The sequence below is a fragment of the Chryseobacterium subflavum genome (assembly GCF_055762745.1).
Genome location: NZ_JBVTMR010000003.1, coordinates 1 through 115,343 on the forward strand (window position 1 = coordinate 1; position 115,343 = coordinate 115,343).

The 115,343-nt window shown below is 36.2% G+C and carries 97 protein-coding genes and 4 pseudogenes; 24 read left to right on the forward strand and 77 right to left on the reverse strand.

The window, feature by feature from the left end; all coding sequences use genetic code 11:
• The 7 genes from AC0INN_RS13535 to AC0INN_RS13565 all read right to left on the reverse strand — a co-directional run.
• On the reverse strand, window positions 1–605 hold a 605-nt coding region (locus tag AC0INN_RS13535; RefSeq protein WP_306613578.1), incomplete at its 3' end, for a restriction endonuclease subunit S.
• Between the two features lie 38 nt (window positions 606–643).
• The gene (locus AC0INN_RS13540) at window positions 644–2,173 is read right to left on the reverse strand and encodes a type I restriction-modification system subunit M (RefSeq protein ID WP_306613580.1); all 1,530 of its coding nucleotides are present in this window, start codon (window positions 2,171–2,173) and stop codon (window positions 644–646) included.
• The gene (locus AC0INN_RS13545) at window positions 2,163–2,759 is read right to left on the reverse strand and encodes a restriction endonuclease subunit S (protein WP_306613582.1); all 597 of its coding nucleotides are present in this window, start codon (window positions 2,757–2,759) and stop codon (window positions 2,163–2,165) included. Before AC0INN_RS13545 ends, AC0INN_RS13540 begins: the two co-directional genes overlap by 11 nt.
• 61 nt (window positions 2,760–2,820) lie before the next feature.
• Window positions 2,821–3,249 (reverse strand): type II CBASS E2 protein, encoded by a 429-nt coding sequence (locus AC0INN_RS13550; protein WP_306613584.1) that lies wholly within the window; start codon window positions 3,247–3,249, stop codon window positions 2,821–2,823.
• On the reverse strand, window positions 3,230–4,429 hold the full coding sequence (locus tag AC0INN_RS13555; protein ID WP_306613586.1) for a nucleotidyltransferase domain-containing protein: 1,200 nt from the start codon (window positions 4,427–4,429) through the stop codon (window positions 3,230–3,232). Before AC0INN_RS13555 ends, AC0INN_RS13550 begins: the two co-directional genes overlap by 20 nt.
• On the reverse strand, window positions 4,419–5,189 hold the full coding sequence (locus AC0INN_RS13560) for an SMODS-associated NUDIX domain-containing protein (protein ID WP_306613588.1): 771 nt from the start codon (window positions 5,187–5,189) through the stop codon (window positions 4,419–4,421). The genes AC0INN_RS13555 and AC0INN_RS13560 overlap by 11 nt, the downstream gene beginning before the upstream one ends.
• A gap of 808 nt (window positions 5,190–5,997) precedes the next feature.
• Entirely contained in the window at window positions 5,998–8,196 is a 2,199-nt protein-coding gene (locus AC0INN_RS13565; protein WP_306613590.1) for a CHAT domain-containing protein, read from the reverse strand.
• Between the two features lie 850 nt (window positions 8,197–9,046).
• Here AC0INN_RS13565 and AC0INN_RS13570 point away from each other — a divergent pair.
• The 4 genes from AC0INN_RS13570 to AC0INN_RS13585 are packed head-to-tail and all read left to right on the forward strand — an operon-like array spanning window position 9,047 to window position 11,482.
• Entirely contained in the window at window positions 9,047–9,469 is a 423-nt protein-coding gene (locus tag AC0INN_RS13570; RefSeq protein WP_306613592.1) for a single-stranded DNA-binding protein, read from the forward strand.
• A 48-nt stretch (window positions 9,470–9,517) separates the two neighbouring features.
• Window positions 9,518–10,591 (forward strand): DUF932 domain-containing protein, encoded by a 1,074-nt coding sequence (locus AC0INN_RS13575; protein WP_306613593.1) that lies wholly within the window; start codon window positions 9,518–9,520, stop codon window positions 10,589–10,591.
• 59 nt (window positions 10,592–10,650) lie between these two features.
• Window positions 10,651–11,073, forward strand: a complete 423-nt coding sequence (locus tag AC0INN_RS13580) for a hypothetical protein (protein WP_306613595.1) — start codon at window positions 10,651–10,653, stop codon at window positions 11,071–11,073.
• Between the two features lie 4 nt (window positions 11,074–11,077).
• Window positions 11,078–11,482: a hypothetical protein gene (locus AC0INN_RS13585; RefSeq protein WP_306613597.1), complete on the forward strand. Its 405-nt coding sequence runs from the start codon at window positions 11,078–11,080 to the stop codon at window positions 11,480–11,482.
• A gap of 670 nt (window positions 11,483–12,152) precedes the next feature.
• Here AC0INN_RS13585 and AC0INN_RS13590 read toward each other — a convergent pair.
• The 3 genes from AC0INN_RS13590 to AC0INN_RS13600 all read right to left on the reverse strand — a co-directional run bounded on the left by AC0INN_RS13590 (window position 12,153) and on the right by AC0INN_RS13600 (window position 16,591).
• Window positions 12,153–14,471, reverse strand: coding sequence for a hypothetical protein (locus AC0INN_RS13590; protein ID WP_306613599.1), 2,319 nt, complete (start codon window positions 14,469–14,471; stop codon window positions 12,153–12,155).
• A 220-nt stretch (window positions 14,472–14,691) separates the two neighbouring features.
• Window positions 14,692–14,838 (reverse strand): hypothetical protein, encoded by a 147-nt coding sequence (locus AC0INN_RS13595; RefSeq protein ID WP_306613601.1) that lies wholly within the window; start codon window positions 14,836–14,838, stop codon window positions 14,692–14,694.
• A 67-nt stretch (window positions 14,839–14,905) separates the two neighbouring features.
• Complete coding sequence (locus AC0INN_RS13600) at window positions 14,906–16,591, reverse strand: helix-turn-helix domain-containing protein (protein WP_306613603.1); 1,686 nt, start codon at window positions 16,589–16,591, stop codon at window positions 14,906–14,908.
• 427 nt (window positions 16,592–17,018) lie between these two features.
• On the opposite strand from AC0INN_RS13600, the gene AC0INN_RS13605 reads away from it, so the two are divergent.
• The 3 genes from AC0INN_RS13605 (at window position 17,019) to AC0INN_RS13615 (ending at window position 18,251) form a co-directional block, all read left to right on the forward strand.
• Window positions 17,019–17,267, forward strand: coding sequence for a hypothetical protein (locus tag AC0INN_RS13605; RefSeq protein WP_306613605.1), 249 nt, complete (start codon window positions 17,019–17,021; stop codon window positions 17,265–17,267).
• 176 nt (window positions 17,268–17,443) lie between these two features.
• Window positions 17,444–17,893, forward strand: coding sequence for a MauE/DoxX family redox-associated membrane protein (locus AC0INN_RS13610; RefSeq protein WP_306613606.1), 450 nt, complete (start codon window positions 17,444–17,446; stop codon window positions 17,891–17,893).
• A gap of 88 nt (window positions 17,894–17,981) precedes the next feature.
• Window positions 17,982–18,251, forward strand: a complete 270-nt coding sequence (locus AC0INN_RS13615) for a hypothetical protein (RefSeq protein WP_306613608.1) — start codon at window positions 17,982–17,984, stop codon at window positions 18,249–18,251.
• Between the two features lie 46 nt (window positions 18,252–18,297).
• On the opposite strand, the gene AC0INN_RS13620 is transcribed toward AC0INN_RS13615, so the two are convergent.
• The 5 genes from AC0INN_RS13620 to AC0INN_RS13640 form a co-directional block, all read right to left on the reverse strand.
• Window positions 18,298–19,740 carry a redoxin family protein gene (locus AC0INN_RS13620; protein WP_306613610.1) on the reverse strand — a complete coding sequence of 481 codons (1,443 nt, stop codon included), beginning with the start codon at window positions 19,738–19,740 and terminating at the stop codon, window positions 18,298–18,300.
• A 4-nt stretch (window positions 19,741–19,744) separates the two neighbouring features.
• Window positions 19,745–21,097, reverse strand: a complete 1,353-nt coding sequence (locus AC0INN_RS13625) for a RagB/SusD family nutrient uptake outer membrane protein (RefSeq protein ID WP_306613612.1) — start codon at window positions 21,095–21,097, stop codon at window positions 19,745–19,747.
• Between the two features lie 11 nt (window positions 21,098–21,108).
• Window positions 21,109–24,669 carry a SusC/RagA family TonB-linked outer membrane protein gene (locus AC0INN_RS13630; RefSeq protein ID WP_306613614.1) on the reverse strand — a complete coding sequence of 1,187 codons (3,561 nt, stop codon included), beginning with the start codon at window positions 24,667–24,669 and terminating at the stop codon, window positions 21,109–21,111.
• Between the two features lie 125 nt (window positions 24,670–24,794).
• The gene (locus AC0INN_RS13635; protein WP_306613616.1) at window positions 24,795–25,721 is read right to left on the reverse strand and encodes a FecR family protein; all 927 of its coding nucleotides are present in this window, start codon (window positions 25,719–25,721) and stop codon (window positions 24,795–24,797) included.
• A 300-nt stretch (window positions 25,722–26,021) separates the two neighbouring features.
• Complete coding sequence (locus AC0INN_RS13640) at window positions 26,022–26,603, reverse strand: RNA polymerase sigma factor (protein ID WP_306613617.1); 582 nt, start codon at window positions 26,601–26,603, stop codon at window positions 26,022–26,024.
• Between the two features lie 134 nt (window positions 26,604–26,737).
• On the opposite strand from AC0INN_RS13640, the gene AC0INN_RS13645 reads away from it, so the two are divergent.
• The gene (locus AC0INN_RS13645) at window positions 26,738–26,887 is read left to right on the forward strand and encodes a hypothetical protein (protein ID WP_306613618.1); all 150 of its coding nucleotides are present in this window, start codon (window positions 26,738–26,740) and stop codon (window positions 26,885–26,887) included.
• Window positions 26,888–27,001: 114 nt separating this feature from the next.
• Here the strand turns inward: AC0INN_RS13645 and AC0INN_RS13650 are convergent, their stop codons facing one another.
• The 9 genes and pseudogenes from AC0INN_RS13650 to AC0INN_RS13690 form a co-directional block, all read right to left on the reverse strand.
• Window positions 27,002–27,508, reverse strand: coding sequence for a hypothetical protein (locus AC0INN_RS13650; RefSeq protein ID WP_306613620.1), 507 nt, complete (start codon window positions 27,506–27,508; stop codon window positions 27,002–27,004).
• A 530-nt stretch (window positions 27,509–28,038) separates the two neighbouring features.
• Window positions 28,039–29,211 (reverse strand): glutamate racemase, encoded by a 1,173-nt coding sequence (gene murI, locus AC0INN_RS13655; protein ID WP_306613622.1) that lies wholly within the window; start codon window positions 29,209–29,211, stop codon window positions 28,039–28,041.
• The gene (locus AC0INN_RS13660) at window positions 29,208–29,417 is read right to left on the reverse strand and encodes a hypothetical protein (RefSeq protein WP_306613624.1); all 210 of its coding nucleotides are present in this window, start codon (window positions 29,415–29,417) and stop codon (window positions 29,208–29,210) included. Before AC0INN_RS13660 ends, murI begins: the two co-directional genes overlap by 4 nt.
• 123 nt (window positions 29,418–29,540) lie before the next feature.
• On the reverse strand, window positions 29,541–29,666 hold the full coding sequence (locus AC0INN_RS13665; RefSeq protein ID WP_306613626.1) for a hypothetical protein: 126 nt from the start codon (window positions 29,664–29,666) through the stop codon (window positions 29,541–29,543).
• Window positions 29,667–29,838: 172 nt separating this feature from the next.
• A pseudogene (locus tag AC0INN_RS13670) lies at window positions 29,839–29,940 on the reverse strand (DUF6572 domain-containing protein); the annotation flags it as partial.
• 846 nt (window positions 29,941–30,786) lie between these two features.
• Complete coding sequence (locus AC0INN_RS13675) at window positions 30,787–31,230, reverse strand: hypothetical protein (RefSeq protein WP_306613628.1); 444 nt, start codon at window positions 31,228–31,230, stop codon at window positions 30,787–30,789.
• Window positions 31,214–34,834, reverse strand: coding sequence for a DUF6443 domain-containing protein (locus tag AC0INN_RS13680; protein ID WP_306613629.1), 3,621 nt, complete (start codon window positions 34,832–34,834; stop codon window positions 31,214–31,216). Before AC0INN_RS13680 ends, AC0INN_RS13675 begins: the two co-directional genes overlap by 17 nt.
• 5 nt (window positions 34,835–34,839) lie before the next feature.
• Window positions 34,840–38,127, reverse strand: a complete 3,288-nt coding sequence (locus tag AC0INN_RS13685; RefSeq protein WP_306613631.1) for a hypothetical protein — start codon at window positions 38,125–38,127, stop codon at window positions 34,840–34,842.
• A 3-nt stretch (window positions 38,128–38,130) separates the two neighbouring features.
• Window positions 38,131–39,717 carry a T9SS type A sorting domain-containing protein gene (locus tag AC0INN_RS13690; RefSeq protein WP_306613633.1) on the reverse strand — a complete coding sequence of 529 codons (1,587 nt, stop codon included), beginning with the start codon at window positions 39,715–39,717 and terminating at the stop codon, window positions 38,131–38,133.
• Between the two features lie 774 nt (window positions 39,718–40,491).
• Here AC0INN_RS13690 and AC0INN_RS13695 point away from each other — a divergent pair.
• Window positions 40,492–40,632, forward strand: a pseudogene (locus AC0INN_RS13695) (transposase); the annotation flags it as partial.
• A gap of 92 nt (window positions 40,633–40,724) precedes the next feature.
• Here the strand turns inward: AC0INN_RS13695 and AC0INN_RS13700 are convergent.
• The 37 genes and pseudogenes from AC0INN_RS13700 to AC0INN_RS13880 form a co-directional block, all read right to left on the reverse strand.
• Entirely contained in the window at window positions 40,725–41,372 is a 648-nt protein-coding gene (locus AC0INN_RS13700; protein ID WP_306613635.1) for a hypothetical protein, read from the reverse strand.
• 234 nt (window positions 41,373–41,606) lie between these two features.
• Window positions 41,607–42,488: a helix-turn-helix domain-containing protein gene (locus AC0INN_RS13705; protein WP_306613636.1), complete on the reverse strand. Its 882-nt coding sequence runs from the start codon at window positions 42,486–42,488 to the stop codon at window positions 41,607–41,609.
• Between the two features lie 93 nt (window positions 42,489–42,581).
• Complete coding sequence (locus AC0INN_RS13710) at window positions 42,582–44,834, reverse strand: TonB-dependent receptor (RefSeq protein WP_306613638.1); 2,253 nt, start codon at window positions 44,832–44,834, stop codon at window positions 42,582–42,584.
• Window positions 44,835–44,901: 67 nt separating this feature from the next.
• A complete protein-coding gene (locus AC0INN_RS13715) occupies window positions 44,902–45,786 on the reverse strand; it encodes an urea transporter (RefSeq protein ID WP_306613640.1) in 885 nt (294 codons plus the stop codon).
• A gap of 110 nt (window positions 45,787–45,896) precedes the next feature.
• The gene (locus AC0INN_RS13720) at window positions 45,897–46,598 is read right to left on the reverse strand and encodes a hypothetical protein (protein ID WP_306613642.1); all 702 of its coding nucleotides are present in this window, start codon (window positions 46,596–46,598) and stop codon (window positions 45,897–45,899) included.
• A 1-nt stretch (window position 46,599) separates the two neighbouring features.
• Window positions 46,600–47,397 (reverse strand): urease accessory protein UreD, encoded by a 798-nt coding sequence (locus AC0INN_RS13725; protein ID WP_306613644.1) that lies wholly within the window; start codon window positions 47,395–47,397, stop codon window positions 46,600–46,602.
• Window positions 47,398–48,036: an urease accessory protein UreG gene (gene ureG, locus AC0INN_RS13730; protein ID WP_306613646.1), complete on the reverse strand. Its 639-nt coding sequence runs from the start codon at window positions 48,034–48,036 to the stop codon at window positions 47,398–47,400.
• A gap of 160 nt (window positions 48,037–48,196) precedes the next feature.
• A complete protein-coding gene (locus tag AC0INN_RS13735) occupies window positions 48,197–48,895 on the reverse strand; it encodes an urease accessory protein UreF (RefSeq protein ID WP_373428019.1) in 699 nt (232 codons plus the stop codon).
• On the reverse strand, window positions 48,888–49,397 hold the full coding sequence (ureE, locus tag AC0INN_RS13740) for an urease accessory protein UreE (protein ID WP_306613648.1): 510 nt from the start codon (window positions 49,395–49,397) through the stop codon (window positions 48,888–48,890). Before ureE ends, AC0INN_RS13735 begins: the two co-directional genes overlap by 8 nt.
• A complete protein-coding gene (locus tag AC0INN_RS13745) occupies window positions 49,394–50,026 on the reverse strand; it encodes a hypothetical protein (protein WP_306613651.1) in 633 nt (210 codons plus the stop codon). Before AC0INN_RS13745 ends, ureE begins: the two co-directional genes overlap by 4 nt.
• Window positions 50,027–50,254: 228 nt before the next feature.
• Window positions 50,255–51,976, reverse strand: coding sequence for an urease subunit alpha (gene ureC, locus AC0INN_RS13750; RefSeq protein ID WP_306613653.1), 1,722 nt, complete (start codon window positions 51,974–51,976; stop codon window positions 50,255–50,257).
• Window position 51,977: 1 nt separating this feature from the next.
• Entirely contained in the window at window positions 51,978–52,346 is a 369-nt protein-coding gene (gene ureB, locus AC0INN_RS13755) for an urease subunit beta (protein ID WP_306613655.1), read from the reverse strand.
• Between the two features lie 11 nt (window positions 52,347–52,357).
• On the reverse strand, window positions 52,358–52,660 hold the full coding sequence (gene ureA / locus AC0INN_RS13760) for an urease subunit gamma (RefSeq protein ID WP_225689203.1): 303 nt from the start codon (window positions 52,658–52,660) through the stop codon (window positions 52,358–52,360).
• 151 nt (window positions 52,661–52,811) lie between these two features.
• Complete coding sequence (locus AC0INN_RS13765; RefSeq protein WP_306613658.1) at window positions 52,812–53,174, reverse strand: hypothetical protein; 363 nt, start codon at window positions 53,172–53,174, stop codon at window positions 52,812–52,814.
• Window positions 53,175–53,400: 226 nt separating this feature from the next.
• Complete coding sequence (locus AC0INN_RS13770; protein ID WP_373428026.1) at window positions 53,401–53,517, reverse strand: integrase core domain-containing protein; 117 nt, start codon at window positions 53,515–53,517, stop codon at window positions 53,401–53,403.
• Between the two features lie 1,001 nt (window positions 53,518–54,518).
• On the reverse strand, window positions 54,519–54,707 hold the full coding sequence (locus AC0INN_RS13775; protein ID WP_306613660.1) for a hypothetical protein: 189 nt from the start codon (window positions 54,705–54,707) through the stop codon (window positions 54,519–54,521).
• 429 nt (window positions 54,708–55,136) lie between these two features.
• A complete protein-coding gene (locus tag AC0INN_RS13780) occupies window positions 55,137–61,874 on the reverse strand; it encodes an RHS repeat-associated core domain-containing protein (RefSeq protein ID WP_306613662.1) in 6,738 nt (2,245 codons plus the stop codon).
• A gap of 99 nt (window positions 61,875–61,973) precedes the next feature.
• Window positions 61,974–62,186, reverse strand: a complete 213-nt coding sequence (locus tag AC0INN_RS13785) for a hypothetical protein (protein WP_306613664.1) — start codon at window positions 62,184–62,186, stop codon at window positions 61,974–61,976.
• Between the two features lie 10 nt (window positions 62,187–62,196).
• On the reverse strand, window positions 62,197–62,655 hold the full coding sequence (locus tag AC0INN_RS13790; RefSeq protein WP_306613666.1) for a PEGA domain-containing protein: 459 nt from the start codon (window positions 62,653–62,655) through the stop codon (window positions 62,197–62,199).
• A gap of 823 nt (window positions 62,656–63,478) precedes the next feature.
• Window positions 63,479–63,724: a hypothetical protein gene (locus tag AC0INN_RS13795; RefSeq protein WP_306613668.1), complete on the reverse strand. Its 246-nt coding sequence runs from the start codon at window positions 63,722–63,724 to the stop codon at window positions 63,479–63,481.
• Window positions 63,725–64,344: 620 nt separating this feature from the next.
• Window positions 64,345–64,824, reverse strand: a complete 480-nt coding sequence (locus AC0INN_RS13800; RefSeq protein ID WP_306613670.1) for a DUF3872 domain-containing protein — start codon at window positions 64,822–64,824, stop codon at window positions 64,345–64,347.
• A gap of 15 nt (window positions 64,825–64,839) precedes the next feature.
• Window positions 64,840–65,397, reverse strand: a complete 558-nt coding sequence (locus AC0INN_RS13805; protein WP_306613672.1) for a conjugal transfer protein TraO — start codon at window positions 65,395–65,397, stop codon at window positions 64,840–64,842.
• A gap of 11 nt (window positions 65,398–65,408) precedes the next feature.
• Window positions 65,409–66,293: a conjugative transposon protein TraN gene (traN, locus tag AC0INN_RS13810; protein ID WP_306613674.1), complete on the reverse strand. Its 885-nt coding sequence runs from the start codon at window positions 66,291–66,293 to the stop codon at window positions 65,409–65,411.
• A gap of 24 nt (window positions 66,294–66,317) precedes the next feature.
• Window positions 66,318–67,652 (reverse strand): conjugative transposon protein TraM, encoded by a 1,335-nt coding sequence (gene traM, locus AC0INN_RS13815; RefSeq protein WP_306613676.1) that lies wholly within the window; start codon window positions 67,650–67,652, stop codon window positions 66,318–66,320.
• Window positions 67,633–67,914, reverse strand: a complete 282-nt coding sequence (locus AC0INN_RS13820; protein WP_153848440.1) for a nitrogen regulatory IIA protein — start codon at window positions 67,912–67,914, stop codon at window positions 67,633–67,635. The genes traM and AC0INN_RS13820 overlap by 20 nt, the downstream gene beginning before the upstream one ends.
• A gap of 55 nt (window positions 67,915–67,969) precedes the next feature.
• Window positions 67,970–68,593 carry a conjugative transposon protein TraK gene (gene traK / locus AC0INN_RS13825; protein ID WP_306613679.1) on the reverse strand — a complete coding sequence of 208 codons (624 nt, stop codon included), beginning with the start codon at window positions 68,591–68,593 and terminating at the stop codon, window positions 67,970–67,972.
• Window positions 68,594–68,595: 2 nt separating this feature from the next.
• Window positions 68,596–69,621 carry a conjugative transposon protein TraJ gene (traJ, locus tag AC0INN_RS13830; RefSeq protein ID WP_306613681.1) on the reverse strand — a complete coding sequence of 342 codons (1,026 nt, stop codon included), beginning with the start codon at window positions 69,619–69,621 and terminating at the stop codon, window positions 68,596–68,598.
• 15 nt (window positions 69,622–69,636) lie between these two features.
• Complete coding sequence (locus tag AC0INN_RS13835; protein WP_373428020.1) at window positions 69,637–70,269, reverse strand: DUF4141 domain-containing protein; 633 nt, start codon at window positions 70,267–70,269, stop codon at window positions 69,637–69,639.
• Window positions 70,270–70,293: 24 nt separating this feature from the next.
• Window positions 70,294–72,857, reverse strand: a pseudogene (locus AC0INN_RS13840) (TraG family conjugative transposon ATPase).
• A gap of 8 nt (window positions 72,858–72,865) precedes the next feature.
• Window positions 72,866–73,222 carry a DUF4133 domain-containing protein gene (locus AC0INN_RS13845; RefSeq protein ID WP_306613683.1) on the reverse strand — a complete coding sequence of 119 codons (357 nt, stop codon included), beginning with the start codon at window positions 73,220–73,222 and terminating at the stop codon, window positions 72,866–72,868.
• A gap of 11 nt (window positions 73,223–73,233) precedes the next feature.
• Entirely contained in the window at window positions 73,234–73,542 is a 309-nt protein-coding gene (locus AC0INN_RS13850) for a DUF4134 domain-containing protein (RefSeq protein ID WP_306613685.1), read from the reverse strand.
• Between the two features lie 191 nt (window positions 73,543–73,733).
• Complete coding sequence (locus AC0INN_RS13855; RefSeq protein WP_306613687.1) at window positions 73,734–74,531, reverse strand: hypothetical protein; 798 nt, start codon at window positions 74,529–74,531, stop codon at window positions 73,734–73,736.
• A gap of 127 nt (window positions 74,532–74,658) precedes the next feature.
• A complete protein-coding gene (locus AC0INN_RS13860; RefSeq protein ID WP_306613688.1) occupies window positions 74,659–75,060 on the reverse strand; it encodes a hypothetical protein in 402 nt (133 codons plus the stop codon).
• A gap of 46 nt (window positions 75,061–75,106) precedes the next feature.
• Window positions 75,107–75,721 (reverse strand): hypothetical protein, encoded by a 615-nt coding sequence (locus AC0INN_RS13865; RefSeq protein WP_306613690.1) that lies wholly within the window; start codon window positions 75,719–75,721, stop codon window positions 75,107–75,109.
• Between the two features lie 3 nt (window positions 75,722–75,724).
• Complete coding sequence (locus AC0INN_RS13870) at window positions 75,725–76,021, reverse strand: DUF3408 domain-containing protein (protein WP_306613692.1); 297 nt, start codon at window positions 76,019–76,021, stop codon at window positions 75,725–75,727.
• A gap of 1 nt (window position 76,022) precedes the next feature.
• Window positions 76,023–76,430 (reverse strand): DUF3408 domain-containing protein, encoded by a 408-nt coding sequence (locus tag AC0INN_RS13875; RefSeq protein WP_306613694.1) that lies wholly within the window; start codon window positions 76,428–76,430, stop codon window positions 76,023–76,025.
• Between the two features lies 1 nt (window position 76,431).
• Complete coding sequence (locus AC0INN_RS13880) at window positions 76,432–77,199, reverse strand: ParA family protein (protein ID WP_306613697.1); 768 nt, start codon at window positions 77,197–77,199, stop codon at window positions 76,432–76,434.
• A 678-nt stretch (window positions 77,200–77,877) separates the two neighbouring features.
• Between AC0INN_RS13880 and mobA the strand changes: the two genes are divergently transcribed.
• Both mobA and mobB read left to right on the forward strand, forming a co-directional pair.
• A complete protein-coding gene (mobA, locus tag AC0INN_RS13885) occupies window positions 77,878–78,306 on the forward strand; it encodes a conjugal transfer protein MobA (protein ID WP_306613699.1) in 429 nt (142 codons plus the stop codon).
• A complete protein-coding gene (gene mobB, locus AC0INN_RS13890) occupies window positions 78,303–79,577 on the forward strand; it encodes a conjugal transfer protein MobB (protein WP_306613701.1) in 1,275 nt (424 codons plus the stop codon). Before mobA ends, mobB begins: the two co-directional genes overlap by 4 nt.
• Window positions 79,578–79,926: 349 nt before the next feature.
• Here the strand turns inward: mobB and AC0INN_RS13895 are convergent, their stop codons facing one another.
• The gene (locus AC0INN_RS13895; protein WP_306613703.1) at window positions 79,927–80,232 is read right to left on the reverse strand and encodes a winged helix-turn-helix transcriptional regulator; all 306 of its coding nucleotides are present in this window, start codon (window positions 80,230–80,232) and stop codon (window positions 79,927–79,929) included.
• A gap of 112 nt (window positions 80,233–80,344) precedes the next feature.
• On the opposite strand from AC0INN_RS13895, the gene AC0INN_RS13900 reads away from it, so the two are divergent.
• Window positions 80,345–81,307 carry an NADP-dependent oxidoreductase gene (locus tag AC0INN_RS13900; protein WP_306613704.1) on the forward strand — a complete coding sequence of 321 codons (963 nt, stop codon included), beginning with the start codon at window positions 80,345–80,347 and terminating at the stop codon, window positions 81,305–81,307.
• A gap of 829 nt (window positions 81,308–82,136) precedes the next feature.
• On the opposite strand, the gene AC0INN_RS13905 is transcribed toward AC0INN_RS13900, so the two are convergent.
• Complete coding sequence (locus AC0INN_RS13905) at window positions 82,137–82,391, reverse strand: hypothetical protein (RefSeq protein ID WP_306613705.1); 255 nt, start codon at window positions 82,389–82,391, stop codon at window positions 82,137–82,139.
• A gap of 231 nt (window positions 82,392–82,622) precedes the next feature.
• On the opposite strand from AC0INN_RS13905, the gene mobC reads away from it, so the two are divergent.
• On the forward strand, window positions 82,623–84,614 hold the full coding sequence (gene mobC, locus AC0INN_RS13910) for a conjugal transfer protein MobC (RefSeq protein WP_306613707.1): 1,992 nt from the start codon (window positions 82,623–82,625) through the stop codon (window positions 84,612–84,614).
• Window positions 84,615–84,663: 49 nt separating this feature from the next.
• Here the strand turns inward: mobC and AC0INN_RS13915 are convergent, their stop codons facing one another.
• The 8 genes from AC0INN_RS13915 to AC0INN_RS13950 all read right to left on the reverse strand — a co-directional run bounded on the left by AC0INN_RS13915 (window position 84,664) and on the right by AC0INN_RS13950 (window position 92,787).
• The gene (locus AC0INN_RS13915) at window positions 84,664–85,032 is read right to left on the reverse strand and encodes a DoxX family protein (RefSeq protein WP_306613709.1); all 369 of its coding nucleotides are present in this window, start codon (window positions 85,030–85,032) and stop codon (window positions 84,664–84,666) included.
• A gap of 293 nt (window positions 85,033–85,325) precedes the next feature.
• Window positions 85,326–85,625, reverse strand: a complete 300-nt coding sequence (locus tag AC0INN_RS13920) for a hypothetical protein (protein ID WP_306614241.1) — start codon at window positions 85,623–85,625, stop codon at window positions 85,326–85,328.
• A complete protein-coding gene (locus tag AC0INN_RS13925) occupies window positions 85,612–86,049 on the reverse strand; it encodes a DUF1896 family protein (RefSeq protein WP_306613711.1) in 438 nt (145 codons plus the stop codon). The genes AC0INN_RS13920 and AC0INN_RS13925 overlap by 14 nt, the downstream gene beginning before the upstream one ends.
• A 167-nt stretch (window positions 86,050–86,216) precedes the next feature.
• Window positions 86,217–88,301: a type IA DNA topoisomerase gene (locus AC0INN_RS13930; protein ID WP_306613713.1), complete on the reverse strand. Its 2,085-nt coding sequence runs from the start codon at window positions 88,299–88,301 to the stop codon at window positions 86,217–86,219.
• Window positions 88,302–88,312: 11 nt separating this feature from the next.
• A complete protein-coding gene (locus tag AC0INN_RS13935) occupies window positions 88,313–89,689 on the reverse strand; it encodes a DUF3945 domain-containing protein (RefSeq protein ID WP_306613715.1) in 1,377 nt (458 codons plus the stop codon).
• 58 nt (window positions 89,690–89,747) lie between these two features.
• Window positions 89,748–90,062, reverse strand: a complete 315-nt coding sequence (locus tag AC0INN_RS13940) for a helix-turn-helix domain-containing protein (protein ID WP_306613717.1) — start codon at window positions 90,060–90,062, stop codon at window positions 89,748–89,750.
• A 227-nt stretch (window positions 90,063–90,289) separates the two neighbouring features.
• On the reverse strand, window positions 90,290–91,132 hold the full coding sequence (locus AC0INN_RS13945; protein WP_306613718.1) for an RteC domain-containing protein: 843 nt from the start codon (window positions 91,130–91,132) through the stop codon (window positions 90,290–90,292).
• A 1,370-nt stretch (window positions 91,133–92,502) separates the two neighbouring features.
• Window positions 92,503–92,787 (reverse strand): alpha/beta hydrolase fold domain-containing protein, encoded by a 285-nt coding sequence (locus tag AC0INN_RS13950; RefSeq protein ID WP_473046838.1) that lies wholly within the window; start codon window positions 92,785–92,787, stop codon window positions 92,503–92,505.
• Between the two features lie 815 nt (window positions 92,788–93,602).
• Here AC0INN_RS13950 and AC0INN_RS13955 point away from each other — a divergent pair.
• On the forward strand, window positions 93,603–93,866 hold the full coding sequence (locus tag AC0INN_RS13955; protein ID WP_306613722.1) for a helix-turn-helix domain-containing protein: 264 nt from the start codon (window positions 93,603–93,605) through the stop codon (window positions 93,864–93,866).
• 808 nt (window positions 93,867–94,674) lie between these two features.
• Window positions 94,675–94,815, forward strand: a complete 141-nt coding sequence (locus AC0INN_RS13960) for a bacteriocin-like protein (protein ID WP_306613724.1) — start codon at window positions 94,675–94,677, stop codon at window positions 94,813–94,815.
• A 1,080-nt stretch (window positions 94,816–95,895) separates the two neighbouring features.
• Here AC0INN_RS13960 and obgE read toward each other — a convergent pair.
• Together obgE and AC0INN_RS13970 are read right to left on the reverse strand one after the other, a co-directional pair.
• Window positions 95,896–96,888: a GTPase ObgE gene (gene obgE, locus AC0INN_RS13965; RefSeq protein WP_306613726.1), complete on the reverse strand. Its 993-nt coding sequence runs from the start codon at window positions 96,886–96,888 to the stop codon at window positions 95,896–95,898.
• A 575-nt stretch (window positions 96,889–97,463) separates the two neighbouring features.
• Window positions 97,464–97,895 (reverse strand): transposase, encoded by a 432-nt coding sequence (locus tag AC0INN_RS13970; RefSeq protein WP_306613728.1) that lies wholly within the window; start codon window positions 97,893–97,895, stop codon window positions 97,464–97,466.
• A gap of 686 nt (window positions 97,896–98,581) precedes the next feature.
• On the opposite strand from AC0INN_RS13970, the gene AC0INN_RS13975 reads away from it, so the two are divergent.
• A complete protein-coding gene (locus AC0INN_RS13975) occupies window positions 98,582–99,394 on the forward strand; it encodes a hypothetical protein (protein ID WP_306613729.1) in 813 nt (270 codons plus the stop codon).
• A gap of 697 nt (window positions 99,395–100,091) precedes the next feature.
• On the opposite strand, the gene AC0INN_RS13980 is transcribed toward AC0INN_RS13975, so the two are convergent.
• Entirely contained in the window at window positions 100,092–100,922 is an 831-nt protein-coding gene (locus AC0INN_RS13980; RefSeq protein WP_306613731.1) for an AraC family transcriptional regulator, read from the reverse strand.
• Between the two features lie 968 nt (window positions 100,923–101,890).
• Between AC0INN_RS13980 and AC0INN_RS13985 the strand changes: the two genes are divergently transcribed.
• Entirely contained in the window at window positions 101,891–103,372 is a 1,482-nt protein-coding gene (locus AC0INN_RS13985; RefSeq protein ID WP_306613732.1) for a DUF11 domain-containing protein, read from the forward strand.
• 216 nt (window positions 103,373–103,588) lie between these two features.
• Window positions 103,589–104,095: pseudogene (locus tag AC0INN_RS13990) on the forward strand (transposase).
• Window positions 104,096–104,869: 774 nt separating this feature from the next.
• On the opposite strand, the gene AC0INN_RS13995 reads toward AC0INN_RS13990, so the two are convergent.
• The 3 genes from AC0INN_RS13995 to AC0INN_RS14005 form a co-directional block, all read right to left on the reverse strand.
• Window positions 104,870–105,706 carry a hypothetical protein gene (locus AC0INN_RS13995; protein WP_306613734.1) on the reverse strand — a complete coding sequence of 279 codons (837 nt, stop codon included), beginning with the start codon at window positions 105,704–105,706 and terminating at the stop codon, window positions 104,870–104,872.
• 779 nt (window positions 105,707–106,485) lie between these two features.
• Window positions 106,486–106,776, reverse strand: coding sequence for a hypothetical protein (locus AC0INN_RS14000; RefSeq protein WP_306613736.1), 291 nt, complete (start codon window positions 106,774–106,776; stop codon window positions 106,486–106,488).
• A gap of 530 nt (window positions 106,777–107,306) precedes the next feature.
• Entirely contained in the window at window positions 107,307–108,167 is an 861-nt protein-coding gene (locus AC0INN_RS14005; protein ID WP_306613738.1) for a helix-turn-helix domain-containing protein, read from the reverse strand.
• 385 nt (window positions 108,168–108,552) lie between these two features.
• On the opposite strand from AC0INN_RS14005, the gene AC0INN_RS14010 reads away from it, so the two are divergent.
• From AC0INN_RS14010 to AC0INN_RS14035, 6 genes are all read left to right on the forward strand, one after another.
• Window positions 108,553–109,476 (forward strand): Dyp-type peroxidase, encoded by a 924-nt coding sequence (locus tag AC0INN_RS14010; RefSeq protein ID WP_306614234.1) that lies wholly within the window; start codon window positions 108,553–108,555, stop codon window positions 109,474–109,476.
• Between the two features lie 57 nt (window positions 109,477–109,533).
• Window positions 109,534–110,001 (forward strand): VOC family protein, encoded by a 468-nt coding sequence (locus AC0INN_RS14015; protein ID WP_306613740.1) that lies wholly within the window; start codon window positions 109,534–109,536, stop codon window positions 109,999–110,001.
• Window positions 110,002–110,762: 761 nt separating this feature from the next.
• A complete protein-coding gene (locus AC0INN_RS14020) occupies window positions 110,763–111,524 on the forward strand; it encodes an AraC family transcriptional regulator (RefSeq protein WP_306613741.1) in 762 nt (253 codons plus the stop codon).
• Window positions 111,525–111,803: 279 nt separating this feature from the next.
• Entirely contained in the window at window positions 111,804–112,685 is an 882-nt protein-coding gene (locus tag AC0INN_RS14025; RefSeq protein WP_306613743.1) for a helix-turn-helix domain-containing protein, read from the forward strand.
• Window positions 112,686–113,213: 528 nt separating this feature from the next.
• Window positions 113,214–114,689 carry a DUF11 domain-containing protein gene (locus AC0INN_RS14030; RefSeq protein WP_306613745.1) on the forward strand — a complete coding sequence of 492 codons (1,476 nt, stop codon included), beginning with the start codon at window positions 113,214–113,216 and terminating at the stop codon, window positions 114,687–114,689.
• Window positions 114,690–114,718: 29 nt separating this feature from the next.
• The gene (locus tag AC0INN_RS14035; RefSeq protein ID WP_306613747.1) at window positions 114,719–115,258 is read left to right on the forward strand and encodes a hypothetical protein; all 540 of its coding nucleotides are present in this window, start codon (window positions 114,719–114,721) and stop codon (window positions 115,256–115,258) included.
• Window positions 115,259–115,343: the final 85 nt, after the last annotated feature.

The window sequence follows — 115,343 nt, forward strand, 5'->3', positions numbered from 1 at the left end:
TCAATTATTTTGTTTTGGGTTTGTACTCGTTGATTCAATAGTACCAATAAATCGGCAATTTTATTTTGTTCAGGAATTTGTGGAAAAAATAGTTCTACCGAATTCAACGTTTCCTGCCCAACATTATATCTTGTACTACCACCTGACTTAGAGGTTATACTATTTCTGGACGAGTTGGTTTTTAACAGGTTATTAAAAAAAATAGGATTATAATCACCGATCTTTTTTCCTCTAATTACAAATCCCCCAAATGTCGCTGTTTTATCAATATCTAAATATACATTTGCTGTCCCAACTTCTTCTCTAGTTTCCGAACTTCTTTGAAAGAGGATATCTCCATACTCCACTAGGTACTTCTCATGCGTTGTATTGTCAATATCAACTGACCCCATAATATTATCGTATGTAAGAAACTCATTATTAAGTATATCAGAAACATTAACAAATTTCACACCCTTGCCATATTTTTCCTTTGAAGCATTTATTCCGTTTTTAAATTGTAAAATATCGCCCAACTTCTTAGTTTCCCACTCCCCTTCAAATCCTGGAAATCTCAAATTTGGAACATTTCCTATCTTTAATTTCTTTTCTTCGGTCTTTATCATTTAATTGTCTTTATTATAAACATTAAGGATTGTAAAAATTAAAGAGTAAGTCCCAATTCCTGTAAATATCCCTCGATTTCTTTATCCAACTCTGCACGTTGTGCTTCCAAAGACTTTATTTCCTGCATTACAGATTTTATATCGATTTCTTCTTCTTCCTCAAAAGTATCTACATAACGTGGAATGTTCAGGTTAAAATCATTCTCTTTGATCTCATCTAAATTCGCCACATATGCAAATTTGTCTTCCACTACTCCAGTTAGAGCCAATTCATCATGGAATCTCGTAAACACATCAGAAATATGGGCAATATGATCGGAACCAAGAACATTCTGATTTTTACCTGGCACAAATGCCTTACTTGCGTCAATGAACAGCACTTTTTCCCTATTCAACTTCTGTTTATTGAAAATAATGATTGCAGCAGGGATACTGGTACCAAAAAATAAATTGGATGGTAAACCGATAACCGCCTCAATCAAATCTTCCTCCAAGATCTTAGTTCTGATCTTTCCTTCCGCTGCTCCTCTGAAAAGAACACCATGCGGAACCACTACGCCAGCTTTTCCTGAGATGTTTAATGACTCTAGCATATGCGAAATGAATGCCCAGTCCCCTTTCGACTTAGGCGGTAAACCTCTCCAAAAACGGTTATATACATCAGTCGACAGTTCCTCTGCTCCCCACTTGTCCAAAGAAAAGGGAGGATTGGCAACAACGGTATCAAAAAGCATTAAGTTATCGCCTTCTTTGTGTTTTGGATTTCTCAATGTATCGCCCCAACGGATAATCGCACTGTCATAACCATGGAGATACATATTCATTACAGCAAGCGCCCAGGTACTACCGTTTGCTTCCTGGCCATACAGGGAAAAATTGTTGTCACCTACTTCGCGTCCCGCCTTGATCAGAAGAGAACCAGAACCACAGGTAGGGTCATAAATACGTGAACCAGGCTTGGATTTGGTCAATTTTGCCAATAAAGTCGATACTTCAGAAGGCGTAAAGAATTCTCCGGCCTTCTTTCCTGAATCTGAGGCAAAATTTGCAATAAGAAACTCATAAGCACCGCCTATCACATCACTGTTTTCCAAATTTGATGAAGAAAGATTAAGCTTATAAAAATCATTTAATAAAGTACGCAGTCTTGTAACCTTGCCTCTTTCGTCCCCGAGATTGGAACTGTTAAAGTCAATACTCCTAAAAATATTCGAACCATCATTACCTCCAAGCTTTTCTCTGTTTGCATCTTCCAATTCTGCCAATGCATGATTTATCATTTCCCCGATTTTTGGGTTGTTCCTATTATCATATAAAAAATAGAAGCTCGATTCATCAGGTACGATAAAGCGTTCTCGCTGGAGCGCTCTCTTTATACGCTCTTCATTGCCCTCATATTTTTTTGCGTACTCTTCCTTTTTCTCATTGTAGACATCAGTTACATATTTTAAAAATAAAATTGTAAGAATATAGTCCTTGTATTGGGACGGATCAATTGTGCCACGAAAAGTATCACAGGCATTCCATACGGTATTATTGATATCTCTTTGACTTACTTTAGAACTCATTTTTTAATTTTTTATAGGTTACTTTATTGATAAAATCCTCCTTAAGAACAATCAGCTCTTTCTGAATGGCGATTTGCTGTTTTTTCAAGGAGTCTAGTGATATGATTTGATTTTGGGTATGCAAATTAGGTATAATAACTTCCAGTTCACCTAATTCCTGTTTTGTTATAGAAGGCATGGTCTGCGTGACCATCTTTGAATCGAAGACTTTCAGGGTTTCGGGATGACTCAGGTACCAGACCAAAAATTCCGGCAGAACATCATCACGCTGTAAAGTCAATACCAAAAAAGAGGCGCTGGCTATCGTATGAGAATACTCATTGTCAAATAGCGCAGCAAAAAAGCGTCTGCCTTTCGAATTAAACAAGATCTCGTCCTTCACAAGGAAATTTTTTTCTATCGAAGGTTTGAACAGTACGTTCGGCTCAAGGTTTGGTCTTAAAACTCCCTGATCATTATAATCCGAAGTACCGATCATCCTAACAAAAGCATCGGTTAATTTCTCTTCATCATTATTCACAGTTTTTGGAACTACCATTCCAGACCTGATGCTAACAATTTCTGACAATTTAAATTTATTGTTCATTTTATATTTTTTTTAACAGGTTCTCCATCCCGAAAGGATAGAGAACCTGAAAATTTTATTATCAAATATTATGGGGATATTCAGGACCCAACCAGGTCTTATACACCACATATTTTTCGTAGTAATAAACCCACTCGGATATCCAAGGTATCACCTCGACCAAATCAAGATAAGCTCGACCTTTTAAATCCATTATAGGATGATAAAGACATAACGAACCGTCACCATTAAAATGTGTGTCGGCACACTTTCTTAATTTTTTGGTCTCAACCCTCACGCGTTCAAACCTACCAGGGAAAAACGGAGAATACAATATAGTAAAATGATATGTTTTACCATTTTCTTCCAAAGTACCCCTTCCTTCCAGTACCCTACCCTTCAGCTCAAAAGTGAGCCAGTCAAAAGCTGCTTCACAAGCTAGTTTGGTTTTGAACAGAAAGCCAACCCAGTATTTCCGGGCTTTTTCACTATCACTCAGCATAAAATCCATGACTCCCATTTTTAACACCTGATGACACATTGATTTTACCCGAAGAGTTCGTATATGCAGTTCCCGACAATAACGCCGCTAATCTTGAATTTCCAGCAACACGTTCTTCAAGCTGAACAATAGTCTGTATATTCTCCTTATAAAAACCGGCCCCAAATAAGTCGGTATAATTACTCTCAGTTGTAGAGTAATTGATGAACGCATTCAACTTTTTCTCAAAACTCTCCACAAAATTAACAAAACTGCTGTAATGTCTATCCTTCCATGAGTCAGTAAAATTTTCTCTCTTACTTTTGTCCTCATGATTGTCAACCGGATTGTATACTGTAAATTCTATCCCATGGTATTTATAGTCATCAGCCAGCTTTTTCATCTGAACCATTGCATTTCTCAGCGAATCCTGTATGGAAAGATTACCTTGGTGACATTGAGCCAAAAGTGTTGTCAATACTATACTTGAGATAGCTGGACTGGTATATTTATCTTTATTAAGATAAAACAAATCTCTATATCTTTTGACAATCTGTACAGTACGCTGTAAAGGAGTCTTAAAATAAAGATGGGTAGGCAAATCCTCCGTTTCGATTTTAGCCTCCAAAAGGAGGCCATATCTTTCCTGGAGTAAAAAACTCCCGTTATTTCTTTCAGAGATTTCCTTAAACCACTCAGCATAACCCTTTGGGTCTGTTCTTGACCAAAATTTTCTATATTCATTTTCCGCAATCATCAACCGGGTATTATTGCTGGCTATTATGCATCCCGGCAGAACATCCATATGAAAGTCACTGTTATAGTTTATCCTTACACAACGGTTTTTTTTCTGTAAAAGTGCACGATAGGTTCCATGATTACTCAATACACGATAAAGCTCATCGTAAATTTCCGAAGGACTGTGATTATGGTAAGAATCCTCGATATGAAGGACAATATCCAAATCAAACTCCTTTCCAGAAAGAGGTTTTATCGTTGTGCCTATCAGTAATGAACCTTGAGCATATACACTGATTGTATAGCCCTTAAAAAAATTCTCGTCTCTAGAGAGAACGTCATTAACAGCCTTATACGCAGATTCCATCTGATTTTTGCGTGTTTCATCCAGCTCCAGGTTTGAAGCAATAATTGCTAGAAGTTCATCCTTTTTGAACTCCTGCTCTGTATATTTATGTAAGTTATTTTTCATTGATTAAGTATTTTGTATGTTCTCCAATTCTAGCAATCTGCTCTTCATTTTCCATCACTAGTAATCTTTCGATTTCAGTGACATCAACCAGCATGTACTCGTCGCCCTCATTTCTAGCTCTGTCTAGAAGCTGCTTCAGCGCCTGCTCCTGCTCTGCTGTTGGATGAAATTCCACGATGTCATAGATTAGCACCTCGTAGCATTGATGAAATGTACTGTAGTTAAAGACTTTCATGACCTTAGAAACCTTTTCAAGGGTTTTCTTACGAAAGATTTCAGCATCCAGAATACCTGTCTCAATAAGTTCCTCCTCAAACTCCCGCTCAAAAGTGTATTCTCTGCCTACAGCATATTCAAACCATTTGATAACATTCAACGTATATTTTCCCTGTACGCGGAATCTCAGGTCATTCAGACTGACATCGTCAGTTTTTATTCCTCTATTGGAGGAATCTTCCTTATAGCCCCACTCTCTAAATTCAGAGAAACCGTTTACTTTTTTGTACACCCCACCGACGGGCTGTAACTGGTTCTTAATCCTATGACCACGAACCAGAAGAAATTTTGAAGTTCCAGGAATTTTAATTCTGATTAGATAACTGATTGAAAAACGGACATCCTGATTTCTGATTTTGCTAAAATTGGATATTACATAGGTATATAATTGGTTTAGGTTATCAAGCAACGATTCTGTTGCTTTTTTAACAATAACCTTTCCCGCAGCCATACCTAAAGCTGCCAAAACTGTTTTTACTGCCATTAGCTTATGTTTTAATATTAAAAAAAATGCTTAATGGAGTGCCATAATCAACAAAAACTTGCATATCAACAAAAATATACATAGCTTTGCAATGGAATTAATGACTACTTTACTCCAAATCATACTGAGGTGACCAACCTCGTGTTTGTATTGTAAGCTCAATACGGGATTTGTAAGTCAATATTAAAAATTTATAAAAACCATCTCTACGCCAGTAGATTTGGTTTTTCTATTTTATAATCACATTACAAAGATATAAATTTATTATTTAAAAACAAATAAAAACACCAGTACACGGATTACTAAAAATACAACAATCTGATTTACAGATCACTGTATTGAAAAATAATTTTATAATTTTTGTTTTGGAATTCCACAACTATCAATCAGTAGCTTCTCCCATGGTACTTAGCATTCTAAACGCCTGACCAAGTGCCGATTGATGTAATTGTCATCCAGATTGAGTATTGGAATAATCTTGTAAAATAAATTTTTATCAGCACCTGCTCTTTTGTTATTTAATTTACTAAGCACAAATCTTTCTATCCATGTCCTCAGTAATACTACAGTTACAATACTGGCGATTTCAAACACAATTTTATAAAAAATAATAGAAGATTTCTGTACGGGTGCTAACGATGGCGACAGTGAAGTTACATATTACAGCGATAGCGGTCAATTGATTTCCATTGACGGTACTAGATTGGACTGAAGCACATTAATACTAATATTGTAAAATACTGTCATGATATTAATTTTATCATAATTTATTTCTTTTTATAAAACTTAGTATACGGAATTATTACTGCTAAACAGCTTCGTTAATCTGTACATGCTTATTAAGCCAAAGCTCAAATTTAATGAGATCTGCACGGCCTAGGGTTGTATATGATAACCATTCATGATTTAAATTTTCGAAAGCTACATCAGCTTCAGGAATAATTTCCTGCAAATATTCACTCAGTTCATCCAGCGCAGATTCGCGCGTATCAAAAACCATCAGCATCAAAAGGATGTCAGCAACTTTATCATCAGCTATTTCCTTATCAAGATTATATTTTGACCTGGTTTTCCTCACTGTTTCAAAAATAAGTGTACTTCTCAAAGTATGTGATATAAAAGCCAGCCAATTTGAAAAAATCACCTTATTTTCCTGTTGTTTGAGGTTACTTAAAATTCGTAAAATAAGTACAGCAGCGTCATGCATCATAATTGGCATAAAGGTAGCTGTAACAGCAAATGCGCCAGCCTGCATAAAAGCATCTGATAAGAATTTCACGTAACCATAATTTGGCATTGTACTGCAGGCAGAAATAAATACCAAAGGAGCGCTAATACCCCGCGCGATAATCTCTTCTCCGGTTAACCTTACGTTGTTTTTGTTATCAATTACAAGGAAGCTTGACAGATCTTTATCGTCAAAATCACCGTGGCAATCAAATATTAAAAAATGAGGTTTTAAGGTCTTTACTGCATCCTCGATGTCATCAACGGTTTTGCAGAAAATACTTTTAAACCCTAACTCCTTTTGCATAGCTGCAATTCCGCCAAAATAGTGGTGCATATCCTGATCCTCTTCACTTGCGCAGTGAATAATTAATGTATGTTCTAAAATATCTGATCCTACCGCAAATGTCAATCGCTGATTGTGTACATAGTTATTGACAAGGCTACTAAAATTAAATTCAGGTATCCGGCAAATATCGTGGGTCAGGCAAATGGGATATCTATCTAAACGCAACCACTCCATTGGCAGATCGGATATAAAAACAATTTGTCCATTTCTTTGCTCCAAATACTCTTTTAATTGTGGGACAACCATCTTTTTCCGCATCAATTCGCCTATTGTTTCAATTTTTTTTATAGCATGTTTTCTGGTTGTAAAAGCATTTTCAAAATGTGACAGGTCCATATTTAGAGATTTACCCACGATAGGCATCCTGAAAATCGGCGAATACGTTAACTGCCCGTGAAGGTAACCTGCGTAATCGAGCATATTCAATCTATTTGTCAGAAAACTGAACGCCTGCCCGATCAGCTCATGTCCCAAGATCTTTTGAGTGTCTTCTTCAATTTCAAATGTATAATCAAGATTCTGTTCGGTCTGTGAAACCTTGAATAACGCCTTTTGCCTCCTGGTTTCAAATGGTTTTGCCCTTAGCCTTCTAAAGCGTGGAAAATGAAAAGGTGCAATAATAATCATTGGCGGATATGTGGGTTCTATCAGTGCAGCAGGTTCACCTATGCGCACAACTTGAGACAATCCATCAATTACCGTAGCCTGCCCCAACTGAATGGTCGCCCTCTTTTTATTGAACATTGGCATGTCTTCCTGTTTAGGCCACTGATGTTTCTTTGCCCAATCGTTAGCTAATATCTGGTTTAACAGAAAATAATTGGAATGGCTGTACATTGTTGGATGAAATGGGTTTAACTCGTCGGCATTTGGGTTGGTCTGAAAATTAAAACTGTCGATTTGAAAACCATAATCTTCCTGCAGTACGATGTTAATCTGTGCTAAGTCCCTTTTGATAAGTTTTATTAGACCATGCACATCCGCAAAGAAATTATTTTCATCATAAAAGGCAGCATTTTCTTCTCCAGGATCATTGATCATCATATAATAACCAAAGGTCATATCACTAACCAGCTGCGCAATCTCCTTATGGTTGGAGATATTGCTATCGATTAAAAATACCTTCACCAAGTCTCTATTAAAAAATCCTGAGTATTCCTTGAAGAAAGCACTGTTCAATATCATTTCAGCATTAAACAGTTCTGCGTGCAGTAGGTATAAATTTAGGCCCTGATTACTCCCCGACCGGTAACACCAGTGATAAAATCCGGCAGGGTCCGCCAATTGCATAAGATCTTTGGGAAACTCCCTCAATATATTTAAAACAACCCTGTGGAAGTCACTGTACTCATTTGGATTTCCGCCACTGAAAACGGTATACTGTATCTGAGTGGGGGAAACAATTGACTTTGCTAAATTAAAATGCATCATAAATTAAGTTTGGCCGCGTCAATATATAAAATATTATGACAGGTAAAAAATCAGGAGTCTGAAGATTTCACCCTTTCCGGGAGCATAGGACACTGATTCCTAAAAGTTAACCGATCACCATCATTTGACTTTATTGTCACTTCATTGTACAAATATGCAATTTCATTTGCAAGAAAGAGGAGCGCGCATTCCGTTTTTCTTTTCTCCGCTCAAAAGCATTGTTAAGAGACAGGTATTCTAAACACCCTTATCCACAGGACGAGCCCAGTCTGCACGGCACTGCTAATGGCCCGTGCGTTCAGCCCGGTCATGCTGTCCGCTATATCTTTTTTCAGAAAAAGGATGCCGCTTCCATCACTCTCGCAAAATCATTTTTTTAAAATTCCTATTTCCAGATAAGCTATAACATCTTTCCCAAGCTTGGCAAAGCACATTTCCTCCACTGCAAAACCTTTGCAGAAAAGAGCTTTTATGCCTTCCCAAACATAGCAAATAGGAAGCTTTCCGCCTCATTTCAGCAGCATTCACCTTCCTATTCCCTATGAAATAACACTGCTTTTTAGGTTTATTTTTTTTTTTATTGAAAATAAAATTGGGGAATCACTTTTTATCAAAAAAAAAGTCGAAAAAGACATTCAAAAGTACATAGGGCAGCCAACCCTCAGCCCGCAAAAGACTACGGCATAAACACATGCCGTCGCACTCACCCATCCTTTATTCCGTTTCCTTTTGCCTTACCTCAATTCCCCTATGTACGGATTGACTTTCTTTTTTTTCCTGTTTTTTCTTTTGAAAAAAATGATCTGGGCCGAGGCTCTGCAGGACTGAAAGGAAAGCAAACGTAACAGGATTGTATAACAACTTAAAAACAAAACTTATGAACATTTCAGGAAGGCTGGCACAAGATGCAACGGTCAGCAAAACAACATCAGGTAAGGAAGTGGTAAACTTCAGTGTAGCGGTAAATGACGGCTACAAAAACAAACAGGGGGAATGGGTGGACAACACCGCATTTATTGAATGTGCCTACTGGAGAAGCGTAAAGCCAGTCTCATGGCTAAAACAGGGGCTATATGTCGAACTGACGGGACAGATCAGCACAATGGCGTGGACTGGAAAAGACGGCAACCCAAAAGCAGGGCTGAACTTCACAACCTCCAATATCAAACCCGCTTGGGGAACAGCATCGGAAAAAGATTCCGTACAGGCTAGTAAAAAACAGGAACCTGTTAACACTGCAAAAGAGGACGAAAAAGACGACCTCCCATTCTAGGCAGGACAGTACAAAATCCAAAACATTTAACCCTTTAAAATAGAAATCATGGGACACAATCTAAATTTCAACAATAGAACAGGTAGATATTCATTTTTCAGCGTAAAAGAAAAGGCTTGGCACGGACTGGGACAGATCGTTCAGGAATACCCAACAAGTGCCGAAGCAATCAGACACGCAGGATTGGACTACGAAGTAGAAAAAAGTCCTTTGTTCACCAAAGGATCAGGAATCGTGCAAATTTCGGACGGTATTGTCATTCAGGACACTGAAATCGAAGTACCTAACTATTTTGCCAATATCCGCACAGATAACAATACCGTACTTGGTGTAGTTGGCAGGGACTACCACATCGTGCAGAATAAAGATGCCTTTACATTTTTTGATTCTATTGTAGGCGGTGGCAGTGGTATTCTGTACGAGACTGCAGGGGCACTCGGTCAGGGCGAACGCATATTTATCACAGCCAAACTTCCAAATTATATCCGTATAGGCAATTCGGATGATGTGATTGAAAAATACATCTTCCTGACCACAAGCCATGACGGAAGCGGAAGCATTACAGCTGCCTTCACCCCTATCCGAATCGTATGTCAAAACACCCTGAACGCATCCCTGCGAAATATGAGCAACGTTATACGCATCAAACATACCGCAGGAGCAAAACAACGCCTTAACGATGCCCATAAAGTGATGGAACTGGCAAATACCATGACTATGCAAATGGACGGGATTTTCAATCGCTGGGCTACCTTAAAGATTAAGGACAACGAAGTCAAAAAGCTGATACAGCTTGCCTTATGCCCAAATAAGGAATCGTATAACCTCCTTAAAAAAGGTGCGGACGATGAACTGTCAACGATGTTCAAAAATACCGTGAACGATGCCTTTGCTTATGCGATGATGAACGACACACAGCAACTGGAAACGACCAAAGGAACACTATTCGGGGCTTACAATGCCGTTACTGGCTACTTTCAGAATGTTCGCAATTACAAGGATGGCGAAGCGAAGTTACAGAGCATTGTACTCGGTGGTACTGCACAACTCAAATCACAGAAGGCGTTTGACCTATGTACATCTTTCGAGAAAATCGGAACAGACATTTTCCAACTGAATTAAGCACAGCCCAAAAGGTGGCAGGACTGTAAAAACTGCCACTTTTTAAAAATCAAAAGATCATGAAATCATTACAAGAAATGAACAATACCGAAAGGGCATTTGCCGTTGCCAGGCTCTTTCCTGATCAGCTCGGAACGTTGACTGACTTTATAAAAACCGAAATAGTACACTTACGTGAGAAAGAGCAGGATATTAGAAAAACATGGCCACCAAACTGCATTGTAACAGCCGATTATTGGTATAGGCTTGTACAAAATGCCGAGGATACACTTGAAAAATTCGGTGTTCTACTGTATCGCAATCCGAGAATTTTTGCAGATCAGTTTTTCTATCAGGACAACAGTGTTTTCGGTATTCACTGCCTGATAAGATTGGCAGGTTCAGAAGCCATTCCCGCCATGTTGAGACTGGCAATTGAACTCTATTTCGGGGACGATAAGGTCGTCACCATTGATTTTAAGAAAAACAACCCAAAAATTTAAAAAGATGAAAACCTTAGATCACATGAACAACCTTGACAGAGCCTATCTGCTCGCAAGACTGTTTCCCGAAGAACTCAAAGCACTGACCGAATTCATAAAAAAAGAAGCCGAATTATGGGTAAAACATAGATTGGAAATCGAAAAAAAGTGGACGAAAAAATATATAGATGTAAATATATGGTTTGACTACATAGCCAACTTTGAGCGCAGATACCTCAAAAACGGTACAAGGTTGTACAGAAATAAAAAGACCTTCAGAGATCAGTTGTTTGACGGTTACGATGCCCTTTTCTCCATGCATGCAACGATACATTATGCCGAGCAAAAAGAATGTAGCCGAGAATTGAAATACGCCATTTATATGCTGTTCGGTAATAGAAAAATTGTAGACATAAACTTAAATCCTTAGTCATGAAAAAATCAGATAAAATAACTGATATCATCCTAATCAAGACATTTAGCGAAGTAGGTCGCAACAACTATGAAGTAGCCATTATCCCCCTTTTGGGGGGATTGGCTAAAAAAGTCCCTCGAAACAACCGATCTGCTCGAAATTATAAATGTAGAATCCTTTTTGGGTTATATAGCACGAAAAGAACACGGTATTTCCTTCCCGCTGTGCAGGACAGCAAAAGACCCATTCTACGAACAGTGGCTCGGTGAAAAAGAACTGGCTTTTTTAGATGCCAAAGCTGAGGAAATCGAGCAATTATCCAGGCACTTTGACTGCATAAAAAGCGATTCCTGATAGTTCATCCCTCTGGAATGGCAAATTACAAAGCTTTTGAGGATGTCAAATTCAGAACTGTTGATTTTGACCTCACATTGATACAGGAAATTTTAACCTCTAAAAATTAAAAAAATGACACGATCAAACTTATATATCACCTTATCAAGCGGACAGCATACCGGCGGTAGTTGAAAAAACTGTCGCCGGCCAAAAACCTACTGCTTTTGGCGCGAAAATCGGCTGCAACGGCCGTCAGCTTCTACTCTATCCCCGCTTCGACAGCCGTTGCTGGTTATTTCTGGGATACGCAGTATCCCAGTTAGCTTCACAGCTATGTTTTTTAATAATATTAATCTTGAGACTCGCCTGAATCGTTATTGTCCCCTCGGTTTTCCAGTGGTGTAACATCGTTTAAAATGTTAGGAATTCCCTGTTCCTTGTATTCGGAGTAGACACTCATCTGAATAACTTCTCTTGAATCTTTCCAAAGTATCACACTTAAAAAAGCTAACGCCATCTGAACTTTAAGGTCTTGATCGCCTGCTTCATTATCTACACTCCACCGTTCTTTAGTGGAACGGTTTTCCTCTTTGTTGATATCAATGACCGAAGCATAAATTTTTAAATTTTCATTAATTGGCACAAGCTGTAATTCATCAATTTCATTCTGCTGCAATACCCTATGTTCTATAGCGGGTAAATCTTCTTTTCGGATAATAAAAAACAGATCTTGGGCATCAAACTCTGTTGCTGGGATAGGTATGACCAGATTTTTAAATGCACTACCATCAATAATCTGCTGAATCTGGTATTGTAGGTTAACCCCAACAATTACCACCCCAGACTGTTCATTTATTAATTTTGTTAATCCTGCAATCAGATCTTCTGGTTTAAGCAAATACCTTTTGGTTCTTGCAATTGCAAAAGAGTTCGGTATATACTTTCTTATACTTTCTCTTACTAAGGCTGAGGCTAAAATTGTATCGGAGTTCATATGAGGAATATCGCCTTGGGTAAATGCAGATTTGGAAATCAACATCGTACTGCCGGAAACCGTTAGTTTTATTTTCGCTTTTTTGTGCTCTTCATCTTCAGAAATAAAGATTGGATTATACTCGTCAAAAGCCTTTTGCAGAATAGCACTGGAGCGTTCATAAAAAAGTTGGATCATCTCCGGCGAAAGCTCTGCCTGAAGTTTCTGCTGGCCAATTTTCTCCTTTATATCTTGTCTCAACTTTGCTAGAAATTGCCGCAATTCTTTGTCTTTTGCCTCGTCTAACTCATAATTCAAAGTTCTAAGAAGCTGAAAATTCTGCAAAACGTCATTTAAGCATTTCTCAAAGAAAGTCAACCGATCGAGCCAGTTACCTAGCTCAATTATTTCATCGGGAAGGTTGGGGGCTACTATAGACTCCCGATAACGCTGAGATTGACCTAAGAAAAATTGCCTGATGAATAAGATTGTGATATAACAGCATATCCAATAACTCACCTGTCTTCTATTACCGAGATTGTCGAGCTCGGGGTAGTAATATTTAAAGTCAATAGGTGCACCTATATTTTTGAATTCATTCCCAAAATATTCAAACCACTGAAATATATCAGTCATTGTTCTTGGTAATAAAACATATCTCGGTGGTTGTGCTTGCGTGTATTCTAAAAAATACTTCAACACTTCATATTTGCTGCGATAAAACATAAGCCCCCCTAGCGCATAATGAAATTCAAGAAACCGCTTGCGTTCCAGATCTCTTCGGTTAATTTCGTCCGAATTGCTGATCACTCCACCAGACTCAAAGTTTGCGATTACTAATCTTAATCGGTGATCATAATACTGATGTGAATGAGCCCAGAACATTTTGACCAACCGTGGAAAATCACATATCGTATAAATATTCCACCAAAGTGTTCTATACGTTTCATCGGATATGATGATCTCTTCAAAATCTTCTCCCAGCAACCAAACACCGCTGACAGCTCTATGTTCAATGCCCCGGAGTTTTCTATTTTGAACTACCGTCGCTTCTTCATTAATCTTGTTGACCATAAAATACAGATCAACCGGATATATTAAAGCTTCATTTTTCGGATGGTTCCTTCTGATATTTGCAAATGTTTTGTAATAAAACTGGAGCAGCGTTTCCTGCAAGTGCTCGTCCTGCTTTTCTACGGCATAATAAGTGAGTTCGTTGATGGCTTTTAGATAATATTGTCGCTTTTCATCATTTTCAGGAAGCTGATCATTTTTTCTGATAATGTGACTTAATAGCGATGTTGATTTTCCATTAAAAAGGCTGACTTTTTCTAACCATTTAAAGAACTTGACAGTTAACACTATGGTAAATGCAAATACAACAAAATTTGCTGAATTATTAATAATCAAGTTATCCCAGCCGAAAAGCGGTTCTACTTTAAAAATTATAAACAAAAATGAAAAAAGAGTTGAAAACAAAATCAGTTTAAAGGTCGAAATTTTGTATACCTTATTTCCAATAGTAACATTAAAAGGCTTTTGAGGATCTTCATAGTTGAATAAAGTTAAAAGATACTCGGATTGATATTTGTCGCCGATGTTTGATGTCTTATCAACAATTATGGGGTATGCAATACCCAGGATTGCAATATCTATTGCTACGCATATTTCTACAATATTATCAATAGTTATCATAATTTACTTAGTTTAATTCAGAAGTTTTTTTGGTTAATATATGAAGGTGTTACAGCAATACTTTAAAGTTAACGATATTACGACAATTTAGGCGTAGTAGCTTCTTCAAGATCAGAAATTATCCCAGAATTTACAATTAATCAAAATCAATACTTAAAAGGATTACCAATGATTTTAAACGTGATCATTTCTGTTTGAGCTCTGTAAACTATGAGCGTTTTCACCAACCTTTTTCTATCCTGTAAACATAGACTTTTATAGGTTCCCCTTTTTCGTCTGTTCCTACATATTCAAAAAGTTCAAAATGACGGGGCATAGGTTCCTTCACAACGCGCCCAGTCCATGTGATAGTGCATTGATCTTTCATAAGAGGCTAAATATATTATATATAATAAAAAGAAAATTACGGAAATCCGTAAGGTGCTTTGCGAATTTTATTCATTTATAGATATAGAAGCACCACCCATTTCAGATTTGACTTTGTGTAGATATTGTGTGAAATTCATACCATTTATCTGCAGGAATACTTTTGAAAAATTAGTCCTTGATGAAATTCCACACATTTTTGCGAGTGTCTCACTGGTATACTTATGGTATTCCCGATCGGTGTCAAGTTTCTCAGTAATATAGGAAATCCGCAACTCGCAGAGATATAGATGAAAATTTGTTCCCCTGTGTGCCTGAATAATTTCGGATAGATAATTGTGGTTTACGCCAAAACTTTTGGCCATTGATTTAAGCTTAATATGCTCATTAAGATATTCATGATTTGCTTCAAATTCACTCAGTTTCTTAAGAACATCCTCAACAATGCCATTACCTATATCAGTTTTCCTGTATGTTCGTATCCTGAACGCTCCTTCCCCTTCCATATTTAAGGTGCCACCTGCAAGGTTAATCCCTAAAATGCTATTACGACCAGTAACCGTCTTTCTGGATCTCAGCCTTAAAAGCAGATAAAATGCTCCAAAGGAAAAAATAAATAATATGATCATGTAAACAGTTCCTCTAATCCAGGATATCCGCTGCAATTTATCCTTCTCCTGCAAAAGTTTATCAGCATCATATTCCTGATGGATTTTTGAAGACAGGTAAACGAAATCTTCTTCAAGAATTTTATCGACCTTTAGAAGCTGTCTGCTATAGTATAATGATTTTGTATTATCTTTTTTATCTGCATAATAATTTATCAGATCGACATATATATGCCGTACTTCCGGAAGAACAAAATTATGCTTTACGAAAATTGAATCTATCTTTTCAAAATCCCTGATCGCTTCTCCGGTATTTCCCTGCTCCCACTTGGCTCTGCCCAGGTAGGAGTACGATACGGTCAACCACGCGAAGTCATTGACCTGGATCAGCTCTGATAATGAATTGTTCAACATTTTGACCGCACTGCTATAATGCTTGTTGCGGAATTCCCGGATACCCTCTTCTGTCAGGAAATAACTTTGCTCCTGCCTGTAATCCCCATTTTTCGATGATCCGGCGAGACCTACCGCTATCAGCGAATCAGCCCTTTTATAATCATCCAGTTTGCGGTAACAGACGGCCATTTGGTGGATCGTATTCAAGTACCCTCTTTGATTCCCATACATCAAATTTGGGTGCTGATACTTCTTGATCTCACCCTCAAAAAATGCCCTGCCCTCCTCAAAATTATTAAGAGCTTCCCTATAATAACCGATATAGCTTTTAACAACTCCTATGTGATAATTCAGTTTGTTTCTGTAATATGGATCTTTATTGCTTTTATTCTTCTCAAAAGCTTTTAAATATTCATTTAGGGCTAGCTTATATTTTTTGAGATAGAAGTAATAAACCACTCCTTTGCTCATATACGCACTGCTCAGCAAGCTATCGTTCTTAATTGCTTTTGCGACATAAATCGCACTGTCCGCATATTTCAGTTTAACCTGCGGTTCAGCCGAGTAATAGCGGGCATCCTTATAACCAAGAAACAGCTGCTTCTGATTATTTTCAAGTTTTGCCTTGCAGATAAGCTTCCCTACTAGCGGAAGTGCAGCTACATCATTTTCTGGAAGGTTCTCATATTGACGCTGGATGAGATAAAAATCGCTCAGCTTTTGTTGCTGGGCAAACAGCAATTCGCACATAAAAACTAATATGATTGATAAAAAATGAATTTGTAGGCGCTTCATGACTAAGTGTTAATCTAAAATTAAGAAAATTTCTCATACACCACGCAACCTAAATTCTTGGCTAAGTGAAAAAGTATTTTACAAAAAAACACACTGCATATCAGTATATTATAAAACACACCGTTAAAATACAGGGTGTGAATTTGCTTTCTAATACATGTGAATGATTTCTAATACACTTTAAAAATGCTCCCGATTCAACATTTTTTCGCAAAATATTAGGTGACTTTTTCTCAATTATATACATCTGCTGTAGGAGCAATGTATTGGTGTGCATTTGATAACTGAGACCACAAGTTGTTTTAACCTACCCAAAAGACTGATAATTTGGACCACAGAATTCAACCCCGTCTCGGCCGAGATAATCTAACTAAATTTTACAATGAAAAAAACAACTGTTATCTCAATATCGATAATTCTCTTCACCCTTTGCGCACTACAATCTTGCAGACAGGATGAAATGCAAATAGTACCAGAAGGAAACAGGCTGGCTGAAAAAGAAAATCAGCAAAAGCTCTATTTAAAAACAGAGAATGACACTTTGCAAACGACATCAAATTTAAGTTTTGACGTGGACGGAAATGAGATCAAAGATCCACCCCAAAAAGACAAGGATCAATGGAAACATTAACCTGTGAAATTTTTCTAATACAGCGTGCATTTGGATTCTCAGACAACAAGTTCTTGCATTTCAGCCAAAGGGCATTCTAAATTTGATGAAATAGAAATTTTGAAAATAAATTTTTAAATCCTAGAAATGCAAGCTACCAATTAAGACATTTATAACAACCACCAAATAACCATATCATGAGAATCAAGAACATCGTAACTGAATTGACAATATTTATACTACTCCTTATATGGGCATATACTTTCGCAAGCAAAATTTTCGATTTTGAAACTTTTTGCAGACAGATACAAGGTGCTTACCTCCTATCTGCAGGTGGGAAGACCTTGCCATATGTCTTACAAATCGTACATATTGGAATTGTTGTACTACTCATCAATAAGAAATGGAGAGGAATTGGACTGATGACCTCATCAACAGTATTGTTGCTCTATACAGGCTATCTTATTTATATACTGCATTTTGCACCGAGTATTCCGTGCTCTTGTATAGCGATGATAAGAGGTATGAAGTGGCAAGATCAGTTATATTTTAATTTTATTGCACTTGCAATCAACAGTATTGGTCTGTTCACTTTTTTAACGCTAAAGCGTGCCCCACACGACAGTGTTCAGACCAGTTATAACTAACCAAACAGGAGAAGCCGAAAACCTGAACAAAGAGTAGGCAAAAAACTAACTAAAGTTTAGCTTTTTGATTTATAAAAGCACCAACATCATGAAACAGTTACGAATTACATTAGGAATTGCAGCAATTGCAATCGGAAGTTTCGCAGCTTTCTCTTTTGCTCCGGCAAGTAGCAGTGCAAAAGTAGCTTTACAAGAATTTTACGTGAACCCTGATAATTCACGAGGACCACAGGTGACAGGTGAAAATAAATGTCCAGATGATAATCCAAATATTCTGTGTTCACAAGAGTACAATACAACAACTAATTTACCAACTGGAAATGCCAGCAAGATGCATTATGGTGAAATATCAGAATAAAAAAAGGCTGTCCAAAATGGACAGCCTTTTTTTATTCTTAAAAATCTTACAATAGATTATTAATAAATGCTATAAATGCATTCTTTCTTAACCTAGGTTCAGGAGGCACTGCGACTATATTTCCCTCTTTATCTACAACTATCAATCTAGGATATGCATAAATATTTAGATATTTCATCATAGGATGTTCTTTACTTTTGGCATTTGTATATAATTGTAGCGAATTTGAACTTGAATATTTTCCAATTCCTTCTAACCACAACTCTCTATTGTCAATACCTATTGAAATAAATTGAATATTTTGCCCCTTAATTTCATTTTCTATTTGTTCAAGTACAGGAACCATCAATTTGCATCCTCCGCATCCGTTATACCAAAAATCTATTACAAGGACTTTTCCTTTGAACTCAGTTAAATTGTGAAACTTCCCCATTGAATCTGGCAGAGAAAAATTATAAAATGGTTTTCCAACACTAAGTTTTCGTTCCATATCATTATATAATTCAACCACTGTATTATAATTAGGATTATTAAAATCAGACTCATTACAATAGTATCCATAAAGCTTTACAGTCGTCGAATCGAAACCGCTTCTTATAGAAGATATCAAATGTCTCGACAATAAATAATCTCTAATTTCTGGATAGTTTTTTAGTCGCTTCACCAAAATTTCTGCATATTGAATCCTATTCTTTTTCTCAAAATCATCTGCGCCCACTGTGGCGGGGTTTTTAAACTCACTTAAAATCAAATACGAACCGATCGTACCACCATACCGCACTACATCTTTCTTATAAAATACATCCATTCTTTTTTTACGTATAATATATTTATCAAATAAAAATCGAAGTGAATCACTTTCGCTCCTTTTACTCGATCTCATAAGGGCCGTCATTACACTTCCATATATTTGTGCCTTGATTATATTCTTAATATTAATATGAACAGTTTTATCTTCTTTCAGGGTCGAATTTATAACACTTAATTTTTTATCTGTTGATTCATACATATAACTTATGCTCTGTTTTGCATAATCAGGATCTTTGGCATACAACTTAAGACACCTACCCATTGCTTTTTTGTATAAATTTATTTTCTTGCTTCCTTTCCCGCTGATGTTGACTTTCATGATTCCCCATCCAAAAAAGTCAGCTTCTTTTATGGAAGGAATATCAAATGTAATGTTATCATTGGGCTCTATTAAAACATAATAATCACCTGGCATAGTCGCATATTTGTTATTAATTCTAAGACACATGAAGCTCGGGTATTTTATATCAAATGAAAATTGACATTTTCCATTGTTGATAAGAGCAGTATCTGCATAATATTGTAAACCTAAATTTAACATCGGATCCGTTATGCCAATAGTCACCTGGAGTGCTATTGTGTCTATCTGAGGCATATTAACAGATATTCTTGTGTTACCTTTTGCTATGCATGAAAGGCAATATAAAATGGACACAAGGGTTAATAATATATTTTTCATGTAATTAATCATTTTGTGTAATACCATTAAAATTGATAATAAATTGAGGGATTGGTAGGATATACCTCGGATCACCCGCAGGCAAAGAATAAATCTGGTCACCAATTTTCCGAGTTAATGTTTTAGCATATCTGGGATCACGATTTAGTCGTTTTAAATCTTGCCAGCGAAGACATCTGGTTAGTAGCTCTTTTCTTCGTTCGCTTAAAATAATGTCCAATATTTGATCAGCAGTTCCTACATCATATGGTATAAATTTGCCACTCTTAAACCTTTTTATTAATAACGAATTCAATTGCTCAATTGCCCCATTTAAATCACCAAGCCGTACCCTTGATTCTGCACCAATTAATAAAACTTCTGGAGTTGAGGTTCCTGAAAACATCGCTGCTCTGTAATGCCCTTTAAAGCTATATTTCCCGTCCGATTCCTTCTTAAAAAATAGAACTTTGCGCAGGTCGTTTTCCTTATAGCTATCATACAAATCTTGATTTATCCGCCCTACCGTTGCGTAGTTTACAGACATACGAGGACTTAATGGAATATGCATTTCTTTACTTTGAATACTCAAAGGGCGAGATGCTGTGGAGTTTAAGTTATTATAATCTTCAATAAAGTTATGGTATAGATAACTTGAATCAGCAGCATTTTTTGCTCCCTGAAAATTATCCATGTATAACAATGTCCTAGCCAGTAATGCATACGCTCCACCTTTCGCTATATGGGTTTGTGAAATCTTTTCAATGGGTAAAATTGATGCAGCCATTGTCAGATCCTGAACTATTCTTTGATATGTTTCTTCCAAAGTAGATCTATAAATCCGTTCATCCAAATCGTCTGTAAGTTTCAAAGGTATCCCCAGTTCACTATTAGCATTTGCAACTTCATAATATTTGCAAAAGGTCATTGCAAGATTTAAAAATTGTCTTGAACGATGGTAAAGAGCTGTTCCTTTTATGCGATCGTAAAAAAGCTTGTTGTTTTCACTACGCTCTATTTTATTAAGTCCATTCAGTACGACATTACAAACTTGTATTTGACTATACGCGACATTCCATTCATTTTGAATACCCGTCAATTCTTCATATATAGTAACGTTCCAAGTAGCTAAATTACGCTGAAAAGCCAGTGGTAAAGCATTAAATTGATCTACAGTATACTCTGCTTCGTCAGATGACATTTCTGTAGAACCACGTCCATCCTGTTCAAAAGTTGAAACGTTCAATAATAGATCAAGATCGTTGAGCGTAGTAGGAACAATAAGTTTTATATCTTGTTTCTTTTCAAGCCATTCCTTGGAACAGGAACTAAAGAGAATAAAAACCACTCCCAGATAGATAGTGTATATTTTTTTCATAATTACAGTCCTTAAAGTGAACAGTTAAGTCCGAGTGAAAAATTCCTAACGGGTTTAAAATTTGGAAAGTCCGGATCTAAATCAGCCTTTGTTGATTTCCACAAAATCCCCAAGTTGCTTGCTACAGCAAAGACTTTTAAATTCTTAATACCAATGTTTTTTAATCCACGATTTTTAAAATCATATGAAAGAACAACATCATGTAACCTTATATGGTCGCCTTTGTCAATTAAAGTCTCCGAATTTAGATAGTATTGATCGGCAAGATTATTAGCCGGATATAGCATAGCAGGTACATTTGTTAATAATTCGTCCCCTGGCTTTTGCCATCTGCTGTAATAGTCTCCATGACCATAATATCTACTGTAGAGTCCTGAATATGAAATGCTATTCCGTCTAAAATAATAACCGAATCGATAAGTAATATTAAATGACAATTCTAGTCCGGAATAATTGAAAGTATTTCTTAACGCCCCAAAATGGGTAGGCAATGCAGCACCATGATAAACAAGATTATTTTCCGGATCTTCTCCTAAATACTGCGTAATTAGTGAGTACTCTGAAGATGGTTGGTTCTCTAGGTATCCTCTTGCCTGACCGTTCTCAGGATCTAACCCTGCCCAAGGATATGAATAAACCCCGAACAATGATCTACCGACAACTGGGGAATATGATGAGGCATTTCTATAAATACTGTTATCTGTGATGAAGTTATATATCGTAGTTGATTTTTGGTACTTCGTTACTTTATCTTTTGCCAAAGAAAAAAGAGCAACAGTTTTCCATACAAAATTTTTAGATTGTAGATTTATAGAATTAATTTGAATATCAAGACCTCTTCCCTTCATATCTGCAAGATTACCTCTAAAAGAGGTAAACCCCGTTGTAGGATCAATTGGTCCATTCCCGATCAGATCTGTTCCCTTTCGCCCAAAGTATTCGATACTACCTGAAATTCGGTTATCTTTTGCTACAAAATCTACACCTACATTCCACATCGCATTTTTCTCCCATCTCAAATTTTTGTTAGGGGGATTTAGCAAATAGGCCGCTGGCATCTGATTTATACTATTAGTGGTCAGCATAGCTGTTGTATAAGCGGTGATACTACGGTCCAAATTACCACTGTAACCGAAAGTAGACCTCAGACTTAAAGTAGGTAACCAATCCAAATGATAGAATTTCTCTTTACCCATGTTCCATTTTCCACCTAAAGACCAAAGGGGTACTGATTTTTGATTTGTATTTACACCAAAAAGATTAGATTGATCAATACGTGCACTAGCTGAAAAAACGTAGCGCAGATCATAATTGTATGCACCGTTAAAATAATAGGATCGCATCCTGTCTACTGTTTCAGTATAATCATTATTATTTGGAATTGATGCCTGCCCGCCATTTCCATATAAATCAAACTGCGAGAGGTAATCAACATTAATACTTGACCCAACGTTTGGATCGAAACCATATAGTCGGCTTGAATTTCCCTTAACTTTTGCTTCTCTAGCTTCAAATCCGGCAATTGCGTTAAGTTGATGTTTACCCCATTTATGATCAAAATTTAGTTGGAATCTACCATTTAGGGAACTAAGTTCAGTGTGCGTGTTATCCAACATTCCACCTAAAGGAATATTTCTGGATACTGTACCATTATTAACAGAGGTATAGAGGTTGATCAAGTTTCGCATAAAGTAACTTTCCTGATCATAATAATTTCGTACATTACCTATTTGATTTTCATACTGAAACCTTACCTCTGCAGATAAAAATGGAGTGATGATGTATTTAAGGGCTGTATTTATACGAATTTCAGATTGTTTCGTCTTATAGTCCTGATAATTTCGTTCGTTCAATGGTACAAGATCCCAGTTCAATAATCCCTCCGAAAATGCTTTTTGTTTCAGCGCGTTGCTAAAGTCTTTTATAACGGCCGCAGGATTACCATTTTCATCTACAAGCCGTGCATATGGGTACATCAACTGTGACCCCATATTGCTAAGCATAGAGAGAACATTTGATGTAGATTGGTTATTTTGATTGTAGGAAATCCCTGCTGAAATCTCAAGATTTTGAATTGGCCGAAAAAGCTGATTACTATTTAAAGTTATTCTGTTAAATCCACTTCCTTTTTCTGAGTTTTGGTTTTTGTCGAATCCCGCTGAAAAGTAATAAGTATACTTGTTTGTTCCGCCATTAAAGTTTAAAGCGTACTGCTGCTTAACACTGGGCTGATATAAATATTTACTGATATCTCGGCGAAGATTATTACTCCGCAAAGCATCAATCTGTGTATTTGCTTGCTGCTCTGTTAATTTACCGTTTTTCTGGTCGTTGAGGATGTTGACAACAGGTGAATATGGACTATTACCTGCGGTATTGCCTATCACGCCATCGTAAAACCCTTTGTCAAAAAGCATTTTTTCAATATCGATAAAGTCAGTCGGTTTGATCTGAGGAATATAGTTCAGGTCAGGCTTCTGCCCTATCGTAACATTAGAGGTAAATCCAATATTCATCGGCTGGTCAGCTCGTCCTTTTTTAGTTTTTATGACGATCACACCATTACCAGCACGAACTCCCCAGATGGAAGCTGCTGCCGCATCCTTCAAAATATCAATATCCTCAACGTCGTTCGGATTGATATTGTTGATATCACCTTCGTACGGAAAATTGTCAACAACAATCAATGGCTGATCATTCCCAAAGATCGTAGCCTGTCCCCTGATCGTTAATTTTGGAGAACCTGAACGCTCATCAAATAAAATGGAAGGCGCAATACCCTTCAGTCTGCTGATAACATCCGTAGAAACCTGACGGTTAAAAGTAGCATTGTCAACCTTGGAAAATGATCCCGTAGCCCGCTCCTTGGGAATGCTCTGGTAACCACTGGCAACAACGGAAACTTCCTCTATCCTGTTAGGATTTGCATACAGGACAATATTGGAGGCATTCTTTGAGGTTGTCTCAGTCTGTACGTAACCTAAATAGGATATGGTGATGGTGTCGTTCTGATAGTCATCGGGAAGCTCAAAAAAACCATTGCTATCGGAACTTGTGACAAAATTAGTGCCCTTGACCATTATGGTCGCACCCATTAACGGATTACCGTTCTGATCCACAATCCTGCCTTTTAGGGTCTTCCGGTTGGATTCTGTCTTTGGTTCTTTCTTTGTATCCTTTGGGGATGTCCTATTGTTATTTCTTTTTTCTTTTAGAATAATAATGCCGTCAGCAATTTCATAAGAAATAGGCTGGTCGGCAAACATCTTGTTCAATAGCTCACCTATGCTCGCATTTTTAAGGTTCACCGTGATCAGGTTTGCCTTTTGGAGCAGATCCTCATTATAGGCAAAATCAAGTTTTGTCTGTTTTCTGATCTCCGCGATAGCCTTGGGAAGTGTTGCTTTCTGTAAATTCAGGCTAATCTGCTGAGCCTTTGTTGCGGAAAAGCTCAGTGCCAGTAGAAAGAATAAAACACTCTTTTTACTGAATTGCAGGCACTTCCTTTCGTGGAAACATTTAGCCGAGGGTGGCGGAACATATTCCCATTTGGAAACATCATGATAATTCATACATTTGTAGTTAGGGTTAAAAATTTAATTTTCTTTGCTGGAAATCTAAGATGTAGACCCAATGGCCGGAGTGTTCGAGACTCCGGCTTTTCTTATTGAGCCAACATATGAAACAACTTTATATACTATCTGATAATCTGGAGTCTCCTTTCATTTGTAACTTGAAACTGCAAGTCCGTAATCGTCTCTAGCGTGTACAGCACAGAAGAAAGCTTCTTCTGTCTACTTATGGCACCGTTAACCCTGATATTGGGAACATTTTTAAAATCAACATCCACATCATACCAGCGTTCCAGTTGCCGTAGAACCTCCTTCAGAGGAGTTGCGGTAAACCTGAAATCACTTTCGGTCCATGCAGTAAATGATTCAGTATCGACGTCCTCGACGAAGAAGATGGACGACAAAGAATATAATATTCCTTGCTGACCCGGTCTTAATTTTACAGGTGTCTCATTTTGTGTGTTGCTCAGTTCAACACTACCACTGACCAGCGTCGTTTGGATTTTGGGTTCATTGTCATAGGAGTTGATATTGAACTTTGTCCCAAGCACCTTCACCTTTTGCCCTCTGGAAGAAACAATAAAAGGTTTTGACTTATTATGTGCCACCTCAAAATACCCTTCTCCAATTAGCTCAACCTGCCTTTCATTTCCTGTGAACTGTGTAGGGAATTTTAAGGAAGATTCCGCATTCAGCCATACCTTTGTTCCATCTGGAAGTGTTGTCTTATACTGTCCTTTTCTGGGTGTGGAAAGTATGGCCATTTTATTCATATTTTCTGAAATTGCCTTATCTCCCAGATAGAAAGTTCCATCCCTATCCGTTTTTAGTTCCTTTCCATCAAGCGATAGTGTCTTACCATCTGCAAAGCTCAGAGTAGCCTGATCCCTTCCTGGATCAATGTCGGCCGTGGCCACATGAACCGTTTCATCAATGAGATCTCTGGACTGATGATACCTGTAAAGAATTAGAGTAAGCGAGAAGAACAACAATATCGCTGCAGCGGAAGTCCAAATAACAACACGTTTATAATTGGATTGACGTTTCTTCAAGAGGCCATGTAATTTTTGAAGTTCTGAGGAAGTCGTAGCCTCTGCAGCATCCATTTTTAGAAGTTCCCGAGCAACATGCTCCTTGTCTTTTAATTGCTCAAAGAAAGCACGGTTCGCACTGCTCTCGTTGAGCCAGATCTCAATAGTCTTCTCTTCAAGGACAGTCATATCCTCTCCTCTGACAAACTTCGTCAGAAGCGTAACGATCTTTAATTCTTCAAGGATTCTGCGCTCTTCCATTGGTCTCATTTTAAATAGAAACCCGAAATGATATTGCGTTGTCTCAAAAAAATTAAAAAATTATGAATAAATCATTAAAAGTGCGATTCCAGCACCTGATAGGGATTTTTTTAAAAGTGAAAGTGCTCTAGATTTTTGGGTATTGATCGTACTGACAGGAATACCGAGCTCCTCAGATATTTCTTTTGGCGTGTCACCGCTGACGAGCCTGCCCATGATAAGCCGGTATGGTTCAGGCAACAGATCAATCGCTCTGTAAAGCTCTTCATATACTTCGGTCTGAACAATACTGTCCAGTACATTTTCTTCAAACTCATCAAAGTTCTTGGAGTACAGATCAAACCGCTTTTGTTTTACCTTCTTCTTTTCAATAGCTTTGAGACAGCTGTTCCGAACAGATATGTAAAGGAAAGCCTTAATATTTGACAGGGTTTCAAATCCTTCCCTCCTGTCATATAATTTTAGAAATATGTCCAGTACGATATCCTTGGAAATTTCCATTCCGATATTCAGAAGTAACCGATCTGCGAAATATACCAATGAAGAGTGAAACATGGTGAAAATCCGGTCGAAAGCAAGTTTATCACCGCTTTGAAACTGGGAAAGCAGTGCCCTTTCGTCGATCACATTCCGGAATGTCATAATAGGGCAATTGGTAAATGATAAAGTAAAGTTAGAAAATATTTAGATATTTCAGAAATGAATAATACGATGTCAACTTTCGATCTTTGATGTTTTCCATATATTTACAGATCATTTAAAAAGACCAATATTTAATGCTAGATCTATTTGAAAAATTATCCGGCGTAAAACAAGGTAAAAAAAAAGCTATACAGGAACTGGATAGCGATACTAAAGCTCACATTTTTGCAACTATCGATGCTTTTATTAAAGCTGCTAAACTTAAAAATATTGCAGCGCTATAAAACACAAAACACCCACCGCAAAGCGGTGGGTGTTTTATTATCTGCCACACGAAAGAATTCGTGCAATAGCGAGGGTTCTTTTTTTATAAAATACTTATAATATATTGTTCCATTCTAACTAGTTTTTGTTTTTTTCATTACTTCAGATAGGGTATTCAAATAATCTGAAAATACTGTTACAGTAGTAATATCCTCATATTCAACATATGCTTGATCCATTAATTTACATTCAGTATCAAAAAAATCAACATCGATAGAATCTTCATAAACCTCTATAATTTTACCTATATAAACTACATCTTCCTCACTAAGTGATAGCTCGCATAGTATGTCTAAGGATTGTATAATTGTAAATAATTCTTCAAAATTACTAATTTTACTATCCTTAAATGTTTTTTTTGGCAGTTCTTCAAAATAAATTTGAAGCTTTTCCACCATAACCTTGTTCTTAAAGTTATTTGTTTCTACGGTTATATTTTCAATCTTTTCGGTATTGATGAATTTTATTCCGTCTAAGACGTAGTCCACAGGATTAAAAATTATAGCTGTTATATTTTTTCCTTCTTTAAAACTATTACCGATAATATTTTCTTTTCGATTCTTTAAAAAATATTCTTCCATATTATTTATTTATATCGTCTTCTGTTTCTATCTCCCTTTTCTCCCCCCTGATCTCTATTTTTTCTTGCCTGACCATTTTGATGTTTTTGTTTAGTAGAGCCCCTAGCTCCACTTGTGTGTTCTGCAGATTGGTTATAGTCGTTGTCGCCATCATTTCCTTGAGAAGATCCGGAAGAACTATCAGACGGACTCTTCTTACTTCATAATCCCTATATCAGGGGGTGTTCAGACAGTGAGTCAATATCTGTTGTAATTCTTGGTCTTTATTGACATAATAATCGCTTACTTCTAGTACTGCATTTGTGCTTAAATTATAGACACATACAGGAATATAATTTGGTTGAGCAGATGTTTCAAAAGTCTTAAAATAGTCCGCACTTTCCTGGAAAGTTGAAAACTCTTTTGACTCACAATACTGTATCTCGTGATTGTATGCAATGGTTACATAGTTCTTTTTCATTGTACATTCCTTTACCTAGAATAACGAAAGGTAAACGACAAAAGTTTTAAAAATTCGCAGCTTTTAATTTTTAAACACTGATGTGACTAGCATCTACATGTTTTCCGAAGAATATTTTTGCTTTGCTTTCAAAATCCCTAGGATCGTCTGTGGTATAGAAGGCCAACTGGCTGTTTTGTGAACAGCATGTTTCTATTTCAGCATGACGGTGAAGATATTCCTGTAGACTTTTCGCAACGATAGGCCCTTGGGAGATAATATTGACATTTTTTGGGACGTATTTTTCGATTACAGGTAATAATAAGGGGTAATGCGTACATGCCAATACAATGGTATCTATTTGATCGGATTTCTGTAACAGTTCATGGATATCTTTTTGGACAAAATAATGTGCCCCTTCTGTATTGATCTCATTATTTTCAACCAGAGGAACCCAAAAAGGACAGTCATGTTGAAAAACCTCAATTTCCGGATTAAATTTATGTATCTCGATCTTATAGGATTCAGATTTTACCGTTCCTGTCGTTGCGAGGATACCGATCTTGTTTGTTTTTGTATAATTGTGGATGATTTCAGTTGTTGGTCTAATGACCCCAAGTACTTTTTTTCCTGGAGGAAGATCGTTTTGCTGAATCGTTCTCAATGCCTTTGCCGAAGCCGTGTTACAGGCTAATATAACGAGATTGCAGCCTAAATCAAACAATTTAAACACACATTGCTTGGTATAATTATATACGGCCTCAAATGACCGTGTGCCATAAGGAACACGCGCATTATCGCCTAAGTAGATATAATCATATTGAGGAAGGAGCTGCTGAATTTCCTTAAATACAGAAAGGCCGCCATAGCCGGAGTCGAAAATTCCAATAGGACACCCTATGGCGATAATAGCTTTATACCTCAAATCATAACTGTTACTATCCAAATAAGGTATTATACCCTCGATATATTTCTTTGCTCCAGACAGGCCCAACAGATGAATTACATTGGATTTTTTTGTAGAATTGTTTTCACTCGTAAGTTTTCCACTTAAAAATATCAAACCAGCGTCTCCTCTTTTTAAGAAACCTTTTCCCAGAATTCTTTTTAGATATTTATTTTGGCTGTCTTGGAATAACTGATAATGTTTTTCCATTCTTTCATGGGAGGTATCTAACAATAGTTGGTTTAGAAAGTCATTATGTACTTTGAAACTATCGGTTTCATTTGCTTTTTGATAGTTCAAATCTATTTTATCATTCATTTTGTTATGTTAAGAAGTAATAATTCAAGTGCTTCAGAATAATTAGAGTCGATTGCTAAGGCTTTATCACAATATTCCAGCGCTGAATCGTCTGCATTCGCATCAAAATATGCACTTGCTAAAAGCGCCAAATATTTTTTTACATGAGCAAATTCATTATTTAAAAGATGCAGATTTGTGATAGCTTTTTCTACCTTACCAAACATCTTTTGGTGGTTTTACAATTGGTAAATTATATTCTTTAATCGGATAAAAATACTTTCTTAAATCTCCTTTTCCAATTAATTCTAAATGGTTTAAATCTTTTATTTTATACATTACGCCCTTTCCTATGGAAGTTCTGTGAGTATGTGGCCCCAAAGGTAAAGGACTTTACCTACCTTATCCAAAAACTGCCTTTTGATTTCTTCGAGTTCATTAATCCCCATAAAAACCTGCATTGGAACTTCAGCCATCTTGGGGGAGAAGCATTTCCCAATACTCGATGAACTGACGCAAAGTTTCTTAGACATTTTGGATAGTCATTTTATAAAGTATAGTAAGAAAATTTACACAGAAGTGTTTTAAAAATCTCTGATACAGAGGTTAAAAATTTTTCTGCTTCCATATCCAGTTGATATTTAAATGCTACTCGGATTCTTTACCAACAGAGTCAGGATAAAGTTCATAAATACTCTGATTATCCAAAACATCCAAATAGGAATTGAGCTTAGCTTCCAATAGTTCTAAATGGTTTTCAGCATCTCATTCCAAATGGTGTGATATGGTTAATGTGACTACATTATCTTTTGTACTTATAAAATCTATTACACTACTATTTTCTACTGACATAAATATTATTTTGGTTTATCCTCTTTTGGTCTTACGACGTTAATCGTTGTTGGTGGTATAACAGTTCCACAAGGAATCCCAGGCTTTCCTTTTCCAACAACTGTTCCTCCACTATTTTGTATAATTGGGAAGCCTGCCGCCTGCTATTCCTATTTTTTTTATGATGTATTGCAGCTGTGTGGTACATTAATTTCAAAATTATTTACAAACAATTAACCGCTTTTGCTTTTGTTACAGTTATCTCTGAATATCGATGAGTAGGATTCATTGTTTCACTATATTGAATTCAAGACTTACCATTTTGGTAAGTCTTGAAGTTATCCTTGACTAATACAAAGCAAGAACTTTTTTAAGATACTCCTCAACAATACTCTTATTGTCTGCAAATGTATATGGTGTATATGATTTTCTTAACGGATCATAAAGTGTTATTTCAGAAGACTCAACTCTAAATAAGTATAAGTACATCGGCTTTTTAGTAATTAATTTCTGTTTTAGAAATAGAGACATTATTTGCGTGTTCTAATCAATATACAATGAATCTATTTGTATTGGATCTTGTATTTCATAGTTATAGTTGGATCGAATAATGACCTATATGACTAGGATAGTATTTACTTTTCTTTTTCTTGAACCAACGTAAAAATATATTAAGGTCATGCTCTCCACCAGTACTGAGCACCAATATAGGGTGGCTATTCTCAACTATTAAAAAAGGTTTTCATTTTCGTAAATGGATTGTTATTATTCGTTTTCAGGAATATTCCGCTTTTCTATATTTTTAACCTTACCATTTTTAATATATATATTTACATAATAAGGCTCACCAATATTAGGGAAATAGGTTTCGCTTCTGAAGTATTCATGATTATTGTACATTTCTAGTTTTTCATTTTCAAAATACTTGTTGTAAATATTTTTTTCAATTAAAAGAGGTTTATTTCCAACCATTTTTAAATAATATTTATCCTTTTCATACAATGGTAGTCCGTATGCAATCCCAACTAAAGTGTCTTTTTTTACAATTTCAGTATAAAGATATAAAACATTTTTATTTCTGATTCTTGAAGTTTTAACCAACATTTCCTTAGCCTCATTTGTTATGGCTTCACTAATATTACTTTCTTTTTTACAAGAGAAAATCAATAAAAATAAAAGAATAAAAAAACACTTATTTATTAACCTCATATTTTGAAGAATCATAGATTACGGTTTCATTTGAATGTGGTACAACGATTTTAAAGAAATCAGGCGTTCTACTATTATAGAAATCATTTTCAAATAGTATTTTATTCCCCCTATCACCCTCTAAAGGTGATCCATGCCCGTTAAATCCGGATGGCACCAAAGTTCCGCCAGGATGTAAATGAGTATATTCTGTCATTTTCATGTTTTTGTTATTTAATATTGTATATGCTAAATAGCCTCCAACTCCTTCCTGCGCTTTTTTATATTCAGTAGAAAGTGTAAAAATCTCTTTACCTCCCTCTTTAACATTTTTATATCCTGCTAAACTAAATTCATTAATACTATTATCTTTGATAAATTTAAATAATCTTTTCATTGAAGTTTTATCACTAGAAATATAAACCGTTGCATCTGTAATTCTTGAATTGTCGCCTTCTCGAACAGTAGCTTTTCCATCTATTTTATTATCAATAATACCTTTATTAATCGTTATATGCTTTTTCTTATCAACATTACCATTTTTATCAATTGCAAAAATTGTATCGGTACTGTTTTTTTCACTCCCATCATTTTTATCTACTCTTTCCACTCTTCCATTTTGAAGAAGTTTATAATCGGTGAAGGGGGCTCTTCCATCAGGATCAATGAAACGAATAGGATTATTAAAAGCATAGTTATACGGACTATGACGGCGCATTTGCTCGGCTAACGGATCCAGAACACCCCATCTTCCTAAATCAGCCATGTACATCCTGGCTCCATAGTCGTACATACCTGTTTCCTGCAACTCCTTGCCGTTGTACTTGTAATTTTTATAACTGCCCGGTGCGAAGAACGAGTTTCCTGTTTTCAGGTGATTCATCCCAAAGGGATAGTAGTCATTGGCATCAGTAATTTCAAGAGCTCCTGCGCTGTTTTTCCCAAAACTTAGCCGAACATTACCCAAATGATCTTTGTACTGGTAAATATACTGATCTTTTGCATAATCAAAATATCCTTCTGAGGTTGGAAAAAATTGAAGATCCGGATTCTTTTCCCTGGGAAGTTCTGCAGGAGGTAAAAGTCCCTGATCGAAAGAATAAGCCTCTGTTTCAAGTGCCTTCGCCGTTTCTGATGTAGCTGAATAAGATGCTGAGCTTCCGCCTCCTGGAGTTATAAACTCTTTTTTAGTATACTGAAATCCATCCAGATAGTCCGTTGTATATTTTGTAGTGGTTGGCCCAGCTACTCCATCAATCACCGTATTATTAATCTTACGGAGTTTTGTGCCCTCTGCGTCGTATAGGGTATTGATTGTAGCTTTTTCATTGCCCGATGGAATATTGACGGTTACAGCATTTGGAAGTTCCAAGTAATTATACAATATAGTATTAATCCCCTTATCCAAAATATTCTTCATGCTTCCGTTTGCGGTATAGTTTATTGCTTGACCTCCACCTTCATATCCCGAAGGATTCTGAGAGATGTCATCTATCTTGGTTACCTGGTTTCCAGTATATGTATATACCAGGTTGTCAATCAATAAAGGAACGGTCTCTCCGCTTTTTTGTGCCGATGTACGATAAAGGTTGGTAATATTTCCATTGATGTCGTAATCTACGGATTCGGTATGCTCCTTACTGTTCGGATTGTTAGGGTTCTGATAATATCCTGCGATAAGTCTGTTTAATTTATCATATACATATCCATAGCGTTTAGGCGTTAGAGAGGGGAAACTTCCTATCGACTCAACAGTCCTCCAATCTACTTCCGCAATATTCCCGTTATATTTTGCTTCTACATTTTTTCCGGCAAATAAAGTAGTGTCAGGATTGGTTATTCCCTGCTTCTGATTGTACTTGATTTTGTAGGTAAACAGCTTTCCGCCCATATTGGCAACGCTCATCTGATTTTTATTGATATCAGTCATCCACCCACGGATATTATAAGTATAATCCATGCTCTGAATACCGTTACCAACAGTTTTATTGGCTAATTGGGAAAGCTCATTATAAGTGTTTTCTACAAGAAGTTCTTCACTAAGATTGTCCACCTGATGAAAATGCTGCTTTAATCTGTTTTGGCTATCATACACAAAACGTTCTTTCAGCATAACACCAGTTTCTCCAGCAGTTTTCTGATGCAGGGTAATCGATCTTTTTACTACTCCCGAAAAATCAAGTTCAAGCTGTGTATCTGTATACCCTCCAAGATGATTCTGGGTTAATGTCCCAATCTGCCTTGCTTTGGTATCGTAATACGTAAAGTTCTTTGTCCACTTATCATCTTCAATGTTCTTCACAAATGATGCCATATGAAGCCCCTTTGTGGTTCGGACATCAGAAGGGTTATCATATAATACATCTTGAGAGAAGGTATTGGTAAAAGCTGGCATTCCGGCAGGATAAGTATCATAATAATTAATGCTCATTACCTTAATTCCGGTGTTCGGATAACTGGAAGCAGAATTATCATAATAAACCTGCATTCCGCTTACATCTGTAAAACCAACCGCTGATGTTCTCTTTACGCTATTTCTAGCGAGTGCATCTGCACGGTTTTGCTCAATCTCTCTTCCCGCAGGTCCGTTCGCTTGATCGGATGTGTAGATACCCGTATATGCAGGCCTGCCAGAATCATCATACTTAGTGAAAAGCCATTGTTTTGCTGCTCCCATTACAGCGTCCTGGGACATAATCATACGGTCTGCCTTGTCATAGATAAAATACTCCCAGCCCTTATGGGGTACTTTTTTCAGTGCAAGTCTACCTTTTGGATCATAACGATACATGTAGCACATCATGGTAAGTATGTTATTGGGAATAACAGTTCCAGGTGGTAAAGCATTAATGGCATTAACTCCCATCGGAGTAATAACAAATGCCAATTGATCAAAATCATTATAGACATAATAAGTATCGGCATTTTCTGTGGCACTCAGTACTTTTCTCACCAAAAGGACTTGACCCTCTCCATTTTTAAATTCAATGGTCTGATTACCATCCTCATCAATAATAGTATTCTTATATAACTGGTTGGCTGGAAAATCTGCTATTGTTGGATTAATTGCCGAGGAGGTGGTATTATTTGACCATGCAGCTTTGGCAACGAATTTCTTCACTTCGCCTACCGCATTAGTTTCATACTTAAAATTCACAGGTTTATTTGCCCAGTCATTGCCAACCTGGATCTGCTGTTGAAGCCTGTCAAGGGGTGATTTTTCTAAAATCTTTTCCGAATAGATCTTGTCTCCACCATACACCGCATTTGCATTTCCAAGAGGATCCTGAATGATCTTTCCATTCTGGGTATTGGGTTGCGGCACAGGTAAATAATCTTTGACCTGTCTTCCAAAGGCGTCATACTCTATGGATATAGCTACATCACGTTCTAATGGAGATGCCTTGATATTGACCATCTGTTTAGCCCGACCTAAACCGTCAAAATACTGTACACTTTGAAGCTGTTTGGCATTCGCATCACTTTGGGTTTTAGGTTCAAGATACGTTCGGGTATAAATATAGTTTTCATTCGTTACACCTGCAAGCCCCGAAGGGAGCTGTACCTGTGCCTGTAAGGTACCTATTAACAAAAGGGTACCTATTGGAAGTATATTTTTTTTCATCAATATTAATTCTTATAGTTGTATTTCAGCTCCTTTAACAGCTTTCCATTGTCATCAACAACTTTTTCAAGTCTCCCTACAACATCATAGATGTAGTTCTCCCGGATCCCTGAAGGGCCAGTAATGCTTTTAACTCCGATCAATGGATCATAGGTGTAAGTGGTTATTCGGAAATCTTTGAATTCAGGCTTTGCCCTAAAGCTATTGAGTGCTGAAACAAGTACGTTCTCACTGTCATTATCAACGTCCAGATCAGATTTTTTAACAATATCCAATAACAGATAGGCATTATTATCATTGGGGGCCAACCCAAAAGCCTGCATAATCTGGGCGTAGGTAGCCCCTTCAATCATAGCAATAGGCTGTGTCGCTTTATATCCCCAAAGAATTACTTTTGAAATATTATCTTGAGATGTGATCTGGAGCTGATTTCCTTTGGAGTCATATCGATCAATGGTAACATTTTTATAAGAATCATTGGCATTGCTCAATAAATATGTCGATATGGAGGTGGGAAGCAGGTTAGTCGCATCTTCAAACTTTTTTTCTACTTTTTGAATTAGTTTATTGTTTTTGGTTACCCTATGCTCAACAGCTTCACTGATGATATTGGCATTGACCAATTTTTGGATCTGTTTTTCCGAAGGATAAATATGCTTTTCTTCTTTACTGACATTATCTGGATAGACCGTATTTGCTGTACTTAAAAAGCCATCAGGACTGTAATTGAAGCTTTCAGTAGTCGTTATCCCCTGTCCATTAAAATATTCTGTTCTTAATTTATTCTTTAAAAAATAAAACTCATTATAATACTGGTTGATATGGAAGCGAAATGACTGTATCCTTGTATTTTCAACGGTAAAAGCATCCAGAGATGACACACCAATACCGTAAACCGTTTTCATATTAAATCCAGCCGGATTTCTTTCATAGGTATTGATTGTTTCACTAAGGACATTTCCATTTACATCCTTTACTTTTTCACTCAGTAATAATCCTTTGTTAGCACTGTTTGTAAAATTGATGGTAGGATAATTATCATCGACCGAGAAGGATTTTGTATACCAATCAGAACCATTAATATAAGCAGGATCAGGTTTAAAACCTTCTATGGTACTGGCTTCTACCCACTCACGGTTAATCATATCATCATAAACGATATTGGCAGAAGAGGTAAAATTATATTCCACTTCCCCTTTTCCGGGAGTTGTTACCTTAACTTTTGAATAGCGCACGGGATCTTCCCATTTGATATATTTCGGACTGGAATAGATCATATTATATCGGCTTCGCATCCCATTGTCTTCATCGACTTCAATGGTTTGATGATCATATAATTTACCTGCTCCATAACTGTCATTGATATAAGTATTGGAAAGGTGCGGTGGTAGATCACCGCTGGATTCTCCATTATCAAGTTGATAGCTATATGATACTATCTGTGGGTTAGGGTCGTTCTCAGCAACCTTTCTCGTAATGTTTTTAATTCTTAATCCAGCCGTTGGCCTGCGCAGATAAACACCATTGACCGGGATGGTACGAAAATCATTGATTTCATATCCATATTCAATAATTCCTTTGGTAGGATATGTGATTTTGGTTAATATATTCGCTTGTGCCCTAGTTTGGTCTGGGGACCTGTCAGCACCGACATATGCAATGTCCGGGACAGTTGGGATTAAAGAATTTACTGTATTATTGTTATAATATCCCCAAAAGTCCTGAGTGAATGAATTCCTGGGTGGAAGGTTCTGGGTGGTATTATAGTCAAAGCTTGTTTTGATATCGTTACTTCCATCCGCCGAAATCGATTGTTTAACAGCATTCAGTTTTAATCTCTTACAACCATACGTTGTACAAGTACTCTGAAAATAAGATTGATCAAAGGCAAACTTTTCTATCTGCTTGCCGTTATAATCATACTTCTCAATAGCGGATAAACTTTTTCGGTGATTCGAACCATTTTGGGACTGATCGATATCTTCCCTATCCAATCCTTCATATTTAAAGAGGATCCTGTTATTGTCAGAGGTAGTAATTGATGAAATTCGCTTAGGTGACCTGATCCTGTATTTTGGATTTCTGTCCAACTCCCTCTGCTGAAATCCGGGATCCCCCGAACCCACAAAATAGCTCGGCGGAGTTGCAGTATATCCTGCCGCCGGTTGGCCTGGCTTAAAGACCTCTTTGATGGAAGACCTTTCATCATAGATGAGATCAGGGGCACTTGTATACGCATAGGAAATGCTTTCTCCATTAACACCTTCCACTTTGGTCAAATGCCATTTGGATGTATACTCACTGGCATCAATAGCTTCATTGGTATTGGGAGTGTGGCCCATCCAATCATCAAAATAGGGTAAAGTCAAAGCTTCGGTGTACATAACCTCTGTATACTCCGGGGAATTTGAGAAATAATACTTAACTCCTTCGGGGGTAGTAATGATCCATTGATTACCCGGAGTTCCAAATGGAGACTCTATTTTTAGCCCCGGAACATAGGGAATCGTTGTCGGAACCCTGTCTCCATCAAAAACAAACTTTCCAGAATATTTTCCGAATTTGAAATAGAACTCATCAGGCTCTCCATCAACATTCAGTAACTGCCATCCCATTCCCGCTATGGCAGCCAGATCCGCAACTGTACTCCCTGACCCCAAATCACCGTTTCCACCATATACTGATTGGGCCAGAAGGGAACGGAAATTCTTTTTATAATGATCGATTTTAACATCACTGACAAATTCCTGAATGGTGCCACCTAATGATTTAGCCTGATACGGCTGTCCGGGGAAGAGGAATGTACCATTAAATGGTGTATCCATCACTTTTGAGTTCCAATTACCAAAATCTAACCATCCATTGATCGATTTTTGTCCATTAACAAAGTGGGTAGGTGAGTTCGCCCATTGTCCTACCACTGCATCTGTATAAATTTGTGATTCATCAGCAAATCCATTGACTTTTCTTGAAATATATCCACCCGCCTCAAGTTCCCAACCAAGACCAACATCAGAAGAAATATCATTAACTTTTACTCCGGCTCCTTTTGAATAGGTTAAACTGATAGCATCACTTAAAGTCCGGGCTGAAATACTGGTAACAGAAACTTTGGGTGTAATCAGTCCTGTACTCAGATCCACATTATCCCCCGCAACCGTTAAACTGCTTAATTTACTGACTTCAGGCACAGGTATGTTTTTAGTGGCAAAATCTCTCCAATACACCTGACCGTAAGCCAGGTTTGAAACAAGGGTTATAAGGATCGCAACCTTTATTTTTTCTCTCTTCATTATTTATTTCTTGATTAATTTTGCGTTTGCTGTTTTGTTATTGTCAGTTTTTATCGTTACCAAGTAAGCACCCTGTACAAGAGCCTGCGTACTCAACTTGGTAATATTATTCTTTGTCTTTGAACTCTGAACCTGTCTTCCGCTCATATCATACAGTATAATATCAGCTTCTTTAAAATCGAAACCGATTTCTACATAAGCATAGTCAGAAACTGGATTAGGATAAATTTTGATATCCTGTTTTTTGATAAGCTGATTAACCTGTTTGTCACCTAGCTTTATGACCTTCCAGTTCTCTTTGCCTAGTTCATCAGCACTGGTTCCGGCAAGGATGATCGAACCATCCTTGTTCAACGTTAGATCAGAAAGTCTTTCCTCCCGTCTTTTAGATTCACCCTTTATATACTTACGCCACTGCTCATTTCCTGCTTCATCCAGGTATAGCATCCAGAACGTTTCATCATTTTCTTCAATTCTTCCTTCCGCCTGGGTATAACCACCCAATAATATTCCTTTAGAATTTTTGTCATCAGCAGAATGAATAACATTCATTCCCGTTAAAATATCCCTGTTTTTGAAATTATAGGATTTCTGCCATTGTTCATCTCCTCTTTCATTCAATGAAATCAGCCAAAGGTCTGTACCTTCCTGGGTACCTACCGATTTATTTCCAGATATTTCAGATCTGGATTCTCCACCAATGATAAAGCCATTAGAAGTCAAAGCCAGCGTTCTGATCTGATCATCGCCTTTTCCGCCAAAGTTCTTTTCCCATTCTACTTTTCCATTTTTATCCAGTTTTACGATCCAGTAGTCACCTTCGCCAAAATTGTTACTTTGTTTTTGTACAGTTGTCAGTTGTCGGTTGTCAGATGTATTCTGAGGACATTGTGTACCTTGTACAACTGAGCTCCTTGAATAAATTCCCAGTAGCGCTCCGCCGTCTTTCGTGGGTATCATTTTTTCTACTTCATCCAAACCTCTTCCTCCCAGAATAAGCTGAGACAATTCTTTTCCGTCTTTATCGAGTCTGGTGATCCAGACATCTTTTGAACCATAACCTTTGGATGAATTCTGTATATTTCCGGCCACAAAAAATCCTAAGTCTGTGGTTTGAATCACTGCTTTAGCTTCTTCATCTGAGGAAGTTCCCAAAGTTTTTTGCCACAGTTCATCACCAAATTCATTCAGCCTGATCAACCAGATATCTGATCCCCCTTTGGAATCGTCTTTTTTATCCAATCCTTTTCCGGAATATGAAGTACCGGAAACCAGAAATCCGCCATCCTGGGTGGTCACAGTTCCTGATAAATAATCATGATTTTGCCCGGTAAAATACTTCTCCCAGACCTGTTCACCTTGCTGATTGAGCTTAATTAAGTGAAAATCGTAACCGTTATTTTGTTTAACTTCTGTTTTAGATACCTGAATAGCACTTCCTGCAATCAGATATTGCCCCTCAATGGTTGTTGTGATCTGACTGAGAAAATCCTGTGTGGAGGATTTGATGTCTTTCTGCCAAAGGACTTCTTGGGCAGAAAATTTTGTTATGGCACATAAAGTAAAAATGCTGAGTAGATATTTCCTCATAGGTTTGTATTTGAACGCGCAAATTTACTCAGAGGCATTATCAAAGACTTTATACTAATTATTTCATCGGTTACCTATATCATAACTACAATTAAAATAGTATATCGAAGTACTAGTGAAACCCACGGTACTTTTTCCCTGAATTACACTTAGGCAAGCTCATTTTCATATTTGATAAAGAACCTTAAATTCACTTACTACACTATATCACTCGTTATAAAATTATCAAACGATGAAATAAAAAGATTAAGAAAATAGAAGCAAAGGCTTAAAAGAAAATACAGAATATCTAGCACTCTATTAGCAACACATTAGATTTTCTGAATCAAATAAGAAATTTATTAAGTAAATAGACATATTATGAAAAATAATATAGTAAGAAGATATTATAATCCATAATTATATTAATGTGAAAACATGAAGTATATTTGTAATCTCCCCTAAAAATAGCTACGATTATTAATGTAGTTTTATAAATTAGGGACAATGAAAAAAAGCAAATTCAGCTGCATATTTGAGAGACAATCGCGTCAAAATCACCATCATTTAATTCAATTGTCTCTTTATAAAGACACCGTCTCATAAAGTGTTTAAATTATAAAAATGCGGAGTTCGAAAGGACTTCGCATTTTTATAAGAGTATGATTGACAAGGAGTCACTATTAAACGACAAGGAGTTCTTAAAGAGTTTTAAGGACGGGTTAGAGCTGCAATCATTTTTCCGGGAATTACAGGCACGTGCAGTATCGCAGATGCTTGAAGGAGAAATGGACAGCCATAAGATCATGGCGGGAGAACTGGGACGAACTAACCGTCTTTTACGACTTCCCACTTGAGATCCGACGAATTATCTATACGACCAATATCATCGAAAACATGAATGGGAAAATCCGCAAATACACAAAGAATAAACTGTAATCTTGCTTGTTTTCCAGATCTTCCAATTTTACTGGCCGTTTTTACTTCTTCAACAGCATTTAAAGCGGGAGCTTTAGCTCCTTATGCTGTCAATGCCCCCCCTCAGGCCCGCCTAAAGCAGCAAGTACAATTGTGGCCAGATCAAAAGCACCATTGATTGCCTTTTCTTTAAAGCTTTCCTTAGGTACACGAGTAACAGGCGTCAAATAACCACTATCCACTTCAACTTTTGTATTTTTATCATTCCCAATTGCTCCATGCTGAATTTTCATCTTTTTCCATAGTCCCTCCTCAATACCCAACTTCAAAATAGGTTCTAATGAACTATCGATTCCAAGCAACGTTGCTATTGGGATAACTCTTAAATTATCTTTGTCAACATCGTCCACATTTTGAGTAAAGCCTTCCCACTCATTATCTTCCCATCTTGTTATCTCACTTATCTTTTTTAAGAGGTTCATGTTGTTATATTCTGCTGCTGTCATGGAATGAGCCGCATCGGTAATCATCCGCCCATCGTTATCATAGGTAAAAGCACCTCCTCCATTAAGCCCGGAAGGATTAGGAGTGGAATCATTTGCAAATGTCAAAAGATTTCCGTCATAGATATATGCAATATCATCAATTTTAGCTCCCGTGTTGGTATCCAAATCTCCAAAGCGGATCAATTTTGTGATGTTCTCATTAATATCATATTCTGCGCTCTCTCCGGGGAGAAAGGGAGTCCAGTCGAACACCTAATACCGCTTCTAACATTTTTAGAAAACTTTAAAATATAAATGGAATATATTTAAATGTACTTTTAGTAAGAATAAATTACCTATTATCACTTTACGTGATACTAGTAAATTTTTCCTGTAAAATAATTTTGAAATTAGTTGGTACATTTAAGTATATTGTTGTTAGAATTTAATTGATTTAGACAATTTAAAAATATTTTTTAGGAATTTCTGTTTATTATTCACTTATCATCAACCTTTCATTTTTCTAAACTGCAATCGATATTCCTTAGGAGTTATTCCGGCAACTTTTTTGAACAGCTGCGTAAAATGAGACGGTGTATGAAAATTCAGTTCGTAGGCGATCTCTGCAATATCTTTACTGGATTGAAGAAGAGCTTTACTATAATTTACATCAATTTCGTTGATCCATTGTTTTGGAGACTTTTGGGTAACATTTTTCACACATTTATTTAGGTAATTTTCCGTTACAGACAGCTTATTGGAATAGAAGACAACACGTTTTTCACAGACATGGTATTTGAATAATAGATCCCTGAACTGAAGTGATAATTCCATAGGACGAGTCGCAGATTTGTGATGTGAATCTGAATCTGTATTTAACATTTTAACTAAAATCAGATGAAGCATGGTAACCACTACATTATTGACGTTCAGTTTATTCAGCCATAATTCCTGCTCCAATATAGGAAGAAGCTGAGTAATTGTGCCATAAGTCAGGCTATCCAGTTTCAGGAAAGGAGTCATGAAAAAAATACTGGTTTTGTGCTTGGGAAGTTCCTGTTCAGATAAAATATTATTTTCATATGCCAAAAAGTACCCTTCAATATCATCTGAAAGTTCCAGAGTTGCCGTGATTGTTCCCTGTTTAATGAAAATCACCCCTCCTTTTTCGGCATAGTATTCTTCATTTTCCAGATATTGTTTGATATATCCGCTGGTGATGAAAATAATAAAGTTAAAGGTCGTACGATATGGAATCACAGGCATCAGAATTCCTTTAAGATAGTTCTCCAACCGATACAATTGAATATCTGCATTGTTAGCCAATATTTTTTCCGTGATATTGGGAAGGAACAGTTTTTTATACTGAAAATTGGACAATACTTCCATATCAGATCTTATAATTATTAAAGTTAGATAAAAAATAGATTAAATTGATGCATCTTTTGAAATCCTCTGAAGTTTTTACAGTCAATCTATATATTAAAATTTATAATACATTCCTACTCTTATTCCAAACGGAACTCCCGGTGTGTAAGTAAGATCTGTAATAGGTTCTGCCTCACCTTTCAACTGGGTTTCTGTGGCAAATTGTGCTTCGTTCCATTTTACATTAAAAAGATTATTAAGCTGAATATTTGCACCCCACTTCTGACGATTGTAAGACAGTATTACATCATTGACAAAATAGGCTTTGGTTGTAATGCTATCATCCTCAACCGCAGGTCTTTCTCCCAGATAACGATATTGCAAGCCAAGAGAAAAACCATGATAGAAATCCCAGTTTACCGAACCGGTACTCGTCACAATCGGTGCTAACGGAACATAATCCTCTCCTTTTTCTTCTTCGATGAATCTTGCGTGAGAATAATTAACATCCGCATTTAAATAGAAGTTTTCCAACGGCTGGAAACGAATTCCTAAATCTGCTCCGAAACGTCTTGATTTCCCGGAAGGTTCTACCACCGCATCGTCTCCCACATATACGAATTCCTGTTGCAGATACATATACCAAACTGTCGGTGTGATAATCAAAGATTTGAAAGGATGTAATCTCACTCCAACATCCCCTCCTATAGAATATGGAAGCGTATTTTCATTTTTATTGGTGATTGCAACTCTCATATCATTGGAATGAAAGCCCATTCCAGTTTTCAAAAACCACATTACGTTATCATTCTGGGCAAAAGAGAAATTCAGTTTAGGACTGATTCTTGTTGCTTCTTTTAATTGTCCTGAAGGCAGATTATCGGGATTCAGTAAATCGTGCATGTTGAAAATAAATTGATCTACCCTTACTGCCGGATTAATCGTCCATTTTCCTGTTTTCCAAACCAGTCCTGAATATGCATGAAGATTGGTTTCGGTTCCGTTAACATCAGACACTTTATCGAGCAATACATCCCTGTGATAGACATGGTTCAGCTGCAAAGTTCCGATATCATCGTTTCTCAACCCTACTCCTGAAATCCAGTCTAAAGAACCATTTTTCAGGGAAAAATTCTTCGTATATTTTATTTCAGCACCATAGATATTTCGACCGTCCGTTTGCTGAATTTCGTCGCCGTGGTCTTTATCTTTTAAATAAAAAGTAAAATCAGAATACAGGTTGAAGTCATATTTCGAATAAAAAGCCATTGCATCGATCTGTTCGGAAGATGAAATAATATGCTTAAAATTCATCTGAAGATTCGTTCTGGAAGTTTTTCCGCCTTCTGTCGGGTCTATGCTTCCCCAACGGTTGATAATTCCTTCATCTACTGCACGTTCAGGAATTTGTCCTGAGGCATTCCAAGCAGAACTGAAGGTTGAGAACTGAATATTAAAATAGTCGTTGTCCGTAATCCACTGATTGTACTTTCCGAAAATATTAACACGGTTAAAGTTCTGTTTCACATCAAACGGCCCATCCGTATAATTATATTCCGCAGCCAGATATGCATTTTTTCTTCCCGAATTATCATTCAGAATATTGAACATCCCCAATATCCTTTTTGAATTAAAAGAACCTCCTTCCAGCTTTACCATACTGTTATTCAGACGGTCGTAGGTTTTGAAATCCACATAACCTGCCGTATTGAAATCTCCGCGATCCATGTAATAAGCACCTTTTCCAAAATCGATATTATTTACCGTTTCAGGAATCACAAAATGCAAATCGGAATATCCCTGTCCATGAGCATGAGAAACCACATTTACGGGCATTCCGTCAACATTCACACTTACATCCGTTCCGTGGTCTGCATCGAAACCTCTTAACAAAAGCTGCTCGGCTTTTCCTCCTCCAGCATGCTGTGCGATAAACAATCCTGGAACTTTTCTCAATAAATCCTGTGCGGAATTTACCGGAAATTTATTCAAATCAACTTTTGTAATTGCCGTTAAAAATGAATGATGATTAATTGCCACTTCTGCGATCTGCTGCGGTTTATGTTGTAACAGGACAAGATTATTTTTATCTTCTGCGCTGTTTACTATTAATTTTACTTCATCATATCCGTTGTGACTGATGCTTAGAGTATCTGGATAAGCTTTTATTCCTACCACAAAAGAACCGTCTTCCCCGGAATGTGTATGGTCTTCCCCATGATTGTACTTTATCAAAACATCCCGGACAGGATATTTTTCATCTACATCTTTTACAGTCATTTTTTTCTCTGCAACCACTTCCTGCGCCTGTACCAATCCTACGATTGCTAAGGCAAGGAAAGCCTCCATAATCTTCGTTCTCTTCATTATTTTTTTAATTTATGCACTTTTTCTTTTTTCAGTAAAAGTGTATTAATATTTTTAAAATATTATTTTATTTATTTTTAACAAGAAACTTTTTCAAAAGCAATGTTATCCACGTTCCGGCAACGAATGGAAATGTAAATACTCCGCCAACACCACTCAATAAATTATTATCTATTAAAAAATCATCTATTGCAACTGTAAGGAAAACGGCAATCAATACCCACAATCCGTCTGTTTTTTTCGCCCCGGAAAATACAATGGCAGAAAGTACCGCATTAAAACCGAATAATCCCATGTGAACTTCCTGAATCGGTTCTCCGTTCCATTGAGATAAACCTGCCCCTAAAATAGATGCCACAAGCCCGTACAATGCCGCTATCGGCGAACTGATAAATACGGCTAAAAAGAAAATCAATCCGGATAAAACACCTCCTTGGAAAATCACTTCTCCAAACCCTTTAGTACACGTAAGAAAATCATCGTATTGTGTAGAAGTCACTTCGGCACTGATAAGATCTGATGGTAAAATATGGGTAAAATGATGAAGTAAAAACACCAATGCCCAGGTAATAACAATAAAAGGGAAAGTAAATACAGGGATTTTCTTCTGAATGAAGAAATGCTGAATAATACTCGCCAATGCTCCTCCCATGATAATCAACACCCAAATAAGCAATGTCGCCTGAAATATGAACGCTAAGGCAACGCCCACCAAAGCCGCACTGAAACCGTATAATCCCGCATCGATTTCGGATTTGTCATATTTCAGTTTCATTGCAGTAAAAGTTCCTGCCGCTGTTGCCATAATAACGGCTACCCCACACTGCCAACTTCCCATAAAAATCCCGATGATAAATAAAAGTCCCGTCCATCGGTTTTCCTGAAGCATGATTTGCCCGACTCCTTTTAAAATGTTGTCGATAAAAGGTATTTTTTGAAAAAATTTATCCATAGTTTTTTTGTTATATTTAAGTGAGATGTAAAAAGTGAGAAGTGAAATGTATAATGTAACAAAGATGAATCTATTGCAATTGTTAAATTGTTATATTGTTACATTATTAATTACCAGCCAAGGAATACCATCCCGATACCGCAGACAGTAACAACAGCTCCGCTTACCATTCCCATATACCGCTCCAGCTTTTCTGTATTGAATAATGTTGAATATCCGTAGCGTCCCAAAAGCACCATTCCGAGCATGGTTAAAACCGTAGTTACAGTAAATGAAGTCACCAAAACAGCAATTTCTGACATAGAATGCTTTACTCCTGAATAAAACAACAACGGAATCAACGGTTCACTCGGTCCCATTACAAAGATCATGAAGAGTACAAGCGGTGTTACTTTTATTCTTTTTTGAGGCATTACGACTTCACTGTGATTATGTTCATACACGTACACATCATCACCCATCACATCAAAATGTTTATGAGGTTTGTTTCGAACCGCCTGAGTGATTCCGTAAATCAAATAAACACCTCCGAAAATCAACAATGCCCAGCCTGAAAAATTCCCTCTCAAATCCTGAAACCACGAAATTTTATTCAATTGCCAGCCGAGAAAAACTCCAATAAAGCCGAGAATTAAAGAGCTTAATACATGTCCTAATCCGCAAACAATCGTTAAAACCGCCGTTTTCATACCGCTCCATTTTTTTGATTTTGAAATCACAATGAAGGGCAAATAATGATCGGGGCCCGAAGCAGTATGTATAAAGCTTATTGAAACTGCACTCAGTAAAAGCGCCCAAACTGTACTATCCATTCTAATTGTTTTTATCTAAATCCCAAAGGATATCCTGAATATGCAGAAAAAAATTATACATCACTTCGCCTCCGTGTCCTAAAGCACGCACCACAAATCCGTTATTTTCCATTGCTGAAACGCCAATTTCCATTTCTCCTTTGAATCCTTCTGCGGACTCAATGATCGCTTCAATCAAATGGTCTTTATTTACCTCATGTTTGGTACTATAAAAAATCAAGGTTCCCTGATGCGTGTATTGTTCGAGGTTTCCGATACTGTTAATCGGGATTAAATCCGGCTGAATCAATACATTATCTTTGATGATCAATTTATTTTCATGGTAAATTTCCATCAGGTTCTGGAAACGTTTTAATTTAAAAACTTCTCCATAATGCTTTCTCCCACACGTGATAATTTCACTGATAATCAACTGGCTATCTTTCCCTATATTGATTTTCGACTGACTTTTAAAGTTGGAATCTTCATGCGGAACCACAGGATGCGGAACGTATGCAAAGGAGGTATTATCTTCCATTTCCACATTAAGCTCCTGAACGGCTTTGTCTTTCATATTAAAAAGCCTTTGGTACGACTGCGACTGCAACTGTAATGAAGCTCCTTTTTCAAGACTCACATCAAGCTGATAATGGTCTCCGTCCAGGATTCCGGGCGAAGAGCTCATCACCATCTGATACAATTTATTATCGTCTTTACGCTGCCCCACAGAAACTACACGGAACGGAAGCGAAACGTAAAGGTCTTTTACATAAGATTTTCCATCCTTGAATCCTGCAATTATATTTAAACGGCTATTCATTTATCTTACCAAATTCGGTTCTTCAATTTCTTCTAAAAGGGCATATTTTTTAATCCAGCCGATTACTTTATCCAGACCTTCGTCGGTTTTCAGATTGGTAAATACGAAAGGATTTCCGTTCCTCATTCTTCTTGCATCTCTTTCCATCACTTCAAGACTCGCTCCCACGTGTGGTGCAAGGTCAATTTTATTGATGATTAATAAATCGGAACGGGTAATACCAGGACCTCCTTTTCTCGGGATTTTTTCTCCTTCGGCAACGTCAATAATGAAAATCGTAACGTCTGCAAGATCCGGACTGAAAGTCGCCGAAAGGTTGTCGCCTCCACTTTCGATCAGAACCAATTCAATATCAGGAAAACGTGCTGCCAGTTCATCTACTGCTTCAAGATTCATACTCGCGTCTTCACGGATGGCTGTGTGAGGGCATCCTCCTGTTTCCACCCCGATGATTCTGTCGTGAGGAAGAAGGCTGTTTTTTGCCATAAATTCCGCATCTTCCTTGGTATAAATATCATTGGTAATTACTCCCAAATCGTAAATTCCGAATAATTTTCTGCTTAATCTTTCCAATAATGCAGTTTTCCCTGAACCTACCGGTCCTGCTACTCCTACTTTTATGTATTTTCTATTTTCCATTTTGTTTAAATTTTACTTTGTTTGGTTTTGTAAGGAACTGTATGCATTGGTTTTAAAACCACACCGTCAAAAATTCAGAGAACTTTTGTCTCCCTTTCTTTGGAAGGAATTCCTCATGTTGCTTTATTTCTTTTTACTTTTTATTATTTACTGTTCATTTTTAAGACATATACAGCCTCGAGTACAATCTTTCATGCTGCATACATTTGATATCAAATGATGTATTGCATAGTCCCACCATATCTCTATCCAGTTCTATGGTTTCCTGAGCTGTTTTTTCCATGACGGGATACAGTGCGAATAATATATCCTGTCCGTCCAGCTGTCCCAGCGGAACCAGTTTCACCGCGTTGGTAATCATTCCTGCAATTGAAGTATAATAAAATCCTAGCAAGGCTTCGTACATCGGAATATTCATTAAAGCGGCATACATTCCGAAAACAATACAGTAATGCGAATTGGCTTCACGCTGCTGAACTGCTTTTTCATACGTTTCCACCAGAGAAAAGCTTTCTCTTCTTTTGAAAATTTTAATTAATCTTAATCCTAATTTCTGACTTGCCTGTCGGATTTCTTTCGGGCATTTTAGAGAATTGCATTCGTTATCAAGATTTAATAACAATTCTAAGTCTCCACTTTGGGCTGCTTCGTATGCCAGTTTTACAAAAGCTCCGTCGTTGTACTTCAGGTTAAACTGAAGCATATTTTCAACAAATTCCTTTGCAGTCACTCTGTCATGAACGATTCTTTGCTGAACGAATGTTTCCAAACCGCTGGAATGCGTGTAACCGCCAATAGGCAACGTAGGGTCTGAAAGATGCAGCAATCCTGATAAAAAGTTTAAATTCAAATTATTCATCTTTCGGAGCTGCCATTTTTAATATTTTAGTAAAAATTGTAGAGCCTAAACTTCCGTGTCCGTGAGGTTCTACATTGGATTTCAACAGATTCAAAAGCTTTACGGATTGTTTTTCCGGTTTGAAACCACTTGCTTCAAGCCATCTGAACATCGGCATTTCAAACGGAAGCAATACTTTATCTTTCTGAATAAAAAGCGGAATGTGCTTGTTCCCGATTTCATAGCAAACTGTCCCCATTTCCTGCAAAGAAGCCGGTGACATCACGATAGCTTCAGTTTCCAAAACATTGACTGCAATTACCTTTTCTTCATTTTCAAAAAGAATATCGCCTTCACGCAAACGTTGTCCTTCTCTCAGAAATTTGATGGCAATATCCACACCTTGTCTGGTTTTTTTACGCTGAATTCTTTTGGTCGTTTCAAACCATTCCAGATCCAGGTAATCTACCGGTTTTGAGGTAGGGTTTTGGATAAGATTGCCTATTGTTTCGTTAATTATCATTGTTTATCGGATTTTTTTCTAAAATCAAAGTTTTTGGAGATTCCTACCCCGAATGTTGAACCGCTGATTCCGGCTACATAAGTTTTCGTCCAGCCTTCCTGTTTTATTTTGGTCTGCAGCATCGAAAGTTCTGCAAATTTGAATTTCAAAGCCCAACCTCCTCCTAACAAGATCCCAATCAAAGGATAGGCACGAAGGTGGAATCCGTTAAAATTTTCCATAGGTCCGGCTGTCGGCATTTGTTGCTGTCCCCATACATAATGGGCATCTACCTGACCAATCAGGACAAAATATTTTCCGAGCATTACAGACGGGCTATACCATAATCCGGCTTCATTTTGCTTATATATAACATTCTTATCAACAGTATTTTGAGAGTAAGCATAATTTACCCCAATCAGGTCATTGTTATTGATAAAATACCCTACTCCGATCGGCGCACTCGAAACGGAACTGCTGCTGCTCGACGGAGTGGTTACTTTTGAGTAATCCAATGAACCATAAACCATCATTTGCCCTTTTGGCCCATCTTCATCACTTTTAATCCTGTGTCCTCCTAAAAACTGTGCGTTTGCCATAGTTGCTCCCGCGATGGCTAAAGGAAGAATTATTTTATTCAGATATTTCATTTTGAATTTAATTCGCTAATGATTTTAAATTTTTGTTTGGTACATCTTTTCTGCTATTAAATAAATGGCTATTTCAAAAGTCAGATAATAATTAAATTTCGTTTTTCTACGAAAGAGAAATGCCTTAATCAACTATTTGAGATTCTTCACTTTATTTCCGGGTTACGTTCGTAAAATTTCGGTTTATATTCAGAATACCCCCTTTTGAAACAGCCATGAAGATTTATCTTAGAATAGGTAATACAACTGTGTTAATGGCAGTTTTTCCGCCGGTTCACAAGTAACATATTCTCCATCCACAGTTACTTTGTAATTTTCAGGATTTACTTCGATTACAGGTGTTTTATCGTTGTGGATAAGGTCTTTTTTGGAAATATTTCTGCAGTTTTTCACAGGAAGAATCATTTTCTCTAATCCATAAGAGGTGATAGTTCCGTTGTCGATGGAGATTTGAGAAACAAAATTGGCACATGTACCGAATTTAGCTTTTCCGTGAGCGCCGAACATATTTCTGTAGATAATTGGCTGAGGTGTTGGAATTGATGCATTCGGATCACCCATTTTGGCAGCAATCACAAATCCGCCTTTTACAATCATTTCCGGTTTTACCCCGAATAATGCAGGTTTCCAGATTACCAAATCCGCTAATTTTCCTTCTTCGAGAGAACCTACATATTCTGAAATACCATGTGCAATAGCTGGATTAATGGTATATTTTGCTACATATCTTTTAGCACGATAGTTATCGTTTCCACTGTCTTTATCTTCTGCTAAGTCACCTCTTTGCTCCTTCATTTTGCTTGCCGTCTGCCAGGTTCTAGTAATCACTTCTCCCGGTCTGCCCATCGCCTGAGAGTCAGAACTCATGATACTGAAAACGCCCATATCGTGAAGAATATCTTCTGCTGCAATCGTTTCGGGACGAATACGTGAATCTGCAAATGCTACATCTTCAGGTATATTTTTACTCAAATGATGGCAAACCATCAACATATCAAGATGTTCGTCAATTGTATTTACAGTATAAGGACGTGTAGGGTTTGTAGAAGCCGGTAATACGTTTGGATACATGGCTGCTTTAATGATATCCGGCGCGTGACCTCCACCTGCTCCTTCTGTATGGAATGTATGGATTACTCTACCATTGATTGCTCTCATTGTATCTTCTAAGAAACCTCCTTCATTCAAAGTATCAGTATGAATAGCAACCTGAACATCATATTTATCAGCCACTTTTAATGCTGCATCAATGGTTGCAGGTGTTGCTCCCCAGTCTTCATGGATTTTCACTCCCAAAGCTCCTGCTTCAACCTGTTCTTCAATAGGTTCTTCTGCCGAACAGTTTCCTTTTCCGAAGAACCCCAGATTCATAGGATATTCTTCTGCTGCTTCCAGCATTTTCTGCATATTGAATTTTCCCGGAGTTACCGTTGTGGCGTTAGTTCCGTCATTCGGACCTGTACCGCCACCAATCATTGTGGTGATTCCACTGTATAGAGAGGTTTCAATTTGCTGAGGACAGATATAGTGAATATGAGTGTCAATCCCTCCGGCAGTCACGATATATCCTTTTCCGCCATGAACTTCTGTTGAAGCACCGATAATCATGTTTGGAGAAACTCCGTCCATTGTATCAGGATTCCCCGCTTTTCCGATTCCTACGATTTTACCGTCTTTAATCCCAATATCTCCTTTTACGATTCCCCAGTGGTCAATGATTACCGCACCTGTGATGCAAAGGTCAAGAACTCCGTCGTCTCTTTTTGCAGTTACATTCTGTCCCATTCCGTCACGAACAGTCTTTCCTCCTCCGAAAACGGCTTCGTCCCCGTAATGGGTGAAATCTTTTTCGATTTCAATAATAATTTCAGTATCTCCCAAACGGATTTTATCTCCTGCTGTCGGACCTAATATATTGGCGTATTGTTTTCTGTCTACATTTAAGCTCATGTTACTGATTTTTAAAGTTTAATACTATAGCTTTATCAAGGCTTGTTCTTTTTTGCTCTTCTGAGTCCACCTTCCCATCAACAAGATTATTGAAGCCCATTGCTTTTTTATTTCCTCCGATTTCTACCAATTCCACTTCTTTTTCCTCTCCCGGTTCGAAACGCACTGCAGTACTTGCTACAATGTTCAGTCTCTTTCCGAAAGCCTTTTCACGGTCAAAACTCATCGCTTTATTTACTTCAAAAAAATGGAAATGAGAACCTACCTGAATCGGTCTGTCTCCTGTGTTGGTTACTTTTATTTTTACGGTCTCTCTGCCTTCGTTGCAGATGATGGTACCTTCTTTTACAAAAATTTCTCCTGGTTTCATAATAACTTGTATTAACGGATTGGATTGTGTACGGTTACTAGCTTCGTCCCATCTGGAAAGGTGGCTTCTATCTGCACGTCGTGAATCATTTCCGCCACTCCGGGCATTACGTCGTCTACAGTCAGAAGATTTGCGCCTTCCTGCATCAGCTCGGCTACCTTTTTCCCATCTCTTGCTCCTTCCAGTAAAAAGTGGCTGATCAGTGCAATAGATTCTGGATAATTCAACTTAAGGCCTCTAGCCTTTCTTTTTAAGGCAAGCTCGCCTGCCAGGAACAGCATAAGCTTTTCCGTTTCTCTTGGTGTTAAATGCATCGTATTATTTTATTTAAAATTGGACACAGAATATCCTGCCTGCCTTATTGATAAGGCAAATATGAAGTCCGTGTATTGCTGAAAATGATGATGGATAAGACAGATTTATATCTAAATACAAATCAGAAAATCCATAAAATATGAAAAGGAATTAACAACCCGCAATTTGCAGGGAATGATACAGAATGTATCTTGGTTCTGTAATATAAATAAGGTTTTGAACAGCCGCAACTGGTTTGTGAGATAATGATGCAGCAAAGAAATAGCTTAACCATGTTTGTCCAAGAATTGAAAAGTCAAATTTTACTTTTTCAAGATCATTGAAATCTGACAAATCCTGAATTTCCGACACACTATAAATTTCCGTCTGTCCGCTGCTGTCTGATTTCTGTAAAAAATGGCTTTTTAATGTATCATCATGGGAAGATTTACCCTGTCCTTTTTGTACCAAAAATCCGGCACAAAAAGTGACAAAAAATAAAACGAAAGAAAACAATATGAGTTTCTTTTTCATACCCATGATTAATAATGTAAATTTAAGATTAATCTCTTTTTATAAACTATCAAAAAAAATACTCAAAATATTCAAAATCGTGACAGATTACTAAAATAGAGAATTTATTAAAAAATATTAAATGTATTATCATATAAGTTTCTTGTCTATTTTGATAAGAGTTTATGATGTATTAAATAATGAAGACTTACCTTTTTTCAAACAGTTAATAAATATAAAGTCCCTTCTAATTGACTAAAGATTCTTTAGCATATAGCCAAGGACTAAGTCCATTTAAAGATGTGTACGGATGATTACTGTTGTAATCGATTTGCCACTCATAAGCAATTGCATTTACCTCCATTATAGATCCGAATAAATATGCATCCAAAACATCTTCTCTGATCGGTTTAGCCGTAATACCTCACAGGCATATCAGACTATTGATATATTGCGCTCACTGAGATCAGAGCCTCAGGCAATAGAGCAGCCTCTTGACATGTCCATCCCTGAATCTAAAATTATGCTTTCTCTCTTGTATTATACAACAGTTTATGATCTATAGCATATTGTATATGAGATTTCTGGATTTGTAAGTACCCCATTTTTCCAACAGCTGAGATTGGACTTTTCCAATACTTGTTTAATGAATTTCATTGAACTTATCACTTTTTCAATCTTATCGTTAGGAATATCTATTTTTTCAAAAGCCTTGTTGCATGAAAAAATTAAGATTACTATGCAAAACATTGCACTAGTTAATAATGGTTTCATTGTCTTCTTTTTTTAACTATTAAAAGCTATCGGTTTTATTCTACCCAAAATTGAATGAATAAGCCGATAGCTTTACATTTACATTATAACAGAACAACCCCAAAATTAGGGGTTGTTCAATTCTGTACTAGATTATTTAATATGTATATAGTAATATATTTGTATACCTATTAACACTATATTTAGTAATATAATAAAAACTATACTCCATTTTAGTTTGAAGAGATTATATAATACATGTAGCATGAAAATATTACACATGGAATAGATCATGTTAAATCCAAAATAATCAAAATCCGCATTAAGATGGAAAATACTATTAAGCATGTTATTAAAATAATCACTTACTTTATCATCCTTAATCCATAACAATAATTGTAAGATTATAAAGCTAACAAAATATAAAACCCCTTTGGTTTTATTAAAGGCTTCCACCACCCAGGTATTTATTTGTTCTAATATCATAAAAATTAGTAATTGTATAACCTACACCATCATTACAGGGCACATGAACTCGAATTTCGTCAATTCCTTAAAAAATAGTTGTTACCCAACAATATGCACAATTGCCGCACATAATAACTTTGAATTTTATTTGTTATAATACGTTTGTAAAAAAGAATATAGACAGTAGCGACTGATCCAATCATAATAAACAGAGTGACCTTTTCTTGAAAATTTAAACTTTCCTTCAATTTGAAGCTTGGAGGCATCCAATCCTTCTAACTGTGCTTCGTACTTCTCAGAAATTTTAATATCAAAGAATCTTAGAGGTTCCATTTATTAGAGCAGTCGATACTTTACATACTTAAGATCCTTCGATAGCGTCCTAGCTGATTAATAAGAACTTTATCCATCCCGTTATTTGTAGAGTATTTGTATAACAATCCTATTAAGTGCCTGCTGTTTTTCTTTGCTAACAAAATTTTCTGTGCTTTATTCCTGTTCAAAAATAAGGACAAGCTAAAAAGCGAGTCATTCTCAACATAGCCAGTTAAAGCGCTATTGATTTGTTGAAAGAATTTTGCAGGCATCCTATACTGATACTGAAAAAGAGTTTTGCTAGATTCACAATGTCTGCAAAAAATAAGAGTTGTTAAAGGTTTGTCATTTTCTCCTATAAAATTTATTTCGATATAATCAGTAGCTAACCGGTTTTTTGTTTGGCCACTGATATATTTATAGGAGAATAACAAAAGACATAATATACTAATAGTTTTCATACCATTTTCTTTTTTTCAACCATTGATAGGTGTTTTGATAATAAACTGATTCTAAATTATATAGGGCTACATGCCCCGATTTAAATAAATCAAATCCATAATTAAATGTCATTATTTCGTAAGTCGTATTGCCCATCTTTCCTGTCAGGGATAATTCCGCCTTCCAATGAATATCAAATGGTTGGACATTCCGAGCCGGTGCATCATAAAATATAGTCGTATATCCATCCCTTCCATTAATCAACATTCTCTCCTCATCCGTATAATAAAACGGTGAATTATCATCTTTAGCAGTACCGGTTGGATCATTAAATACCCAGTTCCCAAACCCATTGTCAATATGATCATTTGTTCGCACCGTCTGAACCCAGTCATAATTAGTATATTTGTCTGACGCACTCTCAAAGCCAAGTGTTATTCTTAACCCGTGTGAAAGTTTTTCATACTCCAAAACGCTTATTTTACCAATATAGGTCCCATCTCCATCGTAAACTCTAAAAATAGATCTTTGTTGGTGCATTATATGATTTAAACCTGCAACAACACCGCCAATAATAGCTCCATGCCAAAAATTTCCTCTTGTCAGTACTGCTCCAATTCCACCCGAAAGTACACCAAATGACAGAATTCCATAAGTACTCCTTGCAAAGCGCAATAAACCTGTAGCCACCATTGTTTTGCCCCAACCATACGCTCCCAAACTTCCAAGTAAACCAGCAGCTGCAGAACTTAAAAAGTTCTGCCCTTTTACAAGCCCTAAAATACCTTGTGACACACCATGTGCCCCTGCTTGTAATAAAGCATTCCCAAAAGTTTTTGCTGTGGCCTCAAAAATTGATCCAATGCCAGCAGCAGTGGCACCGGATACTGCACCAAAGAATGTTGCTTTGAGTGCTCCTCCAGGATTCCACATTCCAAGATTACCCGTAACGGCCAAACTTACAGTATAAGCAGTTACTCCAACAGCTGCGCCTATAATTGCCCCCGTGGCAACAGTAGCCCACAGGGCACTTAATCCCCAAACTGCCAAAAAACCAAAGAAGAACTCCCCACTTGGATCATTGTACATTAACGGATTGTTCAGTACATAGGCATACCTATTATAATTCTGGCTATTGAAAGTGTCCTGAATGTTATTGTCCGGGTTTAGGAACCTTCGCAAAAGAGGATCATACAGCCGGCCATTCATGTGGATTGTCCCAACCACGGCTAAATGTTCATGCGCAGTATAACCTCTTTCAAGAATGTTGATACTTCCATGAGTCAGATTTCCCCAGGCATCAAAATGGCTTTCTTCAATCAAATCGCCACTTCCGTTGCTTACAGCAAGGATACTTCCAAGATGATCTTTATGCAAGAAGATAAAAGAACTACTATCCTGCGAATAGTCTTTTAAAGATACGATATTACTTTCGTAGGGTGTACCACCGATATAGAGGATATGCTTTTCAAAATCAGTGTTTTTGTTATAAATAACCTCACAACTTGCATCCTCACTGTAGTATTTTGTAAAATCGCCCTCCCACTGTGGGTTTCCGTTTGATTTCCCGCCATAGGTTGCCATTTGCCGCATAGAGTCCAGTCCATATTCAAAACGGACATCACCTTCTTTCCCCTCAATCAGCAGCGGATCATTGTTTTCATTATAGCTGATCTGTTGAATCTGGTCATTTGCATAATTGAGTTTTCCTTGATCATTAAAATTGATTCCGGTTGCCTGATAGATCTTTTCCCCATTATCAAATTTTACGGTTCCCACATTGTCATTACCGACTATCCGGCCTCTGATATCATATAGGTTGGAAGATCTCCCGTTGGTTTTAGGATTAGACCATTCTATCAGTCTATTGTTATTGTCGTAAAGAAAATTTTCATTAATTGAAAAACTTCCTGATCTTGTCTTCTCTGTAAGCTCATTCCTTATTGAATCAAATGTATAGGTTGCATTCAAAGCTGGAACACCGGAAACTTCCTGCTTTGTTTCACTCAGCATTCCCTGCGCATCAAAGGTGTTTCTGATATTGCTGGAGCCTAAATTAGCACGGATGATGTTACCCATTGCATCATTTTCTTTTAATTTCCACAAAGTCGCTCCAGTTCGTACATCTGTAATTTTATATAACATTCCACTCCAGTCATCATATGAATGTGCGACTTCAACACTTGTTTCTTTACCTTTCGATATCAAGCCCTTCTTATAGCTGATGATCCTTGAATTCATATCATACTGGATATCTTTTTTAAAGAAAATTCTTCCGTAGCTATGCTCACTTTGCTCGATAAACCTTCCTTTTGCATCATAAATGATTTCTACAGAGAATGGTTTCCCTATGGAGGTACCGCTTCGACCTTCCAATAATCCTTTATCATTATATGTAAAGTTGATTTCCTTGTCGGTAAGTCCTGGTACATTTGATTTCTCTATCTGCTGGATAAGCTGGCCTTTATCGTTATACCGAAATTCTTTGAATCCCTTCGGGCTTATCTGTTTCACTGGCTGACCAAAACCGTTGTATTCATATTGGTATATCCCGTTTGAAGGATCGTCCAGTAAAGACTTTCGCCCCCAGCTATCGTATCCGGTACGTACGACATGGTCACCATACTGGGTGGAAATTTGCTCCCCGGCAGCATTAAAATTAAAATGGATAATTCCTCCGGCATCTTCGGACTCAACGATATTGCCTAAAGCATCACTGATTTTTTTAAAGGTTCGTCCATATCCATTTACTTCCTGGACTATCGACGTATTACCTTCGACGGAGGTTTTCATCTCCTTACCGGTAAAAGCAGTAGCTGTGACAATTGCAGGAAATACAGTGTCGTCATAACTGATCATATTCCATTTTTTTTCAGCTCCGTCATAAAATGGCTCTGATTCACCAATTTTTCTACCTAATTGGTCATAAATAGTTTCTACAGATATGTGGGTATCCACAGCATCGGGAACCTCATAATCGATATCACCCGAAGATGCTATATAACCTTCATAATTGAAGCCTCTGGTTGTTACTTTGTATTGCTGCCCCAATTTATCCGTATACGTTTCTTTCGGGGTTCCATCTGCACGGATCTCTGTCACCTTAGTTCCCCCGTCATCCAATTTAACGTATTCATAGGTCCTAGTACCTTCTAAATTGGTCGTATAGCTCAGAAGTTTACCCCAGGCATCATAAGAATTCACAATCGTATTGCCAAATGGATCTGTCTGCTGAAGGACTTGTCCCCAACTGTTGTATCCGATCAATGTTTCTAGCCCTAAATTGTCTTTCTTTTTAATCACAAAGCGGCCAAGCGGCTCATAAAAAGCAAAATCTGACTGCACATTCGCATCCGTACTGTTACTGATTGTCTTACCAACAACATTCCCAAAACTATCATGATCATAAAGCTCTCTAATCCAGGCTGAATTGTCCCTGTTAAACTTTTTTAGCGACAGCAGAAGGTTAGAGCTATATTCATATTCTTCACGTACCCGTTTTTCATCGCCATAAGCGACGAGCTTTGCCTCTTTAGAAACAGGGCGCCCTATAAAGTAATTGCTGCCCTGGCCCTCTGGATTGTGGATATATTCGATATCGGTTGTTTGAACTGAAAAATCTCCATTAATCTTCACTAAAGTTTTCACAGGAAGGTAATACTGGTCATACTGAAACGTCGTTTCTTCCAATATACCTTTTAAAAAATCCTTGGATAACACACTTGCGGTAACAATGGCTGTAACTGCCGCAGATGGAATGAGTCGATTATAATTAATTATTTTTAAGGAGAGTAAATCATTATTGTCGGCTGTAAGATCTAAGGGAAAGATAAGACGATCGTCCCCTTGAGTTCGCACTGTCCACTCTTTAATTGGGAGGGCCTCCAGACGTGGATCTATTTCAGAGCCTGCCCAGATCTTCGTATTTTCCATACCATCGGCATACCACGAGGATCTTGCTGTCTTACGGAATCCCAACATGCCTTTGCCATGTACATTTGCGACAAAACCTCTATACCTAAAATCTTGCTTACGATCTTCCTGTATTAATTGGGAAACGATAAATGTTCCCGACAAACGTTCGAGCTCAACATATGGATACTGTTCTTTATTTACAGGAGCATAAAATCCAGGATTTTTGTCAGGATCAAGCTCTTCATACTTCACTTCCGTGATAATAGCACCCTGATGTATTGATGTGATAAGCCCTTCCTCAGCCACACTGTAATGTGAGTATTTCAACAGTGCACCTTCTCGGAATACCAGGATATTCTCGTTGAAATTATTAATTCTAAAATCACCGATGAGCGGAGAGAAGTGAGCTAAGACCGGAGTTTCATCTTTGCTATATTTTACGTAATTTGTAGCCAGTGGCTGGGTTTTGATCCATTTTTCATTATATTCGATAGGATACCAGTCATTTTTATAACTGCTCCTGGCCTCTAATGTGCTTCCATCTATATTTTTTAGTTCAAAGATCACATTCCCATGAACATCCAAACCTTTATTTTCATGATAAAGCATCGCAAATTTAGTTTGCACATCTCTATCAGAATAATCATAAAGAATATGGGAATAGAATGCTATAAAATCAGCTTTTCCGTCTTTATTGAGATCCTGGGCAAAATATTTTCTATCAATGGAACGCAAGTGGGTTTTTCCCTTGAATTCAGGTGTTTCTTTAAGCCATTCAAAGTTTTCCAATACCTGTACGCGGAAACCTGAACCTGTATTGATATAAAGTTTCCATTGCCAGCTGTCCACTGCCTGAGGGATCATAATATCAGTTTTTCCGTCCCCTGTAAAGTCTGCTATAATAGCTTTGTTTAGAAGCCCTTCAAGTGGGTTATCATAATATAATGACCTATCTGCGGAGTAGCTTCCGGAAGAATTTTTTATAAATTTGGTAAGATATACTCTTCCGCCACTGTCAAAATTGATAAAATCCACACAGCCATCACCATCAAAATCACCCTGAAATATGGTCCCAGCAAAAAAATGATCCGGAAAAGAATATAGACCTATGATAGACGATAATTTAGCGGGATCAGACTCACTGGGATGTACTAGTAGATAACGATAGGTTGTCTGTTCTTTCATTTCTGTTGAATCTCTTTCTTGCCATTGAAAGAAATCTTTAAGTACAAAGATCAATTCTGATACACCATCACCATCAATGTCCAGCTCTTTAACTTCTATTATCGTTGTATCCATACTGTACCCATCAATGCCCGGCTGGTCATTATTCCATAATACCGTGCTGTCATAGTCATCTGCCGGAACGGTTCTTATAAACTCCTCTTTTAACCTCTTGGTATTTGCAGTATCTGATTCAAGCGAATATCCCTTGATAACAAGATCTCTCCGCCCTTCTCGCGGACTGCTGGTGGAAGGAACCGTATCATAGATGAAAAAACCTTGTCTGGTCAGAATTTCGCCCTGTTCATTTTTTAGGTTTAGCACCTTGGCACTTTCCAATTGGGTCTTCGTAATAAGCGAACCGACATAGACCTGTTTGGGCTTATTATCATCGAATACGCTACCAAAATGATAGATCCCGGCAGGATAATCTACCGGCTCTGTACAGTAGGATTCCCAGTAACCTGTTTGGGAATCATCCCCGCTAGTGGGATTACCTTCGTGGTAGATTGATTCATAATGATTGCAATCCTGAAAAGCATCGGCATATTTGATGATATCTATCTTTCCATCGCCATCAAAATCTCCATAAAGAAGTTTGGCATTTTTATCATTGGTAATGGACGCTTTTTTCCACTCTCCCTGTTCAGACTTTCTGTAATCAAATATAACAGGATTAGCAGCCTCACCCTCGGAATTAAACTCGGTGATGGATTTAAGGAACTGATAGTAGTTACCATGATCATCCATCTCATATTTCATTCCATAGGTTTTGAAAATATTTCCATTTGCACGAACCTCAATGCTTGAAAGAAGATTATTTTGCACAAAATGTACTCCTTTTAAATAACTTGTCTCTCTTAACTGACGCTGCTCATAATTAAAAATGATTGTATTAAAATGAGCAGTACCAGCGTTAAGATTTCCTCCCCAGTCAATTCTTTCAATGGCAGCAACATTATCCCCTTGTATATAATTATAATCGATATAATTCCCCTGAGCGTCCCACCATCTTACGATGTTGTACTCTATAGCTGTTCGTGCATCAGCGCTACTTCCATATAAAGCCTGCGATCCATCTTCAAAGGTTACTTCAAAATAGGCAGGTCCATTTTGTTGGAGATTTTCTCCAATGGAACGAATCTTTGTATTTGAATATTTCTCTGTCATATATTCAGTTCCATCTTTGCCATATTCTCCTGATTTCAAAATCAGACGCTGCCCCATGAACATATAGTAATCGAAATAGTCTAACTGAATTTTACTGTTTTCTCCATCCTGGTCAATATTCCTTCCCATTCTTGAAATACTGGTAATCCCGCTAATATTCCAACCAAAACCAGCAATTCCGTTGCCTGAACCGCTTGTATACATAAGATTGATTTGTGGAGCAACGCTTTTAATACCCGGAGGCAATGCAATTGGTAATGTAAATTGGAGCTGTCCGTTTCCGCTGACCTCAATGGTTCCCCGTGTGTCATGGAACGAAAGGTTTTCCTGTGTTACAATTTCTTGTTCAAATTCTGAAAATTGCGCTATATTGTGTTGCTGCATGGACATACCTCTAGCTGGTACACCTGATGCAGGCGTATTTAAATCTTTCATTTGAAATTTTTTTTGTTTTTGTTAAAGATTGTTTATAGTCAGTATTATGACCGACAGTGATTTTTTAAAACCCTGCCGGCATAATACTATATGATTGGATCAATTGCTGTTGAGCACTTTTCTACTCACCTGGTTACCAGCCATGTCATAACTGAATACCAGATCGTTATCCGAAGGGTTTGGTTCCTCTCTCTCATAGATGTATGCGTAACTGATCCGCGTCGCATTGATCCGCATTGCACCATCCTCAGCAGGTAGATCTGCGTTAATTACCGGTTGGATGTCATCCAGTCCTTTTTTCTTTGTATTCATACAGATGATTTTAAGGATTAGATGGTTCAGGATCAAGGGTAACATGAATTGTCATATTGTCAGTAACTTTTACACTGCCATTTTTTTCAATATATCCCGGAGCATTAACACGATAATATAGCACTTCACCATCATAGGCGGTCATGGAAGGATTACCTAGACCACCATCAGAGCCATTGTCAATACTTACAGCGGCCCCTTCCGGGGATGTGGTTATTGTTAATTCATACCATTTTTTACCGTTAAGGATAAAATCCAATACCTCGGTTACGGGCATCTCTTTTAATCGGATTCCTACCGGAATACCTCCAACCTGATAAACTGTAGGATTTTCACTTGTATATAACATTGCACCGGGATCAAGCACTTCTTCTTTATGCCAATAATTATCCATCCATGCCCAAAATTGTTCCTGATTTGGAACTTTGCCATTCTCAAAAAAAGCTTTGAGTTCATTCTTTGTATTCATAATAATATTTTTTGTTTGTTACTTCCTTAGGTACAGGAAGCTTTGTTTAACTTTTTGACCATCATTTTTATAATTTATCAGATGGTACTATTTCTTATTTACATAGTAGAGATACCTAGTGTGACGTTATCTTTTCTTAAACGTCTCAGTTTCCCCATTATCTGGACAATTAATTTAAAACTGCCCAGTGTTCTTACTACCGGTCATAACCATTAGTGAGATGCTCTTTTTCCTGATCAGGTATAAGAGGATTGAATCCATTGGACAACCGGCCGGTTTGTCTTTTGAAATTTCTTAACTGACCCTAGCTATGATCAACGATCCTCTCTTTAAGCTGCTACGAAAGTATAGGGGTGACACGTCAAAACTAGTCGCATAAAATACACTATTTCAATTAGTTATAATTAAAACAACTTGTTGAATAATTAGATCAAGTGCAAAAAAGAATTCAGTATTAAATTTGATAAGTATAAAAACTGAGAAGCTTCCACCATAATTTATTGTTAGTGTGTTTAGAGATTTGATGGTAGCTCTCGAGTTTTATTATGGTAACTTGCTTGGTAAGCACAATATGTACAATCAAATATAAGTATTCATTAGGTATGATTATGTCCAATCATTGAATGAGAATACCATGTAGACACGTTTAAATCAAGCTAAATTTTCATATTTTAATTCTCGTAAGTCTAACGGCTGCCATTATCTAATTTTTTTTTCATAGCCATATATCTGGTAGCTGTTACGACTTTTGTAGAAGATAAAATGATGGGTACTACATGTACTCATTCCATCGAAAAATATGTATGTTCACTTTTCTATCCCCTTAGTCGGTAACCCTATTTAAGCTGATCATCTCTGAAAATTCGTTGGTGCAATAGTTGATCTGCTTTTTTAAAAATCCTGCCTCTAAGAAAAATACGAAGAAAATCTCGTGTATCGTCCGAAGATCTCTTTTTACAGTTTCACGTAGATCATAATTAATTGCCGTTTCAATATAGGGTAAAGAAGCCAGCTTTTGCGCCAAATTTTGTAATATAGTTTCAACCAGTGAAAGATGATAAATATTCATTTAAACGAGTGCATAGTTTATAATTGAGAGTCGATGATATAAAAAAATAGACTCAAGCCTAAGTGACTTCCTTGTATCGTAAAATTACATAGATAACCAGTTAATATCAAGACCTCTCACTTGATTAATAGTGAGTTAATCAGTATAAAAGGAACAATACACAGCAATCCGTTAGGCTAATTACACTGCTAAATCGTATATGTGTTTAGTTACACATCAATGTGATAAGAGGGAAAAGGAAATTTTTTAATTTTAACGACATCTTTTATAAATGAAAATGATCAAGCTCTTAGTAACTTTTTCCATTCTTAAAACTATCTATAAATGTTTATAGTTGGTCTAGTATCATTAAAAAATCAAATCAGTTTGCAACACCTTAAACAATGTACAATTACAATATTTTTTTCTGTAGTGTAGTTAAGATCCATTCGTATCTAAATTAAACTTTAAACGACCTGATAGAGAAATGAAATATAAGAAATCGCTGTTCAGCTGCCAAGCTATGATATATGTAACAAAAAAGGACAGCCAAATGGCTGTCTAATCGAGCATGCTCTCACTCTGGTAGTGTAGGGTCTTAACCCTCTTTATACTGTAATACTTTTATAAATATAATAATATTATCTAACCGGACCGATAATGATCGGACCTAATTTTTTATTATTGAACTGAAAAGAAATTTGCTTTTCATTACCAAAACTGTCAACTATCCACACATCAAATTGTTGTGAAACTAAAGATTGTGAGGTATAGTATAGCCGAAATTCTTTCTCGGCCAAGGGATAAAGATCGTTCGGTACATAAGGTTTATAACCTGAATAATTTAAAATGCCCTGTCCATCGTTCTGAAAATAACGTATCCGGTAGGTATTACCTGTATAATTTCCGTTTGAGATTATTGAAAATCTCATCTCGACAGTTTCACCAATCCCGACTTCCTTTGGAACAGGCATAACTTTAACTTCAAAAGGAAATACTTCCTGTACGTCCAAACTCTCTTTATCACATCCCGAAAGAAATATAATTCCTATTATTATAGCAATAAATCCAAAAACAACCGATCCTACTGACATTTTCCAAGTGTTATATATATTTTTCATATTAGTTTCTGATTTTCAAAAGTTAAAACGTAAGCCTATACCCGTTGAAGGTCTAAACCGCTCAAGATCGGTTCCCCATAACACCCTTATACGACCTTGCAGCATAAATACGATTCGGTCTGATAGATAGGTCTCCAGCGACAATCTTCCACCAGTCCCAAAAACAAATCCATTATTGTTTTTTAGTAGTCCCCCATCCGAAAGAAGACTGTCTCCCCTATTGACAGATTCATAACCCACAACTCCAGTTATACCTCCATTCAGCGTAATAAATTTCCTTGAATCCGAGAGAAGCTTAACACTATAACCGACCTCTCCTATGAAGTCTTCTAAAGGGATTTCCCAATTTTTATAGTCTACGGTCTTTCTTTGATATTCCAGTCCCCAGATCCAGTAGTTGCCATGTTTTGCAAAACTGTTTAGCGTCAGGTTTAGATAGAAATTTTTGCCAACCCTCTCTGTATTTAGAAGTCCTGTATTAATTTCCAAAGATTTCTGTTTATACACCATTCTCTGAGCATGCAATTTGATGCTCATAATGGCCAGTACCAAAAAGATGATATATTTTTTCATAATTCGCTGCTTTATTGATTGACTTTAATCTTCATTTCAGATACTGGCTTTGCGGCAACCAGATCCGAATTTTCAATTTCCAGAACCTGGTTCCTTGCGCCGTTCCTTTCAAAAATTTCAATTCTGAGCACCTGTTCATCAGTGATTGTGAATTGATCCAGAAGTATCACGTTGCCAGCGATTGAATTGTCCGAGATTACCTCAAGACCGGGATACTGCCTTATCGGAACCAATTGCTTTTCCTCAGACACCGTTCTTTTCGCAATCTGCTTATCAACGATTTTGTAAGTGCAAAAATCCACTACAAAGGGGACATTCGATTTATTCCTCATTTCAAGATGAAAAAAAAACTTACCATTATGGACATAAATTCCCTTAAGAATTGACTGAATCCCATAAGATCTGGCAGCGATGTGCCGCACATATCTTTTATTTTGTTGATAGATGGTTTTCAGTAAAACTTCTGTTAAAGATGGTGGATTAAAACCAAGCTCCTCAAACTGAACATTTCTTCCTTCCTCCCGCTCAACATCATTTTTCATTTTCTTTAGATCGTAACTTAAAGTAAATGGATCAGCATTATAAATAACATTAAAGCTATAAAATTGCCCATCCTCTGTAATTACACTAAAGTTGGTTTCCTCGGCAAAATCCTTGACTGCGGCCTTTATACGCAGCACATTCTGTGCATCTTCAGCTTTCTCTGCAATCAGATAATTCGACCCCAGGTCTGTGTACCTGATCGCTACGGGAAAAATCAGGTGGCAGGTTTTATTATAGGTAACTTCCAGCCTATAAGGTTCGACCCTACCCGCTTCAAGAGACTGCTGTCCAAAAGTCTTGATAAAAAATCCCACAAAAAGCAGGATCATAAGAATATTTTTAATTGATATCATAATATGATTATTATTGTTATTATATTACTTTTTTGCCAACAGCAGTACCGGATGCCCTGATCTCACTGTCACCTTAACGGCTCTCAGCTTCTTCGAAAAAAAGCCAGAAACTCCCTGTATCAAACCTCTGCTCAGATCACCGACAACCTGCTGACCCGCTGAACGCGACATCGAAATATTCATTGCCGAGCTTTGGCTCATGTTTGCGGCGATTTCTCCCGCAGCATTGATCTCATCTGAGCGTGGTACAAGTAAACCGAGCTGGCCGTCTGTGCCGTAGACAAGGATTTCAACAGGAATTACATTTCCTGATACTTCGACGGCGCTGATCTTTAGCTGTAACCTGTTCCCCTGAAATTTGGTATCGGCAACCAGTTCGGTTCCTTTGGGAACATGATAACCACCAATGGTTGCATTTTCGGATAACCGCAACTTTAGTGACCCGTCGCCTGATAATGTTTTTGTTTCCATCACCATTGCACGTATACTGTTCCTGACAATATCGCTTTGAGCAACTTGTCCTGGCGTGATAAAGCCCAGATTACGGTTATTGGTCTCATTCAAAATCTCCGATGCATCCTCTTCCCGGTACAAGGCTGTTACAATACTCTTTTTAACACCTTTCAAACTTTCGATTTTCCCTTTTTTATCTGGTAAAATACCTGTTTTTATCGATGTTGAATCGATAGGCTGACCAACATTGAGCGCAGGGCTTGCGTGTACTGCATTTGCCGACGGAAGATAGCGCGAAGCCATTTCGTATGATTTTTCCATTAATGCAAGCTGGTCTTTATAGGTGGGTGCCTGCGGAATATCTTTTTCTGAAAGCCTATCTTTGAGTTCATCTACCTGTTTGCGTAACGCCAATTTCTCGCGGTCATCATCCCTGTAAAACGAGCCGAGCGTTTGCTGTGCATTCTGGTAACTGCTCAAAGAACTATTCTGTGCACCGCTCATCCCATATCCCCCAGAGTTGCCTGCAATAACCTTTGAAACTGGAGCTTCACCGTTAACTGATGTGTCTGCTCCACTCCAATAATCTGACAAAGACATTAAGGAATTGCGCTTTGCGGCTTCCCTTTCCTCAATCATCTCTTTTTCGTATGCTTTTCGTTTATCGGCCTGCAGTCCTTTATCCGTTGCCTCGGGCACGGCATTTTTTAAACCTTTGTCTTTAGTTTCCTCACCCTCATTTTTAGGCTTAAATATTAAATAAAGACAGGCGATGAAAACAATTGCCATAAGGCCAAAAATGATGGGCTTTTTAAGCTTGTCATTTTTTGAGGAACTACTTTCCAAATTTTCTGTAGAATCATCATCCACAATTAAACTGACCCTCTTATTCTCTTTCTCTTCCATCGTAAATAGTTTTAGGATTTGCAACCGAATCTTTCACAGAAGATTCATTATGAATTACTGCGGGTACTTCGATATGGCTTATATCGATTTTGTCCCCTTTTCCCAGATCATAGAATACCTTGACCAGCACACCTACCCCCATAAGCAGGTAGAATGCGAATAGATAAAGTACATATCTGATCTGTTTTTTGACGGGTAAATTCCGCCATCTCAGATCGAGCTTCTCAAGCTCATTATCAATTGTTGTTCTAATATTTTTCATTTTCTAAATTTTGAACCATAACGCCTCCCCCTTTTATGGAAAGAACTAATTTTCTCTACCGCTCTATCACTTCCTCATCCTTATTGGAAAGGACTGAAAATTTTAAAATCTGGAAGCCCTGTGGATTGCTGTCTGACCGGACACTATTGAGCAGATTGCATGATGTAACAAGGCTCCTTCGGGTAAGATTACTGGATCGGATGATAAACTGCTTGGCGTAAGTGGTCACAGAATAAGGATAAGTATTAAAATCACACACCACACTGTCCACTTCAACGCGCTGCTGGATGTTACCCGAAATGATTCTATTGTAGTATCCCTTTTCAGAGAGATCACGATAGTAATCAAAAGCACTTTTGTCTGCCAGATCGAAAGCCCGCTTCATATTACTTTCAATCGCAGCTTTATCTGGTGCCAGCGTAAAAAAAAGCTCATGGAACCTCCTGACATGCTCACGTGCCTCAACCGGGCGGTTTATGCTTGCATCCTGTGAGAGTGCCAGCATCAGCGACTTTCCCTGATCCATGACATAAATTTTCTCCCGTTGTACCGATGCAAAGGAATATGATTTCCATACTGTAAAAGCTGCTACCCCGAAACACAGTATTGCAAAGACAATTGCATAGAGCCGGATCTGTTTGAAGCTGTTTTCAATGTTTCTTAACGTTCTGAATTCCATAATCAATTGCCTTTTTGTTCCTGTCCGTTACTCTTATTTGCCAGAAGTTCACCACCGATATTACCAACCGCAGCTCCAGCCGCCGCAGCACCAACGTTTCCTGTACGCATTGTAGCTTGGCTTACATTTCGGGTAAAGTTTCCTGCCCCTCCTGCTTGTATGATCCAGCTTGTCACGGTTGGGATTGTAAAGTATCCTACAATACCGATGATCATAAAAATCAGGTAAACACTATTCTCGGGATCTGGAACAAATGAGGGATCACTTAACAGTTCTATATCCCGCTGTACACTCATGGCGTTTATTTTCGCAAGCATTGCACTGAACAGATCAGCCACAGGCAGCCACAGATATACACTGATGTATCTGCTCAGCCACTGGGTTAGGGTACTCTGAAATCCATCCCAGACGGATATGGCGAAAGCTATTGGCCCCAAAATCGAAAGAACGATTAAAAAAAATGTCCGGATCGTATCCACAACTAGTGCAGCAGCCTGAAAAAGAAGTTCAAGGATTTCCCGCAGTTGTTTCTTAATTTCCTGTTTCAGTTCGTACACAGCCTGATCACGATACATACTGACCATGGTCCCAATATCTTCAAACGACCAACCTAAATCATCGAGCTTTTTGTCAAACTCCTCGTCGGAAACCAAATAAGCAGTGGCTGGATTCCGCAACATGGCTTCTTTTTCAAGAACATCTTTTTGTTGCTGCAGCGTATTTAGATCCAGAACCTGTCCCTCTAGCATGGAGTGCGTCCCCTTAACGATTGGACTCAGCACGCCATTGATGGTTCCCAATACAATCGTGGGAAAAAACATGATACACAGGCCTATTGCAAAGGGTCTTAACAGAGGAAAAACATCTATTGGCTCGGCCCTGCTTAATGCTTGCCAGACTTTCAAGGCGACATAGAATAGCGCTCCTAGTCCGGCAACTCCCTTGGCTACCACCGCCATTGTTTGCGATAGCGGGATCATTTCATCGTAGAGACCTCTTAAGATCTCATGTAGATTATTAAATTCCATAACTTTGAGAATTGGTTACCAATATTTTTGATTAGCAGATCCATATAGGTCCATTACACGCTTGGTGTCATTTTGCTTTTTTGCACGGAGAATGCTGACAGAAATATTTTTATTGGTATAATATCTCACAAGGCTGTGGTATTCTTTTACCTCTTTATACACACGATCAATAATCTCCATGCGTTCCTTGTCATTCAGCGATAAGCTGCTCGAACTAACGATCTGTTTTAATTCTTTGAGCAGTTCCGTACTCTCATTCAGCAGTGAGGAATAACCGTTTCCAATAGCCGCTAGCTCCGCCGCGGAGAAGTTTTTGTCGTTGAGCATTCGGGAGAAATTATTGACGTACATTTTACTGACATCTCCCACCAATAAAACCGTTTGTTGAACCTTTCGCGCATCTTTCACCAGATTATTCACGGCTTTTAATTTGTCGTAATATTCTTTCCCTTGATCATACACCTTTTTCACTTCATTGAAGTTTTTGACCACATTGCTTACCGTGTTTGAAGTCTGTACAATTTCATTGGCACTGTTCAGAACACCTGAGATCAGATTTCCAGGATCAGTTACGACCCATTGAGCTTTTACTTTTTGTGAAAAGGTAATTGCCGTTACCATAAACACAGTCATTAATAAATTTTTCATTTTTTAAAATTTTAGGATTTTTAATTATTCTAAGGGTGATAAACCCTTGATTTTTCTAAGCGAGATTTTCCTGATGGCACCTTCCACATCACCTCCCATTTCATGGGCTAGATCCATGACCTCCATTTTCTCGGATTCTTCGGTCGTGTATGCCAAATACTCCTGTTCGCTCACTTCTGTAGCGTAGACGGCTGAATGTGTTCCGCCCAGACCGATCCATACTTCCTTATATCTACGCTTGGGATCATTATCCTGATTGATCGAAAGGATCTGAGATTTCTCCCGTTCTGTAAGCCCGAGCATATTTTGGATCTCGTCAAATTTGTTGGCATATTTTCGCTGGTCTAGCAGGATCTTACAATCACTATTATTGATGATCGTTTCCTTGACTATTGGAGATTGTATAATATCGTCCACTTCCTGTGTTACCACAATCGCTTCCCCAAAGAATTTTCTGACGGTTTTGAATAGATAGCGGATATATTCAGCCATTCCTTCTTTTGCAATGGCCTTCCATGCCTCTTCGATTAATATCATCTTACGGATACCTTTTAGCCTACGCATCTTATTGATAAAGACCTCCATAATGATGATCGTAACGACAGGGAACAGAATCTTGTGGTCTTTTATCGCATCTATTTCAAAGACAATAAATCGTTTGTTCAATAGATCCAGTTCTTTTTCTGAGTTGAGTAAGTAATCGTACTCTCCGCCGCGATAATAAGGCTCCAACACATTGAGGAAATTTGCCAGGTCAAAATCTTTTTCCCTTACTTCTTTTTCCTGAAGTACCTTTTTATAATCTACTTTAACATATTCATAAAATCCATTGAAGCAAGGTATTTCGTTGCAGTTTTTAATCCTTTCGATATAACCGGAAACTGCATTTGATAAGGCGACTTCCTCACTTCTCCGTGGCGCTTCATCGTCCCGTTTCCATAAGGTCATGATCAAAGTCTTGATACTTTCTCGCTTTTCAATATCAAAGACATTATCTTCGGTAAAGAACGGATTGAATGAGATCGGGTTGTCCTCCGTATAGGTGAAGTAAACACCGTCTTTCCCTTTTGTTTTTCCTTTGATCAGCTCGCAAAGACCCTGATAAGAATTACCTGTATCTACAAGTAGTACATGAGTTCCTTGCTCATAATATTGTCTCACCATATGATTGGTGAAGAATGATTTTCCACTTCCATTTTTTGGGTGGGTTGGCGGGCTACTCAATTAAGAATAGCCCGCCAACCCCCGGAAGGGCCTAGAATGAAACGGTTTCTATTAGTCGTAATCCCTTTTTTCATTGGAAGATCACTGATATCAACATGCACCGGTTTGCCAGTCAGCCTATCAGCGAGCTTGATGCCAAATGGTGACAGCGAATCCTGATAGTTGGTTTCCTGCGTAAAAAAACATAATGCTGGCTCAATGAAAGTGTAAAAGGATTCTTCGGATGGAAAGTCCCCTGAGTTGCCGGGAATTCCCGCCCAGAACAAGGTGGCAGCATCGACCGTATTATGACGGGGCTTACATTCCATTAGTGCTAGCGCGCTTCCGACATCATTTTTTAAATTCCTTAGCTCATCACGATCCTCACTCCATGCAAAGACATTATAATGTGCCCTGATCGAAGGTGAACCGTGCGAATGTGCTTCATTCAAATAACGCTCTATCCATTCCTTATTGATCTGATTTGCCCGGCTATAACGAGCCAGTGAATGCATATTTCTTGCTGACTTCTCAAATTTCTTAAGGTTTTCAGAACTGTTATCGATGAACAGGTACTGGTTGTAGATATGGTCACAGCTTAGCATCAGCCCTACTGGACTGGCAAAGGACAACATACAGTCGCTACGATCTGTTGAAAGCCTGTCGTAACGATTGCAATCAGAAACAGCTCCAGGCAGATCATCTGTACTGGATAAGGTATGAAGCACCATCCTTTTACTACCGATCCTAAGTTCCTCTGTTCCCAGTGCAATATCCTGCAAAACGGGATTTGTATCTAGGGACAGCGTAAAATATTGTTCAAGGATTCCGGTTTTCCCCTCGATCCCCAATATTTCAGCTTCGACAAGCTGATCCATTGTCATATGTCCACTGTCGTTGATAATCCGCTGGAACTGGCTGACAGATTCCAGAAAACGTCGCATTCCTTCTTTGTCCCCTATCTCCTTGGGAACAAGATTACCCTTGCACAAACTGCTAAAATTACTCTGGGATTGCATCCGAGCCTTTGTTGTTTTCGTCAGGAAAACATAACAGTAGTGATTCAGAAACGGTCGCTCATTAAAGTGAAGCTGGAAAGAACGCGACAAAAAACTATGTTCACTTCTTTCAAGATCCGGCTTGTAGTTTTCCTTTATATACCAGTCCTGCTTGTGCAGGATACTATAATCGGGTAAAGTCTTGATTGCTTTACTCCATGAGGAATGAATAGATTCATACACATCCGTGCCTACCGTAAAAATTTCTGGTAGCCTTAAACGGAAACACACCGTAAGGTCACCTTCTTTCGATATGATGCAATCATTCTCAATGGCAAGAAGTGGAAACCTACTTTCTAAAGTTGTTGTTTTAGCGATATTTCTCATGATAGCGTTTAAGATTTGGCGTTAAAATTTTGCATTTTCTCACCTTTCGCAACTGGGTATTTAAGGCAAGATTGGACAGGTTTACGGGTGATGATAAATTGCGGATGCTTTCTTTTCGCACCTAGTTTCATCAGCCCATGTTCACCGTACTTGTTGTTCAGACTGAAAGTTTTCCATACGATCAGCGATGCAGAAATACAGCCGACCGAAAGGCAGATATACATATTTACGTCAGCCATGTACAGAACCATAACCAGGATCATGACCAATAATAACCCTCCGGCAAATCCAAAAAGATACTGGGCTTTCAGTCCCTTAAATTCAACCGTGCTTCCAATGCCCTTATTAATATTATAGTTCTTCATGACCGATGGATTTAAAGGAAGAATGAGCGGAGGATAGTCGCAGCAACAATTAAAAAGATACAGGCACCAAACCAACTTGCCGCAGTTTTACTTGTGTCAGGGTCGCCACTACTGAATTTGTTATACACTTTCACACCCCCTATCAACCCGACCACGGCACCAATGGCATATATAAGCTTTGTTGCCGGATCAAAGTAGCTTGTTACCATCTGAGTAGCCTCCTGGATACCCGCAGCACCATTTCCCTGTGCCAGAAGGACATTGCTAAAGCAGCAGGATTGAACCACACACGCTAGAATTTTAAGTCTTCGATTTTTCATGTTTCCTTACATTTTAAGTTCGTATTACCCGCCTCTACGGGCTTGGAAACAAAGGTGTTGCACATAGCATAGGATTTGTGGGTAGGTGGTATGAGACGTACTAAGTTTGCCGCTGTTGTCCTAATACGAGTTCGGAAAAACCCATAAAAAAACCGCCAGACTTTTAAATCTGGCGGGTGTAATGCTGTGGGCTACATTTTCCGCCCCTTTTTATTTTCTTTCCTTTCATTTTTTTCTTTAACTGCCTCCCTGATCGGCTGTTTAAGTCTATTTTCCGAGATAATTTCATCAATTCCAGATTTATTCCAAGGAACCAACTCGGCCTTAAAGTCAAGTCGGAGGCCCGTTTCTTTTAAACCTTCCATTTCCTCCCATCCATTTCTTCGGTTCCATCCCACTGGGTCAAGAGTTCGTGCAATAGGAATTTCAACAAAAATTAAATCTATGGGGTAGTCCAGTATTTTATCCCATTCTCGATCTCCTATTTCAAAATTTTTGGGATCGTAAGGAAAGGCATAGACATTTTTGTCTTCAACATACCAATCCTCCAGATCGTCAAAACGTATACCCATTGTTGATAGCACATCTTTAGGACGTAAAAGATCGATACGCGCATCTGCATAAAAGATGTGGCCACCAATTTCAACCGTTGGAAGTTCTCCATGTTTAACTCTTCTTGTCAGTGCCTCTTGATCGATCATCAGTTCAAAATCAGTCAGCAAAATAATTTCCTCAACAGCCTTGTTATACTTTTCTGCCATCTGCTTAGGGGCAAGCGTAACAAACTGTGGAGGAATTATAGTTAAATTCTGTCTACTCGTCTTGTCGAAATGATCAAATCGGTATCCTTCTTCTCCCAGATCGATCATATCCTCTAATGTGTAGCAGTTATCTGGGTTTGCCTTTTCTCGAAATTCAAATTTGTCCACATCAACAATAAACTCGATTCCGTATTCTGGATCTGTATAGATCGGTAGTTCTTTTTCCATAACTCAGCTTTTATTAATTTTATTGCTGAACTAAATTCAGAGTGAAATCGCCTACTTTTGAAGACTACAAACAATCGCGACACTATTATTCCGAACATTTCCTATCCAATTTCCGAAATTAAGAGGTTTAAATCCCCCTACCCTTTTTTCGGGATTTAATTAGGGAATTTGCCTCTTTATTTTCCATCCTTTTCAATGCGACCTCAGATAAAATCTGGCCAACAACTTCTTTTATCGGCAGGGGAACAGAAACTGACCTATCTTGCTGTATATCTTTTTTATTGGTCACTTCTGATAGCCAATCAATATAATTTCTGGCATCTTGCATATTAACAGGTTCCATTTTCCTGTAGCCTATACTTTTTGAATCATCAAGTCCGATGTAAAAACCATAATCGGGAAAATCAAGCTTATCATAAACAATGATAATATTGTCCATTGATTTTTGTGAAACATTATTTTTATGACTGGCTATTATCCGGCCTTTGTATTCTTCGATTATATAATCAGGATCATCCTTTGCTATCATAACTTCTTTTTTTATTGTTACTGATTAGTGCATCAAAAATTCTGTATCAGATGAAGTCTCCGATATCGAAATTGTCCAGGGCATTATTCTGGTTCTCTTTCGAAATGCCATTATGTTTTTCCGATAACGACTTATCCAAAAGCCTGGCAATCTTCTGCGAAGCTCCATCGATGGACTGTTGCATTATAGCAAGAAACTCAGTTCCCTCAATTTTTTGGATGATGTCACTTGTTTCTTTTTCTTGGGCTGCATCCAGATTGTCCTGCTGCAACAGGTTTCCAACTTTTGTAAGTTCATTTAAAGAAACTGCCTGTCCAAATCGGTCATCATCCGGTGGAATATTATCGGTATCGTCAGGTTCTTCATTATTAAAATTAGAAGCACTTTCTTTTTCCTCCTCATTTCTGGTTGGATCGTCGTTGCCCTGATCCGCCTTATTTGCTAACATTTGTTCGATTAACTTTTTCCTGTTGGCAAGCCAGATAGGTGCTTTTTCCTTTTCAGGAATTGTGACCTTTCCTATGACATCCGGTTCTGCTTTTTGTGCAACCTTTCGATATATTTTACTTTGGGGTTTTATAAACTTAACCTTGTCAACGAGCAATAGTATAATCACCACGATGAGGCAGATCAGTATTACAATCTGTAGTAAACCGTCCATGACCTAAAAAAGTGGTTTTGATTTGTTATTGAACTCCCTGACGAGCATTTCTTCAAAAAGCGTGAAATGATGCCTTAATATATTATCGAGCAGCGCATATAACGGTATTTTGTCCTCACCGATCACACTGGCTATTCTTGCTAATCGGGTGTGATGCTCTCCGCTGACATAGATGCTCTTATCGCCACGTTTTTCCATCAAAGTATCTGAAAGGAAAAGCGATTCATAACTCACATTCTCATAAGTTACCTGCTGATGAACTTTTACAGTAACTTCAACCTCTCTATTTTGCTTTTTCATCTTATAAAATGGGTTTAAATTTTTTATTGAAATAATCGGTAATCTCATCACCATATTCTCTGAAATGATTTTCTAGTATATTGTCTATATAGGAATACAGAGTTATTTTGTCCTCACGTGTCAACTGAACTATGCGCAAGAGCCGTTCGTGATATTCAGACCGGATATAGACAACCTTTCCACTCCTACCGGTTGGAAAACGATTGACAAGAAACAGGTCTTCGTAATCCATTTTTTTACCGGATCTTGGTCTGGACTTCTCTACTTTAGCCGTGGGCACTAAATCTTTATCGGTATCCTTCTCCGAATCTGTAGAAGGGAGAGGTTCATCACCGCTCATGATGTTCATCAGGTACTGCTCATCTATGATGGGTTTCTCAAATTCTTTACGATCTTTCTTTATTGCCATCTCAGATATGAATTATTTTTAAAAATTCTTTAACAAATTGATCCACACGTGTCGCTTTCAAAATCTGTAAGTCGGCAGGTAGCAGCGTGGACTTGAACACATAACTTCCTGTGTCATCAATTTCTTTCCGGAACCGTTTACTGTCCATGATCCGCGTCTCCATAATACGTAGTGACAGCTCCTCTATTATATCTTGATACACTTCGTAAAGACCTGTCTTTTCCCTGCCGTCAACCTGGTTCCAGAATAGGAATAGCGATTGCTCAAGAGCGTTTTTGTTCTGTGCGGGAAGTTTCAAGAAAACCTCACTAAAGGCCAATGTACTCTCAACAACCAGTCGGTCTGCGGTGATTGGCGAAAAAATGTAGTTCATGCCCTTTAAAGCACCGATAACTCCCTGTGTATTGGCGGTTCCCGGGAGATCGAAAAAAATAATATCCGGCGGAACAGAGCTGTTCTCACAGTAGTCAAATGCCTTTTCAAGTGCATTCTCCGCCTTACACTTTATGATCGGATAAGCTTTCTTATTAATCGTATGGAATTGTTTAACGGCCAGCCTTTTATGAAACTCACTATCCATAATTGTACGCTTATCTCTTTCACGCATACCGAGAAGGCTGTGCTGCGGAAAATCACAATCCAGTACCACGATATTATATCCGAGACGATAATGTAAAACGCTGGCGAGAAATATCGTCATCGTCGATTTACCAACTCCGCCCTTTTGCGCATAAATGCTTACTTTTAAGGTTTCTTTCTTTTTTTCCATATTATATTATTTTATAGCTTCTTAATTTTAAAGATATATCGCAGAGTAGTTTCCTAAGTTTACAGATGCACCGTAAAATATGTGTATAGTCAGATCTTTTTGCTTACAAAAGGCCTTAAATCAAGGCTTATATCTTATTTATAAATCATATGTACTTCTTAAAATTTAGTAGGATGGTAAAAAAACTTTCAATACTTATAACTTCATATTTTACCATTTTTATGCTTTGACGTTTTTATAGTTTTATGCTTTTATAGTTTTAAAACCTAACACTTTTATGCTTTTACAATTAATTGCTTTGTAAGTGGGTAAATTGACCATAGTTCTTACCGACATTTTCTATGCAAAAGAAGGCAACTGTAGGGGCTGTAAAGCATAAGCTTTACTACCTTTCCTCTTTTTACCTACAGTTTCCGAAAACTCTTTATGATCCGAGCTTTATTCTATTCTTTCTCATATCTGTTCCCAAGAACAGAGCAAGTTGTGTTTTGAGTGCCTCAAAACTCGTTTTGTGCCCCAAAACTACTTGCTCTGCCGAGAGCCGGGTAATCCTCCGAAGTCGGATTTACCTTGTATGTTGTCTTAGATATCTTATGTGAATTAGTAGGAAAAACTAGGTTTTTAATGGCTCATGAGCTTGAATGTTCATCGCTTTCCATTAGGTTTTGAAAAAAAGATATGACAGCAAATCGAAAAGGAGGTCGAAAACCCAAAATCAACAAAGCAACCCATCGCTATGTATTTCGCCTTACGGATACAGAAAACGCCAGGTTTTTATCATTATTGGAGCAATCAGGACTTGACAATAAAGCTAAATTTATTGTATCACTACTGTTTGAAAGGAAGATAAATTCGGTAATTATAGATAAAGGGGTTATAGATTACTGTACAAAATTAACGCAGTTTTTCGCTCAGTTCAGGGCAATTGGTGTAAACTATAATCAGATCGTAAAGATCCTTCACACAAATTTTGGTGATAAAAAAACAGTCTTTTATCTAGGAAAACTTGAAGGGCTGACCATAGAACTGGCTAATATCTGTCGGGAGATTTTGATCCTCAGCAAAAAATTTGAAGCGGAAAATCTTGCTAAAAAACAAAATTTATGATAGCCAAAATAGGGCGTGGTTCAAAAATCTATGGTGCACTGCTGTATAATCATAGCAAGGCATTACAGGATAATGGCAAGATTTTGCACATGAACAATATGCTCGAAACGCCTGATGGGAACTATACGACCGGACAATTATTGGCCTCATTCGTCCCATACCTTGCCGCTAATAAGAACACAGAAAAAACTGCAATCCATATTTCGCTCAATCCAGATCCCGATGATATTGTTTCGGATGAAAACTTCATCAAAATTGCCAGTGAATATATGGCCAGAATGGGCTATGGCAATCAACCCTATGTGGTTTTTAAGCACAATGATATCGATAGAACACACATACATATTGTATCAACAACAGTCGATGAAAATGGAATAAAAATATCCGATGTTTTTGAAAAGAAAAGATCGATGGAAATATGCCGCCATATTGAAAAAAAATATCATTTAACTCCCGCAGATCAAAGGATAGGTGCTGATGAGGGTTTTACCTTCACCCCTGTCGATTACAACAAAGGAAATATAAAAAGCCAGATTGCTGCAGTGGTACGATACTTACCTAATTATTATAGCTTTCAGAACCTGGGCAGCTACAATGCGCTCCTTTCACTTTTCAACATTAGTGCTGAGCACATAAAAAAAGATTTTAAAGGTGAGATAAAAGAAGGGCTAGTTTATAGCGCTCTGGATGCTGGCGGTACTAAAATAGGGAATCCTTTTAAAGCATCACTGTTCGGAAAACAGACGGGACTTACTGCACTTCGGTTCAGGTTCGAAAAAAGCAAAGAAGTACCAACTGAAATTAAAGCGAAAACCAGTCAGATTATTTCTGAGACCCTAAAAATAACAGCCAATGAAAAGGATTTTACAGCTTATTTAATAGACCACGGAATAAATACAGTCATCAGAAGAAATGAACAGGGCAGGCTGTATGGAATTACGTTTGTGGATCACAATACCGGACATGTATTCAATGGTTCTCATTTAGGCAAACAATTCTCTGCAAACGTATTTCATAAACTCTTTTCAGGTAAAAACATAAATGAGAATTTGAAAATCGATCTTTTAGCTTCCCAAAAAGCTCCTTTAAGTAATACAAAATCTTTAAAAGAAGATCTACATCCGCTATTCGATTTTATGGTTAATACAGGAAGTATTATTAGTGATTGGGGACTTTTGGATTCACTGCTACTAAACACTATGGCGGAAGATCCCGAGGAGCAGATATTTGAGTTCAATATGAAAAAGAAGAGCAGACGGAACAAGAATTAATTATTCCCTAAAAAGATAGCACCGAATTCTTAATTTAAGGACAAACCGTAATGTTGGGAATCGTAGTATAGCTACCGAAATGAAACGCATATTTTGAATCTTCGATCTTAACTGCAACTGCTCATAAAATTCTAAAAAAAACAGTATTTATACCTTAAGAGAGTTACTACCATAAAAAATAAAATCACTATAACCGACCAATAGCAGGCTATCGTCTACAAATGGATATATTTAAAATAGCTCCGGGTATTTATCAATACACACCCATAAATGAAAACAACATCTGTAAATCTCACATATTAAGAGCGGACAGTTGTTTATAGATCTAATAAATTTTCAAAGTAATATATTATAGATTTTTCAGACCAAAAGCGATAATGTCTTCAATGATGGGTAAAACTTCTCTCCCTTTATTAGTTAAACTATATTCCACATGGGGTGGTATTTGTTTAAAATCTTTTCTAGATATGATCTCATATTCAACCAGTGTTTTTAATTCCTGAATAAGCATTTTTTCACTTATACCTTCCGTTTTTCTTTTGATCTCACCATAGCGCAAGTTGTCTTTACTCAAAGCCTCAATTATCTTCATTTTCCATTTACTACCAATCATATCCATTGCTTTTCTAACTGGACAATTTATTTTTTTACTCATAACTAATTTAATTTCAAATACTTACCGTACAAATATAGGTACTATACCTTTAGGTAGGTACTTGACAAATATAGTACCAACTGCGTAGCTTTGTAAAAAAATATTGCATTATATGAAAGCATTACAGGTTATGGCCTATGGAGGTCCCGAAAATTTAGTACTCAATGAAATCCCAAAACCCAGTGTTAAACCAAATGAAGTGTTAATCCAAATAAAGGCAGCTTCCGTTAATCATATTGACTATGGTAAAGCTTCAGGAAAATTAAAGCAAATTTTCCCCCTTGAATTACCCTGGATCCCGGGAGATGACTTTAGTGGGGTGGTTATTGAAAAAGGGAGTGATGTATCTGCCTTCGAAATCGGTGACGAAGTTTATGGCAACAGTATTCACGGAGGTACTTATGCCGAATATATTGCAGTTAATGAAGAATATATTGCTTTAAAACCACGGTCTTTGAATTTTGAGCAAGCAGCATCGGTTCCTGTTAGTGCTCAAACTGCTTGGCAAGCAGTTTTTACCCACGGAAATTTAAAAAAAGAGCAAACTGTTTTGATCCACGGAGGAGCAGGTTCTGTAGGTGGATTTGCGATACAGTTTGCTCATAGCATTGGTGCAAACGTGATTACCACAGCCAGCAAAGACAATTTTGATTACTTATATTCTTTAGGTGCATCGAAAGTGATTGATTACAAAAATGAAAAATTTGAGGAACTAGATACGCCTATAGATTTGGTCTTAGATTTTGTAGGTGGAGATAATCAAATCCGCTCATTAAAAGTATTGAAGCCGAACGGCAAACTTGTGGCAACAAATCAACCAATTGCCGAAGAGATTTTTGAAGATTATAGTATAGCGGGAATTTTAATGCACATGCAAATTTCTTCCCAATTATTAAAAGAAATAGCAAATAAGATTGATAGTAACGAATTGCAAATTGCTATTTCAGAAATCTATCCATTAGAAGACGCATCACAAGCATGGATTGATTTACAAGGAAATTTATCAGGAAGAGTAGGCTCAAAAATCGAAGCGAAGAAATTAAGGCGAGGTAAGGCAATTCTCTCTATTTGTTAGCATTGGAATCCAAAAAATAGTGCCTTTAAAATTGAAGCAAACCGATTAAAGGCATCACCATTTTACAATCTTATTCACTGTCACCAATTCGCTTTCAGAATTTAAATAGTAACATGCTAAAAAACGAAATTAGCAGCTTTATGTGTTACTATTTAAATTCTGTTTTTTTATAATATTCAATTTATTGAATTGTAGGAAGTTTGGCAATATGCAAGTAATTTTTCAGGTAAGGGAAAAAGAAACCACTGACTACAACAGGCAAGACATAAAGTTGATCCCAATTCGGGTAATTACTGCTTTATCAATCAAACTTCCATTATGGGAGTAAGACGGTAGATATACCTCGCCCCCCAGAAAATTAGTAACCTGAATTATTGGTTGACTAAATAAATGATGTCATGTATGTAAATCTCATAATTAAATCTATAAGACATCAGCATGATAAAATAGGCTAATCCAAACCATAAATGTACTGAACTTCAAAAATAAGGTCTTGTAATTTCTATGCCATATATGTACTTTGACACCTGTAATTCTGCCATATTTCTACGCACCAATATCCCAGTTCATCATTCCACCATACAAGTCCGTGGTAATTATACGCAGCCAATCAGCACAGTAATTCTTTCCCTTTATCGAAGATGCTTAATCGTAATCCAATTCATTATCAAAATTTGAAAATATTGATCCCTTTTGATATAAAACAAACTCGTTAGACATCCTTAAATCTACTTACATAAATGATCAATAATTTTTTGCTTGACTTACGAATTCCGAATTTTCTTCATTCTTTCTACAATATATGAGTTGCATAAAATTATTATGGATCTTATAACCTATAACGAAGTGCTATTTGACGCCAGATGTCTGCTGCATGATCTTGATCCTCACCATGATTGAAGTACCATTTTCCACTCTTCTTAATGAGCTTCTGAACCAATCCATCTAATAAAACTTGGAATTCTTGTTGATCCTTCGTTAATTTTTTTTGCAATAATACAATCTGGAAATCACATGTCTTAAATGTAATTCTAAAAACCTGTTTACTAAAATGTTCTTCATGTTGTCCTATTGTGTCTAGCATGCCTAAATATTTACCTCCGAAATTCAATATAATAATATGATTTTTGACTCAAAATAGGAATTCTTTTAGAATATTTCTAGTTTAAAAAGTACAGCCTTCAAGGATATATGCTGAGATCTTAAGCGAAACTTTTATCCTTTATATAAGACATTAAAGGAAAACGTATACCGCTACAAACAACATCTGGAATTTTCATTCATACAGATAATATCTATGTGAAAATTTTCACTCATGCAAGAAGACGATTTAAGAGGACTCGCAAAAATAATGGCATTTATGCGCGCAGTCAGTATCCTATTGATACTTATGAATTTCTATTGGTTCTGTTATTCTTTCTTCCACGATCTGGGATGGACACTTGAAGTTTTAGAGAAAATATTCAAAAATTTCCAGCGAACTGCCGGGCTATTTACTAATTCTTTTAATAGCAAACTATTTGCCCTGATTTTGCTTGCGCTAAGTTGTCTGGGTACAAAAGGGGTAAAAAATGAAAAGATAAAATGGGCAAATATCAATAGCTGCCTGATAGTAGGTTCAATACTTTACCTTTTAAATTTTCCCCTTATCCAAATTTCTGCTTCGCTCTATATGCTAACAACTTCTGCTGGATTTATCCTACTGATGGTTGCAGGATTATGGATGAGCAGATTGCTTAAAAGCAGGTTAATGGATGACCCTTTTAACAACGAAAATGAAAGTTTTTTGCAGGAAACCAGACTTATCGAAAACGAATATTCTGTCAACTTACCTACCAAATTCTACTATAAGGGTATATGGAATGATGGCTGGATTTCAGTTGTAAATCCTTTTAGGGCCACGATCGTGCTTGGCACGCCGGGATCTGGAAAAAGTTGGGCTATTATAAACAACTATATAAAACAGCACATCGAAAAAGGATTTGCCATGTATGTCTTTGATTTTAAATTTGACGACCTTTCCGTTATTGTTTACAACCATTTACTAAAGCATGCTGATAAGTACAAAGTAAAACCGAAGTTTTATGTTATAAACTTTGATGATCCAAGACGAAGTCATAGATGCAACCCGCTAAGCCCATCATTTCTGACAGATATATCTGATGCATACGAATCAGCATATACCATAATGCTTAACCTTAATAAAACGTGGGCGACCAAACAAGGTGATTTTTTTGTCGAGTCCCCAATAATCTTGCTGGCTGCAATAATTTGGTTTCTCAAAATTTATAAGAATGGTCAATACTGTACTTTCCCGCACGCTATTGAGCTTTTAAATAAAAAATATGCCGACGTATTTACAATACTGACAAGTTACCCGGAGCTGGAGAACTATTTAAGCGCGTTTTTGGATGCGTGGGAAGGAGGAGCGCAGGATCAGCTTCAAGGACAAATAGCTTCAGCAAAAATCCCCCTATCACGTATTATATCTCCGAACCTCTATTGGGTCATGAGTGGAAATGATTTTAGTCTTGATATCAACAATCCCAAAGAACCAAAACTTTTATGTGTTGGTAGCAATCCTGACAGACAAAATATATATTCTGCAGCTCTTGGACTTTATAATTCGAGAATTATTAAAATGGTCAATAGGAAACATCAATTAAAAAGCTCATTAATTATAGATGAGTGCAGTATGCTCTACCAAAAGGGCCTTGATTCATTGATTGCAACTGCCAGAAGTAATTTAGTCAGCGTTACCTTGGCATTGCAGGATTACTCTATGTTTACAAGAGATTATGGGGATAAAGAAGCGAAAGTAATTCAAAATATAGTAGGTAATATTTTCTCCGGACAGGTCGTTGGCGACACTGCTAAAACACTTTCCGAGAGGTTCGGTAAAATTGTTCAGAAAAGGCAGTCGATAAGTATCAACAGAAATGATACCAGTACGTCGATATCTACCCAACTTGACAGTCTTATTCCGGCATCCAAGATCTCTACATTAAGCCAAGGTATGTTTGTTGGTGCCGTTGCAGATAATTTTGACGAAAAGATCGACCAGAAAATTTTTCATTGTCAAATTGTGGTCGATAATGAAAAAGTAAAAAATGAAATGAAACATTATAAGCCCATTCCGCAAATTCGGTCTTTCTTATCCGATTTAGGCGAAGATATTATGGACAAGGAAATTGACAAAAATTACAGAAAAATAAAATTTGATGTTTCAGTTATTATCGCCGATGAAATGGAAAGAATCGCGAATGATCCTGAACTGAAGCATTTAATCAGAAAGCCCAAACCATAATACAGCTAAAATATGGAAGTACACTATTGTGGCGTACTTCCAGTTTATATTATTTCAATTGCATGAACCTATAAAAGGCCACCCCTGACGAAAGCAGAAAGACCAAAATCAACATTGGAAGCATTTTGTATTCCCGCTTCCTAAAATGCACAATCATCCCTGCAAACATAATAATACAAAAACATACCGCAGTTATTGGTGTTAAAACTGGCAAAATTCCAAAAGTCCAAGGTAATATTATACCGACACATCCTAGGAGTTCTAAAACCCCTAATATTCTTATCGGTAAAATAGACGAACTAGCCATCAAATGCCCGTCCGCAACATGTTTCTGTTTACTGCCCTTTACTTTTCCGTAACCCGGCATAATGAAAAAAAGACTGAGAAGTCCCTGAATTATTAATACAAGTGTATTCATCGTTGTTTTCTTTAAAATATTTTGAAAATGTAGAAAAAGAGCATTACAAATTTAATCCTGATAAATTTCAAGACTGCTCAATAAAAGAAAATGTTAGAATATAGATTCTATCTGCGGACTTAACCCTTCTTAGGTTGATTTATCCAAAGATTAATATCTTCCATACGGTTGAATTACTTGTGTTGTTATGGACAAATTTAGCAAAATTCTTAGTACATTTAAACTTAAAATCTTCCTTAACTTTACTTACCATCTACATTTTTAATAATCTTAGAGGAATATGGTACCGGATCTCATTTTTTATGGGTCGCTATATCTGCTGCTGTACGATAATCAGTAATTTCGGTATAGAACTGGGAAAGTTGGGGAACCTTGATAAAATGCCTGAACCTTTCTTTTTGAACAATATTGTTCGCTACCGAGAATTCATTTCCTACTGGATTTAATATGAACTTTAATCCTCCACATCCAGCATACTTCTGCAGTATGATTATTTCTTGGTCTGTTGCGGATCGACCTTCTTTTTCAAGGGAGAAAACAGCCCGGATCGCATCAATATTCTGACTGATGCTCCGCTTCTTATCGAACGCCATTACCTTCAATCCAGATTGCGATGAAGCCCGTTAACTCCGAATATAACAGATCGTAATCAGTTGTATATGCGAAATCATCAGTCAGCTCATAATGGCCAAAGATCTCCTCACATTGTGGAAGTACCTTCCGTGCAAAATCACGATAATCAAGCTCATCGAAAACATCCGAAAATTCATAGGTCAATACTTCGAATAGTGTATCAAATCTGGAAAAATGCAATCCTTCATACAGAATATAATCAGCAATCTCATTGCATTTACCAATATGATTTCCTGAGCGCAAAGCACCCTCATAGGCATTTGCGGCCCATCTTGCACGTTGGTTGATAAATTTGATGTCTGATGATCTCTCGGGAAAGCTGGAATCAATGTGATCCTGCAATTTTAGCTGGTAGTAGGAAAAGTCCTGGTTATGATTTTTCATATCGTTATATTTTAAAAACTTTTATAGCGGTAAACCTAATCAGCTAGGGGAGCAATCTTTGTTTTGATTCCTAAGCTTTCCTATTTTTGCCAAGATATTCCCATTACACAAAAAAGCCCGGAACCATTACAGGTCCCGGACTTCAGTAACCAAAATCACATCATGAACTATTTGTACTTTCCTTTCTTTTTTTGTTCAAACTCAAATGATGTTGAACCCGAGCCGTCCAGCAGTATGTAGGCATTAAATGCTTTCTTATTTCTGCCCATCATCTTTTTTATCAATGGGGTTCTACCTTTTACTAGAAGCGCATCAATTTCCTTATAACTCAGCTGTACGCCACAGATATTGCGAAATAAAACCCAACCACAGGATTCATCTGTGCATTTAACAACTTTTTCACGTAGAATCACCATACCCTTACATTTGGGACAGCCTAGATCCGTATTATCCCCGGGAGCTCTTTTTACGCTCAATAATTCATTTGTTATTTCATGTACAGCAAGCTCAACTTCCGCATGAAAAAGTTCCGCATCAATCTCTCCATTTTCAATTTTTTCGAATGCAATCTCCCACTGCGCCGTCATCGCAGCATCAGCAATTTTCTTGTCTCCGACTATTTCATAAACAAGCATGCCTTTATCGGTGGGAACAATACTCTTTTTCTCCCGTAGGATATACCCCCTATCAAAAAGGGTTTCGATAATGGCGGCACGTGTGGCAGGTGTGCCGATGCCGATGTTTTTCAGGATTTTTCGTTCTTCCTCGTTTTCAACTGTACTGCCTACATTTTCCATTGTCGCAAGGAGGTCTGCCTCCGTATAGAGCATCGGGGGTTTTGTTTTCTTAGCAAGTACATTTACAGCCTCAATGTTCAGTTGAATTCCGGTTTGCAGATCAGGAAAATCAGTGACAAGATCCTCACCTTCCTGCTCAAAATTTCCGTTGATCAATTTCCAGCCAGCTGAAGTAATCCTGATAGCTTTCAGTTTAAAATCATAATGAAGTGCTGAGATTCGTATGTCTGTGATTTCCCGGTGGCAAGGCGGGGAAATAGATTCAAGAAGTCGTTTTGCGATCATATCATACAAAGCATCTTCGCTCCCTTCCAGTCTGGTAGGAATATTTTCAGTAATCAATATTCCGTGGTGATCGGTAACCTTCACATCATTTACTATATGCTTATTATAGCGTTCCCACTTGATATGATCAACAGCTTCCTTACAGGATGGACGTGAACCTAAAGCCAGGATCAGTGCGGGTATTTCCGGCCAGATGTCCTCCGGTACATATTTTGAGCCGGTTCTGGGGTATGTAATGAACTTCTTTTCATAAAGTTTCTGCGCAATCTCAAGTGTGTGCTCGGCAGAATAACCCAGCTTTTTATTCGCCTCTTTTTGTAGTCCAGTAAGATCAAAAAGAAGCGGCGCCTGGATCGTACCACTTTTCTTATCCACCTCTTTTAGTTCAGCTTTTCCGCTGCGTTCAAGCGTCCGCATGACGGATTCTGCCTTTTCTTTATCCTCCCACTTATCCTCGGATTGACTTCTGAAACTTATCCCTTCTTTTATTAAGGATAGCTCCACCTGAAAATAATTTTTGACCTCAAATGCTTTATGTGCAAGGAAACGCTTGCAGATCAGCGCGAGTGTAGGCGTCTGCACCCTTCCCAACGAAAATAGTCCATCACCCATCGCAATGGTAAGCGCCTGGGTTGCATTGATTCCTACTAGCCAGTCACATTCCGACCGTTCCCTGCCGGCGTTAAATAAACCGTCAAATTCACTTCCCTGCTTTAGATTTTGAAATCCGCAGATAATTGCTTTTTCGGTCAGGCTGTTGATCCACAAGCGCTCAAAAGGTTTGGTGCACCCGAGATATTGATAGATGAACCGAAAAATCACCTCTCCTTCCCTTCCGGCGTCCGTAGCAACAATAATACTATCACACTTCTTAAATACGGAGCCTATTATTTCAAGCTGTCTTTTTGAACCCTCATCATACACATACCCGTTACCTGATTTCACCTTTCTTCCATTCAATTTGAATTCAGAAGGAAGGATGGGGAGGGATTCTTTATTGAATCCCTTAATCCCATAATCCTCCGGCATTGCCAGTCCAACAAGATGTCCAAATGCCCAGGTTACCAGAAACCCGCCGCCCTCACAATATCCTTCCTTCTTTTCAGTTGCCCCTACAATTCGTGCCAGCTCATAGGCTACAGAAGGTTTCTCTGCTATAATCGCTTTCATAAGGTAAGGATTTAATGCATTTTCGGACCTCTGGCATTTTCCTTTTTAGGAGCACTTTTCTGCGTGTTATTGGCATTATCATCCTGTTTTTTTGCCTGAACCTGATCAGCTCCCTGAGTTTCGGACTGTTTCTGAGTTTTCTCCTGCTGAGGGTTGTCAAAATCGAATTTCATTTTACTCTCTTCTTTATCATACCACATAAAACCGGAATATAATTTGGTTTGTTCCCTATTGCTAAGTTTCTCCGCTATAATCACCCCTCCCTCTTGAAGTTCTTTTTTCTCTTGCTCAGTGAAGATTTTGCCCCTAAATTCGTTCGGGATACCATTTTCCTGTGCCTTTTGCTGTCCTTCGCTTTGCCCTACAAAAACAAGCTTTTTTGCATCGGCGTTATATTGAAGGTGTTGGTCGAAGACTTCACCCGATTTCGTATTCAGCATCCCTTCAACAAGAACTTGTTTGCCCTCCAGGAGTTCAGCCTTTTGTTCAGTACTTAGCTTAACACCTCCAAACTTCTCACTGATCTTGATAAGTTCAACAGGAAAGGATACAACCTCATTGGTCAGCTTATCTATGCTGATGAGAGACTTTACTTTGTCACCATTTGAATATGTAAGTTCCGCCACTCGCCCCATGTTTCCTGTCTTTTTTAAATTTTCTCTATCCTCTGGCGTAAAAACATGTCCAAAAAATTGCTTTTTAAGATCGGGTTCCACACGAACCCCGTGCACCATAACATCGACCCGGTCATTCACCCTTCTCAGGGACAGTCGTGCATCTGCTTTCATAGCTACTCCCTTAAAATTTCCTTCGATCCGGTACGTTCCGTCAGTTTTATATCCTTTTAACATTTTGTCAAGCTGACCGCTCTTCTCAAGAAGCTCACGATTCAAATTCAGTTGTTGTAATGTTGTCCAGTCAATCTCCTCAGCATTGTATCTATAAGGTTTGGTCTCATTTGTTGGCGTTGCGCCCTCCGAAGTTTGATTTGTTTCCATATTCTTTTGATTTAATTTGTTGTCATGTTTGATTTCTAGTGCATCCAGGAGTTTGTTACCCTCCAGTGTTGGATTGTCGATTGCATTCTGTAATTTTTTGGCAACGTCTTGCAAGTCAATAGCAGGTGTTCTGAAAAACCGGAAGGATATAGGATCATTTAGCCTACGCCAGAAGTTGGAGAAGAAATTACTAATGGCATCCCCCTTATCCACACGCATAAAGTCCAATAGATTAGACTTCTTGGGCTCAGCTGTTTGAAGATTACCTTCATCATCGATACCTTTGACAGCTTCTATGCGACTTTTCCTTTTGTCGAGCACCAGAAGTATATCTGAAAGGGGTTCTGGTACTTGCGTTTGATTTTCTTTTGAATTAGTTTGCTTACTCATAATCTCAAATGTTTTATTCTGATCGAATCTATTAGGACTTAGGCAGCTAATAGTTTGGTTATCTATTAGTTTCCTTCATAGGCGTATACTTTCCGCCCTGGTAACTGTCGCGAATGAACTGGTGAACGTCAGAACTTTTGTAGAATACTTTTCCGCTTATTATAAAGTATTTGATCTTACCGATGGTACGGTAGCGTTGCAGACAGCGATAGGTTATCTTTAGCATCTGGAGGACATCCTGATTGTCCAGCAATTCTTCCCCATCAATACTTAGCCTTTTCTTTTCCCTGTTTTCAATGTCACCCGCAAGGATATCGAATCGTTTCATGATCCGTTCCATCCAATTTAAAAATTCAACTCTGTCAATATTCATAGCTTTTGCTGTTTGGTTTACAGAGCCAAAATTGGCCTAGTTTTTCCGGCTATTTCTAACAGGATATTTACCCATATTGTAGTCATATGGAATCTTTTTTATGGAAATATTGCCCATGTAGACCATTATTTCAAAGTCCTTATGGTAGCATATGACTAGATCTGGGTAAAAAAAGCTGGGTAATCTTAATTGATTACCCAGCTTTAAAACAATTATGATGAATAAAATTATAAGTCGTTATCCATGTATTGTTCAAGTGAATGCTTTAGAAAATGCAGATACCTTGCTCTTTGCCCTGCCCTGAATTTCATTTGATAAAATGCATGATGGATATCCCCAAGACTGACCTCAAAAATGTCTTCAAACATTTGACTGATTTTTCTTAACCCAACCCGTCCATTTGAAACACTTCTTGAAATATGAAGTGCATATATAAGTTCTATTAATGCATTTTTTGAATCAGTCCAGGAAAACTCAGCATCTTCATTAATATCAAAGTTATTATTATCCGTTGGTTCCGGTCGGTTGAATTTTCCTGAAAGATAGGAATGATAGAGATCGTATGCCTTAATCTGCGCAACCTTGTAATCGTAGTAGGTCGAAAACTCACGGTCAACTTCAAAAAAGAAACTGTCCACACCATCGAAATAGTTGATATTACCGAGCCTAAAATAGTATTCATCCTTATCAGATCGACCTGTACGGTAATAACTGTAAAAGTCAGAAGAAGCGATATGCTTTTTGTATTCTTTATTGAGTAACCTTACCTGTTCTGTATAATAAGGTTCAGTGAGCTCTGAATTTATCGGGCTATATGCTTCTATTTTTACAACTTTATTGTAAAACATGAGCATGCCCAAAATCTCAGGTTTCACCCGTTTGAAAAAGATGATTTCATCAAGGATACTATCAAATCCTATAAGATTAATTTGCGCTTTTAATTCCGTTAAAGTTTTGTCAAGAAAAGAGACCATGTGATAAGCTTCATCAATAGCACTTTTCTTGCTTCTTGATACATTTATCTCTTCTTTCTCGATAGATAATAAAATGTTTTTATATGCCTGTTTCATATGATTTTTTTTAAAGTGATTATGCCCCACACTTTAAAATATATCCCATCATACTGAGATAAAACAAAATTAAATATACACTTTAATTCATTTCTTATGCACTGGTTTTAAAGGTGTTTAGTTATTTGCAGTAACATAATTGGTATCCGCTCGGATTTTGTAAAAATCTGGGTTTATCAAAAAGTTTAATTATTACTGCACGGGAATTCAGTGTGTTAAATAAAATGATATTAATTCTACAAAGAAATTAGCCTAATCTTTCAATAAAGGAAAAGACAAAATTATTACCCGGTTATATTGTTGTAATTGCAGGCTGTCATACATTCTTTAAGATTTTTCTGCAAAATCTAAAACTTCTGCCATCTATTTATTGCTTGAAAGGGAATTCTATTTTTTTTAATTATTTCCCAATCCCAATACTCGAAATGCCCGCTAACGGTTAAATAATATCGCCAAAACCAAAGTGGGGGAATTCTAAAGCGTAAAAATTTCCATATTAACCATTTCCAGTTTCGTATCCTCAATAAAGCCAAGGTCGTCCACTTGCGCATCCAGGGTTGATAGATATCTATATATTCTCTATAGCTAAAAGCTGCGTTTACATTTGAATAACGAAATCGATCACCATCTACCGAATTTTATACAAATGCCTTAGATAAGCACAACATATATTTTGCGAACTACTACATATATTTTTTCTGAAAGTACAAATATTGGTTTTTATAAATTGGTTTAAAATAAATTCTCAAATTACCCAAAGTAGGTGATAAACGAAGGAATAATAGGCTTTAAAAATATACTTATCGTTCCGTCACCAATGACCAAATTTATAGACAATTAAAATTAAAAAGATGAAAAAAAGTTTAAAAAGGCCACCACCCAGAGCTGTACCATCAAGTTGCAATTAATAATCGAAACAGTTACAGCCCCACTAAACTGTTAAAAAGCAACAACGAAAACAATCAATAAAAAATTTGAAAATAATAAAAAATGTATGGATAATTCTTTAAAAATATCATCCAAAAATTTTGAAGATAAAACAACAATGGAGTTGGCAATGCGCCAACTCTATTGTTGTTTTACGCTGTAAAAAGAGCAAATTATTCAAAAACCAAGTTAACAATAATATAAAACAAAAAGAGTGGATATTCTAAAATCATCCACCTTTAAGATATAATAAAGTCAATTTTTTCGTGCTGGAACTTAACTAACTATTTTTTAAACAATGCTTTTTTAGGTGCGAGCGCACCTTGATGTGAGGAAACTTTACCGCTTCAATATGATCTAGAGGATTCAATAAGCCATAATCATGAATAAATCCGTTATAAGTCTCGATAGTAGTCGGAACTCCCGCCTCATCTAACTTTCTTTCATTCACACGCCAAACGTTCATCGAATAGGATATCATTTTCAACCAACTGAACCCGTGCTGGTGGAAGGCCTTTAAGTTTTTCTAAGAGTGCATTGAATGGAGTAGCATAATATTCCTTGCGTTTTTCAATATCAGGAAGATAATTATTCCACATCCATTTCATTAACGGAGCTGTAAAGAATCGTTCTTCTACATGTTTTTGCCAGGATTCACGTGTAAAATCTGTATCAGTAACAGGCCGCAATAATAATTGAAATTTTATTTCTAGGCCATCTTTAGCCATCAGGCAAAGAATAGTGACATTGCAAAATATTGTATTGCGAATTGATTATATTTGTGATGTGTAGAACGAGTATTTTATACAAGATACCATCAATCAAAAGATTTAATAAAAAAAATAAAAAGTTGTCAGCATTAAAATTAAGTCTGGTTTTTACCCTTATCCAAATCTTCCTAACTGTAATTTTGTTTGCAGCAAGTGAAACATTGTATACACTTGATCTTGAAAAATTCATAGTCTTCTTAGCTTTTCTTTCCATTGTAGCTGCAATTATATTTGCTGCTAGGACCAAAGCGTCTGGACTAGGTATGCTCCTACTTATTGTAAATATCATTTGCCTGATTTTCAGTCTTTTTATTCTGTATATAACCTTCTTCTTTACTTTCAGGGTGTAATATTTTAGGTAAAGTATGTAGGTTAACCCTGGTTTCTGCCACTAAAATTGTAAAATTAAGGTAAAATACATTTATACTTTTACAGTTTAACTTTTGTTAAAGTGTTTTACCAGACTAACATATTGTTACTGTATCGTTATTTTAGACTATGATTTTTTCTTTTCTGGGGCAGATCATCCAATTAAGGCCAGCAAACAAAGAGTTCGAGGATAATTCTGTCAAGTTCACATGAAAGGATTGATTATCTGTTTATTCAATTCTTATTTTTATTCCCTAAACCTGATATGAGATACCGGTTATAAACCAATCACAATATTTCTAACAAACATATACGATATAAAAGGAAAAAATAAGTCCCATTAGGACACTTTCCTGTCGTTACGTTACCATTAATATACTTTTGAATCATTCAAAAAGTATTATATGGAAATTTTATCAAAACAAGATCTTGAATTATTCCGAATAAGATTCATCTCTGACATAGAAAAAATGTTGGAAGCCAATTTTAATCTTACGAAAGAGGATTTTGGTTGGCTAAGAAGTAAAGCTGTTCGGAAGATCATGGATATATCACCAGCTACATTACAGAACTTAAGAATTACTGAAAAAATTCGCTTTAAAAAGGTTATGGGTTCTTACTATTATAGGAAGGACGATTTACTAAAACTGTTTGAAGATGAAAATTGATCTATCAAAACACGGCTTAGAGTATCTCGATCACGTTTGTAATGATGACCGATTAAATGTCTGGCACATATGTTTACTTCTTGCGATAACAAGATTAGCACACCGTCAAAAAGAAGGCAGAATTATACGGGTTAGTAGAAGCAAACTAATGAAAATGTCACACATTGAAACTGCTCCGACCTATCATAAATATTTTAAGCAGCTACAAATTTTCGGTTACATAAAATATGTTCCCTCCTACCATCCCGGCTATCGTAGTACCATTGAACTACTATAACTATGTTAGATAGCTATTGACAACTGGATATAGAAAATTTCCACCATCATTTGAAAAATATGCAATTGAACTATTTTCAGAAAAAGATGGCAACCTTATTTTAAAATCAAAACAATAGTTATTTAAACACTATTCATATTCACTAGTTATTATAAAGAAGTTATTTCCTTTCTTTTTTAGCAGCAAATCAAAAGTCACCCGGCTATTGTTGAATTTCTCGATGGAAAAAAGCTTATGTAGAAATTACCCTGGAATTACCTAATGAGGTGATCATCCGAATTGGAGAATATTTATAGCGGATGGTACAAAGAATTCTAGAAAAAATATGCCGTTTGAAACTCGACATAGGACTTGATTCATGAAATATAATCGAAAATATCCCGCAAGAGCATAGGTAAGTATGTTTCATGTTTTCAGTTCTATCTTTTAAATACCATATTCATTTGTAGTCTTTGTATGTTAAAGTTTATTAATTTTTATTATTATTTAATAAATATTCTTGAAATTTATCATAAATCAAAATATTTTAATATGAAAAATCTAAAAAAATTTACAAAAGAAGAATTAAAATCAATTCTTGGAGGGGCAAATTGTATCAGATGGTGCTTTATAAACGATAAATTAACATGCGTTCCATATAATTCATGTGGTGGGCCTGGGCTTGAGCCATAAATAATTAGATATTGTTTTTCAAGCACATATTTCTTGATATTTCCAATATCAGTAAAAAAATATTGAATCACGCTCTGTTAAATCCATAGAGGGGTGTAAATCCCCTCTTTTATTTATTTAGCTAAAGCATTTTTTGAACAGTACCTATAACAGGTCTTATTTCTAAAGTTAGTCAGAATTATTACTATTATATATAATAGTAATAAAAAGGCAAACGTTCACCAAGACTGCAAATGCGTTTGAAGAAAACAATCGGTAATTAATTTTTCATAAATCCATAAACGGAACTTTTAGGAAAAGATAAACACTCAATAATACGTCTTTCCGAATTTTCTATCAGTCTGTTAGAATTTTGAACTATACAAAATTCTAAATATGGAAATTTTATCAAACAAGATGTGGAAATATTTAGGATAAGAATAATTTCAGACAAAGAACGATTATTGGAAACTACTACTGGACCTAAAGAGGAATTTGATTGATTTCGAAGTATGGCGATTTGCAAAATGATGGACACCTTTCCCGCGACCTTGCAGAATTTAAGAGTCACAAAAAGGTTTTGGATTCTTACCATTACATCAAAACGGATTTACAAAAATTATTTGAAGATGAAAACTGATCCATCAAAAAGAGCCTTTTAATATCTCGATAACATCTATAATGATCCTCGACTGAATATTTGGTATATTAGCCTATTCCTTCCAATAGCTCGATTATCAGTCCAAACCTTAGAAACTAATGTCTCGATCCTCAGATTTACATTGTCATTTATTATTAATAATGAACACAAATTCATTATATATTATTATTCTCCAGCCTTTAGCAATTGCAATAGCCTTTTTTTATTTGATACTGAAACTAGTATGATCCTGTTTATTTTTTTATTTCAATTTACTTTTTTAACCGAATTTGAGTACCACTGATAATTAAAAAGATCTCCGATAAAAGATGTCCTAAAAACACAAGTGAAAAAATAAATTATCTCCCGATGGAATATAAGAATTTTCAGTAAAACCAATAACTGCACCAACAGCAATGATCACATTTTATCGTTCTTACTTATTTTTTTTTCCTTATATCTTATCGTTTTTTCGATGGTAAATCTTTCCAAATTGCTTCTTTAAGTTCCTGAACTCCAACACCAGTTACACACGAAAAGAAATATAGCTTTATATCATCCGGAAATTTGGAAATAATATCAGCTTTGCTATTTGATTTCAATAGATCAGTCTTTGAAATCGCAACAAGGTGCTTTTTATTTTCCAATTTTGGATTATGTTTGACCAGCTCAGATCTTAATATGCAATAATCGCGAAAAGGATCAGTACTATCTGCAGCAATAACGAATAATAAGATGCTATTTCTTTCAATATGCCGCAAGAATCTGTGTCCTAACCCCTTGCCCTCCGAAGCACCTTCGATTATACCAGGAATATCCGCCATAAGAAAGCTCTCCTTTTCACTGTATTGAACAACACCAAGATTCGGTTTAAGCGTGGTAAACGGATAATTATCAATTTTTGGAGTTGCCGCTGTAATGGTAGCGAGCAGCGTTGATTTTCCTGTATTTGGTAATCCAACCAAACCAACATCGGCGAGTATTTTAAGTTCAAAAATAATTGTCTTTTCTTCACCAGGCATGCCGGGCTGTGCAAATTTTGGTGTTTGCAGTGTGGATGATTTAAAGTGTTCATTTCCCAAACCACCCTTACCTCCATGCAAAAGAATAATTTCCTGTTGGTCTTCCATAATTTCGCCTAGTACATTGCCCTCCACATCTTTTGCAATAGTTCCCAATGGTACATTTATATACACATCTTTTCCAGATCCCCCGGTTAATTGACGTTCCCCGCCGTTATTTCCCCGATCTGCTTTGAAGTGTTTTAGATAATGTAACTCAAATAAAGTCCACTCATGTGCATTCCCTTTCATAATAATATTGCCCCCTCTACCACCATTACCGCCATCAGGTCCACCTTTGTAAATAAACTTCTCATGTCGCAGGTGTGAAGACCCTGCTCCACCATGGCCTGACTGACAATGTACTTTTACATAATCTATAAAATCTTGCATATATCTTTTTTTAGAACAATTCAAATGTAGCTATTCCTAAGAATGTTTTTTGTGACATAAATAATATGCGATAGTAATACCACAAAATGTAATATCTATTCTTATAAATGCTATCTGCCATGTACATATAACATATAGTAATAACCGCTATTCGTCGTTGAAGGGTATTCTGTAATCAGCTGTTAGCAATGCTAGCAGCTGATTTTATTAATCCGTACATGGGGCTTTAAACTTTAAAAATGAAAAGTCTTTCGCCAGCGGGTAACTGTATTCCTACTTATTTGAAAGTAATTTGCCAGCTGAGTATTATTATAATTATGGCTCTTCTGATACTTCAAAATTTCAAGTATAGTATTTTCATCATACGATCTGTATTTCTGATTGTAGCACTTGTGGCCAAAGATAATTTTATCCAAAACCATTATATCCAATGCTATCAAGACCTCTTTATCCAGAATATGTTGACAATCATTTCTTTTATTGGGATATTTTATCGCCAACAAATCGAGGTAAATCCTTTTGTAATCAGGTTTGACAGTTTCTTTTTTACTCATCTCTGATCAGTTATCCATTTATTAATCTCCTTTAGCTGAATGCTTAGCAATCCACTTATAAAGTGTTGTCTTCGGAATTCTATAATCGTCTATAATATCTTTCTTCGTTTTCTTTCCTGTATGCAGAAGTTCTAATATAAAATCAATTATTTCCTGACTATACAGATTCTTTCTAAAAGTTGGAAGGGAACTAACCTTTTTTACTTTGGAGAAATCAGTAGACTTACTTGGCGCATACAAAATTAGGTGATATGAGTATATCCTAAAGAAATCATATTCCGCAATTTTGCTCCATTTCAGAAGCATGTCAGTTGAAATATCATTTTTTTTATACATTTCGCGGATATCTTTTTCCTCTAAATTAAAGAAGTTACAAATCCGATGGAGATCAATATTTTGCTCTTCAACAACCTTCTTAATAAGACTACCAATATGAATTTTTTTATACAGCATAATTTAATTTTGTGACCATTTAAGTTTCAGGTTTAACAAGGTGATATTAAAAACACAAGACATTATTTATATTATTCAATTTAGGCTGTAATTACCAGATACCCTTTCCTTATTTATTAAATTAGTTTATAATTTTATTCAAAAATTGAATTAAGAAAGTAATGTATGACATAAATCTATTAGGACACTACAATCTCAATCTATAAAGCGATTAGACAACAGTCGGAAAATAGTGCCAATAGGGTTAAAAACAAAATAAGTTAGTTTTCCCCCTTCCTCTCTGCAAGAAAAGAAAGCTAGGTGTGGTCAAAACAGTCTAAAGGATAGATTAAAGATCTAAACGAAATGTGTCTGCACATAAAGGAAGAAACTTTACTACAGCTATGCTTCATTGTAATAATCTTTTTTTTAAATTTCTTAATTTTTTTTAATTTATCTGGATATACCTTATCATTATAAAACAAACGGGTAAATAAACTTAAGATTCGAGCGACATAGAGCAATATAACATTCAGTTTCTATATAATTTTTTATATTTATTCTTCCGTTTGGTAATAAATTTTATTATATTTGATTCAACATAAAGTGATTCTTTCACCAAAAGTCACAATTATGGTAATATAAGACAGATCCTCATTTCTCGGTTTCAAAGAATATTTTTTTAATACTAACAAAAAAAATTCATTATGAAACAGAAATTCATTTATTGCTTAATCCTTTTGCTAAGTAATTGTACTTTATTATTCAGTCAAGTTGGAATTCAGACAACGAACCCACAAGGAGTATTTAACATTGATGCAGCAAAAGACAACCCTTCAACTGGAGTACCATCAATAGCACAGCAGACCAATGACGTAACAGTTACATTTACTGGCAATATGGGCATAGGTACTACAGCCCCTACTAATAAACTCCATATCACCGGAACTGATCCATTACGCCTGCAAGGAGTTTCAGCCGGAAACACTACCACAGACCATCTTATTGTAATTGACTCTACTGGTGTTATAAAAAACATTGGTACATTGGGAGGACTATCTATTCCTAATCCAGCAGTTTTCCGATTAGAAAATACGCAAAATAATTTCCTGCAGGCACAGAGTGCGGGTGGATCACAAGTGGTTCCCATGTCTGTTGTAAAAAATACTATTCCTGGAATGAGTTATGATGCAAGTACTAGTACAATTACATTCCCTCCTGGAACATACCAGATTACTTTTGTGTATGAAGCAATCCATAATAATACAGGATGCACTATAAGTTCATACTTTGTAGATTTCCCTCTTAATAATACAATATCAAGAGTTCATAATACTGCAGCACATTCACAAGGGACATTATCTAATCATGGAGGAACAATCACATATGCAACGACTATTCCCGCCAACAGAACATGGAAAATAGCTCTAGGAAGAGGACAGTCAGGCAACTGCTCTGGAGCAGGTATGCAATTGGCAGCAAGATCTACTCAGGTATTGGTCTTCCGAATTGGTGACTAATTCTTTGCAAGTTCTTACATCAAGCACTTCTAAATTTCCACGAAAAATTAACATAAAACACCGGCTTATGCCGGTTTTTTATGTTATAAATTATAATTAAATGGACCAATCAAGAATCTAGCATTATAAAATCTATATATTCAATAGTATTATCTTAGTAAAGACACTTTTCATTAAGTAATTTACCATCTTGCATGAACTTTCTACGATTCAAAAATCTAATATTACAATTTGCTTAAAAAGCAGAATAAATACAATAATAATCTAAATGATTTGAATATAATTTAATCAAGATGAGAATATTAATTTGTACTGGTATTCTTGAAACAGAATGAGGATCTGTTTTTGATATTATTCCGGTGATACAATTTGGTATAGCTTATTATTTCGCCGGAATTTTTACTTCAGGAGTATTTAAAAGCTTCAAAATCAATTTACCAAATGTATAACATATATTATACCCCAATTACCGATTTTAAAGTTTTTTTTATTCCATGGAGTACTAAAAAGATAACCTTGCTTACCCTAATAAAGGTATAAAATCCTAGGCAATAGTTTGTGATACTTTGTTATGATTTAACCTGTAAGCTTTGCGCGGACTATATAATTTATGTACTTTCAGAAATTGAAAACAAGCTACCTTTATCAAGTTTAAAAAATTATGCAAAGTCAACCTTAGTTTGACACTTTTAAATTGTTATTCACGGAACTTGGTGGGATATAACCCTGTTTTTCCTTTAAAGAATGAAGAAAATGACGAAATGCTATAAAAACCGAGATTAAAAGCAATCTCTTTGACTGTTTGATCTGAACCCTTTAGAAGCCGCTTTGCTTCCAGAATTATCCTTGCATCAATAAGTTCTTTGGCAGTAATTCCAAGCGCGTTTTTTGTAAGAATATTTAAGTAATTGGGTGTTACTGGTAACCTTTCTGCATAAAACGCTACCGCTTTTGATTCAGCATAATTCACTTCAATCAATTCAATAAAATTCAAAATAATCGGGTTTCGTCTATTTGTAGCTATTATATCCCGCTCTGCATCATCAATACAAATAGAAATAAATGAGAAAATTATCTCTACCCGGAAACTTATCACATCCCAGTTGACAGGCAACTCTTTTAACTCTTCTTGGATTATTTTAAACTCACGTGAAAGCTTTTCACTGATTTCTGTCGGAATATCCAGAACAGGAAATTTATTTGGAAGTAAAGAAGAAAATTTTGAGTTGTAAAGTTGCTTCTCTATAAATTCTTTTGATAAAATTAACTTATGTCCTCTAGCTCCTTTCTCCGTTTTCCAGGAATGAATTTGTCCAGGAAATGAAATATGCACCTGATTATCTTTTTCTTCATAATCGACAAAGTCAATAAAGTGGTAACCAGAGGCCTTTTCAAAAAATATAAAAACATAGCTATCAGGTGCTCTAAAACCAGAAATCTCACTCTCACCAGCTAAAGGAAAATACGCAATATGATCTTTAATCTGAGCCTCAAACTCAAAATCCTTTTCAATATATTTACTAATCATTTGGCACATTTTGTATCTATTTAACAATTCAAAATCTATACCTTTTAATTTAATAGTAGATGATAATTTTTCATAAAAAAATTATCATCTACTAAGTTTACTTATTTAACACGATTACTATTTTTTGCTAATTTCTCAATTACATGAAGCTGTTTAGCTTTTTGACTATCGTTTTTTTTAAATTAATTCTTATTAAGATAGTAGAGGCATTTAGAGTGAAGTTGTTTTTTCTTTACCATTTCGGTTTCTCTATCATAATGTCAATCACATTAAAAATTGAAACAGCCCAGTGTTTTTACTATTTTTACTATTAGTCAACATCTAGCGAGAATTATTTTTATAGTATGATGACTTAGAATTTAACATACTTAATTATGAATTAAGTAAAAATTATTATATGAGACATATTTTCGTTATTATCAACAGTTTGCTTTTTAGAATGAATTCACAAAATGATTGAATAAAAAAGATAATATTAACAAATTTGATCAATCTATATTTACATTTTCATATATATAATTCATTTTAAGCCCTTAAGTCTAATAGCTACTGTCAATGATGATTTGGATAATCGATTTTTTCAGGTAGCTATTACGACTTTTTTATTCTTATTCCAGGGGTAGCAATATTAATTATTTAATTAAATTATTAATAATATTTTCAACGAAATTAATTAATATAGAATCATTTCTTTGAATAGTCTATATACTAAATATTACCATAAACCTACTAACCTTATCTAAATTAAACGTTATATAGATCAAATATCACACTTATACTTATACTTATACTTATACTTATACTTATACTTATACTTATACTTATACTTATACTGAGCAATGCCCACTTTTAAATTCAGTTCTTTTCTCAAATACCTATATACAGATGATTTAACCAATTTATTGAATGATATGATATATATTTCAGTATGTATAGTATAGTATTTTTACAGACTTTTTAACACTATTATGAAAATCTATACTTTTAAACATTTTTGGATCATTTTATTTCTATCCTGTACAGCTTTATACTCACAAAATTCTCCTAATTTAGAATTTGCAACAGCACAAGGAACAACCAACCCAACAGGAAACGGTCCTGTTTACAATACCTCCGTAAATTTCGTTAAAAATGTGGATAATCCATTAGGCACAATTTATAATACTTACTTACCAAATCTGAAAGTTGATTTTGTCATATCAAATTTACAGTATAATGCTGCTGTTATGATAGGTTATAATATTAATAATACGAGCGTCCCAGTTTTTTCTAAGATGAACTATATAGGAACTCCTAATAATAGTGATTTTACTTCTTCTGGCACTCAAGTTGGAAAAGGAATGAATGTATCAGCTAATAAAGGAGTTGCATTTTTTTATAATACTGCTGTTTTAATTGGTAAAGCCACTCATGCAACCTACCAAATGGCAGATCTTACTATAACATTCAATCGGCCTGTTGATAATCCTATTTTTCATTTGGGTGCACTGGGCGCATTTAAGGATCAACTTGGTATAGCTGGAGGTTTTGAACTTGTGGAATCTAATGTACCAGTATCATTTGTGAGGCTTTCGGGGAATAATAGTAACTTCTCAGTTAATTCAACAAGTATAAAAAACACATCTTTACACCCCAATGATATTGGCAGTGAATCTGCTTCTGGCTCGGTACTTGTAAAAGGACATGGTATTTCATCGGTCAAACTTAGATTGTCAGTTCTCGGTGATGGTGGAGAGTTAAATTGGACAACGGGATCTGGGGATCTGATTACTTTTGGGATATCTGTTCTTGAAAGTGATTTAGCGATTTCAACCACAGTAGATAACAACACACCTCAATTTAATGATATAGTAAAGTTTACTATAAAAGCAAGAAACCATGGTGCGTCAAACAATAGTGGTGTTGTAGTAAATAACATCCTACCTGATGGATATGAGGTTTTAAATGCTTCAACAGGATCTGGTACATATGACATTAATACTGGACTATGGAATATTGGAGATTTAGATGACAATATGGAACGAGAACTTATTATTCAAGCTAAGGTTAAAAATATGGGGTCCTATACAGTTACTTCGTCTATTATAGGAGAAATTCACGATCCCCAAATATCCAATAATAAAATTTCAATTACACCTGCAGTTTCAGCAAGAGCAGTATGTTACAACGATCCAAACACTCACGACTTGGGGACTAATTCCAAGTTTGGAATTACTTTATTAAAGCGTGCGGGCGGAAAAGAAGACGATTGGCCAATGACAAGAAAATCAGCTCATCTGGTACTGGAATCCAATTCAAAAGGATTTGTGATTACACGCTTGGCAAAATCCGGTTTGAATAATATTGTTATTCCTGTTGAAGGTATGATTATATATGATACCACTGATAAATGTTTAAAGGTATATTCAGATAACCAATGGAGCTGTTTTTCACAACCAACCTGTCCTTAAATCAAAATAAAGTATATATGAAAAGTACTTTTTAACTCCGAAGTATTGCCTAAAAGACAATTAATCATCACTGAACACCTTGAGGGACAAATGCTAAGCAAGTATGCCAAAGGAATGAGCACACGGGCTATAAGTGAGTTTATACGCTAAATGTATACCATGGAGATCTCTGCCACAAAAATATGCCGTAAACTGAGAGTGTGCTTCCAGCAGAAAATGAGGGCGCTAAGTTCTGGCTTTCGGTGGCTTATCAATCTGAAGCAGCATGGTATTGAACGCATCCTTATTACTTGTATTGATGGTCTAAAAGGGTTTCCCGAGGCCATAGAAACTATTTTTCCAAAAACAAAGATTCAACTGTGCATTGTTCATCAGATCAGAACAAATATGCACTATGTAACCGAGAAAGATAAAAAGCTTGTAATGGAGGATCTAAAGCCAGGCTATGGAGCAGTGAATGAAGAAATGAGATATGAAAATCCACTTGCCGCCAAATCTTGGTTGGATAACTAGACCAATCTTTCCACTTTCTTTGAGTACGAGGATCAGGTTCGCAAGATTAAATACACCACAAATCCGATGGAGGGAAAGCATCGTCAGATACGAAAAATCATTAAATCTAAAGGAGCTTTCAACTCTGAACGGGCACTAATGAAATTGATGTATCTGATCATTAAGGATATTGCAAAAAAAGGACGATACCAATGCATAACTGGGGCTTGACCATATCCCAATTATATATTAGATTTGGGGATAGACTCAAACTGCAAAGAGGTTTTAAGTTTTTAATCCAATGACACAGTTCGTGTTATAATCCCAATGAGAATGTATTTCATCCGTTATACCGATAAATTTAGCGCTTTAGAAAATGTTTACTACATGTTAATCTATGACCTCTGAAAGTTATGATCATTCTTGCTATCAGTATTATACAGACAGGTACACTATCTTATTAAGGTTTTAAATTTTAAAAGAAAAATTGATTGCAAAGAATTTGTTTACAACTATTATTAAATACAATATGCTTCTATTAAATACAATATGCTTCACAACGTAGAAATTATCCACTGGCTTGAACTGAACCATTACTGGTATTGAAATATAATTCAATATTGTTTTAAAATCACATTGAGTTTTTACAGTAGTAGCTCCTGTTGTAATTTCGGAAGAAGAAAGAAGACTTTTTGCACCCAATTGTTTATAGCTTATTCATATTATTATACTTTCAAATAAAATTACTAAAAACCAAACTTCAATATCTGAAATTTATCATATTTTAATGCAATCTTATTAACAGAACTTATTTATAAGGTTTATAGCTTTTCTTCATCTTCATGAAGAATTAGAAAGTTCAAAAATATATTTAGACCTAAAAAGAGAGACTACATAATGGACAGCCTCTCTTCAAAAAATTTATAAATACATCTGTACAGTAAATATAATAATTGTATCTTATTCTTTCTTAACTTGATTAGATTAATTATTATACCCTAATCATTATAGCATACTGTAACCAATAATATCTAATACAGTATCTATTGCGGGACCACCAAATGACGCCCTTATTCCTGTAGAATCTCTTGCAAATACAAAAACTTGAAGATTAACGGTATAAGATCCAGGTGCCAATACAACAGACCTCGAGGAGTTCACTTGATAAATACCAGTAGCATAGAAATTTCCAGTATTTGAAAAGGCTGCTCCCTGCCTTGTAAATAGATAATTATTAAAACTTCCACCATTTAATATCAGATTGAATCCATAATTTTTTGATGCTCCATCTGTAAGATTTGAACCGTTCGCATTTAAGATTTCCGATACAGGCACAGAAACACTAAATGTGACCAATGCCCTTTCTGTGACAGTAAATGTACGAGTTAACAGTGTTGCTCCACCTGTATTATTATTTGCTGCACTTACCGTCACAGCTGCACCTGAATGAGCATTTACTCCATTAGCACCAGCAAAAACAATAGGTGCATTATCAAACATCCGCACCCATTCACCATCACTTCCTTTGGAAGAATCGAAGTTATAGTATCCTTTTCGCAGTACATTTCTGGTTCTCGCAGTTGTAGAAGAACCATCAAGCTCCTCAGTCACATAGATGATAGTTCCATTCTGTTCAACTGTATACATGTCATCCTTATTTTTCAGTTCACTCCCAGTTATTCTAGGAGCAATCAGTCCATCTGATACAGTCTTTTTAGTAGGTTCTCCAGTAACGTCCAGTGTTGCTTTGGGGTTGGTATTATTGACACCAACTTGTCCATAAAACAAACTTCCTACTAAGCAAAAAATTACAGATAAGTTTGTTGATTCTTTTCTGACCATAACATAATAATTTTTGAAGTTAGATAACTAGGACCCGTTTCACCGAACATCCCTGTCCATCAAATGATTCCTTCATCATTAATTAATGAGAACATTTTTTCTCTCACCCTGGGCCAATAGCATAACAAATGTAGTAACTTTGGTTTTCAGTATAGTATATCGATTTATGCATTTACTTATACATTTTATTAATTTTTAACTCAGAAGCGTCCTAAATAAGGTAAAAAATGGCGGTTGATAAATATGGCAAGGAATTGCTATATTTAATTCGCTAAAATATTCTACCGCCATGGTAAATATTAATATATTTTCTCAGATCCTGAGCCTCGTTGACCGGGAGATTTTCAACAGATTAATCCGGAATCATCAGACGGACAAACACCACGTCCGTTGAAAGACAAATCGGTTTATCAAAGTTGCAAATGATTAATCAATCTAATATATCTTTCCATTGTTATTAATTCCAACAAAAAAAAGACTTAATGATTATATTAACGAACTGCGAATTAGGTTCGTATTTCATGAAATAGAAATAGGAACAGAACCATAATATCTGAAATATAAAATAGTAAGTATAGCTTAATGAGTAGGTTTTTCAACACAAAGTAGCATTCAAAAAGAAATATCAGTTACCCCTGCAGTATTCATTAAAAGTATTTAAGTATTACATGGAAAACAATTGCTAACCAGTCTCTAGAGAAGACAAAAAACATTATAAAAATCTCAAATATTTATAAAATTGAACTAAACAATATTAAAAATTATATATAAAAATATCTTTATGAGTGACTCAGCATTTGTATTTCCTTTCCTTTCTTGATATCGAGCAATTTGAATAAAATATTTTGCTCCAAACTGTCTAAGGCAAATATAAACATTTTGTAATAGTAATTATCTAAATAAGATTCTTTATATGTAGTTACAGGTATTTCAACACGATCAATTAATAAAAATTTAGATTTTCCAAAATCGATTTGTTGGTCAAAATTATTTTTCAAAATTGTTGTTATTACCAAAGTTCGATCTGATTTTACAACTAGAACACTATTTACTATTAATTCTAAAGACATATTACTTTATTACATTAATTTTATGGTAATTTTGATATGGATCTTATATAAACATCATATTTAAATTTTAACTCATAAACATGTATTTATAATTATAAGATTCTATAAATAAAAATCAATGCCATCTATAAACACGTTTATAAACCTCTAAAATATAAAGATAATGTGGTTTTTTTTAGCGAAATTTATCTGAATTCTTATCCATATTATAAATTATAATTATATAATATAACAGTATTTAAAAAGCCTAATAGTCACTATAAAATGACATATATTAAATAAAAAGTTAATGAATAAAAAACTTTACCAAATAATTTCTGTAGTAAACAGGCTGATATTCTTTTACGGTAAAAAATATAATAGAAAAATGATAAACTTACAAAAAGGAATAACTTGAAGCATAAATGTTTATATAAAATAATTCCTTGATAAACACAGTCCAGAAGTGTATTAAAAACTTAAAAACATGGATACTTATAACTTATAACAGTATTTGCAATACTTTAGATTAATCAAAACAGGATGAGATGTTAGTTAATTTTTTGCATTAACTTTCTATACTCTTTGGGACCTTTACCTGTATGTGACCTAAATAGTGACGAAAAATAAGCAAGATTTTCATACCCAAGGCTGTATGAAATCTCTTTGATAGGCATATTTGTACTATGAAGAAGCTTTTTTGCATCTAAGAGAATCCTTTCATGAATAAAGGCTAAAGGAGATATATTATACTGCTTTCTGCATAAAATTCCAAGATAATTAGGAGTTATACATAGCTCATTCGCGTAAAAGGCAACGGATTTTTCTTCCTTATAATACCGATCCACCAATGTATGAAATTTATGTGGGAGACTGTTGTAATTAACTTCTTTCCGGTCATACCGGTGAGAAATCAATAAATGAACAATTAATGCAATAAGTCTAGCCCTCGCATTTATTAACTCAGGAAATACCAAACTGGATTCAATTTCTTTTTTTATTGCATTGAACTCTGTACTAAGTCGTTGGTAAGCATCTGTATCTAGATTTAGGCTTATATAACTATTGGCAGAAGAAAACGTATGTCTTATAGGTGCAGTAAATGATTCCATTAGAATATTATTGATCAAAAGCCGTCTCCCAAAAGAATTTCGACGAAGATTCCAAACAACCTTCTCATTCGGAAGATGGATAAATACTTGTTTTGATTCAACTTTGTATGTATTAACATTTGTATGGCAATCTCCCGAGCAATGATCCAATAAAACAATAGTAAAAGACCTTTCAGGAAAAGAATTAAGTTGTGCTGAATCTACAAAGTCTTCATAAATCACAAAAGAATTTTCATTAGAATCCTCTATTAAAGAAGTTTTTGATATTGAATTAAAAGATGTATTTTGTTTATTATCCATTTACTTATGTTCTATTATAGATTATAGATAGAAGCTTCTGATTTCAACGGTATCGCCGAAATCATTTTTGTTAAAATTACCTCCAGAAAACTTTATATTATATTAATATAAAGTAATTTAAAGGCACAATAATAGAAATAAAATAAAATGGGTACAATAGAAACTATATCCCATATCGTGAATTTACTTACCCATTTTATATTTTTTTAATATTTAAATAAATTTCATAATCATCATTTAGTAAATTTGAAGAATATCCTATTGACAGGCTTTAAAACTATGCACTTGTATATATAATAACTTTACATTAGTAAGTAATAAAAAACATTACAGCTCCACTTATTTATTTTTAAACATAACTATAATACAAATACAATAAGCAATGATGGAATATCAATCACAGAATGTTGCAGACTATCCTAATGACAATGCCTATTTCTTGGTATGGAATTTTAAATCTAATATTGAGGTAAAAAAAATATTTAAAAGAATATGCGCATTAATAGCAAATATAAATAATTCTGCTCTCGATCGCTTTCCTGATTCAAGGTCAAGTTGCACTTTAGGTATAAGCTATGATGCATGGCTTAAATTGAGTTTGTGCCAACCACTCCCCAAAGAACTTAAACCCTTTAATGAGATTAAAGGGAACAAGCATACCGCACCAGCTACTCCCGGAGATCTCCATTTCCATATCCGTTCCGATAAAAAAAGTTATGCCTATGACATAGCAGCTATTATTTCAGACTTTTTAAGAGCATCTGCTGATTGCATAGTTGAAGTACATGGCTTTCGGTACTGGGATGGAAGGTCCATCCTAGGGTTCGTTGATGGTACAGAAAATCCTCAGGGAAAATACCGCAGCTATTTCTCCGTGGTTGGTGATACTGATCCAATGTACAAAGGCGGCAGCTATCTTTTTGTTCAAAAATATATCCATAATATGAATGCGTGGAAAGATCTTTCTGTTAAAGAACAGGAAAATGTGATTGGGCGTTCAAAAGAAAATGACATTGAAATGGATGATGCTTATAAGCCTTCTAACTCGCATATTGCGCTAGCAAACATTGGTGATGACTTTAAAATTGTACGAGATAATATGCCATTTGGAAATATAACAACAGATGAAATGGGTACCTATTTTTTGGCATATGCCAGTACGTTTTCTACAATTGAAAAAATGCTTGAAAATATGTTTATAGGAAATCCGCCAGGGAATTATGATAGAATACTTGACTTTAGTACGGCAAAAACCGGCACCCTTTTTTTTGTCCCTTCACTGGAAATGCTAGATCGTTTTTCAAATTAGCATGATTTCTTGTTGATAAACCTAATAAATAAAGCACTAAAATCAAATGCATATAAAATGAGAACAGCAGGTATTTATCTGAGTTTTGATGGCAATTGTGAACAAGCATTCAACTATTACAAATCTATTTTTGGAGGATATTTTGGTCAAATCATACGTTTTAAGGATATTAAAAATAATATCTCAAATTTCGATTCCTGTAATCAGTGCGACAAGATCATTTTTATTTCACTATTCATTGGAAGTTCCGTACTCATCGGCAATGATATTCAAGATAAATGGGTTAATCCCATGATTAAAGGCAATAATTTTTCAGTTTCCATTTCTGACTCAACTATATCAGGTACTAAAGCATTATTTAATAAACTAGCTGAAAAAGGTGAGGTACTAATTCCACCCTCTTATACTTTTTGGAATGATTATCTAGGAATGGTCACCGACCCATTTGGTATTAATTGGATGATAATTTATGATAAGAAGCTAAAAAAAAGAAATGCTCCTTTTGACTTATTTTCAGCCAATTAATATTAATTAATATCGTTATAAAATAAAAAGGCCTTTTTCTTTACAGAATTAGGCCTTTAAAAAAACTTATGATGAAAAAAAAACATTTAAAAATATAATTCAATAATCAATATTATATAGCTAAATAACTAAAGCAAATATATTATAAATATAATTACACTTTATTAATGCAAACTATTCGATTAGTTATGCAAAAGACGAAATTCCATAATTCGTTATCTATAAAATTTTCAGGCAGTAAAACTCTTAAAGAAGGCATCATCATAAAATAAATTAAAAATTATAAATAATAAATACTACTCATAGCAAAAACCTTACGGTATTTTGCAAACTTACACTTTTATACATACGAAAAGTTAATTATTGTATCTAACTCAGTCCAAAGATATAAGCTTTTGAGTATTGGAATAATTTAATAAACCTTTTAAATAATATAAAGTACACTGCAAATCATTCCGCGATTTAAATTTGCTAAGTAATTAATCAGGGCATTACTAGCTGGTTTTAGCTTTTGTATTATCAATGATTCATACTGCATGTTATAATTTTTAAACACGATTCTATATAATATTAAATGATGAATACAAGGCTTTACACATTCCCATTCTGTAAAGTCTTGTTTTTTTTATCCTAAAATTACGTAACATATGGATGCTAAAATGGATACTAAAAAGAAAACAAAAAAAAGTCAAAAACTATCAACTCTTCTAGGGCTAAATACGGAAATAAAAGATTCAATATTTTCCACAGGAAATATTTGTATGGATAAAAAAATATCCCAGCCATTCTTTCAGTTGATACTTATTAAAAAAGGAGAAGGCATTCATTTAATTGGTGGTAAAAAATTTCTTGTTAATGATTATCAAATCCATTTCGTATTTCCAAATGTTATACACCAATTAAATTTTGTTGGAGAGCATGAAATTTATCATATTCAGATCAATGAAAACATTATTGAAAAGTTTAGTAATTATATGATGTTTCCTTTTTCATTCTATCGTGAAAACCCTGTATTTAATTTAAATGAGGACAATTTCCACAGAATTCTATACGAATTAATAAATATTGAAAAAACAATCAAAAACAATATTGATTTCTGGGAAATTATTTATGGTAGAATCAGGGTCATTACATTAATGATTAGTAAGGAAGCTTGTCGGTTATACATGAAAAAAAACAACAATACCGCATCTTCCCTTATGGCAAAATTCATTACTTTGATGCTTACTCACTACAAGCAGGAACGAAGCATAAAATTCTATGCTGATAAGCTTTTCATATCCCCTAATTACTTGAATATTCTTTGCAAAAAACAATTTGGTAAAACTGCAACATCTATCATTATTAATGAAATCTTACTTGAGGTAAAAAGAACCCTGATGACGTCAGATAAGTCAATAAAAGAACTGGTATATGACTATAACTTCCAGAGTATGTCTTCATTTTCAAGTTTCTTTAAAAAACATACTGGATTATCACCCAGAGATTTTGTCTTTCTGCATCAGGATATTAAATTGTTCTAGACATAGGTAATCATGTCAATCATAAAGTTTCAATAAGTCATTTAGCTATGTTAAAATGATATTTAAATAAAATTTAAAAAAAGAAAAGTTTACGAGTTATATGCCCATACTATTTTCCTTATCAAATTTTACTAATTATAACTTACACAACTTAAATATTAGATAAAGTCTAAATCTATATGAAAAGGTAACTTCATTGTAGATTACTAACATGACACCCCGCTATATATTAATAATTATTATATAAAAAAATTATCAAATTATTTCATGAATTGAAACATGGTTAAAAATATAAATAATGTCCTTTCGGAATCTCTGCATGATATACAGTCAAAACATAAAGCCACGAATGATATAATCTATTCTTCAATTTCTCCAGAAAGACTATATCCAAGTAATCAACATGTTAAATCCGACTTTGTTTCCATCATCTTCTTTGAAAGCGGATATGGACTACATCGGATAGATGGAAAGCAATATAATATTCAGGCATTTCAAATTCACATTATATTCTCTGACTCTGTCCATTCCTGGAACATTTCAGGCTCTACTAGATTACATCAGTTATCTATCTCAAAAACAGCTTTTGAAGACTTGATGAACGGACAAGTTCCGCTACCAAAAGGAATCTATAAAAAATTTCCTGTCATCAGCATTCCCCATTATGTAGGAGAGCTATTAAGTCATGAATTTCTGGATATAAAAAATGAATTGGAGGATCCGTCCTGTGTTATGATGCATATCGTAAACTTAAAGACAAAAATAATCATTGATTATATAAGTCAGGAAATCAAAACCAATTTCGATGATTTGAATACCTATTATCAGCATCCTTTATTGTTTGAGTTTTTACAATTAATCAAGAAGAAATACTGCGGAAGTAAAATGGTCGGATCATATGCAAAAGAACTAGGAACTACTGCTAATTACCTAAATGTGCTTTGTCGTAAACATTTCAATAAGACAGCGATGGAAGTTATCCATACTAAAATAACTGAAATAATCAAACTTCATCTTATAGAATCTAATGATAATATCAGAGATATAGCTGATGATTTTGGTTTTAAAAGCCATGCATACTTTAGTAAATTTTTTAAAAAAATAACTGGTACCTCACCTAAAAATTTTAGAGCTATACATAAAATACCAAAACAAAACTAATATCATTTATAGTGAGATAAAAAAAATAAATATTGGAATAAAATAGATATAACTACTAAAGGGATTAAACTGTATTTTTACATTACGAATTAAACGATTGCTACTAAAAGTAGCTATTGAAATTCATTTTTGAAAACATCTTATAGGCTGTAAACCGGCAAATTCAATTTCAATAATAACACTATATTTTTTTGTGCCGGTTTACTTTTAATCCTCACATTTCTTTTGCACCAATTCTATAAATTATCATAGCACAAATTATTCCTTCAAACAATATCACACTGTAAATCAATTTTAAGACATAGATTTACTAATATACAAAGCATTCATAATGTCAAATACACAGCATTTTTAAACTATCTATATTTTACACATATCCTAAATTATTTGATTTTCAATTACTCTACTCAAATATTAATAAAATAAACAAGTTATTACATAAAATTGAATCGATATAATCGAGTGAAAGATTTTAGTTTTGCGATGTTCTTAAAAAAGAAAATCTAAAAACATATAAAAAACATATAAATGAGGAATAACAAAACAAAAAAATATGCTGCTTTATTGTTCATATTCTCTTTAACCTTAACTACAGCACAGAATTCACCGAATTTAGAATATGCATCGGTGAATAATGATGGAAATCCAACTGGCAACGGACCAGTGACTAGTGCAACGCTCAATTTTGTAAAAAACACCAACAATCCCTCAGGATCAAATTTTATGCTATATTCCCCTGGATTAAGCGCAACTTTTACAATATCAAACCAACAGTATAGTAACGCAGCCAGCATAGGAAGCACAGTAAGTGGTGGTTCTGCTCCTATTTTTCCTTTGTTAAATTCTGCAGGTAGCCCACCCAATAATAGTTTTACATCTTCCGGTGCACAAACAGGTGAGGGAATAAATACGTCTGTTAACAAAGGGGTAAACTTATTTCTTAATGGTAGTATTTTAGGTACTAGACCCACAAATGCCACCTATTATATGGCAGACCTTACCATTACCTTCAATAGACCAGTTGATAATCCTATACTTCATATTGGCGGAATGGGTGGGTTTCAGGGAACAATGGGAATAACAGCGGGATTTGAGTATCTTTCTTCCAATGTCCCAATATCATTTTCTAGGCTATCTGGAAACTCAAATAGCTTCAGCGTGACTTCAACAACTATAAATAATTCTGCATCAAATCCCAATTCCACTGGTGCCGCATCTGCTTCAGGCTCTGTCTTGGTTTCAGGGACTGGGATAAGTACATTAAAATTAAAACTAACTTTTAAGGGTACCGGAGGTGCTTCAAGCTGGCAAAATGGCACTGGCGATCAGCTTACATTGGGAATATCAGCTTTGGAAAGTGATCTTTCAGTAACAAAAACAATTGACAGTCAAAACCCTAACACCGGCACCAATGTTAACTTCACCTTAACAGCACAAAATAAGGGAGCCTCCAATAATAGCAATGTATCCGTTAGTGATTTACTTCCAAATGGCTATACATTTGTCAGTGCTTCAACCAATACAGGAACTTACAACAGCTCATCTGGATTGTGGAATATTGGAACACTTAATGATGGTACATCGGCACTGCTTACAATTACAGCCCTTGTGAATTGTGATGGTAATTATATAAATACAGCCTCTATAACAGGAAATCTTCGTGATCCCAATACAACAAATAACAATAGTTCGGTTACCCCAATAATTAACAATAGATGTGTCTGCTATAATGATGCAAATACAGTTAATCCGGGAATAGATTCCAAATTTGGAATTACCCTACTAAAAAGAGCAGGTGAAAATTGGCCCATGGTTAGAAAATCAGCTCATTTAGTAATGGAGTCCAATTCTAAAGGATTTGTTATTACTAGAATAGCAAAATCAGAATTATCCAATATTACAGTTCCTGTTGAAGGAATGCTAGTATACGACACAACGGATAAATGTCTTAAAATTTATTCAGATGCAGCTTGGCAATGTTTTTCCAAACCAGCTTGTAATTAACCAATTCACATTTATAAAAATACATAAGTATGAGAAATATTCTTTCTATAACACTAATACTGGCTTCCCAATCTGCATTTACGCAAGTTATTATTGGTAATGCTTCTGGCACAGCTCAAAATAAGACTTCTGTTTTACTGGAATTCGCGCAGGGACAAAACAAAGGTATCGTTCTACCCTATACACGTACGCTTCCTACATCACCTGTTGAAGGCACAATATTATTGGATGCAACGACTGCAAGTGATGCAAGAGTTAAATTTTATAATGGATCGTGGACTGACCTAAGTGGTCAAGGTGCCAATGTTGCATCTGCATTGGCTTCTCAACCAACTTCCTCACAAGCTGTAGAAAATACCGACGAAAAAGTCGTGATCGGAAATCCAGTTTCAGCAGCAGAGGGCGTTCTTGTATTAGAATCAGAATCCAAGGCAATGATTCTTCCTTATGTAGATAATACAGATGACATACCAAATCCAGCTCCTGGAATGATGGTATACATAAATAAAACAGGGGCAAAAAGACTTGCCGTTTTCAACGGCAGTAAATGGTCCTATTGGAAACCATAAAAAATACAAATTCAATATACTTAGGTTAATTCATGTTTTTTATCTCAGTGAATATAAACCAAAAAAATCCTCTCATTTATGGGAG

What these genes read in the sequence shown, in the direction of transcription:
- AC0INN_RS13610 (WP_306613606.1), top strand. Translation starts at nt 17,444, where the DNA reads ATGAGAATCAAGAACATCGTAACTGAATTGACAATATTTATACTACTC.
- AC0INN_RS14010 (WP_306614234.1), top strand. Translation starts at nt 108,553, where the DNA reads ATGGAATATCAATCACAGAATGTTGCAGACTATCCTAATGACAATGCC.
- AC0INN_RS13735 (WP_373428019.1), bottom strand. Translation starts at nt 48,895, where the DNA reads ATGAATAATTTGAATTTAAACTTTTTATCAGGATTGCTGCATCTTTCA.
- AC0INN_RS13775 (WP_306613660.1), bottom strand. Translation starts at nt 54,707, where the DNA reads ATGGAACCTCTAAGATTCTTTGATATTAAAATTTCTGAGAAGTACGAA.
- AC0INN_RS13845 (WP_306613683.1), bottom strand. Translation starts at nt 73,222, where the DNA reads ATGAAGAACTATAATATTAATAAGGGCATTGGAAGCACGGTTGAATTT.
- AC0INN_RS13620 (WP_306613610.1), bottom strand. Translation starts at nt 19,740, where the DNA reads ATGAAAAATATATTATTAACCCTTGTGTCCATTTTATATTGCCTTTCA.
- traJ (WP_306613681.1), bottom strand. Translation starts at nt 69,621, where the DNA reads ATGGAATTTAATAATCTACATGAGATCTTAAGAGGTCTCTACGATGAA.
- AC0INN_RS13835 (WP_373428020.1), bottom strand. Translation starts at nt 70,269, where the DNA reads ATGAAAAATTTATTAATGACTGTGTTTATGGTAACGGCAATTACCTTT.
- mobB (WP_306613701.1), top strand. Translation starts at nt 78,303, where the DNA reads ATGATAGCCAAAATAGGGCGTGGTTCAAAAATCTATGGTGCACTGCTG.
- AC0INN_RS14030 (WP_306613745.1), top strand. Translation starts at nt 113,214, where the DNA reads ATGAGGAATAACAAAACAAAAAAATATGCTGCTTTATTGTTCATATTC.
- AC0INN_RS13550 (WP_306613584.1), bottom strand. Translation starts at nt 3,249, where the DNA reads ATGGATTTTATGCTGAGTGATAGTGAAAAAGCCCGGAAATACTGGGTT.
- AC0INN_RS13690 (WP_306613633.1), bottom strand. Translation starts at nt 39,717, where the DNA reads ATGAGGAAATATCTACTCAGCATTTTTACTTTATGTGCCATAACAAAA.
- traN (WP_306613674.1), bottom strand. Translation starts at nt 66,293, where the DNA reads ATGATATCAATTAAAAATATTCTTATGATCCTGCTTTTTGTGGGATTT.
- AC0INN_RS13955 (WP_306613722.1), top strand. Translation starts at nt 93,603, where the DNA reads ATGGAAATTTTATCAAAACAAGATCTTGAATTATTCCGAATAAGATTC.
- AC0INN_RS13970 (WP_306613728.1), bottom strand. Translation starts at nt 97,895, where the DNA reads ATGCTGTATAAAAAAATTCATATTGGTAGTCTTATTAAGAAGGTTGTT.
- AC0INN_RS13745 (WP_306613651.1), bottom strand. Translation starts at nt 50,026, where the DNA reads ATGAAATATCTGAATAAAATAATTCTTCCTTTAGCCATCGCGGGAGCA.
- mobA (WP_306613699.1), top strand. Translation starts at nt 77,878, where the DNA reads ATGACAGCAAATCGAAAAGGAGGTCGAAAACCCAAAATCAACAAAGCA.
- ureA (WP_225689203.1), bottom strand. Translation starts at nt 52,660, where the DNA reads ATGCATTTAACACCAAGAGAAACGGAAAAGCTTATGCTGTTCCTGGCA.
- AC0INN_RS13780 (WP_306613662.1), bottom strand. Translation starts at nt 61,874, where the DNA reads ATGAAAGATTTAAATACGCCTGCATCAGGTGTACCAGCTAGAGGTATG.
- ureC (WP_306613653.1), bottom strand. Translation starts at nt 51,976, where the DNA reads ATGAGCTTAAATGTAGACAGAAAACAATACGCCAATATATTAGGTCCG.
- AC0INN_RS13585 (WP_306613597.1), top strand. Translation starts at nt 11,078, where the DNA reads ATGAAAACCTTAGATCACATGAACAACCTTGACAGAGCCTATCTGCTC.
- AC0INN_RS13880 (WP_306613697.1), bottom strand. Translation starts at nt 77,199, where the DNA reads ATGGAAAAAAAGAAAGAAACCTTAAAAGTAAGCATTTATGCGCAAAAG.
- mobC (WP_306613707.1), top strand. Translation starts at nt 82,623, where the DNA reads ATGCAAGAAGACGATTTAAGAGGACTCGCAAAAATAATGGCATTTATG.
- AC0INN_RS14035 (WP_306613747.1), top strand. Translation starts at nt 114,719, where the DNA reads ATGAGAAATATTCTTTCTATAACACTAATACTGGCTTCCCAATCTGCA.
- AC0INN_RS13930 (WP_306613713.1), bottom strand. Translation starts at nt 88,301, where the DNA reads ATGAAAGCGATTATAGCAGAGAAACCTTCTGTAGCCTATGAGCTGGCA.
- AC0INN_RS13675 (WP_306613628.1), bottom strand. Translation starts at nt 31,230, where the DNA reads ATGAGGTTAATAAATAAGTGTTTTTTTATTCTTTTATTTTTATTGATT.
- AC0INN_RS13650 (WP_306613620.1), bottom strand. Translation starts at nt 27,508, where the DNA reads ATGGAAGAATATTTTTTAAAGAATCGAAAAGAAAATATTATCGGTAAT.
- AC0INN_RS13630 (WP_306613614.1), bottom strand. Translation starts at nt 24,669, where the DNA reads ATGAATTATCATGATGTTTCCAAATGGGAATATGTTCCGCCACCCTCG.
- AC0INN_RS13715 (WP_306613640.1), bottom strand. Translation starts at nt 45,786, where the DNA reads ATGGATAAATTTTTTCAAAAAATACCTTTTATCGACAACATTTTAAAA.
- AC0INN_RS13855 (WP_306613687.1), bottom strand. Translation starts at nt 74,531, where the DNA reads ATGGAAAAAGAACTACCGATCTATACAGATCCAGAATACGGAATCGAG.
- AC0INN_RS13985 (WP_306613732.1), top strand. Translation starts at nt 101,891, where the DNA reads ATGAAAATCTATACTTTTAAACATTTTTGGATCATTTTATTTCTATCC.
- AC0INN_RS13660 (WP_306613624.1), bottom strand. Translation starts at nt 29,417, where the DNA reads ATGTTTGGTAAGGTAGAAAAAGCTATCACAAATCTGCATCTTTTAAAT.
- AC0INN_RS13770 (WP_373428026.1), bottom strand. Translation starts at nt 53,517, where the DNA reads ATGGAGGTAAATGCAATTGCTTATGAGTGGCAAATCGATTACAACAGT.
- AC0INN_RS13805 (WP_306613672.1), bottom strand. Translation starts at nt 65,397, where the DNA reads ATGAAAAAATATATCATCTTTTTGGTACTGGCCATTATGAGCATCAAA.
- AC0INN_RS13860 (WP_306613688.1), bottom strand. Translation starts at nt 75,060, where the DNA reads ATGATAGCAAAGGATGATCCTGATTATATAATCGAAGAATACAAAGGC.
- murI (WP_306613622.1), bottom strand. Translation starts at nt 29,211, where the DNA reads ATGAATGATAAAATAGATTTGAACTATCAAAAAGCAAATGAAACCGAT.
- AC0INN_RS13950 (WP_473046838.1), bottom strand. Translation starts at nt 92,787, where the DNA reads ATGGCTAAAGATGGCCTAGAAATAAAATTTCAATTATTATTGCGGCCT.
- AC0INN_RS13790 (WP_306613666.1), bottom strand. Translation starts at nt 62,655, where the DNA reads ATGAATACAAAGAATGAACTCAAAGCTTTTTTTGAGAATGGCAAAGTT.
- AC0INN_RS13685 (WP_306613631.1), bottom strand. Translation starts at nt 38,127, where the DNA reads ATGAAGAGAGAAAAAATAAAGGTTGCGATCCTTATAACCCTTGTTTCA.
- AC0INN_RS13945 (WP_306613718.1), bottom strand. Translation starts at nt 91,132, where the DNA reads ATGAAACAGGCATATAAAAACATTTTATTATCTATCGAGAAAGAAGAG.
- AC0INN_RS13795 (WP_306613668.1), bottom strand. Translation starts at nt 63,724, where the DNA reads ATGAATATTTATCATCTTTCACTGGTTGAAACTATATTACAAAATTTG.
- AC0INN_RS13915 (WP_306613709.1), bottom strand. Translation starts at nt 85,032, where the DNA reads ATGAATACACTTGTATTAATAATTCAGGGACTTCTCAGTCTTTTTTTC.
- AC0INN_RS13600 (WP_306613603.1), bottom strand. Translation starts at nt 16,591, where the DNA reads ATGTGCGAATTGCTGTTTGCCCAGCAACAAAAGCTGAGCGATTTTTAT.
- AC0INN_RS13725 (WP_306613644.1), bottom strand. Translation starts at nt 47,397, where the DNA reads ATGAATAGCCGTTTAAATATAATTGCAGGATTCAAGGATGGAAAATCT.
- AC0INN_RS14020 (WP_306613741.1), top strand. Translation starts at nt 110,763, where the DNA reads ATGGATAAAAAAATATCCCAGCCATTCTTTCAGTTGATACTTATTAAA.
- traK (WP_306613679.1), bottom strand. Translation starts at nt 68,593, where the DNA reads ATGGAATTCAGAACGTTAAGAAACATTGAAAACAGCTTCAAACAGATC.
- AC0INN_RS13925 (WP_306613711.1), bottom strand. Translation starts at nt 86,049, where the DNA reads ATGAAAAATCATAACCAGGACTTTTCCTACTACCAGCTAAAATTGCAG.
- AC0INN_RS13640 (WP_306613617.1), bottom strand. Translation starts at nt 26,603, where the DNA reads ATGACATTCCGGAATGTGATCGACGAAAGGGCACTGCTTTCCCAGTTT.
- AC0INN_RS13545 (WP_306613582.1), bottom strand. Translation starts at nt 2,759, where the DNA reads ATGAACAATAAATTTAAATTGTCAGAAATTGTTAGCATCAGGTCTGGA.
- AC0INN_RS13595 (WP_306613601.1), bottom strand. Translation starts at nt 14,838, where the DNA reads ATGAAAGATCAATGCACTATCACATGGACTGGGCGCGTTGTGAAGGAA.
- AC0INN_RS13865 (WP_306613690.1), bottom strand. Translation starts at nt 75,721, where the DNA reads ATGGACGGTTTACTACAGATTGTAATACTGATCTGCCTCATCGTGGTG.
- AC0INN_RS13960 (WP_306613724.1), top strand. Translation starts at nt 94,675, where the DNA reads ATGAAAAATCTAAAAAAATTTACAAAAGAAGAATTAAAATCAATTCTT.
- traM (WP_306613676.1), bottom strand. Translation starts at nt 67,652, where the DNA reads ATGGAAGAGAAAGAGAATAAGAGGGTCAGTTTAATTGTGGATGATGAT.
- AC0INN_RS13905 (WP_306613705.1), bottom strand. Translation starts at nt 82,391, where the DNA reads ATGCTAGACACAATAGGACAACATGAAGAACATTTTAGTAAACAGGTT.
- AC0INN_RS13680 (WP_306613629.1), bottom strand. Translation starts at nt 34,834, where the DNA reads ATGAAAAAAAATATACTTCCAATAGGTACCCTTTTGTTAATAGGTACC.
- AC0INN_RS13920 (WP_306614241.1), bottom strand. Translation starts at nt 85,625, where the DNA reads ATGGCGTTCGATAAGAAGCGGAGCATCAGTCAGAATATTGATGCGATC.
- AC0INN_RS13935 (WP_306613715.1), bottom strand. Translation starts at nt 89,689, where the DNA reads ATGAGTAAGCAAACTAATTCAAAAGAAAATCAAACGCAAGTACCAGAA.
- AC0INN_RS13645 (WP_306613618.1), top strand. Translation starts at nt 26,738, where the DNA reads ATGCTAGATCTATTTGAAAAATTATCCGGCGTAAAACAAGGTAAAAAA.
- AC0INN_RS14005 (WP_306613738.1), bottom strand. Translation starts at nt 108,167, where the DNA reads ATGGATAATAAACAAAATACATCTTTTAATTCAATATCAAAAACTTCT.
- AC0INN_RS13850 (WP_306613685.1), bottom strand. Translation starts at nt 73,542, where the DNA reads ATGAAAAATCGAAGACTTAAAATTCTAGCGTGTGTGGTTCAATCCTGC.
- ureB (WP_306613655.1), bottom strand. Translation starts at nt 52,346, where the DNA reads ATGAAACCAGGAGAAATTTTTGTAAAAGAAGGTACCATCATCTGCAAC.
- AC0INN_RS14015 (WP_306613740.1), top strand. Translation starts at nt 109,534, where the DNA reads ATGAGAACAGCAGGTATTTATCTGAGTTTTGATGGCAATTGTGAACAA.
- AC0INN_RS13975 (WP_306613729.1), top strand. Translation starts at nt 98,582, where the DNA reads ATGAAACAGAAATTCATTTATTGCTTAATCCTTTTGCTAAGTAATTGT.
- AC0INN_RS14000 (WP_306613736.1), bottom strand. Translation starts at nt 106,776, where the DNA reads ATGTCTTTAGAATTAATAGTAAATAGTGTTCTAGTTGTAAAATCAGAT.
- obgE (WP_306613726.1), bottom strand. Translation starts at nt 96,888, where the DNA reads ATGCAAGATTTTATAGATTATGTAAAAGTACATTGTCAGTCAGGCCAT.
- ureE (WP_306613648.1), bottom strand. Translation starts at nt 49,397, where the DNA reads ATGATAATTAACGAAACAATAGGCAATCTTATCCAAAACCCTACCTCA.
- AC0INN_RS13565 (WP_306613590.1), bottom strand. Translation starts at nt 8,196, where the DNA reads ATGATGCATTTTAATTTAGCAAAGTCAATTGTTTCCCCCACTCAGATA.
- AC0INN_RS13625 (WP_306613612.1), bottom strand. Translation starts at nt 21,097, where the DNA reads ATGAAAAAAATATACACTATCTATCTGGGAGTGGTTTTTATTCTCTTT.
- AC0INN_RS13895 (WP_306613703.1), bottom strand. Translation starts at nt 80,232, where the DNA reads ATGAGTAAAAAAATAAATTGTCCAGTTAGAAAAGCAATGGATATGATT.
- AC0INN_RS13575 (WP_306613593.1), top strand. Translation starts at nt 9,518, where the DNA reads ATGGGACACAATCTAAATTTCAACAATAGAACAGGTAGATATTCATTT.
- AC0INN_RS13615 (WP_306613608.1), top strand. Translation starts at nt 17,982, where the DNA reads ATGAAACAGTTACGAATTACATTAGGAATTGCAGCAATTGCAATCGGA.
- AC0INN_RS13555 (WP_306613586.1), bottom strand. Translation starts at nt 4,429, where the DNA reads ATGAAAAATAACTTACATAAATATACAGAGCAGGAGTTCAAAAAGGAT.
- AC0INN_RS13720 (WP_306613642.1), bottom strand. Translation starts at nt 46,598, where the DNA reads ATGGATAGTACAGTTTGGGCGCTTTTACTGAGTGCAGTTTCAATAAGC.
- AC0INN_RS13785 (WP_306613664.1), bottom strand. Translation starts at nt 62,186, where the DNA reads ATGAATACAAAGAAAAAAGGACTGGATGACATCCAACCGGTAATTAAC.
- AC0INN_RS13870 (WP_306613692.1), bottom strand. Translation starts at nt 76,021, where the DNA reads ATGAAAAAGCAAAATAGAGAGGTTGAAGTTACTGTAAAAGTTCATCAG.
- AC0INN_RS13665 (WP_306613626.1), bottom strand. Translation starts at nt 29,666, where the DNA reads ATGGCTGAAGTTCCAATGCAGGTTTTTATGGGGATTAATGAACTCGAA.
- AC0INN_RS13900 (WP_306613704.1), top strand. Translation starts at nt 80,345, where the DNA reads ATGAAAGCATTACAGGTTATGGCCTATGGAGGTCCCGAAAATTTAGTA.
- AC0INN_RS13540 (WP_306613580.1), bottom strand. Translation starts at nt 2,173, where the DNA reads ATGAGTTCTAAAGTAAGTCAAAGAGATATCAATAATACCGTATGGAAT.
- AC0INN_RS13710 (WP_306613638.1), bottom strand. Translation starts at nt 44,834, where the DNA reads ATGAAGAGAACGAAGATTATGGAGGCTTTCCTTGCCTTAGCAATCGTA.
- AC0INN_RS13765 (WP_306613658.1), bottom strand. Translation starts at nt 53,174, where the DNA reads ATGAAAAAGAAACTCATATTGTTTTCTTTCGTTTTATTTTTTGTCACT.
- AC0INN_RS13875 (WP_306613694.1), bottom strand. Translation starts at nt 76,430, where the DNA reads ATGGCAATAAAGAAAGATCGTAAAGAATTTGAGAAACCCATCATAGAT.
- AC0INN_RS13940 (WP_306613717.1), bottom strand. Translation starts at nt 90,062, where the DNA reads ATGAATATTGACAGAGTTGAATTTTTAAATTGGATGGAACGGATCATG.
- AC0INN_RS13560 (WP_306613588.1), bottom strand. Translation starts at nt 5,189, where the DNA reads ATGGCAGTAAAAACAGTTTTGGCAGCTTTAGGTATGGCTGCGGGAAAG.
- AC0INN_RS13580 (WP_306613595.1), top strand. Translation starts at nt 10,651, where the DNA reads ATGAAATCATTACAAGAAATGAACAATACCGAAAGGGCATTTGCCGTT.
- AC0INN_RS14025 (WP_306613743.1), top strand. Translation starts at nt 111,804, where the DNA reads ATGGTTAAAAATATAAATAATGTCCTTTCGGAATCTCTGCATGATATA.
- ureG (WP_306613646.1), bottom strand. Translation starts at nt 48,036, where the DNA reads ATGGAAAATAGAAAATACATAAAAGTAGGAGTAGCAGGACCGGTAGGT.
- AC0INN_RS13820 (WP_153848440.1), bottom strand. Translation starts at nt 67,914, where the DNA reads ATGAAAAATATTAGAACAACAATTGATAATGAGCTTGAGAAGCTCGAT.
- AC0INN_RS13605 (WP_306613605.1), top strand. Translation starts at nt 17,019, where the DNA reads ATGAAAAAAACAACTGTTATCTCAATATCGATAATTCTCTTCACCCTT.
- AC0INN_RS13705 (WP_306613636.1), bottom strand. Translation starts at nt 42,488, where the DNA reads ATGGAAGTATTGTCCAATTTTCAGTATAAAAAACTGTTCCTTCCCAAT.
- AC0INN_RS13800 (WP_306613670.1), bottom strand. Translation starts at nt 64,824, where the DNA reads ATGAAAAATATATATAACACTTGGAAAATGTCAGTAGGATCGGTTGTT.
- AC0INN_RS13590 (WP_306613599.1), bottom strand. Translation starts at nt 14,471, where the DNA reads ATGATAACTATTGATAATATTGTAGAAATATGCGTAGCAATAGATATT.
- AC0INN_RS13980 (WP_306613731.1), bottom strand. Translation starts at nt 100,922, where the DNA reads ATGATTAGTAAATATATTGAAAAGGATTTTGAGTTTGAGGCTCAGATT.
- AC0INN_RS13995 (WP_306613734.1), bottom strand. Translation starts at nt 105,706, where the DNA reads ATGGTCAGAAAAGAATCAACAAACTTATCTGTAATTTTTTGCTTAGTA.